At 56.4% G+C, this 112,498-nt stretch carries 114 protein-coding genes, 1 tRNA gene, 1 other RNA gene and 1 pseudogene; 66 read left to right on the forward strand and 51 right to left on the reverse strand.

Annotated elements, in window-relative coordinates; genetic code table 11:
• The first annotated feature begins 117 nt into the window (after window positions 1–117).
• Together Q1B13_RS08635 and uvrA are read left to right on the forward strand one after the other, a co-directional pair.
• Window positions 118–194: transfer RNA gene (locus Q1B13_RS08635), tRNA-Asp, on the forward strand.
• Window positions 195–381: 187 nt separating this feature from the next.
• The gene (uvrA, locus tag Q1B13_RS08640; protein WP_299075066.1) at window positions 382–3,240 is read left to right on the forward strand and encodes an excinuclease ABC subunit UvrA; all 2,859 of its coding nucleotides are present in this window, start codon (window positions 382–384) and stop codon (window positions 3,238–3,240) included.
• 37 nt (window positions 3,241–3,277) lie between these two features.
• Here uvrA and Q1B13_RS08645 read toward each other — a convergent pair whose 3' ends face one another.
• Window positions 3,278–3,715, reverse strand: coding sequence for an excinuclease ABC subunit A (locus tag Q1B13_RS08645; protein WP_299075068.1), 438 nt, complete (start codon window positions 3,713–3,715; stop codon window positions 3,278–3,280).
• Window positions 3,716–3,841: 126 nt separating this feature from the next.
• On the opposite strand from Q1B13_RS08645, the gene Q1B13_RS08650 reads away from it, so the two are divergent.
• Window positions 3,842–4,609 (forward strand): helix-turn-helix transcriptional regulator, encoded by a 768-nt coding sequence (locus Q1B13_RS08650; RefSeq protein WP_299075070.1) that lies wholly within the window; start codon window positions 3,842–3,844, stop codon window positions 4,607–4,609.
• 46 nt (window positions 4,610–4,655) lie between these two features.
• Here the strand turns inward: Q1B13_RS08650 and mmsB are convergent, their stop codons facing one another.
• The 4 genes from mmsB to Q1B13_RS08670 form a co-directional block, all read right to left on the reverse strand.
• Complete coding sequence (gene mmsB / locus Q1B13_RS08655; RefSeq protein WP_299075072.1) at window positions 4,656–5,528, reverse strand: 3-hydroxyisobutyrate dehydrogenase; 873 nt, start codon at window positions 5,526–5,528, stop codon at window positions 4,656–4,658.
• Window positions 5,529–5,531: 3 nt separating this feature from the next.
• On the reverse strand, window positions 5,532–6,572 hold the full coding sequence (locus Q1B13_RS08660) for an enoyl-CoA hydratase/isomerase family protein (protein WP_299075074.1): 1,041 nt from the start codon (window positions 6,570–6,572) through the stop codon (window positions 5,532–5,534).
• A gap of 7 nt (window positions 6,573–6,579) precedes the next feature.
• Window positions 6,580–7,722, reverse strand: a complete 1,143-nt coding sequence (locus Q1B13_RS08665) for an acyl-CoA dehydrogenase family protein (RefSeq protein WP_299075076.1) — start codon at window positions 7,720–7,722, stop codon at window positions 6,580–6,582.
• Window positions 7,723–7,847: 125 nt separating this feature from the next.
• Window positions 7,848–8,963 (reverse strand): carboxylate-amine ligase, encoded by a 1,116-nt coding sequence (locus Q1B13_RS08670; RefSeq protein WP_299075078.1) that lies wholly within the window; start codon window positions 8,961–8,963, stop codon window positions 7,848–7,850.
• A 143-nt stretch (window positions 8,964–9,106) separates the two neighbouring features.
• Between Q1B13_RS08670 and Q1B13_RS08675 the strand changes: the two genes are divergently transcribed.
• Both Q1B13_RS08675 and Q1B13_RS08680 read left to right on the forward strand, forming a co-directional pair.
• Window positions 9,107–9,958, forward strand: coding sequence for a class I SAM-dependent methyltransferase (locus Q1B13_RS08675; RefSeq protein WP_299075080.1), 852 nt, complete (start codon window positions 9,107–9,109; stop codon window positions 9,956–9,958).
• Window positions 9,959–10,028: 70 nt separating this feature from the next.
• The gene (locus Q1B13_RS08680) at window positions 10,029–10,505 is read left to right on the forward strand and encodes a fasciclin domain-containing protein (protein WP_298935734.1); all 477 of its coding nucleotides are present in this window, start codon (window positions 10,029–10,031) and stop codon (window positions 10,503–10,505) included.
• 53 nt (window positions 10,506–10,558) lie between these two features.
• Here the strand turns inward: Q1B13_RS08680 and Q1B13_RS08685 are convergent, their stop codons facing one another.
• Window positions 10,559–11,158: a L,D-transpeptidase gene (locus Q1B13_RS08685; protein WP_298935733.1), complete on the reverse strand. Its 600-nt coding sequence runs from the start codon at window positions 11,156–11,158 to the stop codon at window positions 10,559–10,561.
• 291 nt (window positions 11,159–11,449) lie between these two features.
• Window positions 11,450–12,949 carry a CoA-acylating methylmalonate-semialdehyde dehydrogenase gene (locus Q1B13_RS08690; protein ID WP_299075082.1) on the reverse strand — a complete coding sequence of 500 codons (1,500 nt, stop codon included), beginning with the start codon at window positions 12,947–12,949 and terminating at the stop codon, window positions 11,450–11,452.
• Between the two features lie 104 nt (window positions 12,950–13,053).
• Between Q1B13_RS08690 and Q1B13_RS08695 the strand changes: the two genes are divergently transcribed.
• The 3 genes from Q1B13_RS08695 (at window position 13,054) to coaD (ending at window position 15,032) form a co-directional block, all read left to right on the forward strand.
• Window positions 13,054–13,956 (forward strand): LysR family transcriptional regulator, encoded by a 903-nt coding sequence (locus Q1B13_RS08695; RefSeq protein WP_299075084.1) that lies wholly within the window; start codon window positions 13,054–13,056, stop codon window positions 13,954–13,956.
• A 61-nt stretch (window positions 13,957–14,017) separates the two neighbouring features.
• Complete coding sequence (locus Q1B13_RS08700; protein ID WP_298935728.1) at window positions 14,018–14,455, forward strand: CBS domain-containing protein; 438 nt, start codon at window positions 14,018–14,020, stop codon at window positions 14,453–14,455.
• Window positions 14,456–14,540: 85 nt separating this feature from the next.
• Complete coding sequence (gene coaD / locus Q1B13_RS08705; RefSeq protein ID WP_298935727.1) at window positions 14,541–15,032, forward strand: pantetheine-phosphate adenylyltransferase; 492 nt, start codon at window positions 14,541–14,543, stop codon at window positions 15,030–15,032.
• Here coaD and gap (Q1B13_RS08710) read toward each other — a convergent pair.
• The 3 genes from gap (Q1B13_RS08710) to gap (Q1B13_RS08720) all read right to left on the reverse strand — a co-directional run bounded on the left by gap (Q1B13_RS08710) (window position 15,024) and on the right by gap (Q1B13_RS08720) (window position 17,338).
• Window positions 15,024–16,028 carry a type I glyceraldehyde-3-phosphate dehydrogenase gene (gene gap / locus Q1B13_RS08710; RefSeq protein WP_299075086.1) on the reverse strand — a complete coding sequence of 335 codons (1,005 nt, stop codon included), beginning with the start codon at window positions 16,026–16,028 and terminating at the stop codon, window positions 15,024–15,026. The genes coaD and gap (Q1B13_RS08710) overlap by 9 nt on opposite strands.
• 93 nt (window positions 16,029–16,121) lie before the next feature.
• The gene (locus Q1B13_RS08715) at window positions 16,122–16,265 is read right to left on the reverse strand and encodes a hypothetical protein (RefSeq protein WP_299075088.1); all 144 of its coding nucleotides are present in this window, start codon (window positions 16,263–16,265) and stop codon (window positions 16,122–16,124) included.
• Window positions 16,266–16,336: 71 nt separating this feature from the next.
• Window positions 16,337–17,338, reverse strand: coding sequence for a type I glyceraldehyde-3-phosphate dehydrogenase (gene gap / locus Q1B13_RS08720; protein WP_299075090.1), 1,002 nt, complete (start codon window positions 17,336–17,338; stop codon window positions 16,337–16,339).
• 181 nt (window positions 17,339–17,519) lie between these two features.
• Here gap (Q1B13_RS08720) and Q1B13_RS08725 point away from each other — a divergent pair, with 181 nt between their 5' ends.
• Window positions 17,520–18,482 (forward strand): DUF808 domain-containing protein, encoded by a 963-nt coding sequence (locus Q1B13_RS08725; protein WP_299075092.1) that lies wholly within the window; start codon window positions 17,520–17,522, stop codon window positions 18,480–18,482.
• 20 nt (window positions 18,483–18,502) lie between these two features.
• Window positions 18,503–18,916 carry a hypothetical protein gene (locus Q1B13_RS08730; RefSeq protein WP_299799774.1) on the forward strand — a complete coding sequence of 138 codons (414 nt, stop codon included), beginning with the start codon at window positions 18,503–18,505 and terminating at the stop codon, window positions 18,914–18,916.
• 49 nt (window positions 18,917–18,965) lie between these two features.
• Here the strand turns inward: Q1B13_RS08730 and tkt are convergent, their stop codons facing one another.
• Window positions 18,966–20,987: a transketolase gene (tkt, locus tag Q1B13_RS08735; RefSeq protein WP_299075096.1), complete on the reverse strand. Its 2,022-nt coding sequence runs from the start codon at window positions 20,985–20,987 to the stop codon at window positions 18,966–18,968.
• A 235-nt stretch (window positions 20,988–21,222) separates the two neighbouring features.
• Between tkt and Q1B13_RS08740 the strand changes: the two genes are divergently transcribed.
• Genes Q1B13_RS08740 through Q1B13_RS08750 form a run of 3 tightly spaced genes read left to right on the forward strand, consistent with a single transcriptional unit; the run spans window position 21,223 to window position 22,822 of the window.
• The gene (locus Q1B13_RS08740; protein WP_299075098.1) at window positions 21,223–22,080 is read left to right on the forward strand and encodes a hypothetical protein; all 858 of its coding nucleotides are present in this window, start codon (window positions 21,223–21,225) and stop codon (window positions 22,078–22,080) included.
• Window positions 22,080–22,475 carry a cell division protein ZapA gene (locus Q1B13_RS08745; protein WP_299075100.1) on the forward strand — a complete coding sequence of 132 codons (396 nt, stop codon included), beginning with the start codon at window positions 22,080–22,082 and terminating at the stop codon, window positions 22,473–22,475. Before Q1B13_RS08740 ends, Q1B13_RS08745 begins: the two co-directional genes overlap by 1 nt.
• Window positions 22,472–22,822 (forward strand): MliC family protein, encoded by a 351-nt coding sequence (locus Q1B13_RS08750; protein WP_299075102.1) that lies wholly within the window; start codon window positions 22,472–22,474, stop codon window positions 22,820–22,822. The genes Q1B13_RS08745 and Q1B13_RS08750 overlap by 4 nt, the downstream gene beginning before the upstream one ends.
• A 6-nt stretch (window positions 22,823–22,828) precedes the next feature.
• Here the strand turns inward: Q1B13_RS08750 and grxD are convergent, their stop codons facing one another.
• The 5 genes from grxD to Q1B13_RS08775 all read right to left on the reverse strand — a co-directional run bounded on the left by grxD (window position 22,829) and on the right by Q1B13_RS08775 (window position 29,550).
• Window positions 22,829–23,191, reverse strand: coding sequence for a Grx4 family monothiol glutaredoxin (grxD, locus tag Q1B13_RS08755; RefSeq protein WP_299075104.1), 363 nt, complete (start codon window positions 23,189–23,191; stop codon window positions 22,829–22,831).
• A 182-nt stretch (window positions 23,192–23,373) separates the two neighbouring features.
• Complete coding sequence (locus Q1B13_RS08760; RefSeq protein ID WP_298935708.1) at window positions 23,374–23,610, reverse strand: BolA/IbaG family iron-sulfur metabolism protein; 237 nt, start codon at window positions 23,608–23,610, stop codon at window positions 23,374–23,376.
• Window positions 23,611–23,743: 133 nt separating this feature from the next.
• Window positions 23,744–25,903 carry a phosphoribosylformylglycinamidine synthase subunit PurL gene (gene purL / locus Q1B13_RS08765; protein WP_299075106.1) on the reverse strand — a complete coding sequence of 720 codons (2,160 nt, stop codon included), beginning with the start codon at window positions 25,901–25,903 and terminating at the stop codon, window positions 23,744–23,746.
• Between the two features lie 195 nt (window positions 25,904–26,098).
• Window positions 26,099–28,363 carry a mechanosensitive ion channel family protein gene (locus Q1B13_RS08770; RefSeq protein WP_299075108.1) on the reverse strand — a complete coding sequence of 755 codons (2,265 nt, stop codon included), beginning with the start codon at window positions 28,361–28,363 and terminating at the stop codon, window positions 26,099–26,101.
• A 278-nt stretch (window positions 28,364–28,641) separates the two neighbouring features.
• A complete protein-coding gene (locus Q1B13_RS08775) occupies window positions 28,642–29,550 on the reverse strand; it encodes a LysR family transcriptional regulator (RefSeq protein WP_299075110.1) in 909 nt (302 codons plus the stop codon).
• 169 nt (window positions 29,551–29,719) lie between these two features.
• Between Q1B13_RS08775 and Q1B13_RS08780 the strand changes: the two genes are divergently transcribed.
• The 10 genes from Q1B13_RS08780 to Q1B13_RS08825 all read left to right on the forward strand — a co-directional run bounded on the left by Q1B13_RS08780 (window position 29,720) and on the right by Q1B13_RS08825 (window position 41,132).
• On the forward strand, window positions 29,720–33,139 hold the full coding sequence (locus Q1B13_RS08780; RefSeq protein ID WP_299075112.1) for an indolepyruvate ferredoxin oxidoreductase family protein: 3,420 nt from the start codon (window positions 29,720–29,722) through the stop codon (window positions 33,137–33,139).
• A gap of 78 nt (window positions 33,140–33,217) precedes the next feature.
• Entirely contained in the window at window positions 33,218–34,096 is an 879-nt protein-coding gene (locus tag Q1B13_RS08785) for a lysophospholipid acyltransferase family protein (protein ID WP_299075114.1), read from the forward strand.
• An 8-nt stretch (window positions 34,097–34,104) separates the two neighbouring features.
• Window positions 34,105–34,914: a glutamate racemase gene (locus Q1B13_RS08790; protein WP_299075116.1), complete on the forward strand. Its 810-nt coding sequence runs from the start codon at window positions 34,105–34,107 to the stop codon at window positions 34,912–34,914.
• 94 nt (window positions 34,915–35,008) lie between these two features.
• Window positions 35,009–36,037, forward strand: a complete 1,029-nt coding sequence (gene argC / locus Q1B13_RS08795; RefSeq protein ID WP_299075118.1) for an N-acetyl-gamma-glutamyl-phosphate reductase — start codon at window positions 35,009–35,011, stop codon at window positions 36,035–36,037.
• 7 nt (window positions 36,038–36,044) lie between these two features.
• Window positions 36,045–36,491 (forward strand): cytochrome c maturation protein CcmE, encoded by a 447-nt coding sequence (gene ccmE, locus Q1B13_RS08800; protein ID WP_298935691.1) that lies wholly within the window; start codon window positions 36,045–36,047, stop codon window positions 36,489–36,491.
• A 118-nt stretch (window positions 36,492–36,609) separates the two neighbouring features.
• Entirely contained in the window at window positions 36,610–37,221 is a 612-nt protein-coding gene (locus Q1B13_RS08805; RefSeq protein ID WP_299075120.1) for a holin-associated N-acetylmuramidase, read from the forward strand.
• Window positions 37,212–37,790, forward strand: a complete 579-nt coding sequence (locus Q1B13_RS08810; RefSeq protein WP_299075122.1) for a holin family protein — start codon at window positions 37,212–37,214, stop codon at window positions 37,788–37,790. The genes Q1B13_RS08805 and Q1B13_RS08810 overlap by 10 nt, the downstream gene beginning before the upstream one ends.
• Window positions 37,791–37,865: 75 nt before the next feature.
• Window positions 37,866–39,830 carry a heme lyase CcmF/NrfE family subunit gene (locus tag Q1B13_RS08815; RefSeq protein ID WP_299075124.1) on the forward strand — a complete coding sequence of 655 codons (1,965 nt, stop codon included), beginning with the start codon at window positions 37,866–37,868 and terminating at the stop codon, window positions 39,828–39,830.
• Window positions 39,827–40,282 carry a cytochrome c-type biogenesis protein gene (locus Q1B13_RS08820; protein WP_298935682.1) on the forward strand — a complete coding sequence of 152 codons (456 nt, stop codon included), beginning with the start codon at window positions 39,827–39,829 and terminating at the stop codon, window positions 40,280–40,282. Before Q1B13_RS08815 ends, Q1B13_RS08820 begins: the two co-directional genes overlap by 4 nt.
• A 73-nt stretch (window positions 40,283–40,355) precedes the next feature.
• Window positions 40,356–41,132 carry an enoyl-CoA hydratase-related protein gene (locus Q1B13_RS08825; RefSeq protein ID WP_299075126.1) on the forward strand — a complete coding sequence of 259 codons (777 nt, stop codon included), beginning with the start codon at window positions 40,356–40,358 and terminating at the stop codon, window positions 41,130–41,132.
• Between the two features lie 6 nt (window positions 41,133–41,138).
• On the opposite strand, the gene bmt is transcribed toward Q1B13_RS08825, so the two are convergent.
• On the reverse strand, window positions 41,139–42,152 hold the full coding sequence (gene bmt / locus Q1B13_RS08830) for a betaine--homocysteine S-methyltransferase (protein WP_299075128.1): 1,014 nt from the start codon (window positions 42,150–42,152) through the stop codon (window positions 41,139–41,141).
• Window positions 42,153–42,275: 123 nt separating this feature from the next.
• Window positions 42,276–42,596, reverse strand: a complete 321-nt coding sequence (locus Q1B13_RS08835) for a DUF1476 domain-containing protein (protein WP_298935675.1) — start codon at window positions 42,594–42,596, stop codon at window positions 42,276–42,278.
• A 186-nt stretch (window positions 42,597–42,782) separates the two neighbouring features.
• Between Q1B13_RS08835 and purC the strand changes: the two genes are divergently transcribed.
• From purC to Q1B13_RS08875, 8 genes are all read left to right on the forward strand, one after another.
• Window positions 42,783–43,538 (forward strand): phosphoribosylaminoimidazolesuccinocarboxamide synthase, encoded by a 756-nt coding sequence (gene purC, locus Q1B13_RS08840; RefSeq protein ID WP_298935673.1) that lies wholly within the window; start codon window positions 42,783–42,785, stop codon window positions 43,536–43,538.
• A gap of 145 nt (window positions 43,539–43,683) precedes the next feature.
• Window positions 43,684–44,352 carry a MarC family protein gene (locus Q1B13_RS08845; RefSeq protein ID WP_299075130.1) on the forward strand — a complete coding sequence of 223 codons (669 nt, stop codon included), beginning with the start codon at window positions 43,684–43,686 and terminating at the stop codon, window positions 44,350–44,352.
• Between the two features lie 123 nt (window positions 44,353–44,475).
• A complete protein-coding gene (purS, locus tag Q1B13_RS08850; RefSeq protein ID WP_298935669.1) occupies window positions 44,476–44,706 on the forward strand; it encodes a phosphoribosylformylglycinamidine synthase subunit PurS in 231 nt (76 codons plus the stop codon).
• Between the two features lie 4 nt (window positions 44,707–44,710).
• The gene (locus Q1B13_RS08855) at window positions 44,711–45,754 is read left to right on the forward strand and encodes a zinc-dependent alcohol dehydrogenase family protein (protein WP_299075131.1); all 1,044 of its coding nucleotides are present in this window, start codon (window positions 44,711–44,713) and stop codon (window positions 45,752–45,754) included.
• Between the two features lie 11 nt (window positions 45,755–45,765).
• Window positions 45,766–46,434, forward strand: a complete 669-nt coding sequence (gene purQ / locus Q1B13_RS08860) for a phosphoribosylformylglycinamidine synthase subunit PurQ (protein WP_299075132.1) — start codon at window positions 45,766–45,768, stop codon at window positions 46,432–46,434.
• 36 nt (window positions 46,435–46,470) lie between these two features.
• Window positions 46,471–48,249 carry an ATP-binding protein gene (locus Q1B13_RS08865; protein WP_298935663.1) on the forward strand — a complete coding sequence of 593 codons (1,779 nt, stop codon included), beginning with the start codon at window positions 46,471–46,473 and terminating at the stop codon, window positions 48,247–48,249.
• A 12-nt stretch (window positions 48,250–48,261) separates the two neighbouring features.
• A complete protein-coding gene (locus Q1B13_RS08870; protein ID WP_299075133.1) occupies window positions 48,262–49,596 on the forward strand; it encodes a sigma-54 dependent transcriptional regulator in 1,335 nt (444 codons plus the stop codon).
• A 476-nt stretch (window positions 49,597–50,072) separates the two neighbouring features.
• Entirely contained in the window at window positions 50,073–52,817 is a 2,745-nt protein-coding gene (locus tag Q1B13_RS08875) for an Rne/Rng family ribonuclease (RefSeq protein ID WP_299076619.1), read from the forward strand.
• A 58-nt stretch (window positions 52,818–52,875) separates the two neighbouring features.
• Here Q1B13_RS08875 and Q1B13_RS08880 read toward each other — a convergent pair whose 3' ends face one another.
• Window positions 52,876–53,109: a sulfurtransferase TusA family protein gene (locus Q1B13_RS08880; protein ID WP_299076622.1), complete on the reverse strand. Its 234-nt coding sequence runs from the start codon at window positions 53,107–53,109 to the stop codon at window positions 52,876–52,878.
• Between the two features lie 105 nt (window positions 53,110–53,214).
• Between Q1B13_RS08880 and Q1B13_RS08885 the strand changes: the two genes are divergently transcribed.
• The 4 genes from Q1B13_RS08885 to Q1B13_RS08900 all read left to right on the forward strand — a co-directional run bounded on the left by Q1B13_RS08885 (window position 53,215) and on the right by Q1B13_RS08900 (window position 57,546).
• Window positions 53,215–53,967 (forward strand): cytochrome c biogenesis protein CcdA, encoded by a 753-nt coding sequence (locus Q1B13_RS08885; RefSeq protein ID WP_299075135.1) that lies wholly within the window; start codon window positions 53,215–53,217, stop codon window positions 53,965–53,967.
• Window positions 53,968–54,030: 63 nt separating this feature from the next.
• Window positions 54,031–55,245 carry a hypothetical protein gene (locus Q1B13_RS08890; RefSeq protein ID WP_299075137.1) on the forward strand — a complete coding sequence of 405 codons (1,215 nt, stop codon included), beginning with the start codon at window positions 54,031–54,033 and terminating at the stop codon, window positions 55,243–55,245.
• Window positions 55,242–56,591 (forward strand): cytochrome P450, encoded by a 1,350-nt coding sequence (locus Q1B13_RS08895; protein WP_299075142.1) that lies wholly within the window; start codon window positions 55,242–55,244, stop codon window positions 56,589–56,591. The genes Q1B13_RS08890 and Q1B13_RS08895 overlap by 4 nt, the downstream gene beginning before the upstream one ends.
• A 73-nt stretch (window positions 56,592–56,664) precedes the next feature.
• Complete coding sequence (locus Q1B13_RS08900) at window positions 56,665–57,546, forward strand: fructose bisphosphate aldolase (RefSeq protein WP_299075145.1); 882 nt, start codon at window positions 56,665–56,667, stop codon at window positions 57,544–57,546.
• Between the two features lie 26 nt (window positions 57,547–57,572).
• Here the strand turns inward: Q1B13_RS08900 and Q1B13_RS08905 are convergent, their stop codons facing one another.
• The 4 genes from Q1B13_RS08905 to fumC are packed head-to-tail and all read right to left on the reverse strand — an operon-like array spanning window position 57,573 to window position 60,022.
• Window positions 57,573–58,175 (reverse strand): DNA-3-methyladenine glycosylase I, encoded by a 603-nt coding sequence (locus tag Q1B13_RS08905; protein WP_299075148.1) that lies wholly within the window; start codon window positions 58,173–58,175, stop codon window positions 57,573–57,575.
• A gap of 58 nt (window positions 58,176–58,233) precedes the next feature.
• Window positions 58,234–58,455, reverse strand: a complete 222-nt coding sequence (locus Q1B13_RS08910; RefSeq protein WP_298935644.1) for a ribbon-helix-helix domain-containing protein — start codon at window positions 58,453–58,455, stop codon at window positions 58,234–58,236.
• Window positions 58,452–58,628 (reverse strand): DUF4169 family protein, encoded by a 177-nt coding sequence (locus Q1B13_RS08915; RefSeq protein ID WP_299075151.1) that lies wholly within the window; start codon window positions 58,626–58,628, stop codon window positions 58,452–58,454. Before Q1B13_RS08915 ends, Q1B13_RS08910 begins: the two co-directional genes overlap by 4 nt.
• A complete protein-coding gene (fumC, locus tag Q1B13_RS08920) occupies window positions 58,628–60,022 on the reverse strand; it encodes a class II fumarate hydratase (protein WP_299075154.1) in 1,395 nt (464 codons plus the stop codon). Before fumC ends, Q1B13_RS08915 begins: the two co-directional genes overlap by 1 nt.
• A 234-nt stretch (window positions 60,023–60,256) precedes the next feature.
• Between fumC and Q1B13_RS08925 the strand changes: the two genes are divergently transcribed.
• Window positions 60,257–60,793: a hypothetical protein gene (locus Q1B13_RS08925; RefSeq protein WP_299075157.1), complete on the forward strand. Its 537-nt coding sequence runs from the start codon at window positions 60,257–60,259 to the stop codon at window positions 60,791–60,793.
• 29 nt (window positions 60,794–60,822) lie between these two features.
• Here Q1B13_RS08925 and Q1B13_RS08930 read toward each other — a convergent pair whose 3' ends face one another.
• From Q1B13_RS08930 to Q1B13_RS08975, 10 genes are all read right to left on the reverse strand, one after another.
• Window positions 60,823–61,281 carry an SspB family protein gene (locus Q1B13_RS08930; protein ID WP_299075161.1) on the reverse strand — a complete coding sequence of 153 codons (459 nt, stop codon included), beginning with the start codon at window positions 61,279–61,281 and terminating at the stop codon, window positions 60,823–60,825.
• A 76-nt stretch (window positions 61,282–61,357) separates the two neighbouring features.
• Window positions 61,358–62,611, reverse strand: a complete 1,254-nt coding sequence (gene chrA / locus Q1B13_RS08935; protein ID WP_299075164.1) for a chromate efflux transporter — start codon at window positions 62,609–62,611, stop codon at window positions 61,358–61,360.
• On the reverse strand, window positions 62,608–63,423 hold the full coding sequence (locus tag Q1B13_RS08940) for a sulfurtransferase/chromate resistance protein (RefSeq protein ID WP_299075167.1): 816 nt from the start codon (window positions 63,421–63,423) through the stop codon (window positions 62,608–62,610). Before Q1B13_RS08940 ends, chrA begins: the two co-directional genes overlap by 4 nt.
• Before the next feature lie 129 nt (window positions 63,424–63,552).
• On the reverse strand, window positions 63,553–63,984 hold the full coding sequence (locus Q1B13_RS08945; RefSeq protein WP_299075170.1) for an ester cyclase: 432 nt from the start codon (window positions 63,982–63,984) through the stop codon (window positions 63,553–63,555).
• A gap of 100 nt (window positions 63,985–64,084) precedes the next feature.
• Window positions 64,085–64,456, reverse strand: a transfer-messenger RNA (tmRNA) gene (gene ssrA / locus Q1B13_RS08950).
• A 36-nt stretch (window positions 64,457–64,492) separates the two neighbouring features.
• Window positions 64,493–64,855, reverse strand: coding sequence for a DUF4345 family protein (locus tag Q1B13_RS08955; RefSeq protein WP_299075173.1), 363 nt, complete (start codon window positions 64,853–64,855; stop codon window positions 64,493–64,495).
• Between the two features lie 18 nt (window positions 64,856–64,873).
• Window positions 64,874–65,524 (reverse strand): TenA family protein, encoded by a 651-nt coding sequence (locus tag Q1B13_RS08960; protein WP_299075176.1) that lies wholly within the window; start codon window positions 65,522–65,524, stop codon window positions 64,874–64,876.
• Window positions 65,525–65,583: 59 nt separating this feature from the next.
• Entirely contained in the window at window positions 65,584–66,237 is a 654-nt protein-coding gene (locus Q1B13_RS08965; RefSeq protein ID WP_299075178.1) for a hypothetical protein, read from the reverse strand.
• Window positions 66,238–66,250: 13 nt separating this feature from the next.
• Window positions 66,251–67,651: a selenium-binding protein SBP56-related protein gene (locus tag Q1B13_RS08970; RefSeq protein WP_299075181.1), complete on the reverse strand. Its 1,401-nt coding sequence runs from the start codon at window positions 67,649–67,651 to the stop codon at window positions 66,251–66,253.
• A gap of 131 nt (window positions 67,652–67,782) precedes the next feature.
• On the reverse strand, window positions 67,783–68,514 hold the full coding sequence (locus Q1B13_RS08975) for a FadR/GntR family transcriptional regulator (RefSeq protein WP_298935626.1): 732 nt from the start codon (window positions 68,512–68,514) through the stop codon (window positions 67,783–67,785).
• 98 nt (window positions 68,515–68,612) lie between these two features.
• Between Q1B13_RS08975 and Q1B13_RS08980 the strand changes: the two genes are divergently transcribed.
• From Q1B13_RS08980 to Q1B13_RS09065, 18 genes are all read left to right on the forward strand, one after another.
• Window positions 68,613–69,392: a DUF2182 domain-containing protein gene (locus tag Q1B13_RS08980; RefSeq protein ID WP_299076625.1), complete on the forward strand. Its 780-nt coding sequence runs from the start codon at window positions 68,613–68,615 to the stop codon at window positions 69,390–69,392.
• 4 nt (window positions 69,393–69,396) lie between these two features.
• Window positions 69,397–70,101, forward strand: coding sequence for a DUF1326 domain-containing protein (locus tag Q1B13_RS08985; RefSeq protein WP_299075184.1), 705 nt, complete (start codon window positions 69,397–69,399; stop codon window positions 70,099–70,101).
• Complete coding sequence (locus Q1B13_RS08990) at window positions 70,101–70,607, forward strand: DinB family protein (protein ID WP_299075187.1); 507 nt, start codon at window positions 70,101–70,103, stop codon at window positions 70,605–70,607. Before Q1B13_RS08985 ends, Q1B13_RS08990 begins: the two co-directional genes overlap by 1 nt.
• Window positions 70,608–71,711, forward strand: coding sequence for a dimethylsulfoniopropionate demethylase (locus tag Q1B13_RS08995; protein WP_299075190.1), 1,104 nt, complete (start codon window positions 70,608–70,610; stop codon window positions 71,709–71,711). It abuts the gene before it with no gap.
• Between the two features lie 102 nt (window positions 71,712–71,813).
• Window positions 71,814–72,809, forward strand: coding sequence for an acryloyl-CoA reductase (acuI, locus tag Q1B13_RS09000; protein ID WP_299075193.1), 996 nt, complete (start codon window positions 71,814–71,816; stop codon window positions 72,807–72,809).
• A gap of 184 nt (window positions 72,810–72,993) precedes the next feature.
• The gene (gene frr, locus Q1B13_RS09005; RefSeq protein WP_120635394.1) at window positions 72,994–73,557 is read left to right on the forward strand and encodes a ribosome recycling factor; all 564 of its coding nucleotides are present in this window, start codon (window positions 72,994–72,996) and stop codon (window positions 73,555–73,557) included.
• A gap of 9 nt (window positions 73,558–73,566) precedes the next feature.
• Window positions 73,567–74,298, forward strand: coding sequence for a polyprenyl diphosphate synthase (gene uppS / locus Q1B13_RS09010; RefSeq protein WP_298935613.1), 732 nt, complete (start codon window positions 73,567–73,569; stop codon window positions 74,296–74,298).
• The gene (locus Q1B13_RS09015; RefSeq protein ID WP_299075196.1) at window positions 74,295–75,077 is read left to right on the forward strand and encodes a phosphatidate cytidylyltransferase; all 783 of its coding nucleotides are present in this window, start codon (window positions 74,295–74,297) and stop codon (window positions 75,075–75,077) included. Before uppS ends, Q1B13_RS09015 begins: the two co-directional genes overlap by 4 nt.
• Complete coding sequence (dxr, locus tag Q1B13_RS09020; RefSeq protein ID WP_299075199.1) at window positions 75,077–76,249, forward strand: 1-deoxy-D-xylulose-5-phosphate reductoisomerase; 1,173 nt, start codon at window positions 75,077–75,079, stop codon at window positions 76,247–76,249. The genes Q1B13_RS09015 and dxr overlap by 1 nt, the downstream gene beginning before the upstream one ends.
• A gap of 4 nt (window positions 76,250–76,253) precedes the next feature.
• Complete coding sequence (gene rseP / locus Q1B13_RS09025) at window positions 76,254–77,606, forward strand: RIP metalloprotease RseP (RefSeq protein ID WP_299075202.1); 1,353 nt, start codon at window positions 76,254–76,256, stop codon at window positions 77,604–77,606.
• Window positions 77,607–77,686: 80 nt separating this feature from the next.
• Window positions 77,687–77,815 carry a hypothetical protein gene (locus Q1B13_RS09030; protein ID WP_298935605.1) on the forward strand — a complete coding sequence of 43 codons (129 nt, stop codon included), beginning with the start codon at window positions 77,687–77,689 and terminating at the stop codon, window positions 77,813–77,815.
• A 128-nt stretch (window positions 77,816–77,943) separates the two neighbouring features.
• The gene (bamA, locus tag Q1B13_RS09035; RefSeq protein WP_299075205.1) at window positions 77,944–80,304 is read left to right on the forward strand and encodes an outer membrane protein assembly factor BamA; all 2,361 of its coding nucleotides are present in this window, start codon (window positions 77,944–77,946) and stop codon (window positions 80,302–80,304) included.
• Window positions 80,305–80,310: 6 nt separating this feature from the next.
• Window positions 80,311–80,901, forward strand: coding sequence for an OmpH family outer membrane protein (locus tag Q1B13_RS09040; RefSeq protein ID WP_299799776.1), 591 nt, complete (start codon window positions 80,311–80,313; stop codon window positions 80,899–80,901).
• Between the two features lie 73 nt (window positions 80,902–80,974).
• A complete protein-coding gene (gene fabZ / locus Q1B13_RS09045; RefSeq protein ID WP_298935600.1) occupies window positions 80,975–81,448 on the forward strand; it encodes a 3-hydroxyacyl-ACP dehydratase FabZ in 474 nt (157 codons plus the stop codon).
• A complete protein-coding gene (gene lpxA, locus Q1B13_RS09050) occupies window positions 81,445–82,230 on the forward strand; it encodes an acyl-ACP--UDP-N-acetylglucosamine O-acyltransferase (protein ID WP_298935598.1) in 786 nt (261 codons plus the stop codon). Before fabZ ends, lpxA begins: the two co-directional genes overlap by 4 nt.
• 3 nt (window positions 82,231–82,233) lie before the next feature.
• Window positions 82,234–83,028, forward strand: coding sequence for an LpxI family protein (locus Q1B13_RS09055; RefSeq protein ID WP_299075211.1), 795 nt, complete (start codon window positions 82,234–82,236; stop codon window positions 83,026–83,028).
• Window positions 83,028–84,185: a lipid-A-disaccharide synthase gene (gene lpxB, locus Q1B13_RS09060; RefSeq protein ID WP_299075213.1), complete on the forward strand. Its 1,158-nt coding sequence runs from the start codon at window positions 83,028–83,030 to the stop codon at window positions 84,183–84,185. Before Q1B13_RS09055 ends, lpxB begins: the two co-directional genes overlap by 1 nt.
• Entirely contained in the window at window positions 84,185–84,766 is a 582-nt protein-coding gene (locus Q1B13_RS09065; protein WP_299075216.1) for a hypothetical protein, read from the forward strand. The genes lpxB and Q1B13_RS09065 overlap by 1 nt, the downstream gene beginning before the upstream one ends.
• Here the strand turns inward: Q1B13_RS09065 and mnmA are convergent.
• The gene (mnmA, locus tag Q1B13_RS09070) at window positions 84,763–85,908 is read right to left on the reverse strand and encodes a tRNA 2-thiouridine(34) synthase MnmA (RefSeq protein WP_299075219.1); all 1,146 of its coding nucleotides are present in this window, start codon (window positions 85,906–85,908) and stop codon (window positions 84,763–84,765) included. The genes Q1B13_RS09065 and mnmA overlap by 4 nt on opposite strands.
• Before the next feature lie 129 nt (window positions 85,909–86,037).
• On the opposite strand from mnmA, the gene Q1B13_RS09075 reads away from it, so the two are divergent.
• From Q1B13_RS09075 to Q1B13_RS09095, 5 genes are all read left to right on the forward strand, one after another.
• A complete protein-coding gene (locus tag Q1B13_RS09075; RefSeq protein ID WP_299076628.1) occupies window positions 86,038–86,331 on the forward strand; it encodes a DUF1153 domain-containing protein in 294 nt (97 codons plus the stop codon).
• Window positions 86,332–86,415: 84 nt separating this feature from the next.
• On the forward strand, window positions 86,416–87,132 hold the full coding sequence (gene ctrA / locus Q1B13_RS09080) for a response regulator transcription factor CtrA (protein WP_299075222.1): 717 nt from the start codon (window positions 86,416–86,418) through the stop codon (window positions 87,130–87,132).
• Window positions 87,133–87,255: 123 nt separating this feature from the next.
• Complete coding sequence (ligA, locus tag Q1B13_RS09085) at window positions 87,256–89,382, forward strand: NAD-dependent DNA ligase LigA (RefSeq protein WP_299075226.1); 2,127 nt, start codon at window positions 87,256–87,258, stop codon at window positions 89,380–89,382.
• Entirely contained in the window at window positions 89,379–91,469 is a 2,091-nt protein-coding gene (recG, locus tag Q1B13_RS09090) for an ATP-dependent DNA helicase RecG (RefSeq protein ID WP_299075229.1), read from the forward strand. Before ligA ends, recG begins: the two co-directional genes overlap by 4 nt.
• Before the next feature lie 112 nt (window positions 91,470–91,581).
• A complete protein-coding gene (locus tag Q1B13_RS09095) occupies window positions 91,582–91,704 on the forward strand; it encodes a hypothetical protein (RefSeq protein WP_298935582.1) in 123 nt (40 codons plus the stop codon).
• Window positions 91,705–91,888: 184 nt separating this feature from the next.
• On the opposite strand, the gene Q1B13_RS09100 is transcribed toward Q1B13_RS09095, so the two are convergent.
• Both Q1B13_RS09100 and Q1B13_RS09105 read right to left on the reverse strand, forming a co-directional pair.
• Window positions 91,889–92,527, reverse strand: coding sequence for a MarC family protein (locus Q1B13_RS09100; protein WP_298935577.1), 639 nt, complete (start codon window positions 92,525–92,527; stop codon window positions 91,889–91,891).
• 58 nt (window positions 92,528–92,585) lie between these two features.
• Window positions 92,586–93,038 carry an iron-sulfur cluster assembly scaffold protein gene (locus Q1B13_RS09105; RefSeq protein WP_298935575.1) on the reverse strand — a complete coding sequence of 151 codons (453 nt, stop codon included), beginning with the start codon at window positions 93,036–93,038 and terminating at the stop codon, window positions 92,586–92,588.
• A gap of 48 nt (window positions 93,039–93,086) precedes the next feature.
• Here Q1B13_RS09105 and hisI point away from each other — a divergent pair, with 48 nt between their 5' ends.
• Entirely contained in the window at window positions 93,087–93,476 is a 390-nt protein-coding gene (hisI, locus tag Q1B13_RS09110) for a phosphoribosyl-AMP cyclohydrolase (RefSeq protein ID WP_299075232.1), read from the forward strand.
• Between the two features lie 10 nt (window positions 93,477–93,486).
• On the opposite strand, the gene gluQRS is transcribed toward hisI, so the two are convergent.
• The 4 genes and pseudogenes from gluQRS to Q1B13_RS09130 all read right to left on the reverse strand — a co-directional run.
• Window positions 93,487–94,374, reverse strand: a complete 888-nt coding sequence (gluQRS, locus tag Q1B13_RS09115; RefSeq protein ID WP_299075235.1) for a tRNA glutamyl-Q(34) synthetase GluQRS — start codon at window positions 94,372–94,374, stop codon at window positions 93,487–93,489.
• On the reverse strand, window positions 94,371–94,985 hold the full coding sequence (locus tag Q1B13_RS09120; RefSeq protein WP_299075238.1) for a class I SAM-dependent methyltransferase: 615 nt from the start codon (window positions 94,983–94,985) through the stop codon (window positions 94,371–94,373). The genes gluQRS and Q1B13_RS09120 overlap by 4 nt, the downstream gene beginning before the upstream one ends.
• 37 nt (window positions 94,986–95,022) lie before the next feature.
• On the reverse strand, window positions 95,023–96,363 hold the full coding sequence (gene trmFO / locus Q1B13_RS09125; RefSeq protein ID WP_299075240.1) for a methylenetetrahydrofolate--tRNA-(uracil(54)-C(5))-methyltransferase (FADH(2)-oxidizing) TrmFO: 1,341 nt from the start codon (window positions 96,361–96,363) through the stop codon (window positions 95,023–95,025).
• Window positions 96,364–96,623: 260 nt separating this feature from the next.
• A pseudogene (locus tag Q1B13_RS09130) lies at window positions 96,624–97,418 on the reverse strand (enoyl-CoA hydratase); the annotation flags it as partial.
• 49 nt (window positions 97,419–97,467) lie between these two features.
• Between Q1B13_RS09130 and Q1B13_RS09135 the strand changes: the two are divergent.
• On the forward strand, window positions 97,468–97,911 hold the full coding sequence (locus tag Q1B13_RS09135; RefSeq protein ID WP_298935747.1) for a PaaI family thioesterase: 444 nt from the start codon (window positions 97,468–97,470) through the stop codon (window positions 97,909–97,911).
• Window positions 97,912–97,970: 59 nt separating this feature from the next.
• Here the strand turns inward: Q1B13_RS09135 and Q1B13_RS09140 are convergent, their stop codons facing one another.
• Complete coding sequence (locus Q1B13_RS09140; protein WP_298935566.1) at window positions 97,971–98,198, reverse strand: DUF1127 domain-containing protein; 228 nt, start codon at window positions 98,196–98,198, stop codon at window positions 97,971–97,973.
• Window positions 98,199–98,297: 99 nt separating this feature from the next.
• Between Q1B13_RS09140 and Q1B13_RS09145 the strand changes: the two genes are divergently transcribed.
• Window positions 98,298–99,701 carry a PLP-dependent aminotransferase family protein gene (locus Q1B13_RS09145; protein ID WP_299075243.1) on the forward strand — a complete coding sequence of 468 codons (1,404 nt, stop codon included), beginning with the start codon at window positions 98,298–98,300 and terminating at the stop codon, window positions 99,699–99,701.
• Here Q1B13_RS09145 and Q1B13_RS09150 read toward each other — a convergent pair whose 3' ends face one another.
• Window positions 99,702–100,067, reverse strand: coding sequence for a nuclear transport factor 2 family protein (locus Q1B13_RS09150; RefSeq protein WP_298935563.1), 366 nt, complete (start codon window positions 100,065–100,067; stop codon window positions 99,702–99,704).
• Between the two features lie 241 nt (window positions 100,068–100,308).
• On the opposite strand from Q1B13_RS09150, the gene rplM reads away from it, so the two are divergent.
• The 3 genes from rplM to Q1B13_RS09165 all read left to right on the forward strand — a co-directional run bounded on the left by rplM (window position 100,309) and on the right by Q1B13_RS09165 (window position 102,185).
• Complete coding sequence (rplM, locus tag Q1B13_RS09155) at window positions 100,309–100,767, forward strand: 50S ribosomal protein L13 (protein ID WP_058281323.1); 459 nt, start codon at window positions 100,309–100,311, stop codon at window positions 100,765–100,767.
• A gap of 5 nt (window positions 100,768–100,772) precedes the next feature.
• Window positions 100,773–101,258, forward strand: coding sequence for a 30S ribosomal protein S9 (rpsI, locus tag Q1B13_RS09160; RefSeq protein ID WP_074736371.1), 486 nt, complete (start codon window positions 100,773–100,775; stop codon window positions 101,256–101,258).
• A 210-nt stretch (window positions 101,259–101,468) separates the two neighbouring features.
• A complete protein-coding gene (locus Q1B13_RS09165) occupies window positions 101,469–102,185 on the forward strand; it encodes a class I SAM-dependent methyltransferase (RefSeq protein ID WP_299075246.1) in 717 nt (238 codons plus the stop codon).
• 48 nt (window positions 102,186–102,233) lie between these two features.
• On the opposite strand, the gene Q1B13_RS09170 is transcribed toward Q1B13_RS09165, so the two are convergent.
• From Q1B13_RS09170 to Q1B13_RS09205, 8 genes are all read right to left on the reverse strand, one after another.
• On the reverse strand, window positions 102,234–103,394 hold the full coding sequence (locus Q1B13_RS09170; RefSeq protein WP_298935550.1) for an ABC transporter substrate-binding protein: 1,161 nt from the start codon (window positions 103,392–103,394) through the stop codon (window positions 102,234–102,236).
• A 24-nt stretch (window positions 103,395–103,418) separates the two neighbouring features.
• Complete coding sequence (locus Q1B13_RS09175) at window positions 103,419–105,305, reverse strand: long-chain fatty acid--CoA ligase (protein ID WP_299075248.1); 1,887 nt, start codon at window positions 105,303–105,305, stop codon at window positions 103,419–103,421.
• Window positions 105,306–105,310: 5 nt separating this feature from the next.
• Window positions 105,311–106,084, reverse strand: a complete 774-nt coding sequence (locus Q1B13_RS09180; protein ID WP_299075249.1) for an ABC transporter ATP-binding protein — start codon at window positions 106,082–106,084, stop codon at window positions 105,311–105,313.
• Window positions 106,081–106,845 carry an ABC transporter ATP-binding protein gene (locus tag Q1B13_RS09185; RefSeq protein WP_299075267.1) on the reverse strand — a complete coding sequence of 255 codons (765 nt, stop codon included), beginning with the start codon at window positions 106,843–106,845 and terminating at the stop codon, window positions 106,081–106,083. The genes Q1B13_RS09180 and Q1B13_RS09185 overlap by 4 nt, the downstream gene beginning before the upstream one ends.
• Window positions 106,842–107,939 carry a branched-chain amino acid ABC transporter permease gene (locus Q1B13_RS09190; protein WP_299075269.1) on the reverse strand — a complete coding sequence of 366 codons (1,098 nt, stop codon included), beginning with the start codon at window positions 107,937–107,939 and terminating at the stop codon, window positions 106,842–106,844. Before Q1B13_RS09190 ends, Q1B13_RS09185 begins: the two co-directional genes overlap by 4 nt.
• 4 nt (window positions 107,940–107,943) lie before the next feature.
• Entirely contained in the window at window positions 107,944–108,819 is an 876-nt protein-coding gene (locus tag Q1B13_RS09195) for a branched-chain amino acid ABC transporter permease (RefSeq protein WP_298935545.1), read from the reverse strand.
• Window positions 108,820–108,893: 74 nt separating this feature from the next.
• A complete protein-coding gene (locus tag Q1B13_RS09200; protein ID WP_299075272.1) occupies window positions 108,894–109,922 on the reverse strand; it encodes a zinc-binding dehydrogenase in 1,029 nt (342 codons plus the stop codon).
• A 211-nt stretch (window positions 109,923–110,133) separates the two neighbouring features.
• Window positions 110,134–110,691 carry a hypothetical protein gene (locus tag Q1B13_RS09205; protein WP_299075275.1) on the reverse strand — a complete coding sequence of 186 codons (558 nt, stop codon included), beginning with the start codon at window positions 110,689–110,691 and terminating at the stop codon, window positions 110,134–110,136.
• Window positions 110,692–111,297: 606 nt separating this feature from the next.
• Here Q1B13_RS09205 and Q1B13_RS09210 point away from each other — a divergent pair.
• Window positions 111,298–111,957 carry a L,D-transpeptidase gene (locus Q1B13_RS09210; RefSeq protein WP_299075278.1) on the forward strand — a complete coding sequence of 220 codons (660 nt, stop codon included), beginning with the start codon at window positions 111,298–111,300 and terminating at the stop codon, window positions 111,955–111,957.
• A gap of 10 nt (window positions 111,958–111,967) precedes the next feature.
• Here Q1B13_RS09210 and Q1B13_RS09215 read toward each other — a convergent pair whose 3' ends face one another.
• Window positions 111,968–112,240 carry a hypothetical protein gene (locus Q1B13_RS09215; protein ID WP_299075281.1) on the reverse strand — a complete coding sequence of 91 codons (273 nt, stop codon included), beginning with the start codon at window positions 112,238–112,240 and terminating at the stop codon, window positions 111,968–111,970.
• Window positions 112,241–112,498 lie beyond the last annotated feature (258 nt).

The following is a 112,498-nucleotide window of genomic DNA, read 5'->3' on the forward strand; positions in this document are numbered from 1 at the left end:
GGTTGTAGCTCAGATGGTTAGAGTACCGGCCTGTCACGCCGGGGGTCGCGGGTTCGAGCCCCGTCAACCGCGCCACTGCTGTCAGCCTGGATCCGGGCCTAGGGATCATGAAAATGCGCGGTTGTAGCTCAGATGGTTAGAGTACCGGCCTGTCACGCCGGGGGTCGCGGGTTCGAGCCCCGTCAACCGCGCCACTTTCTTCAAAATGTTGACACGTGGACGACGCCTTCAACAGGGCGGCTCTCTGTGAAGTTGTGGATCGCCTTTGAAACAGGAACCTGTTCGGCGAAAACCTGTTCGTTCACACTTTGTTCTAATTTTTCTATTGGAGACTCAGCGCCACTCGCCTATCTCTAAGAAACTTGTTTGTTGGGGGCCGAAATGGCTGAGCTGAAGAATATCGAGGTGCGCGGCGCGCGCGAACATAACCTAAAAGGCATCGACGTGGATATTCCGCGCGATCAGCTGGTTGTGATCACCGGGTTGTCCGGTTCGGGCAAGTCGTCGCTGGCGTTTGATACCATCTACGCTGAAGGGCAACGTCGCTATGTCGAAAGCCTATCGGCCTATGCGCGTCAGTTTCTGGACATGATGGAAAAGCCTGATGTGGATCACATCAGCGGTCTATCCCCGGCGATTTCCATCGAACAGAAAACAACCTCCAAGAACCCGCGTTCGACTGTTGGCACGGTCACCGAGATCTACGACTACATGCGCCTGTTGTTCGCCCGTGCTGGCACGCCATTCAGCCCGGCTACTGGCCTGCCGATTGAGGCGCAGCAAGTTCAGGACATGGTTGATCGCATAATGACGATGGAGGAGGGGACGCGTGGTTACCTGCTGGCTCCGATCGTGCGGGACCGCAAGGGCGAATACAAAAAGGAATTCCTCGAACTCCGCAAACAGGGGTTCCAACGCGTCAAAGTAGATGGCGAGTTCTACGAGCTGGACGAACCGCCCACGCTGGACAAGAAATTCCGGCACGATATTGATGTCGTCGTGGACCGTCTGGTCGTGCGTGAGGGTATGGAAACGCGGCTGGCCGACAGTTTGCGCACCGCTTTGGATCTGGCCGACGGTATCGCGGTTCTGGAAACTGCGCCCAAGGAAGGCGATCCGGAACGCATCACCTTCAGCGAGAATTTTGCATGCCCCGTCAGTGGCTTCACGATCCCTGAGATCGAACCGCGCCTGTTTTCGTTCAACGCTCCTTTTGGGGCCTGTCCGGATTGCGATGGGTTGGGGGTTGAACTGTTCTTTGACGAACGTCTCGTCGTGCCGGACCAGACGCTCAAACTGTATGATGGCGCGTTGGCACCATGGCGCAAGGGTAAGTCACCGTACTTTCTGCAGACGATTGAGGCGATCGCGCGTCACTATGAGTTTGACAAGAACACGCCTTGGAAAGATCTGCCCGAAAAGGTTCAGCAGGTGTTTTTACGCGGTTCAGGCGATGAAGAAATCCAGTTCCGCTACGATGAAGGCGGAAGGGTCTATCAGGTTACGCGTAGTTTCGAAGGCGTGATCCCGAATATGGAGCGGCGCTATCGCGAGACCGACAGCGCCTGGATCCGGGAGGAGTTCGAGCGGTATCAGAACAACCGTCCCTGTGGCGCGTGCAATGGTTTCCGCCTGCGGGCTGAGGCTTTGGCCGTCAAGATGTCAGGCCTTCATGTGGGCCAGGTGGTCCAGATGTCGATCAGAGAGGCCTTGGCTTGGGTCGAGGACGCACCCAACCATTTGAATGCTCAGAAGAACGAAATCGCCCGCGCTATTCTCAAGGAAATTCGCGAGCGATTAGGATTCCTGAATAACGTTGGATTAGAGTATCTTACCTTGTCACGTTCAAGTGGAACTTTGTCGGGAGGCGAGAGCCAGCGCATCCGGTTGGCATCCCAGATTGGGTCTGGGCTGACGGGCGTATTGTACGTGCTCGACGAACCCTCAATTGGTTTGCACCAGCGCGACAATGACCGGCTGTTGGGTACGCTCAAGAACCTGCGCGATCAGGGAAATACGGTCATCGTCGTCGAACATGACGAAGAAGCGATCCGCGAGGCTGATTACGTCTTTGATATTGGCCCCGGAGCCGGCGTGCACGGTGGTCAGGTGGTCAGCCAAGGAACACCGGCCGAGATTGCGGCAGATGCAGCCTCGGTGACCGGGCAGTATCTGGCTGGGACGCGTGAGATTGCGGTGCCGGCCACGAGACGCAAGGGCAATAAGAAGAAAGTCTCGGTGGTCAAAGCGACCGGCAACAATCTGAAAAATGTCACTGCCGCGTTTCCATTGGCGAAATTTGTGTGCGTGACTGGTGTCTCGGGTGGCGGGAAGTCGACCCTGACCATCGAAACGTTGTTCAAGACCGCCTCGATGCGTCTGAACGGGGCGCGTCAGACGCCTGCGCCGTGCGAAACGATTAAAGGGTTGGAACATCTGGATAAGGTCATCGACATTGATCAGCGACCCATCGGGCGAACTCCGCGTTCAAATCCAGCGACTTACACCGGGGCCTTCACCCCGATCCGCGACTGGTTTGCCGGTCTGCCCGAGGCCAAGGCGCGCGGATACAAACCTGGTCGGTTCAGCTTTAACGTCAAAGGCGGACGATGTGAGGCATGCCAGGGCGACGGTGTCATTAAGATTGAGATGCACTTTTTGCCCGATGTTTACGTGACCTGTGAGACCTGCAAGGGCGCGCGATACAACCGCGAAACGCTGGAGATCAAGTTCAAAGGTAAGTCTATCGCCGATGTTCTTGATATGACTGTCGAAGACGCGCAGGAATTCTTCAAGGCAGTACCGTCGATCCGCGATAAAATGGATGCCTTGGCCCGTGTGGGTCTTGGCTATATCAAAGTTGGCCAACAGGCGACGACGCTTTCTGGTGGTGAAGCGCAGCGGGTGAAGCTGTCGAAAGAGCTCAGCAAGCGATCAACCGGTCGAACGCTGTATATTCTGGATGAACCGACGACGGGATTGCACTTTGAAGATGTACGTAAGCTGTTGGAGGTGCTTCATGAACTGGTCGAGCAGGGCAATACCGTTGTCGTGATCGAACACAATCTGGATGTCGTCAAAACCGCTGACTGGATCATCGATATCGGTCCTGAGGGCGGAGATGGCGGTGGCCAGATCGTCGCTGAAGGTACGCCCGAAAAAGTTGCCGAGACGGAACACAGTTATACTGGCCGTTACCTGAAATCGATGTTGAACCCCAAGCGTGTTGCAGCCGAGTAATTGTGGGCGCTGGAACTAGGCCAGCGCCTTCAAGCCTTTATGCGGAAAGCATGGGTTTGGGTTTAGAGGCCAATTGGATCGGAACCACAAACAACGCCAAGAAGCCGGAGTTCAAAACCACGTTGAACCACGCACCTGCAAAGACTGATCCCGTACTGTCAATGACGAACCAGCTGATGAGGCCGTACATCATGATCCGTCCGCCGATTTCGGGATTTGTCGCGTAGACATGGGTGGTAACCTGCCAAGTCATCACACCCAACCCAGTCAACAAGCCGCCACTGATCGCCCCTAACAGAAGTTCACTGTCAGATGTGAATGTTTGTCTGCCATCAATTGGTAGATGTGCAAGGTCCAGAAACAAGCCAAAAAGTGAACCCAGTTGAAATGGCAGCGACAGAAACATCAGCACTCCAAACGCAATGCAAATTGCTGATGCGCCCCGAAGCAGTTGTGTTGCGCGCGTATGTGTCATGTGTGCTCTCCGTTTCGATTGTCTGCGCACAAGCTGCGGCCTTCGATGCGGCGAAACAATTACCTTCCAGGTAAGTGCATTCGCTTTTTGGCGTGTTACTTTGTTAATGCGAAAGAAAGGTCTGATATGAGTGCAGAGTTCGGCACGGCCCTGAAGGAATGGCGAACCACACGGCGCATGAGCCAGCTGGAGCTGGGTTTAAGTGCGGGCGTATCCTCGCGGCACATTTCGTTTCTGGAAACTGGGCGGTCTCGTCCCAGTCGCGGCATGGTGTTTCGATTGTGTGATGAGCTAGAGGTGCCGTTTTCTGCCCGCAACACCTTGTTGACTGCAGCTGGACTAAGCCCGGCGTACAAAACGCGCGACCTTTCAGACGCTGACATGCGCCCGGTGCGTCAGGCGGTGGAATGGACGTTGAACCGGCATGATCCTTATCCGGGGTTTGCCTTGAACCGACATTGGGACGTGGTTCAAATGAACACAAGTGCCGGATTGTTGTTGGGCGTCCTTGGTATTGGGCAAGGGGATAACATGATTGAAGCGCTGATCGACAATCCTGCAGTTCGGGGGGCTTTGCTGAACCACTCTGAAGTGGTGCAGCACATGATCTTAAGACTTCGGGCCGAGAATGTGCATGTCGGAACCGACCGCAAGCTTCAGGCGATGATCGATCGTTTATGCAGCGTTGCTGATGACGCACCGGTCCAGACGTCAATCAGACCCGCATTCATTCCGACGAGCTACCGGTTCGGGGACCGAACCTTATCCTTGTTTTCGACGATCAGTCAGTTCGGCACAGCGGAAGATATCGCCTTGTCCGAGTTGCGAATTGAACTGATATTCCCGGCCGATGACGAGACAAAGCAGTTTCTAGAGTCCGCTATCGTTAACTGACCCAGGCTGGAATTGCATACAATTCGGCCGTAACCATGGCTTGCATTTACAGCCGCCCCCGTTTTTCGAACCGCGGCAACATCGCCGAAAAATCCTGCCCGTTGCCGCCTTCGTTTTCGACAAACTGTTCGTAAAGCGCGGTTGCTGCCTGGCCCATAGGGGTGTCGGCATCGGCGCTGTCGGCAGCCTGTTGGCTCAGCCGTAGGTCTTTCAGCATCAGTTCCGCCGCGAATCCGGGTTGATACCCGTTGTCTGCCGGGCTGTTCGGGCCAATACCGGGGGCAGGGCAATACGCGTTCATTGTCCAGCTGTAGCCTGATGACGTGCTGACAACATCAAACATCTTCTGACGATCCAAACCCAACTTGTCGGCCAGCGCGAACGCCTCGCAGGTTGCGATCATGGTGACACCGAGGATCATGTTGTTGCAGATCTTGGCCGCCTGTCCGGAGCCGGCCTCGCCGCAATGAACGGCCTTTTGGCCCATGATATCGAACAGTGGATCAGCCTTGGTAAAGGCTTCCCCCGAGCCGCCTGCCATGAAGGTCAGGGCGCCTGCAGACGCTCCACCTATGCCACCGGACACAGGTGCGTCGACTGACAGCAACCCCGCAGAGGTCGCCTGATCGGCCACAGCACGCGCGCTGTCTACATCTACTGTCGAGCAGTCAATGAACACGGCACCCTGCTTCATGCGAGGTATGATCTGATCAGCCACCGTTCGCAGAATGGCCCCGTTGGGCAACATGGTGATCACGGCGTCCGTGTCTGCGACGGCCTCTGTAGCAGTCTGAGCCTGTGTCACACCCTCAACAACCACACCGGCCGTGTCAAAGCCGCGAACCTGATGACCAGCTTTGGCCAGATTGGCTGCCATAGGTGCACCCATGTTTCCTAGCCCAATGAATCCGATTTGCATGCCTTATTCCTCCTCGAATGTCAGCGCGTCCGCACCCAGTGGCTGCAGCATTTTTGAAACGGCCGCCGCTGGAACGCTCAGGTCCGCGAACTGCCAGTTCGGGTTGCGGTCCTTGTCGATGATCTGGGCGCGGATGCCTTCCAGAAAGTCGCCATGTTCCATTGCCCGAGAGGTGAACCGGTATTCCATCTCCAATGCGCGGCGCATGGTTAGGGCAGGGCCGCGCAAACGGTGCAGCATTTCAACCGTGCAGGCCATCGACAAAGGCGCATTGCGCTGCAGCGCGTCTAACGTATTGGACGCGAAATCCCGATCGCTGTCCCTGAGGTTGATCAGTATGTCGCCAAGCGTTTCGCCGCCAAAGGCTTGGTCGATATCACTTTGCATGCTTGAGAGTTTACCTTCCGGCGGGGTTTCCGCATGGTCCTGCAGCAGGTCCGCGTTACCTGAGGCTTCCAGCATTTCGATCAGGTCAGACCAGTGCGCAAGCGGGATGAAGTGATCGGCAAACCCGGCGAGGATAGCATCCGCAGGTCCCATGCGATGACCGGTCATACCCAGAAACTCACCAAGTCTTCCGGGTGCCAGCGCCAGCATCAGCGTGCCACCCACATCCGGCACCAGACCGATCGAGCATTCGGGCATCGAGATTTTGGAGCTTTCGCCGACAATGCGATGATTACCATGACAGCCAACACCGACGCCGCCGCCCATGGTGAAGCCCTGCAAGAAACTGACCACCGGTTTAGGATATTCAAAGATTAACGCGTTCAGGCGATATTCGTCGCGCCAGAATGTCTGGCCAAAACCGAAATCTCCCTTGGTACCGGTTTCATACAGCTCGGCGATATCCCCGCCTGCGCAAAACGCTTTGTCGCCCTCGGCGTCCAATATGATCAGGTCTACCGCATCGTCCTCGCGCCAGTTGCGCAGGGCGGTATCGATGGCCATGCACATCTCATAAGTCAGTGCATTCAGAGCCTTTGGGCGCGTCAGGGTGATGCGCCCCGCACGGCCAGTCGTGCGGATATCGATGTCAGACATTGGGCCCTCAGCTCTCGGCAAGCATCTGTCGCGCGACGATCACGCGCATGATCTCATTAGTGCCTTCCAATATCTGGTGCACCCGCAGATCGCGCACAAGCTTTTCGATCCCGTAATCCGCTAGATAGCCGTAGCCACCATGTAGTTGCAAACATTGATCAACCACATTTGAGCCGGTCTCGGTCACGAACTTCTTGGCCATGGCGCAGAACTTGGTGGCATCCGGCGCGCCCTGATCCAGTTTCCACGCCGCCTGCCGGAGGAACGTGCGGGCGGCCTGCAGCTCGATCTCCATGTCCGCCAGGCGGAATTGCAAAGCCTGGAACTGATCGATGGATTTGCCGAAGGCTTTGCGCTGGGACATGTATTGCACCGTCATGTCCAAACCTGCCTGGGCTGCGCCCAGCGAACAGGATGCGATGTTCAAACGGCCGCCATCCAGGCCCATCATGGCGTACTTGAAACCGTCGCCCTCGGTTCCGACCAAATTGCCGGATGGAATCTTGCAATCGTCGAATTGCACTTGCGCTGTGGGTTGGCTTAACCACCCCATCTTCTTCTCTAAGGCGCCAAAGCTAAGACCCGGGGTGCCATCCTCGACATACACCGTGGAAATGCCCTTGGGTCCGTCCTGACCGCTGCGGACCATGCAGACATAAGCGTCAGAATACCCACCGCCCGAGATAAAGGCTTTGGTTCCGTTCAGCGTATAGCCTTCATTGGTGCGTTCTGCGCGGGTTTTCAGCGCTGCAGCGTCCGAGCCCGATCCGGGTTCGGTCAGGCAATAGCTTAGTACAGTGTTCATAGTCAGCACGCCGGGCATTATGCGGGATTTGAGGTCATCATCCGCAAAGCTGTCCAGCATCTTGGCGCACATGTTGTGGATTGACAGAAACGCGGCAACCGAGGGGCAGGCCATCGACAATGCCTCGAACACCAGCGTTGCATCCAATCGGGTCAGACCGGATCCGCCGCCGTCTTCCGAGACGTATAAAGCCCCGAATCCAAGCTCTCCAATCTTGGGCCACAGATCTTTTGGGATCGTTCCATCTGATTCCCACTGGCGGGCAAATGGGGCGATGTTTTCCTGCCCAAAAGCGTAAGCCATATCAAAGATGGCTGTTTGTTCCTCGCTCAGCGCGAAATCCATAGCGCTCCCTCCCGTCGGCATATAATTGAACGGTTGTTTATTTCCCAATCGTTACAGAAATTTTGCAGGGTCAGCAATCGTTCGGCGCGAATTCATCTGGAAGTACTGCGCAGATCAACAAACCCTTAAAGATCGGCGTGAAATTCTTCGATCAGATGCCGAACAACTGCTTTGCCCGGATCCTCGTCCTTGGCCGCTGCCTCGGCATGAATACGGCGTTGACGGGTTGCGGAGGTTCCGTTTTCAGCAATCTGCCGTAAACGCGCGAGTTCCTTCATGGTGCCCAGGGCTTCGGAATCTTCGGCAAGAAGGCCCATTAAATCTCCGATCAGTTCGGCCATTGGTTTGATGGAACGGTCACCAAAATCGATGAGTCCTTCACCAACACCGTAGCGCTGCGCACGCCAGCGATTTTCACCGACCAAAAATCGATCATACTGGCGCCAGCGCAGATTGCGGTCTTTCAAGCGGCAAAGCATCCGCGTCAATGCCTGAACCAATGCAGCCAGTGACAGCGTGTGTTCAAAACGCGGCTGCACATCCATGATGCGGGTTTCAAGCGTCGGGAACCGGTGTGAGGGGCGCAGGTCCCACCAGATTTTCGACGTATCTTCGATAACGCCCAAATCGACCAGTATTCCGGTTGTACGCTCGTATTCAGCCCAGCTGTCAAAGTCCGGCGGCAGACCGGTACGCGGCAGATTGTCGAATACAGTCAGACGATACGACGACAGCCCGGTGTCTTCACCATTCCAGAAGGGGGAAGATGTAGACAAGGCCAGAAGATGCGGCAGAAAATAGGACAGCTGAGGCATCAGGTCTGCCCGCAGGGCCTGATCCGCAACGCCAACGTGCACATGCATGCCACAAATCAGCATTCGCCGGGCGACCCCGCCCAGCGCGTGTTGCAGTGCATCATAGCGTTCCTTGCGGGTGTGATGCTGATCCTTCCAGTTCGCAAAAGGGTGACAGGATACCGCGATGGGGCTCAGGTTATACGCAGCGGCATGCTCAGAGACACACGATCGCAGACGTTTCAGATCTTCGCGCGCACTGCTGATCGTCGTATGGGGGCGGGTGCCGACTTCGATCTGACATTGCAGGAATTCAGGGCTAACTTGACCTTCGAAATCGGACTGACAGGCATCCATCAGGGCTTCGGGTGCTTCGGTCAGTTGCAGGCTGTCGCGATCAACCAGCAGGTATTCTTCTTCGATGCCCAGCGTGAAATCCTGCTGCATTCGCGGACCTCCTCTTCCTGTGTCGGACCAGTGAATACGGAAATCAACGTTTTGCCAAGGGTTTGAGGTTCTGGTTCTTGCAGAGGCCGGGCAAGCAACGGTATGGAGCGACAGTCGCAAAGTACCAAATCGGAGCCTGCCGCGTGAAACCCAGAAAATTTCCACGGATCAACGCCGCCCTTGACCGGTTTGGTGTAAAACTGGTCGACAAGGTCACGGAACGCGACGAACGCGCGCGCCTTGAAAGCTTTGAGCGGGCAGGGGGATTGACCAAACCTGCTTACGCCTTGTCTCCGGGCATGGAGAGCTTTGATGTCGGGCAACTGACCAAGGAATACCAGCAGCATGCGGACGCTCTGACCGCGTTGAAGGACCCGGCGCAGAACCAGACCGGATATCGCATCGGCAACGGATATTATGACAGCCCCGATGCGGATGCGTTGTATCTGATGGTCCGCAGGTATCAGCCAAAACGCGTGATCGAGGTCGGGTGCGGAAACTCTACGCGTGTCACCCGGCAGGCCGTCATCGATGGCGGTCTGCAAACCCAGATCACCGCGATTGACCCCTATCCACGCGCAGACATCGCCCACGTCGTCGATCAGTTTGAACAAAAACGGCTCGAAGAGGTCAACCCCGCGCTGTTTGATCAGCTTGAGGCCGGGGACATTCTATTCATCGATTCCAGCCACGTTGTGCGGATGAGCAATGATGTCGCCCATCTGTTTTGCCGGATCATCCCTGCGCTGAAGTCGGGTGTGGTGATCCATGTGCACGATGTTTTCTTGCCCTACGAGTATCCTAAACGGTTTTTCTATGATTGCCCTGGCTGGGGCGAGCAGTACATGCTGCATGCTCTGCTGCAATCTGGTGGGTATTCAATGCTTTGGCCCGGGTTTTTCCTGCAACAGGCCCGCCCTGATGCCGTCAAAGCCCTGCCGTTTCTGCGCGATGGTCGCGCGCAAAGCATCTGGGTTCAGGTCAAAGAAGTTTGATCTAAAGTGATCCGGGTCTGAGCAAAGCCCGTAACCCTTTCCATAACAAGCTGGAGAGGAGAAGACAGCCATGTTCCGTCGTACATTTATGGGGGCCGCCGCCGCACTCGCATTTGCAATGCCACTGAAGGCCCAGGCCGCAGACATTGTCGACACCGCCGTTTCTGCAGGGTCATTCAACACATTGGTCGCCGCCGTTCAGGCCGCAGGCCTGGTTGATACGCTTAAGGGAAGCGGACCGTTTACTGTATTTGCCCCAACAGACGAAGCATTTGCTGCGCTGCCAGAAGGCACCGTGGAAACTTTGTTGCTGCCCGAGAACAAGGATCAGCTTGTTGAAATCCTTACGTATCACGTCGTACCGGCCAAAGTGATGTCCGGTGACATCGCTGGCAAACGTGCGAAGGTCCTGACCGTTCAGGGCGATCGGTTAAGCGTCAACGCCAGAAACGGTGTGAAGGTCAACGGTGCCGAGGTCGTTCAGGCCGATATCGAAGCCAGCAATGGCGTTATCCACGTCATCGACGCGGTTATCATTCCTGAATAAGACTGACGGCTTTGCAAACAAAAGCCCCGGTCCATTTGGCCGGGGCTTTTTGATTATACCAGTCGGACCTGAGTGCCGATTTGCACCAGAGGATACAATTCCTCGACATGCTGATTATACAGACCAATGCAGCCGGACGAACTTTGGCGTCCGATTTTGCGGGTGTCATGGGTGCCGTGCACCAGATAAGCTGGCCAATCCAGATACATCGCCCGGGTGCCCAACGGGTTTCCAGGATCGCCACCTTCCATACGCACGGGTAGCTCTGGATCACGTTCCCGCATCGAGGCGGTCGGGGTCCAGCTGGGGAACTCTGTTTTGCGCACGACTTTGGTATAGCCGCGCTTGGTCAGCTCTTCGCTCATCGGGACCGAGCTGGGGTATAACTTGTACGAACCATCAGCCGCCCAATAATGCACCGCTCGGCTGGTGATGTCGGCCAACAAGCAGCCTACGCCAAGTTGATCGAAATGATCTTGCCAGTTTTGCTGAGAAAACGACGATACGTTGCGACGCACCGGAAGCTGGGTGCTGATGGCTTCTTCCGTTTGCGGGAATGCATCGATGCTTTGCGCCCGCGCCAGAGACGGAACGGCCAAAGCCGAAGCAACGCCCAACAGGGCCTTACGGCGAGTAATACGAGAATTGGACACGTGAGCCTCCTCAAAGACCGCTCGGGTTTTGGTGCAATTTATGGTGTGTTGTGGGGAAGAGCCAGACATTCAACCTGAAATTTTCGTGAACTTGCGATGAAATGAACGGAAATCCGCCAGTGCCGACGATGTTTCCCTTGTGTGCGGACATGAAGTTTCGATCTATCGGACACTTCAAAGACACGCATGCAGGCCTTTGAGTTTGTCGAGTTTCTTTATCGTTCTTACCTGATCATGGAACGAGAAAGGCCGCCCGATGAGGCGGCCTTCGGACTTGATGTGGCCGGAACCTTAGTCCATGGCCTTGAAGTTAAACTCGCCACCTTCTTTGATACCCGATGGCCAGCGGGCCGTGACGGTTTTGGTGCGGGTATAGAACTTGAAGCTGTCAGCACCATGCTGGTTCAGATCGCCGAACATGGATTTCTTCCAACCACCAAAGGTGTGGTAGGCCAGCGGTACTGGGATCGGTACGTTAATGCCAACCATGCCGATATTCACCCGGCTGGCAAAGTCACGTGCCGTGTCGCCATCGCGGGTAAAGATCGCGGTGCCGTTGCCATATTCATGATCCATGGCCAGTTTCAGCGCTTCTTCGTAAGATCCTGCACGCACAGTCGACAGGACGGGGCCGAAGATCTCCTGACGGTAGATGTCCATGGCAGGCGTCACGTGGTCAAACAAGTGTGGGCCAACAAAGAAGCCGTCCTCATAGCCTTGCAGGCTGAAGTCTCGGTTGTCGACAACCAGCTTCGCACCCTGTTCCACACCGGAATTGATCAGGCCCAGAATGCGCTCTTTGGCGGCGCCGGTCACAACCGGGCCCATATCCACGTCATCGCCAGACGTGTAGGGGCCGACTTTTAGCTTTTCGATGCGAGGCACCAGTTTTTCAATCAGGGCATCAGCAGTTTCGTCACCCACGGGCACGGCAACAGAGACAGCCATGCAACGTTCGCCCGCCGCACCAAATCCGGCACCAACCAACGCATCAGCGGCCTGATCCATATCGGCATCGGGCATCACGATCATGTGGTTCTTGGCGCCACCAAAGCACTGGGCACGCTTACCGTTCGCTGTTGCGCGGGAATAGATGTACTGCGCAATCGGGGTTGAGCCGACGAAGGACACACCCTGAATGATCTCGCTGTCCAGCAGGGTGTCGACGGCTTCTTTGTCGCCATTGACGACTTGGAATACACCCTTGGGCAGGCCAGCCTCGACAAACAGTTCGGCCAGCATCAGCGGAACGGAGGGATCCCGTTCCGATGGTTTCAGGACGACAGCGTTGCCGCAGGCTAGGGCAGGGCCGACGTGCCACAGAGGCATCATGGCGGGGAAGTTGAACGGCATGATAGATGCCACAACACCTAGTGGCTGGCGCATCGAGTACATGTCGATGCCGGGTCCGGCACTGTCTGTATACTCCCCTTTCAGCATCTGAGGTGCGCCAATACAGTACTCGATCACTTCCAGACCACGCTGAAGATCGCCTTTGGCGTCTGGGATGGTCTTGCCATGCTCGCGGCTCAACGCTTCGGCCAGCTTTTCCATATCACGGTTCATAAGGCCAACCATCGCCATCATCACGCGGGCGCGCTTTTGCGGGTTGGTTGCGCCCCATGCGGGTTGTGCCATAGCAGCCTGTTCAATTGCGGCCGTTGTTTCTGCGGCGCTCGCCATCGGGCATTTGTACTGAACTTCGCCCGTTGCTGGGTTGAAGACATCGTCAAAACGGCCAGAAGCGCCAGCGACGTACTCGCCATTGATGAAGTGGGTCAGGTCTTGCATCGAATTCTCCTCCGATAAAGTTGGCCGCAGAATAGACTTGCAGAAATCCGGGGAACAGAGGCAATATCCCAAAAGAGCTTTGCAAAAATGCAAAAGAGACTGGGATGAACCCGAATTGGGATGACATACGAATCTTTCTGGCTGTCGCGCGAGAAGAAAGCCTGTCCTCCGCGGGGCGCATCCTCAAGATTGATCCTGCAACGGTGGGTCGGCGCATTGCCCGTCTGGAAACGACGCTGGATGCGTTGCTGTTCACCAAATCCCAACAGGGCTATGTGCTGACAGCGATCGGAGAGCGATTGCTGGAACATGGGCTGCAAGCTGAAGAGGCGATGCGCGCTGCGGCCGGGGCCATGACTGGATCAACCAAATCGTTAAGCGGCCAAATCAGGATTGGGGCCCCAGATGGCAGCGCCAATTACCTGCTGCCACAGGTTTGTGCAAAGATCAGTGACGCGAACCCCGATCTGGATATTCAGATTCTGGCCTTGCCCCGGATCATCAACCTGTCACGACGCGAGGCGGATATGGCCGTCACCGTCAGTGCGCCCACGGCCGGTAAGCTGTTGGTCAAAAAGATCAGTGACTACAAACTGCATATGGTTGCCACGCAGGACTATCTGGATCGAAAGGGACCAATTCAGTCGGTGGCGGACCTAAGTCAGCACCGTCTGATTGGCTACATTCCCGACATGATCTTTGACCGCGAGCTGGACTATCTGAACGATATTGGCGTTGACCGTGTCGCGCTTGCATCGAACTCTGTCTCGGTCCAGCTGCGGCAGGTGTCGTCAGGGACCGGCCTATGTGTGGCACATGACTTCACGCTACCTTTTCATCCGAATCTGCAGAAAATCCTGACGGATCAAGTGAGTTTGACCCGAAGTTTTTATCTGGTCAGGCATCAGGGAGATCAGCGCAACGAGCGGTTGAACCGCTTCGCCGAAGCCCTGACACGCGGTATCCGCGACGAGGTGGCGCGGCTGGAAGCCGCTGCCGAAACTTGACAGGTCACGACAATCGCGCAACGCTTTGTAAAACAGTACGTTATTCCGGAGGTTTTTCCCTATGCTTGTTCAGGCCATTCTCAAGTCAAAGGCAGCGGATGGGGTCGTGACAGTCGGTTCGACAGCCACAGTTTCCGAAGCGGCAAAGGTACTGGCAGAAAAACGCATCGGCACGGTGGTCGTCTCAGACGATGACGGGCAAACGGCTGCTGGGATTTTGTCTGAGCGCGATATTGTCCGCGAACTGGCCAAAAGTGGCAGCGGTTGCCTGACCCAGCCAGTAAGCTCCTACATGACAGAGAAGCTGGTAACCGCGACCCGCCAAACAACCGTTCAGGACATCATGTCTCGTATGACCGAAGGTCGTTTTCGCCATATGCCCATCGTCGAAGAAGGCAAGTTGGTAGGAATCGTGACCCTGGGCGACGTGGTCAAGGCGCAACTGGCAGAACTTGCCATGGAGAAAGATGCGCTTGAAGGCATGATCATGGGGCACTGACGACAAGGGCCTTGTTTGAGGCCCCTTGCAGCCGCAGCAGAGTTGTGTTTGCTTGCGCAGAAATTTTATTGCGCAGGAGGGCGCGATGCGGGTTGGATTGTATCCTGGAACTTTTGATCCGATCACCCTGGGTCATATCGACATTATCCGTCGCGCGTCGGCCTTGGTGGACAAGCTGGTGATTGGTGTCGCCATCAACCGCGACAAGGGCCCGCTGTTTGCGCTGGAAGAACGCGTGGCCATGATCGAGGCGGAATGCGCGCATCTGTCTGAGCAAACACAAACGGAAATTGTCGCCCATCCATTCGAGAACCTGCTGATTAACTGTGCCCGAGACGTCGGTGCGCAGATCATCGTGCGTGGCCTGCGGGCTGTGGCGGATTTTGAATACGAATTTCAGATGGTTGGCATGAACCGGGCTTTGGACGACTCGATCGAGACGGTATTCCTGATGGCCGAGGCGCGGCATCAGGCCATCGCTTCGAAACTGGTCAAGGAAATCGCGCGGCTGGACGGGGACGTGTCGAAATTCGTCACGCCCCGCGTCAATATAGCATTGCGCGAGAGGTTAGGTTAGGGCGCCCATCGCGGCGGCTGTGTCCAGCATCCGGTTCGAAAAGCCCCATTCATTGTCGTACCACGCTAGAACGCGCACAAGCGTGCCATCTGTGACTTTGGTTTCGGCCAGTGACACAGTCGAGCTGTGTGCGTCGTGGTTGAAGTCCATGGACACCAGCGGTCGCTTTTCCGCCGCCAGGATACCGGGAATCTTCGCAGCGGCTTCGACGAACAGCGCGTTTACTTCGTCTTCGGTGGTGGGGCGCGAGACCTCAGCGACCAGATCGACGACTGAGACATTTGGCGTTGGCACTCGAATGGCCTGACCGGTCAGCTTGCCGGCCAGCTGCGGCAGAACCAAACCAACAGCCGAGGCCGCACCGGTGGTGGTTGGAATCATGGACAGGGCTGCCGCGCGCGACAAATAGGGGTCTTTGCCTGCAGTGTCGTGCACCGGCTGGCTTGCCGTATAGGCGTGAACGGTCGTCATATTGCCGTGCAGGATGCCCAAACCGGCATCCAGTGCTGCTGCAACAGGCGATAGGCAGTTTGTTGTGCAAGATGCGTTCGACACAACGGTGTCTGCTGTAGTCAGCTCGTGATCGTTAACGCCGAAGACCACCGTCTTAACGCCGCCATCGCCCCGCGCTGGCGCCGAAATCAGAACTTTCTTTGATCCGTTTTCAAAGTGACGCTCGGCCGCTTCGCGCGTGCGGAAAACGCCGGTACATTCCAGAACCACGTCCACATCGGACCAATTCAGCGCTTCAGGGTCCCGCTCGCTGGTCAGGCGGATCGGACCTGCGCCCACGTCCAGACCGGCCTCGGTCAGGGTGACCGGGTTAGCATAACGCCCGTGCACACTGTCGAATTCAAACAGATGAGCGTTCATCTCGGGCTTCGCCAGATCGTTGATCGCGACGATTTCCACATCTGTGCGACCCGATTCCATGACCGCGCGCAAAACACCACGCCCGATCCGTCCAAAGCCGTTGATTGCCAGTTTGAGTGTCATGGTGCGCTCCGTCTGAATAGCCTGTCGGCATCGGTTAAAGTGTAGTTAGCGCTAACAAGATCAGATGAGCGGAAAAGTCAAGCGAAACCTCTGTCATCGCCAGAACGCAAGCCAGTCCAGAAAGGCATAAAGCTTTTTGCTAAGAAACAACAAATGCTCGGGTCCGAACATTGCGTAGTCAATCATCATACCACCAATAAGCAGTATTCCGAGCCAGATGGCGATTTGATTTGTCATCCTGTCCCCGAACGAAAACGCCCGCCCAGATAACCTGAGCGGGCGAAGCTGTTCAAGCGATCACGGGAAAGTCAGTTAAGACGACCCATGGCAACGGCCACATCGGCCATACGGACCGAGAAGCCCCATTCGTTATCGTACCAGGCCAATACGCGCACCATGCGGCCATCAACGACGCGGGTCTGGTCGGGTGCGAAGATTGAGCTTTCTTCGGTGTGATTGAAATCTGTCGACACCAGCGGTGCGGGCTCGTAGCCCAGAACGCGTTGCATCGGACCTTGAGCGGCTTTCTGTGCAATCGTGTTCACTTCCTCGACGGTGACGTCGCGCGCGGCGCGGAAACTCAGATCAACAGCGGATACATTTGGCGTCGGTACACGGATTGCAGATCCGTCCAGACGACCTTTAAGATTCGGCAACACTTCTCCCAGTGCAGCGGCAGCGCCTGTAGTGGTGGGGATCATTGACATTGCAGCCGCGCGGGCGCGGTACAGGTCGCTGTGGCGACGGTCCAATGTCGGCTGGTCACCGGTATAGGCGTGGATCGTGGTCATGATGCCGTGTTCGATGCCAATACCTTCGTCAAGAACCTTGGCAAGCGGCGCAAGGCAGTTCGTGGTGCAAGAGCCGTTGGACACCATGTTGTCATTGGCGGTCAAGCTGTTGTGGTTCACGCCAAAGACGATGGTCTTGTCGACGTTGATGCCCGGTGCCGACAGTAGAACTTTTCGTGCGCCACGCTCCATGTGGGTTTTGGCTTTGCGCCCATCGTTGAACTTGCCGGTGCATTCCAGAACGACATCGCAGCCATCCCAGTCCAACTCATTCATGTCATAGGTCGAAAACATCTCCATCGGGCCGCGGCCCAGGTCCATGGTGTTGCCGTTGATGGATACGTCGCGTGGAAAACGCCCATGGATACTGTCGTATTTCAGCAAGTGCGCCGAGGTTTCCAAAGGTCCGGTTGCGTTCACCTTGATCACTTCAATGTCGTTTCGCGCCGATGCGGCGATGTGCGACAGGGTACAGCGGCCAATCCGACCAAAACCATTAATACCGACCTTGATGGTCATCTGACGTCTCCAAATGCGCTTGCTTTTCACGCCATATAACGGCGAATGGGGAATCTCAAAAGGGCAAAAATGGCATATTTTTAAGGTGTTAGCGCAAACCTGTCCCGGTTGCGCTAACGCTTGCGCTAGCCGTGGGATCAGGTAGGTTCCAGATGCGACAGGTGACAGGAAAGGACGCGCGATGAGTGGTCTGTTGGCCCTTTTGGACGATGTGGCGGGAATCGCCAAGGTTGCGGCGTCTTCTGTCGACGATGTTGTTGCAGCAGCGGGAAAGGCGGGGGCCAAGACTGCGGGTGTCATTATCGATGATGCAGCGGTGACACCGAAATACGTTCAGGGGTTCGCGCCAGCACGGGAGTTGCCGATCATCTGGCGCATCGCCCGTGGTTCCGTGTTCAACAAGATCGTTCTGCTTTTGCCGGTTGCGTTGTTGCTGGCCAATTTTGCGCCCTGGCTCATTACGCCTTTGTTGATGATCGGGGGATCGTATCTGTGTTTTGAGGGGGCCGAGAAGATTTTCCATGTGTTGTTCCCACATGGCAGTCACGTGATCGAAGAAGACTTAAAAAACCCCGACCCGGGACATCTGGAGGAACAGAAGGTCAAAGGCGCGATCAAAACGGACTTTATTCTGTCAGCCGAAATCATGACGATCGCGCTGGCGGCCATTGAGGCGCCGAATATATGGATGCAGGCCGCGACGCTAGCGGTTGTCGGTCTTGGCGTGACACTGGCCGTCTATGGTTCCGTCGCCCTGATCGTGAAAATGGACGATGTCGGGCTCTATCTGGCCAATAACGCGCCAACCCCAATCGGGCGCGGGTTGGGACGTGGGTTGGTCAAGGCAATGCCCGGAGTCATGAAGACGCTGTCAATCGTCGGTACGGCCGCCATGCTATGGGTCGGAGGCTCCATCATCATTCACGGAATGGAAGTTCTGGGCTTTGGTTGGCTGGGGCATCATATCCATGACCTGGCTTACGCTGTTGGCCATTCGGTTTCCGCCCAATGGGAAGGGTTTGTCGAATGGACAGCCAAGGCCACGATGGATGGTATTTTCGGGCTGGCATGGGGACTGGCGCTGATTCCAGTCGCGACGAAGATCGTCGCTCCGATGATGTCCCGCAAATCCGGCTCGCACTAGCAATGCGGAACCAGTCCGGCATGGCTGACTGCCCAATTATTCGGATCATCTTTGGGCCAAGCCCAACACAGAAGGGGATGCGTAACGCCGCCACCGACGGTCTCGCCCCAGCCGTCTCAAGCATAAGCGCCGCTGCTGACTTGTTGCCATTCGACGCTGAAGCTCTCTTTGGCGTTTTGCATTTTCGTTTGCACTCAGCCGAACAGGCCCGAAAACGCCGAATGTGGTTTGGCGGACGGCTGTTCAACAGGTTCAGTGGTCAATCAGCAGACTACATCCCGCTATCAGGCCCGCATCTGAGACAAGTGTCTTCGGCGGCAGGGATCGAAGCACCCGAGTTTATTGTCGCACGTGGCCAATATGAGCTGCGGGTTGACTACGCCCAGCGTGCCTATGATGCACTGAAGGGGCAAGTGGGAGCGGCGGCAGAATAGAAAAGGGCGGCAAGTGCCGCCCTTCCGATTAGTCGCACCGAGTAGGCAATTAGCCCAACAAGTCTTTGACCTTGGCAACTGTCGCCTCTGCGGTGATACCGAAATGCTTATACAGCTCACCGGCCGGCGCGGATGCGCCAAAGCTCGACATGCCGACGAAATCCGACTTGGCCTCGCGGCCCCGCTCACCCAGCAGCCAGCGATCCCATCCGCCAGCGCGCACCGCGGCCTCGATACCAACACGGACGGCACCGCCCGGCAGAATGCGCTTGCGATAGGCCTCATCTTGTTCGGCGAACAATTCCATACATGGCATGGAAACGACACGCGTGCCGATGCCTTCGGCCTCGAGCATTGCTTTGGCTTCCATGGCCAGCGACACTTCTGAACCGGTTGCGATCAGGATGGCCTGACGCTTGCTATCGGCCTCGGCAAGAACGTAGGCACCCTGGGCGGTCAGGTTCTTGGTTTTGTGTTCTGTGCGCACGGTCGGCACGCCTTGGCGTGTCAGCGACAGGACCGAGGGGCTGTCCTTGAACGTCAGCGCCAGTTCCCAGGCTTCGGCGGTCTCGATCGTATCAGCGGGGCGGAACACATAGGTGTTCGGCGTTGCCCGCGAGATCGCCAGATGTTCGACTGGCTGGTGTGTTGGGCCGTCTTCACCCAAACCGATTGAATCGTGTGTCATCACGAATACGCTGGGCACCTTCATCAACGCAGCCAGCCGCATGGACGGGCGGGCATAGTCGGTAAACGCCATGAATGTCCCGCCATAGGGGCGGATACCGCCATGCAGCGCCATGCCGTTCATCGCCGCAGCCATCCCATGTTCGCGAATCCCGTAGTGAATGTAACGACCCTTGCGATTTTCCGGCAGGAACACGCCCATATCGGCCGATTTGGTGTTGTTCGACCCGGTCAGGTCTGCTGAGCCGCCAACTGTTTCGGTCATGATCGGGTTGACGACGTTCAGAACCTTTTCCGAAGACGCACGGGTGGCCAGTTTCGGCTGATCTTCCGACATCTGCTTTTTGAACGCGCGGATGGCACCAGCCAGCTTTTTGGGTGCGTCAAACGCATGAGCGCGGTTGAACTCACCTTGCTTGCGCTCGGACAATTGCGAGAAACGCTCTTCCCAGGCGGCACGTTCATCCGCACCACGGGCACCAATGGCTTCCCATGCCGCTTTGACGTTGGCGGGAACCTCGAATGCGTCGTGAGGCCAGTCATAGGCCTGTTTCGCAGCTTTCAACTGATCCTGATCGGTCAGCGCGCCATGCCCCTTGGAGGTGTCCTGAGCGGCGTGGCCCAAGGCGATGTGGCTTTCGCAGGCGATCATGGTCGGCTTATTCGACTTTTTCGCCCGGACAATGGCCGCGTCGATTGCTTTGGGATCATGGCCATCAATCTCGATGACGTGCCAGCCCGAGGCTGCAAAGCGGCGCACCTGATCTGTGCGATCGGCCATGTCGACGGTGCCGTCGATGGTGATGTTGTTGTTATCCCAGAAAACAATCAGCTTGCTCAGCTCGTGACGGCCCGCAAGGGTGATCGCTTCCTGGCTGACACCTTCCATCAGACAACCGTCGCCTGCGATCACATAGGTATAATGATCGACAACCTTCTTGCCGTAGTGTGCGCGCTGGATTTCTTCTGCCATGGCAAAGCCCACAGCGTTGGAAATGCCCTGACCCAATGGGCCAGTGGTGGTTTCGATACCGTTGATCAGGAAGTTTTCCGGGTGGCCGGCCGTTTTGGCGCCCATCTGGCGGAAGTTCTTGATTTCTTCCAGTGTTACATCCGCGTTGCCCGTGAGGTACAGCAGTGAATAAACCAGCATCGAACCATGGCCTGCGGACAGAATAAACCGGTCGCGGTCTGGCCAATTTGGGGCTGAAGCGTCGAATTTCAGATGCTTTTCGAACAATACTGTTGCGACATCAGCCATGCCCATGGGCATACCGGAATGGCCGGAATTGGCAGCGGCGACGGCATCAAGGGTCAGGGTGCGGATGGCCGCAGCTTTGTCCCAGTGTTCGGGGTTGGCATTGCGCAGCGCAGTCAGGTCCACGGGCGTTGTTCCTTCGGGTTACAAGCAGATTGCGGGCTCAATACCATCCACCCCTCAAAGTGCAAGCGGAACCGGGCGTTGCAGGCTTGACCAGCTTGAAGAGTGTTGCCCAAGTGATTGAAACCAAACAGTGGGTATTTTCTGTCGCATTCCGTTAGACTAGGGACAGGCGGGCCGGGTTTTGATTCGGATCATCCCGCAATAGAATGAACCTTGATAAAGAGGTGACAGGGGCATGAGCCAGATCGAGGAACTACAGCACCGCATCATCGCTGCGATGGAACGTATCGGCAGTGGCGTTGAGGCCTTGCAACACACGGCCCCGGGCAGTGGTGTTCCGGACGAAGCGTTGCAGGCGGCACTGGAAGAAGAGCGTGTTGCCAATGCTCAACTTCAAGAGCGGTTGAAAGTGCTGAAGGACCAGCACGCACAGGAAGCGGACGAGCTGCGCAATGAGCTTGAGGAACTGCGGTCAACATCCGACGAAGACAGCGAAAGTGACTCTCTACGGGAAGAACTGGCGCAAGCAACTGCGAAACTTGTATCGGTAGAGGCGGCAAGGGCAGAGTTGGCAGATGCCAAAGCTGCGCTTGAAAACAGCGAAGAACTGGACGCTTTGAAAGCCGAGAACGAGAAGTTGCGCTCAGAACTGGATGCTCGCGAAGACCCCGCACCACTTCGGGCTGAATTGGAACAACTTCAGGCGCTGATGTCCCAGGCGAAACAGATCGAAGCGGAAAACGCCCGGTTGCGGTCAGAACTGGCCGACACGGAACGGGTTGGCGATCTGAGTGCAGAGTTGGAGATGTTGCGCGCCGAACGTACCAGCCATGGTGCCGCCATGTCTCGGCTGGATGATGATCTTCAGAGGATGCGCAAGGCCAATGAGCAATTGCGTAGCTCGGTTGACGAACTAAGAGCTGCGGCTGAAGACGGTGTGCCAGATGCTGAATTGCTAAACCGGGCCACCGTGGCCGAGCTTGAAGCAACGCGGGCTGCGCAGGCGACAGATGCGGCCGAGGCGCATGCTGTACTGGCGCGCCTGGAACCACTGCTGTCGCAGGCGAAACTGGCAGAAGGTGAGGTGGAGTGATGCCCGAATTGACCATTCATATCGGTGGGCGCGGCTTTGAAGTGTCCTGTCAGGAAGGTGAAGAGACGTTTTTGCAAGCAGCCGCCAAGATGCTGGATGACGAGGCGCAGGTTCTGTCAGATCAGATTGGGCGGATGCCGGAATCACGGATGCTGCTGATGGCTGGCCTGATGCTGGCAGACAAAACGGCGGCCACCGAAGAGAAAGTGCAGGCGCTTGAGGCCAAGCTGGCCGAAGTCGAAGCCAAACTGAACGAATTGCGCGCTGCACCCTTGCCAGAACCCGAACGGATTGAGGTTGCAGTCGTTCCTCCGTCCGTTACGGACACGCTGGCCGAACTGGCCGCGCGCGCCGAGGCGCTGGCCTCGGTCGTCGAGGAGAAAAAGGCACGATGAGCAGTCTGCGTAGCATCGCTGGCGGTGCGTTGATGGCAATACCCGCTTCGGTGGCACTGGCCGAAATCGACATTTTGTCGGTAACTTTCACCTGCGAGAACGGGGTACCGTTGCCGGTGACGTATTTCAATGTCTCTGACGGGCCGGGCGCAGCAGCGACGCTGGTGGACAACAAACTGGTCCCAATGCGCCAGGTCGCAAGCGGATCTGGCATTCGGTACGAATCCCCCGAAGGTGAGGGCACCTACATCCTACGTTCCAAGGGATGGAATGCATCGATCAGCTATCAGGCGGCGGGTGATGCCACCAGCGAGCAGGTCATTTATCAGGATTGCTCCAGCCGTTAACCATGGTTAGGCGTTTGCTTCGCGAATTTTGTCGGCCGCTTCTTTATTATACTCGACGCTATTCTCTTCAAACAGCGTGTCCAACTCACCCGACAAGGTCATTTCGGTGATGATGTCGCAACCGCCCACAAACTCGCCTTTGACGTAAAGCTGGGGAACCGTCGGCCAGTCGGAATAATCCTTGATGCCTTGGCGAACGCCCTCATCGGCAAGAACGTTCACATCGGTGTATTCGACACCCATGTAGTTCAAAACACCGGCTACGCGCGAAGAGAACCCGCATTGCGGCATCTCTTTGGTGCCTTTCATGTAAAGCACAACGGTATTGGCTTTGACGGTTTCGTCGATCTGGGTTTTAACATCGCTCATTTTGCGTTTCCTTCACATGTCACGTCGATGGCGGTCGTTCATGTTTTCTCGCCACGTGTTGTCATCGTGTGTCTTTTTAACGAGGCCCAAATTGGTTGCTTCCATTCCAAGCGGAGGTTTCTCGTTTGGATCAGGAGGAGACCAACTGCCCATTGACTTCAGGACCTCCCACAAAAATTTCGTCATTCAGGCACTTTTGTGGTCAGCGCCAGCGCGTGCAATTCACCATCTGGGCCGTCCATCTTACCTTTCAAGGCTGCATAAACAGCCCGCTGCTGTTGCACCCGGTTTTTGCCGCGAAAACTCTCGTCTACGACCATGGCCGACATATGTACCCCGTCGTTGCCGCCAACCTGAATCTCCGCATCGGGAAAAGCGTCGCGCAGCAGGTGTTCGATATCGTTGGCACTCATCGGCATTTAGGTTTCTCCTGAAGGTCTTTCCCAAGATGTAGAGCGCCGGGGCGGGGCGTGCAAGGGTCAGATAGACGCCTTGAAAGGACAAAACCTGCACCGAAGAAGGCGCAGGTTTTCTGATTTGCCGGTGCCGGAATCAGGCAACGGCTTCGGCGAAACTATTGCGGAAAGTGCTAGTCAGCTCATCAAGCGGAGCCTCGGATGTACCGATGCGGACACTATCGCCTGTAAACCGCCCGACCGATACCAATGGAACGCCCTCCTGACCGGCGGCAATCATCAATGCCTCGGCTTGATCAAAGTTGCAGGCGACCAGATAGCGAGCCTGATCTTCGCCGAACAGGAACTCGGTCGAGGCGTCGTCAAGGCAGACCCCGACGCCAGCTGCTTCGGCCAGTTCGAAAGCCGCGAGCGCCAGACCACCGTCACTCAGATCGGTGCAAGCCTTGATCATCTCGCGATTGGCGCGGATGAAATCGCCATTGCGCTGTTCGGCCTCCAGATCCACATGCGGGGCGTCGCCGTCTTCGCGGTTGAAGACCTCGGCCAGCAGCGCGGATTGGCCCAGATGACCGGTTGTTTCACCGATGACAAGCGCCACATGGCCATCGCGAACCTCGTTTCCGATGATCTCATCCGTGTGGCTCAGCAAGCCAACTGCGCCGATGGTTGGGGTGGGTAAGATCCCCTGACCGTCGGTTTCATTATACAGCGACACGTTGCCCGATACGATCGGCATATCCAGCGCGGCCACGGCAGCGCCGATGCCTTTGATCGCGCCGACGAACTGACCCATGATCTCGGGTTTTTCGGGATTGCCGAAGTTCAGGTTGTCGGTTGTTGCCAAGGGCCTGGCGCCAACGGCTGTCAGGTTGCGATAGGCCTCGGCCACCGCCTGTTTGCCGCCTTCTTCCGGATTGGCACGCACATAGCGGGGCGTCACGTCGGATGTGAAGGCCAACACCTTGTCGGTGCCATGAACACGCACCATGCCAGCGCCCAGTCCGGGTGTGCGGGAACTGTCGGCCATGACCATCGTGTCGTATTGTTCATATACCCACTGCTTCCCCGCGTAGTTAGGCGAGGCGAGCAAGGCGCGTAAACCGTCGATTGGGTCGATCTGAGGCGCTTCAGCTAACTCTTCCGCTGCCGGGGTCGGTTCCCACGGGCGGTCGTATTCCGGTGCAGTCGAGGACAGCTTTGACAGAACCAGATCGGCCTTCACCTCGCCGTTGTGGACGATCAGAAAGCGATCTTCTGCAATGGTTTCGCCGACGATTGCGAAATCGAGGTCCCATTTCTCGAACACGGCGCGGGCTTCGGCCTCAAGTTCGGGCTTGAGGACCATCAGCATGCGTTCCTGAGATTCAGACAACATCATCTCATAGGCGGTCATGTTTTCTTCGCGCTGGGGTACGTTTTCGAGATCGAGGCGCACGCCCAAACCACCCTTGTCGCCCATTTCCACAGCGGAACAGGTCAGGCCAGCCGCGCCCATGTCCTGGATCGAGATCACGGCGCCGGTTTGCATCAACTCCAACGTCGCTTCCATCAGGCGCTTTTCGGTGAAAGGATCGCCGACCTGAACAGTGGGGCGTTTTTCTTCGATCGTGTCGTCAAATTCTGCTGACGCCATGGTGGCACCGCCGACGCCATCCCGGCCTGTTTTGGCACCGAGGTAAACGACGGGCATGCCAACACCCGAGGCGGCGGAGTAGAATATCTTGTCACTGTCGGCGAGGCCGGCCGCAAAAGCGTTCACAAGGCAATTGCCATTATATGCGGGGTGGAAACGAACTTCGCCACCAACACATGGCACGCCAAAACAGTTGCCGTAGCCGCCGATGCCTTCAACGACACCGTTCACCAGCTGGCGGGTTTTGTGGTGGCCGGGTTCACCGAAAGACAGCGCATTCATCGACGCGATCGGGCGCGCGCCCATGGTGAAGACGTCCCGCAGGATGCCACCAACTCCGGTTGCGGCGCCCTGGTAGGGTTCGATGTATGACGGATGGTTGTGGCTTTCCATCTTGAAAACGACGGCTTGACCGTCGCCGATATCCACGACGCCTGCGTTTTCACCGGGTCCGCAGATCACTTGCGGGCCGGATGTCGGCAGCGTGCGCAGCCATTTCTTGGAGGATTTGTAAGAACAGTGCTCGTTCCACATGGCCGAGAAAATGCCCAGCTCGGTAAAGCTCGGCTCGCGCCCGATGATCTCGAGGATCATGTCGTATTCGTCGGGTTTCAACCCGTGGGCGGCAATCAGATCCGGTGTGATGGCTGGCTCTTGCATCCTGTATCAGTCCCCGAGATGGCAATTGTTGGCGCCTTTTAGGGGAAGGGACCGCCGGGGGAAAGGGTAAAGGCGTTTTGTTCGATTTGTACCTGTTTTTCGCGGGTCATCTTCCGTGTTGTACAAAAGCAAAGAGGCGCAATAGCGCCTCTTCGTCTACACCCTAAGTGCGGTTTCAGAGTGGTTTTGGACGCGCTATTTCTGCTGGTCCTTTTGCACCTGTTGGGCAACCGCGTCACCCGCTGCGGCGGCGAGTGCGGACTTTTGTTCATGCGTCAATTCCTCGGCCTCTTCCTGGCCTGGAATCGCAACGCGGACCTCGCGACGTGCAAAATCGATACCGTTGGCGTTGAACTCGGCCTTGACCCGATTGAAGATCTCCTTGCGCAGCGTGAATTGTTTGCCGGGCTTGGCCATGAACTTGCCGCGGATAATCATGCCCACATCATCAAAGTCGAACACACCTTGCGATTTGAAGGGCTGCAGGAAGCCATCCTTGTGGGTTTCATCCGCCATCATCTCGGCGCCAATCTTCTTGAAGATCTTCTTGACCTTGTTTGGATCAGTGTCGAACGGCACGGTGAACTTGAGCTTCATAATCACCCAGTCGCGGCTGAAATTGGTCAGCTTCTGAATCTCGCCATAGGGGATCGTGTGAACCGCACCGCGATGGTGTCGCAATTGCATCGAGCGGATCGAGATCTTTTCGACCGTACCCATTGTGCCGCCAACATCAACATATTCACCAACCCGAAATGCATCGTCGACCAGGAAGAAGACGCCGCCAACGATGTCTGCCACCAGTTTCTGTGCGCCGAAGCCGATAGCAAGACCCAGAACACCGGCACCGGCCAGCAGGGGCGTAATGTTGATGCCCAAGGCTCCCAACGCTAATAGGCCAAAGATCACGGCAATCGTAACCTGAGCGGTAATGCGTAGCAGCGGCAGAACAGTGGCCAGACGCGATCCGCCAGCCCCGCCGCCTTCGCCGCCAGCTTCCTCATCAAGTGCCTCGGCAGCCGTCTGCTCTCTGGCAAGGCGGCGGTTGATCCAAAGCGACACAATTTCGTTCATGATATAGCCAACAGCTATGATCAGAAGGAACTCGATGACGGCTCCGCCAACTTCGGCACCGATACCAGCCGACGCGACATGACGCAGATCCAGCTCCCAGGTTCGGGAAATCATGAAGACGACAAACAACCCGGCCAGAACCCGGCCAATTCGGATATAGCTGCGTTTGGTCGACCGATAGGCTTGTTCGGCCAGCGGACCTTCACCGGCCATGGGCGGCTGAAGGTGACGTACCAGACCCCGAATGAGCGTATCCAGCGCAGGCGCAATCAGCAGCCAGAACATGGTGGTAAAGTGCGGCCCCTTCGACAGCAGGGCGCGGGTCGACGGATCACGCTGAGCAACCAGGAACTCGACAAGCAGCCAGATTACTGCTGAAACACCGATCGCGAAGTAGGGATAGTAATGAGCCACATCTTCATCGAACTTGGTGTGGTCAGGATCAGTGCCCAGCATCATCTGAGAGAGGCCCTCTCGGGCCGTCCAGGCGATCACACCAATATAGATGTGTATCGCAGCATTGAGCCAGAAACCGATCCGGGTGTCCGCCGGTGTGACGCCGTTAAGCGCATTGAACCGGACGACGAACAAGGTGACACCGATCAGAAGAAGCAGGCCGATCAGGTTCCGGTGCAAGTATTTTGCCCAGTGATCGTCAATATTGACCAACCGATAATGTGGCTTGTTAGGCGCAAGTATGAAACGTGAAGCTGCGGCGCCCAAACGCGGAACCCAGATCAGGTAGAATACGAATGGCGCGGCGTAGGTAATTTGTTCCGTCGTCAGCAGGCCACGCCCAAGTGCACGTATCACGACGTAGAAAACAACCAGCCCGGCGATCTCACGGCAGAACCGACGAAACAGATATCGGACTGCGCCCCAGAGATCGGCATCGTCTTCACCGTCGGACTGTTCGTGCCACTTTCGGGTGAGCAGGCCAAACAGCTTTTCGGCGATGAACCCGGCCACCAGAACCATCAGGATAAGCCCAAAGAGTGTAAACACACCGCTTGATCCAAATGTCGTTGCGAAATTGTCAAATGCAGTAAGCTGTGCGCTCACGATATTTGGCAGAGTCTTTAGAACCTGGGTCCAGGATGTGACCATCTCGGCCCAAATCTCACTGATCTCGGTCAGCGGATCTTCGTGATCTTCCTGTGCGGCTGCTTGTGTTTTGGCAACGGCATCTAGGCGTTCCAGTAGAATAGCACGAACCTGATCGTCCGACATCCGGGCCACCAGACCATCGACTTGGTCAGGTGTTAGGTCCTCGGGGATGCTGACACTCGAGGTTGAATCTGTTGTGCCGGTCACTTGCGCGTGTAGCGGCCCTGAAAGCAGTAACACTGACAGCAACGCCATCAGCATGCGAAATGTGTGGAACATCGGTTTTGTCCTCGATCACGAAAAATTGGTTTTTTTCGTGATCATAGGCGGGCGTCTGCGTTTTTCCCAGAAGATTCAGCGGCCTATTGGTACGCAATAGGCAATAGGCCAAAAAAAAGGCCGAGCACTAAGCTCGGCCGTAGTCCAACAGGGAGGTATGAAGATGATGAGCGTTACAGCATCACCGCCTTCGAATGCTCATTTAGGTGTCAGTTTGTGAACGTTCAAGATGTTTTAACCTTACTTTAAGGCATGTCCGATATGCGATCGCTGCATACCTAGAGTTTTCCCATTTGCTTCAGTTGCTTGCGCTGCGCGACGATTTCATCCTGAACGAAATCCCGGAACGCGGCAACCCGCTGAGATTGGCGCAATTCCTCGGGATAAGCGAGATAAACTGGCACATCCGCAGTTTCGATATCCGACAGCACAGGAACAAGATGGGGGAAGTCCTGGGTTACGTAATCGGGCAGAACGCCGATACCCAGATTGTGCAGAACCCCTTGCAGAACGCCGAAGTAATTATTGACGGTCAATAGTGACCTGGGGTTGTAGGTCATCAGGTGCCCCACCATCGATGCGCTAGCCCCTACCTGCGGCGCGGCGGGTGTTTGACAAATCAAACGGTGGTTTTTGATGTCTTCTAGGTTTTCCAGCATACCGCCGTGGGTTTCGATGTATTCCTGCGTGGCATACAGCATCATCTGCACCGTCATCAGGCGCTTGCGGACAAGATCGGCTTGGCTGGGTTCTTTCATGCGAATGGCGACGTCCGCCTCGCGCATGGGCAGGTCCAGCACACGCTCTTCCAGCATCAAATCAATGTTGAGGTCGGGATATTGTTCATAAAGTTTCGGCAAACGAGGGGCCAGCCACAGGGTGCCAAAGCCGAAGGTTGTTGTTACGCGCAGAACGCCAAAGACCTCTTCCTCGCTGTCGCGGATACGGGCCGCTGCCGCGTCCAGACGTTTGGACATGGCAGAGGTGGCATCGAATAATAGCTCGCCCTGTTCAGTGAGGATGAGGCCGCGCGCGTGCCGGTGAAACAGGGTCGCGTCGAGTGATTCTTCCAGTGCGCGGATTTGACGACTGACAGCGGATTGCGACAGATTCAGTTTGTCGCCTGCGTGCGTCAGGCTGCCAGCGTCTGCAACCGCGTGAAATATTCTAAGCTTGTCCCAATCCATCGCCGCAACTTTCGTTATCCTCGGGAAGGCCTATATGAAATAGGTAACAAGTTCCACATTCAAACAGTGAAATCGTTACCTTTCAGGGGATAACCTCTATGCAGGTCAGAATATATGACCTAAAATGCCCGAAGATGAAGCACACTGATCTGACGAGGGGAGACGTTTGATGAGTCAGCCACAAATTTCGCTAAACGACCGGTTCGATCTTACTAAAAACCCCGTTCTTCTGAACGGTACTCAGGCACTGGTACGCTTGATGCTGATGCAGAAAGAGCGCGACCGGCAGGCCGGGCTAAACACGGCGGGGCTGGTGACGGGGTATCGCGGATCGCCTTTGGGTGCGGTGGATCTACAAATGACCCGCGCGCAGAAGCAACTGGCGGAAAGCGACGTTACCTTTCAATACGGTTTGAATGAAGACTTGGCCGCGACCGCCCTTTGGGGCAGCCAGCAAGCCGGTTTGCGTGGCGATGGCCGGTTCGATGGCGTCTTTGGCCTGTGGTACGGCAAAGGCCCTGGCGTCGACCGGTCCGGCGATGTCATGCGTCACGCCAATATGGCTGGAACGGCACAACATGGTGGTGTGCTGATGGCGATGGGCGATGACCATACCGGCGAAAGCTCGACCGTGTTGCATCAATCCGAATGGTCACTGGTTGATATGTATATGCCAGTGGTCAGCCCTGCTGGTGTGCAGGAAATTCTGGATTACGGCATTTACGGCTTCGCGCTCAGCCGGTTTGCCGGGGTTTGGGCGGGTCTCAAGACGATGAAAGACACGATCGAGGTGACCTCGGTCGTGGATGGCAGCCCTGATCGGATGCAGGTTGCCGTTCCAGATTTTGACATGCCCGAGGGTGGGCTGAACATTCGTCTGGGCGACACGCCGCATCTGCAAGAAGCGCGGATCATCGATTACAAACGGTTCGCCGCCGAGACGTTTTCCCGCGCCAACAAGCTGGACAAGCGCGTCTGGGGCAAACCTGGCGCCAAAATCGGTCTGGTTGCGGCAGGCAAGAACTGGCTGGACCTGACCCATGCTTTGTCTTTGCTCAACATTGATGAGGCCGAGGCCGAGCGGCTGGGGATCACCACTTACAAGGTTGGCCAAACCTTCCCGTTGGATATGACCGGGTTCCACGATTGGGCCGAGGGGTTGGACCTTATTGTTATCGTGGAAGAAAAGCGCAAGTTGATTGAAGTTCAGGTCAAAGAAGCGATATTTGATGACCGGCGCGGCCGCCGGGTTTATGGCTGGTACAAGGGCGGTGCTGGGACGTTGCACCGCGAAGAACTGTTCCCGACACGGGGCGCACTTGATCCGATTATGATTGCCGAGAAACTGGGCGACATCCTTATCGAAGAGGGGCGCGATACAGACGGTGTGAGGGCAGGGCTGTCCAAACTGTCCGAGGCGCGCCGGGCGGATAACGCCCAAGAGATCGCGACCCGTTTGCCCTATTTCTGTTCGGGATGTCCGCATAATAGCTCGACCAAGGTGCCGGAAGGTAGTCGGGCTTATGCGGGGATCGGCTGCCACTACATGGTGCAGTGGATGGACCGGAACACCACAGGCTTTACCCAGATGGGCGGTGAAGGTGCGAACTGGATCGGGGAAGAGCCGTTTTCGACCACCAAGCACGTTTTTCAGAATCTGGGCGACGGAACCTATAACCATTCCGGTGTGCAGGCCATTCGGGCGGCATTGTCGGCGGGCACAAATATCACTTTCAAGATCCTGTTCAATGACGCGGTCGCAATGACCGGGGGGCAGGATAACGAAGGGGACCTGACCGCTGAGCGCATCGTGGCCGAGGTCAAGGCGATGGGCGTCAAGGATGTCGCATTGGTCTATGACGAAAAGGAAGACGTGAATTTCACCGCGCTGCCAGCGAGTGTTGAAACTTTTGAGCGCGCCGAATTGATGCAAGTGCAGGAACGGTTTCGCGAGATCGAGGGCACCTCGGTCATTGTTTATGTTCAGACCTGTGCCGCCGAAAAGCGTCGTCGCCGCAAGCGAGGAACATTCCCCGACCCGGACAAACGCGTCTTTATCAACTCGGAGATTTGCGAGGGTTGCGGCGATTGTGGCGTGCAGTCGAACTGTGTCTCGATCGTTCCCAAGGAGACGGAACTGGGCCGCAAACGGGCGATTGACCAATCCAGTTGCAACAAGGACTTTTCCTGTGTGAACGGATTCTGCCCGTCCTTTGTGACATTGGATGGCGCCAAGATCCGCAAAGAGGCGACCACCGAAATCGACCTACCGGATCTGCCAATGCCAGTGCTGCCCGACATCAAGGGCACGCATAACGTGGTGATCACTGGGGTCGGCGGTACGGGTGTCGTGACACTTGGTGCCGTCTTAGCGCAGGCCGCACAGATTGATGGCAAGGGCGCAGGCATGATGGAGATGGCCGGGTTGGCCCAGAAGGGTGGCGCCGTGCATATCCATTGCCGCATTGCCAACCGCCCGGAAGACATCAGTGCCATTCGGGTTGCGACTGGCGAAGCGCATGCGCTGATCGGGGGCGATCTGGTGGTTTCGGCCGGGGCAAAGACTCTGGGTCTGACGCGAACGGGCCAAACAGGCGCAGTCGTGAACAACCACGAGACAGTGACGGGCGATTTCACCCGGGATACCGAATTCCGCATCCCCAGTGATCAACTAGAACTGGCCTTACAGGCGCGGTTGAAGGATGGGGTTTCAACATTCGATGCGACCGATCTGGCCCGCGCTTTGATGGGGGATTCGATTTATTCGAACATGATGGTGTTTGGCGCTGCCTGGCAGCGCGGCATCCTGCCGGTCAGCCATGAGGCCATCCTGCGGGCGCTGGAGCTGAACGGCACCGCAGTTGAGCGCAACAAACGCGCCTTTGATCTTGGGCGTTGGGCGGTTTTGCATCCAGATGAGGTCAAGACCATTCTGTCGCCGTCCGTGACCGAATTGCCCAAAACGCTGGACCAGATCATCGCGTTCCGGGAACAGCACCTAAGCGCGTATCAAAGCGCCCGACTGGCGAAAAGGTATCGCAAACTGGTGGACTCGGTGACGGATGAGACGGTGCGCGAAGCCGTGGCCAAAGGGTATCACAAGCTGCTGTCCTACAAGGACGAATACGAGGTTGCCCGGCTGTTGCTGACAAGCCGTGACAAAGCCGCGTCCGAGTTTGATGGTGACTTCAAGATGACCTTCCATCTGGCCCCACCGATCTTTGGTGGCAACAGCGGCAATGGCCGTCCGCGCAAACGGGCATTTGGGGAATGGATGCTTGGCCCATTGAAGCTTTTGGCAAAGATGAAGTCTTTGCGTGGCACGCCGCTGGATGTCTTTGGATATTCAGCAGAGCGGAAAATGGAACGCGCTTTGATCCGGCAATACGAAAAAGACATGACAGAGGTTCTGGCTTTGCTGTCGCAGAACACACATGATGCTGTCGTGGCTCTGGCCCGGTTGCCATTGGACATTCGTGGTTTCGGGCCGGTTCTGATGGAAAATGAAGAAAAAGCGGCCAAACGACGCGAAGAACTGCTGGCGACCATCCGCAGTGGAGGCCCGGAAGTACGAGCGGCGGCCGAGTAGCGCGTCACAAGTTTGTCACGTTATCTAGGCAAAATTGCTGCCTGCATTTATACTGCAGGCAGCAAACCGGAGACCCGCATGCCCTCGCGCCGCCATGTCGTTCGTGACATTTCTTATTCTTATTCGGCCGCGACCAAAGGCGGACGGATGGTCATCAAACTGATGGAAAACACCACCGGTCGCCTGCGTCTGATCAAGCGAGCGGACGGGTACGAGAGAGAGGTCGCCAAGGGCCGGGATTTTTGGGCCGTTATGGTCGAACGCTATGGGCTGACGCTGGACGTGGTCGGCGGGTCATTGTCCAATATTCCCAAGGATGGGCCGCTGATCCTGATTGCCAACCACCCTTATGGTATTCTGGACGGTTTGATGATGGGGCATATCCTGTCTCAGACGCGGGGTGATTTCCGGATTTTAGCCAACCGTGTGTTCCGCAAAGCCGAGGACCTGAACCGCATTATCCTTCCGATCTCGTTCGACGAAACAAAAGAGGCGATGAAGCTGAACCTGGAGACGCGGAAAACTGCGTTGAACTATCTGGGCGAAGGCGGGGCGATGGGGGTATTCCCCGGTGGCACGGTCAGCACCGCGGTCAAGCTGTTTTCGCAACCGATGGATCCCGGCTGGCGCGGGTTTACGGCGCGGATGGTGGCCAAATCTGATGCAGCTGTAGTGCCTGTGTTTTTTGACGGCCACACATCGCGCCTGTTCCAGATTGCCAGTCATTTGCACAATACTCTGCGGATGGGTCTGTTGATCAAAGAGTTCAAAAAACGCGTCGATACGCCCGTCAAAGTGGTCATCGGTGAACCCATCCAGCGTGATGTTCTGGACCCTATGGGCAAGGATACGCGCAAGATGATGGATTTCCTGCGCAAAGCCACGTATGAGCTGTCTCCGAAGCCGTTGAAGTCCTATGACTACGGCTATGAATTCGAGGAACGGCATCGCGCCTAAAGGGGCAAATGGCAGTAGGCATCTTTGATTCCGGTTTGGGCGGTTTGACCGTCCTGAACGCCGCGCAGAAACATCTGCCGGACGTGGATTTTCTATATTATGCGGACAATGCGCACGCACCCTACGGTGTGCGCAACGCAGATGATATTTACCAGCTGACCCGCAAAGCCGTTCAGGATTTGTGGGCGCGGGGCTGCAATCTGGTGATTCTGGCGTGCAACACCGCCAGCGCTGCGGCATTACGACGGATGCAGGAAGAAGGCGTGCCCGAGGGCAAGCGCGTTCTGGGTGTCTTTGTACCCCTGATCGAGGCCCTGACCGAGCGGCAATGGGGCGACAACAGCCCGCCGCGCGAGGTTGCGGTCAAACACGTCGCTCTGTTCGCGACACCTGCCACCGTTTCCAGCCGGGCTTTTCAGCGTGAATTGGCGTTTCGGGCCATAGGTGTGGACGTCGAGGCGCAGGCCTGTGGGGGCGTCGTCGACGCGATCGAAGAGGGCGACATGATCCTGGCCGAAGCGCTGGTACGGAGCCATGTGGATGCGCTGAAACGGAAAATGCCCGAGCCTCAGGCCGCCATTCTGGGCTGTACCCATTATCCGTTGATGGCTGATGCGTTCCAGAAGGCGCTTGGCCAAGATGTTCAGGTGTTCAGCCAGGGCGATCTGGTCGCCGAAAGCCTGGGTGACTACTTGCAACGGCACCCCAACATGCTGGGCGATGGCGCGGGTGGTTTTGTAACCACGGGCAAGCCGGGCTTTGTCAGTGACCGGGCAACCCAGTTTCTCCGACGACAAATCGCGTTCGAGGCGGCCTGACTTAGGTCAAGGACTGCGCCTGAAACTTTCCTTAACTCGAAGACCGTCGCATCGGCGGTCGTGATATGTGACACACTGAAGTAAGAGGTCTGACATGACCCATAAAATCGCAATTCTGGGCGCATCCGGTTACACTGGGGCAGAACTGGTGCGGCTGATCGCCGAGCACCCGAACATGGAAATCGTCGCGTTGGCCGCTGAGCGTAAGGCGGGCCTAACGATGGCACAGGTTTTCCCGCATCTGCGCCACATGGACCTGCCGGACCTATGCAAGATTTCCGAGATTGATTTTGCCCAGATCGACCTTTGCTTTTGCGCATTGCCGCATAAAACCAGCCAAGAAGTGATCAGGGATCTGCCTAAGACCTTGAAAATCGTTGATCTGTCGGCTGATTTCCGGCTGCAAGAGGCGGACGAATACGAAAAATGGTATGGCAATCCACACACCGCGCTCGAGCATCAGGAAGAGGCCGTTTATGGCCTGACCGAGTTCTACCGGGATGAAATCCGCGCTGCGCGTCTGGTGGCTGGCACGGGTTGCAACGCGGCAACGGGGCAATTTGTTCTGCGACCGCTGATCACGGCAGGTGTCATCGATCTGGACGACATCATTCTGGACCTGAAATGTGCCGTGTCCGGGGCCGGGCGGTCATTGAAGGAAAACCTGCTGCATGCCGAGATGAGCGAGGGCGCGAACGCTTATGCGCTTGGGGGCACCCACAGGCACTTGGGGGAGTTCGATCAGGAATTTTCGAAACTGGCAGGGCGGGCTGTTCACATACAGTTCACGCCGCATCTGATTCCGGCCAACCGGGGGATTCTTGCCACGACTTACGTCAAAGGTGATCCACAAAGTGTTTATGAAACACTGGCCAAGGCGTATCAGGATGAACCTTTCATCCAGATGTTGCCGATGGGTGAGACGCCGTCGACGCACCATGTGCGTGGCTCGAATTTCTGCCATATCGGGGTTGTTGCTGATCGGATCGAACGTCGCGCGATTGTGGTCGCGGCGCTGGATAACCTGACAAAAGGTAGCAGTGGACAAGCCTTGCAGAACGCCAACCTAATGTTAGGTGAGGATGAAACCCAGGGTCTGATGATGGCCCCTTTGTTCCCGTGAGGACGGTATGAAAACGCTAAAGAAACGTCGCCGTATACAAGTCATTATGGTGGCTGTTGTCGCCCTGACGGTGTCGACGGCGTTGATTGGCTATGCGATGCGGGATGGGATCAACTTTTTCCGCTCGCCCAGTCAGGTGATTGCAGAGCCACCGTCTCCAACCGAGGTGTTTCGTATCGGTGGGCTGGTCGAAGATGGCTCGATCGTGCGGGGTCAGGGTGAAACCGTTCGATTTGTCGTGACCGATGGTGGGGAAAGCGTTCCCGTAGCCTTCACTGGCGTTCTGCCGGATCTGTTCACGGAAAACCAAGGCATGGTTGGCACTGGAAGCTACGTTAACGGTATCTTTGAAGCTACTGAAATACTTGCTAAACATGATGAAACATACATGCCGAAAGAGGTGATGGATGCCCTGAAGGAGCAGGGCGTCTACAAAGAACCCGGCGAGAGCTGACGTTCAATACAATTGGTTTTGGGGCGTTGCGTGTTCTGGACATGCAGCGCCCTTTGTTTTGTGCTGGTCTTAACTGCTGTTCGGGATGGTCTGACGCACCGGGATTTAGGGGTGTGACATGCAGGCAGTTCGACAGATCGCCAATGAGATTGTGGCGCGGGAAGGCGGGTTTGTGGATGATCCGGATGATCCGGGCGGTGCGACCAAGTTTGGCGTCACAATCCATACGATGCGAAAGTTGGGGCTGGATCTGACCGGGGACGGGATTGTGACGAAGGCTGATGTCAGATCGTTAACCAGTCGGCAAGCCGTTGATATATTTGTTCAACACTATTTTGAGAAACCGAATATCTCGCACCTGCCTGAGGTGCTGCATGCGTCGATGTTCGATATGTATGTGAATGCCGGGGCGCAGGCCGTCAGAATCCTCCAAAACCTTCTGCGGGATATGCGGTTCGACATTTCGGTGGATGGGATGATCGGCCCGCAAACTGTGAAGGCCTGCAACCGCGCAGGGCAGCCTGATCCCGTCGCACTGCGCGATGCTTACGGTGTTGCGCGAAGAAACTACTATTTCCGATTGGCGGATCGGCGGGTTGCATCACGCAAATACGCACGCACACGTGCCGGGGGCAAAGGTGGCTGGATCAAACGCGCCGAGGAGTTTTTGTCGCCGCGATACCACATGACGGCTGCAGAATTTCAAAGGAGGGTCGCAGGATGGGCTTGATCTCGGGCGTGTTGGCTTTGTTGTTTGGCGGCGGGCGCAATGTCGTCCAGGAAACTGCTGAAATCTTTCGGGAAAACTCTGAGGCAGGGGGTAACCGTGCGCTGGCGGTTCAGACTCAGGCCATGACACAGTTCGGGGCGGAGTTTCAGGTCCCGCGCAAAGGTGGCTTTGATCGCTTCATGGATGGGTTGAACCGCTTGCCCCGTCCGGCGCTGGCATTGGGCACGTTGGGTTTGTTTGTCGCCGCCATGGTCGATCCCTTGTGGTTTGCGGCCCGAATGCAGGGGCTAGCCCTGGTGCCCGAGCCCCTGTGGTGGCTTCTAGGGGTGATCGTGTCCTTCTATTTTGGTGCCCGCCATCAGGCTAAAATACAGGATCTACAAAGGGATATCTCGGCAACGATGCTGCGCGCGCCGACGGTGATGGCCAATCTGGAAGCCTTGCGAAAACTACGGGCAGACAGTCCGGGTGTGGCAGATCCTGGCCCTGATGCCGGGTTGTCGATAGCGGTCAGTCAATCGGAAGCCAATCCCGCGTTGGAGGACTGGCGGCGCTTGCGCAAGGCATGAGCCGCGACACTATGTGCCTTTTTGATAAGGCGAAAGTTATTGGTGCTTGGGCCCGCTCAGGAGTATATCTTTCGCATGATCACAGAGTTTGGCCACTTCGCCCTTATCCTCGCCTTTTTTGTAGCCATCGTGCAAAGTGTGGTGCCGCTGATTGGTGCCTCGAAGCGCTGGAATGGCTGGATGCTGTTTGCGGAACCGGCGGCAATCACGCAGTTCCTGCTGACGGCATTTTCCTTTGGCGCACTGGTCTGGGCGTTTACCACCTCGGACTTCTCGCTGCGGATCGTGGTGGAAAACAGTCACTCGGCGAAACCAATGCTCTATAAGATCAGTGGAACATGGGGGAACCACGAAGGCTCGATGCTGTTGTGGGTGCTGATTGTGACCTTGTTCGGCGCTATGGCGGCATTCTTTGGTGGCGGTTTACCACCCACGCTCAAGGCGCGCGTCCTGGCGGTGCAATCCTCGGTAGCGGTGGCGTTCTTTGCCTTCATCCTGTTCACCTCGAACCCGTTTGACCGGCTGGCCATTGCCCCGTTTGACGGGCGCGATCTGAACCCATTGCTGCAAGACCCGGGTTTGGCCTTCCATCCGCCGTTTCTGTATCTGGGCTATGTGGGCCTGAGCATGGCGTTCAGCTTTGCCGTTGCGGCGTTGATCGAAGGCCGGGTCGACGCAGCTTGGGGTCGTTGGGTACGACCATGGACCCTTGCGGCTTGGATTTTCCTGACGATTGGAATCGCATTGGGATCGTGGTGGGCCTACTATGAGCTGGGTTGGGGTGGGTTCTGGTTCTGGGACCCGGTCGAGAACGCCTCGTTCATGCCGTGGTTGCTGGCGGCGGCTTTGCTGCATTCCGCTATCGTAGTGGAAAAACGCGAGTCGCTGAAAAGCTGGACCATTTTGCTGGCCATAATCGCATTCGGGTTTTCGCTGATCGGCACATTCATTGTGCGTTCAGGCCTGCTGACATCCGTACATGCCTTCGCGACCGACCCTGAACGCGGTATCTTCATCCTGCTGATCCTGGTGGTGTTCATCGGCGGGGCGCTGACGTTGTTTGCTGCGCGCGCCCAAGCGATGGAGGCCAAAGGCGTGTTTGGCATGGTGAGCCGCGAAAGCGCACTGATTGTGAACAATGTGCTGCTTGCGGTCAGCTGTTTCGTGGTGTTCGTGGGCACGATGTGGCCAATGGTGGCCGAGATGGCGTTTGACCGGAAGCTGTCGGTCGGAGCGCCGTTTTTCAACGCGGCCTTCACCCCGTTCATGGTTCTGCTGGGCCTTGTCCTGCCAATTGGTGCGATGTTGCCCTGGAAACGAGGGCGCCTGAGACGGGCCGTCTGGTCGTTGCGGTATATCTTTGGGCTGGCTCTGGCACTGGCGTTGCTGGTTTGGGCTATGCAGACAGGACGTAGTGCTTTGGGACCGGCTGGCGTGTTCCTGGGGTCTTGGATCACCTTCGGCGCGATAGTCGATCTCTGGAGCCGCACAGGGCGCAATGGCAACCTAAAAAGGTTGTTGCGGCTGCCGGGCGCTGATTGGGGTAAGGCTGTCGCCCATACCGGTCTTGGCGTCACCATATTCGCTATTGCGGGCCTGACGGCGTGGGAGGTCGAAGACATTCGCGTCGCGCAGCCCAATCAACCCTTTGAAGTCGGGCAGTTTACTCTGACATTGCAGGATGTCCGTCGCGTTCAGGGACCGAACTATTTCTCGACAATGGCTGATGTGCTTGTCGAAAGGAACGGACGTCCGGTGACGACCTTGCAGCCCGAAAAGCGCGATTATCCGGTTGCGCGCATGCCGACAACCGAGGCGGCGATCGACTACCGGTTTACGCGGGATTTGTATGTGGTGATCGGGGATCAGCAACAGGATGGCGGCTGGGTTATGCGCACCTATATCAAACCGTTCGCCAACTGGATATGGGCGGGGTGCTTGATGATGGCACTGGGTGGTGTCTTCAGCTTGTGTGACCGCCGTTTCCGCGTGGCAGCCGGGGCGCGTAAAACCGCGCCAGGCGGAGTGCCTGCCGAATGAAGCGTCTTGTCCTGATCTTTCTGCTGATGGCCTCGCCACTTTTTGCCGTGCAGCCCGACGAAGTTCTTGAGGACCCGGTGTTGGAGCAACGGGCCCGCGACCTGAGCACCGGATTGCGGTGTCTTGTGTGCCGGAACGAGAGCATCGACGAAAGCAACGCCGATCTTGCCCGAGACCTGCGGCTGTTGGTGCGCGAACGCCTGGTGGCTGGTGACTCGGATGAGGAAGCGATTGCATTCATCGTGGACCGCTACGGTGAGTATGTGTTGTTGAAGCCAACAACGTCCGGATCGAACGTGTTTTTGTGGCTGGCAGGGCCAATCATGTTGTTCATCGCGGCAGGCGTGGGGTGGACCTTCCTGCGCAATCGATCCAAAGCCCATGAGCTTGGCGATAACGACGCGCTGAGTGACGAGGAAAAAGAGCACCTGCGCCAAATTCTCGAAGACTGACGCGTGGTTCCGCTTTTCCTTGACGCGCGAATGCGTCAGGGTTCGGCAAAACACGGCGCGAGGGAGGCTTTCCATGGAATACGAAACGATCCTGTTGGACATCACGGATGGGTTGGCAGTTCTGACATTGAACCGTCCTGACAAGATGAACGCGCTGACCACTCAGATGCGGGCCGAGATCACCCATGCGATGAAACAAGCCGCCAAAGACGCCCGGTGCGTTGTGCTGACAGGGGCGGGTCCTGCCTTTTGTTCCGGTCAGGACCTTGGGGATGCATCCAGCACCGGCAAAATCGATCTGGAACGGTCGCTGCGTGACGAATACGAGCCGATGCTAGAGACTATTCACAACTGCCCGGTTCCAACGATTGCTGCAGTAAACGGACCTGCTGCAGGGGCCGGGGCCAATCTGGCGCTGTGTGCCGATGTAGTGATTGCGACGGAAAGCGCCTATTTCCTTCAAGCTTTTGCACGCATTGGCTTGCTGCCAGACGCCGGTGGCACTTGGTTCATGCCGCGTCAGATGGGGCTAGCGAAAGCGATGGGCGCGGCCCTGTTTGCCGACAAGATCAGCGCCCGTCAGGCAGATGAATGGGGCCTGATCTGGGAGGCGATTGCAGATGATGCGTTTGACGCCCATTGGCGCAAGCGGGCCGCGTATCTGGCCAGCGGTCCGACTGCAGGCTTTGGCGCCATCAAACAGGCGTTGCGCGGGACCTATGAAAAGACGTTGCCGCAGCAATTGGCGACTGAAGCTCACTTACAGGGAAATTGCGGACGCACGCGCGATTTCTCGGAAGGTGTTGTCGCCTTTTTGGAAAAGCGCCCCGCAAAATTTGAAGGGCGCTGATACGGTTTAAGCACGACGGCGGCGGCGCGTGCGCCGCTCGGGGGCGGCATCGTCACCGGTGCCGTCGGACGCCGACGAAAATGGCCCCAAAGCATCGGTGATCTGATCCAGAGTTGGGCGATCTGCGCGCGGCACTGAATCGAGGGCTTCGCGCATCTTCTCAAGATGTGCAGGCATGGTGCCGCAGCATCCGCCGATGATCTTGGCTCCGGAATCCCGGGCCATCGCCGCGTATTGCGCCATAAGTTCAGGGGTGCCGTCATAATGGATGTGGCCATCGACATATTTCGGAATGCCTGCATTGCCCTTTGAAATCAGTGGGCGTTCAGTGCCCTGAGCGGCAAAGCCCAGCACTGTGCGCAAGATGTCCGACGCTCCGGTGCCGCAGTTGGCGCCAAAGGCGATCGGCGGGTTGGGCAGCGTTTCCACCAGCAATGCCAGGTCGGCCGAGGTCACACCCATCATGGTGCGCCCGGCGGTATCAAAGCTCATCGTGCCGCACCATGGCATGTCGGCAAGAGCAAAAGCCTCGGCTGCGGCGCGGAATTCTTCGGGTGCGCTGATGGTCTCAACCCAAAGAACATCGACGCCACCATCTTTCAGCGCCTCGGCTTGTTCGTGAAACATCTCGACAGCCTCGGCATGAGACAGGCTGCCAACGGGCTGCATGATCTCGCCGGTTGGGCCGACGGATCCGGCAACCACAACCGGGCGCCCGGCCTTGTCCGCGATGTCGCGACCAAGCTCGGCGCCGGCACGATTCAGGTCAGCGACGCGATTCTGAGCGTCATGCAGTTTTAATCGGGCTGAGGTGCCGCCAAACGTGTTGGTCAAAAACAGATCGCTGCCCGCATCGACGGATCCTTTGTACAAGGACCGGATTTGGTCGGGGGCGTCCACGTTCCAAAGTTCAGGCGCATCGCCGGATTGTAAGCCCATATTAAACAGATTGGTCCCGGTCGCACCGTCAGCCAAAATAGAGTCCGCAGTTTCCAGAAGTTTGCTCAGGGCGTTTGTCATGGGATGTTCCAAAAAATAGGCGCAAAACGCCGTTTTAAATCAGAGACGCCCCGTGTCTCATGACCGGGACGTCAAATCAATTTCATAAAACTCATGAAGATCATGAGTTCCAGAATTAAGGACTCAGGCTTCGGCCTCTGCCATCACTTGCTCTTTGGCTTCAACCAGCAGTTCGAGCATCTTTTCGCGAATTTTTGCTTCATCCGCCAGATCGCCCAAGTAGCCTTTAACAGCCTCGACAACATCGTCTTCGCTGACATTTTGAAGGTCAGCGTGAACGAGTACCTGCCCGTATGCACGCGCTTGTTCGACGGTTTCGCCCTTCAGCGCTGAAGCCCAAACCGCCATAAATCGGTTGCGGCGCATACGGGCAATAAACTGCATTTTTTCATCATGTGCGAATTTGTTTTCAAACGCGGCTTCACGTTCGTCAAATGTGGTCATTGGTTGGGGACCCCTTGGGTTAAACTTCTTTCCTGATGATATGACTATACGAGACCGCAGGTGCAAGGTATTTGCGCTGTGTCAAAGCCTCTCGGTCTTGCGAACTTGCGGGAAAGGGGGGCTTGGACTATGAGGGCGCCACCGGAGAGGGACTCATTCACTCACCCAGGACTGGAAAGGTCGCTTATGGCGCGTCGCAAGAAGATCTATGAAGGCAAAGCCAAGATTCTGTATGAGGGCCCTGAACCGGGCACGATTGTGCAGTACTTCAAGGACGATGCCACTGCGTTCAACGCCGAAAAGAAAGACGTGATCGACGGTAAAGGTGTTCTGAACAACCGTCTGAGCGAGTTTTTCATGACCGGCCTGACCCAGATCGGTGTGCCGACCCATTTTATCCGCCGTTTGAACATGCGAGAGCAGTTGGTGCGCAATTGCGAGATTATCCCGTTGGAAATCATCGTGCGCAACTATGCTGCCGGATCGATGTCCAAGCGTTTGGGTATCGCCGAAGGCACGCAGCTGCCGCGCCCGATCATCGAGTATTGCTACAAAGACGATTCCCTGGGTGATCCGCTGGTTTCGGAAGAGCATATCGCGGCCTTTGGCTGGGCCAGCCAGCAGGATATGGACGATATCCTAAGCCTGGCGCTGCGTGTGAATGATTTCATGAGCGGCGTGATGCTGGCAGTTGGCATTCGCCTGGTCGATTTCAAAATCGAAATCGGACGCGTCTATGAGGGTGATTTCCAGCGCCTGATCGTGGCGGACGAAATCAGCCCCGATAGCTGCCGTTTGTGGGATATCGAAACCGGCCAAAAGCTGGACAAGGATGTGTTCCGCCGCGATTTGGGCAATCTGACCGATGCCTATTCCGAGGTCGCGCGCCGGTTGGGTGTTTTGCCCAAAAGCAACGTGACCAAGCCAACACTAATCAATTGATCCGATTGCAGGCCTGACCCAAATTCAAAAGCGCCGTTTCCAAAGAAGCGGCGTTTTTTGTGTTCGCGTGATCACTTAATTTGGTAATCAGTACGTGCAAGGGGACATTTGCCCGATAAGTTTGGCAAAAAAGGTGACGCAATACATGGCTGAATTCTTTGATCAGGCCGTTTTTCTGAAATTCCTGGCCGCTGTTCTTGCGATCTTCAACCCGCTCTACAACATGCCGATTTTCCTGAGTATGACGCGGGGGTGCTCGGCGCCCGAGCGAAGGCGCGTTGCCCTGATTGTCATGACCTCTGTCACGGTTATTGCGTTGACGGCCGTTTTGATTGGAGAAGAAATTCTTGCTGTTTTTGGTATAGATGTTCCGTCGTTTCGCATCGCGGGCGGGATCATTATCTTCGGGATTGGCATGTCGATGCTGAATGCTGAGGATCGCCCTCCCGGAGATCAGGCGGCCGTTGCAGATGGGCATGAACGTAAGTTCAATTTCGCTGTGGTGCCTTTGGCCATACCGCTGACGATCGGTCCGGGAACAATCGCTATCACCATTGTCTTTTCACATCAGGCAACGCCCGGTACGGAAATTGTGACATTGGGTTCAGCGGTCGTCATTGCGTGCTCGATTGTCGGTCTGGGATTGTTGTTTGCAGATCAGATTTCGCGGTTCCTTGGCGATACGATGATCAATGTTCTGACCCGTATCATGGCGATCTTGCTGGTGGCTGTTGCTGTCGAAATGGTTCTGACCGGCGTGTTCAACGCAATTGACACGCACTATCCGGGTTTGACGACCGGGCAGGGCGCGTAATGGTAGCGCTCGGCCGCTGCGGCAAACCGCACGGTAAACAGGGTTGTCCAATGGCATCAGGCGCGCTATCCCCCGCGCAACGAAATGGGCCCAAACGCGCGGCCCGCAGGTGGAGTTGCGAATATGAAAGCACGGGTGCATGTGATGCTCAAGAACGGGGTGTTGGACCCGCAGGGCGAAGCGGTGCGGCACGCATTGGGCGCCATGGGCTTTGATCAGGTCGAAGGTGTACGGCAAGGCAAAGTGATCGACCTGGAGCTTACCGAAGGCGCGACCGAGGCAGACGTGACCGAAATGTGCGAAAAGCTTTTGGCCAACACCGTAATCGAACGCTACGAAATCGAACTGGTCTGAAGCAATGCGGGCAGCGCGCCTCACCAGCTTTCGCCAGCCACTTGAGGTAAGCACCGTTCCCGACCCTGAACCTGCCGCACATGGCGTTGTTGTTCGGGTGTTGGCGTGCGGTGTTTGCCGGTCGGACTGGCATGCCTGGTCAGGCTCGGACCCTGATGTAGCATTACCCATTACACCGGGGCACGAGTATTGCGGTGAGGTTGTTTCCGTCGGAGCACAGGTTGCCCGGTGGCGCGTCGGGGACAGGGTGATTGCTCCCTTCATTCTGGCATGCGGTCAGTGTGGCGATTGTGCGCAGGGTCATCAGACCGTTTGCGCGGATCAGATCGTACCCGGTTTCACCTGCGACGGCGCGTTCGCCGAATACATCGCTGTTGCTCATGCCGACGCAAACCTGTCGGTTTTACCCGAAACCCTGGCCCCGGAAATCGGGGCGGCCTTGGGATGTCGCGTGACAACAGCCTGGCAGGCTTTGGTGGGGCGGGCGCAGTTGCAAGGCGGCGAATGGCTGGCAGTTTTTGGTGGCGGCGGTGTTGGGGTTTCGGCGCTGTTACTCGGTAAGGCGTTGGGTGCGCGTGTTGCCGTCGTCGATATCGACGATGACAAGCTGGCCTATGCCAAAACACTTGGTGCGGACGCTGTCCTTAATGCGGCCATGTGCAATGCACCTGAGGCAATAAAAGACCTTACTGGCGGCGGCGCGCATGTGGCAATCGAGGCCCTGGGGGTTGAGACCACCACCGTGTCGGCCCTGCGGTCTTTGCGCAAACTTGGGCGTCTTGTCCAGATCGGCATGCCAACGGGAGAACACGCCCAGATGTCACTGCCCATGGATGTTCTGTATTCAGGACAACTGTCCATTTATGGAACACGAGGAATGCCAAGTTGGCGTTATCCATCACTTTTGTCACTGATCTCGGGTGGGGGTGTTGACCTTAGCCCGCTGGTGACACGAAAGATATCACTGAACCAGGTGAGCGATGAGCTTGCCGCTTTTGATACTCCGACACCTCCGGGCGTCGCGGTTGTCACTGATTTTGTCTCTTAGGAGGGTCCGCAATGCGCGCAGCCGTCATCGTATTCCCCGGTTCAAACTGTGATCGGGATCTTGCCGTTGCCTTTGAACAGGCCGGGTTCCAGGTCGATATGGTCTGGCACAAGGACGCGGCATTGCCGGAAGGCATCGACATTGTAGGAGTGCCCGGCGGGTTCTCGTATGGCGACTATCTGCGCTGCGGTGCAATTGCCGCACAATCGCCGATTTGCAAGGCTGTGGTCGATCATACCGAGCGCGGTGGATACGCGGTTGGGGTCTGCAACGGGTTTCAGATATTGACCGAAACCGGGATTCTGCCTGGCGCGCTACTGCGCAATGCGGGTCTGAAATACATCTGCAAGACCGTTGGTCTGAAAGTGGAAACCAGCAACTCGGCCTTTACCGAAGGCTACAATGCCTGCGACGTGATCGGTATTCCCATCGCTCATCACGATGGAAACTATTTCGCCGATGACACAACATTGTCCGCGCTGAAGGATCAAGACCGGATCGCGTTCACCTATACCGAGAATCCGAACGGCTCGGCTGGGGATATCGCAGGCATTTTATCGGAAAACCGTCGTGTTCTCGGGATGATGCCCCATCCCGAGCGCGCGGCAGATGAAGGCCATGGCGGGACCGACGGGGTGGCGCTGTTCCGCGCATTGTCAGGTGTTCTCGCACCGGCGTGACTTGAGATCGGACTGATGCAAGCGTAACTTCTGGGGATGAGTACCGAAGTTAGCTCTGGCTGGTCCAAACTGAAAAACCCGTTCCGGGGTGCTCCACTAGGGTGGCGGTTGCGCGTTGCGATCATTCTTCTTTTGGTGGCCACTGTTTCGACCGTTTGGATCACCAACCGGCTGCTTACGGATCGGTTCACTGAATCTACGCGAAACCGGGCAGAGCTGCGCCTGGCGCTGTATTCCGGCAACCTGCTGAGCGAATTGCGCCGTAACGCGATTGTACCGCAATTGCTGGCGCGCGATCCAACGCTGATCTCGGCGCTGCGGTCCAGCGATTATACGTTATCGACACAGCGCCTGATTTCTTTTGTCGAAGAAATTGGCGCTGCCTCGCTGATGCTTCTGGACGGGGATGGGCGGTCTGTTGCTGCCACCGACAGGAACCGGCTGGGCGAGGCACATCGGAATTCTGCCTATTTTGTGGATGCCATCAGATCAAATTCGACCATCTTTACCGTCATACCAAAGGAATCCGGCGGCTACAGCTTTGTCTATTCACGACGCATTCAAGCCGGATCGGAGATTCTGGGCGTTATCGTCGTAGAGGTCGATCTGCAGAAGTTCGAACGCGCCTGGGCGGGAATTTCAGATGCCGTAATGGTGACCGACAGCACCGGCAACATCATTCTGTCGACCGAACCACAATGGCGTGGGGTGGATGAAAACGCTGCCATGCTGCGCCAACCGCCACAAAACGCGATCCAACGCGCCATTCGGGCCACCACCGATTGGACGGCTCTGCCGCCGGATGCCTATCTTCAGGGTGAGGCAGTGATGCGGATGAAAACGCGGATTCCGTTCCGGGGCTGGCAGATGACGTCGTTCACCACCTATGCGTCGATCCGGGAAAAGGTGAACAGCGTGCTGGCGCTGGAAATCATGGGATTTGCGATTCTTCTGGCGCTGACCTTCTATGCACTCAGCCGCCGCGCGACGCTTCGGATGGCGCTGTTCCAGCGCGAGTCGGCAGAGCTTCGCGCATTGAACGCAAGGCTGCAGCGGGAAATTGCTGAGCGGGAACGGGTTGAAAAGACGTTGGATCTGGCGGAACAGACCCTCGCGCAAAGCTCGAAACTTGCGGCGTTGGGTGAAATGTCCGCGGCCGTCAGCCACGAGCTGAATCAACCGCTGGCTGCAATGAAAACCTATCTTGCTGGCGCGCGTCTGCTACTGCGTCGAAACCGTCCCGAAGAGGCGCTCGCCAGCTTTGGTCGCATTGATGGGCTGATCGAGCGTATGGGCGCGATCACACGACAGCTGAAATCATACGCGCGCAAGGGTGCAGATGCGTTTTCACCAGTAAACCTTGGGGAGGCGCTGGCCTCTTCCCTGTCAATGATGGAGCCGCAGCTGCGCCAACGGGAGGTCAAGATCACACAGATCCTGCCCGAGGACTCGGTTGTCGTGATGGGCGACCGCATGCGGATCGAACAGGTGATGGTGAACCTCTTGCGAAACGCGCTGGACGCCACCAAGTCAGTACCCGAGCCAGATCTGGAAATCATTCTGGCGGCGGGCGAAATGGCGGTGCTGACAGTGCGCGACAATGGTCACGGGATCGAAAATATCGAGAACCTGTTCGAACCCTTCTACACCACCAAGCAGCCCGGCGATGGGGTCGGGCTGGGGCTTGCCATCTCGTCCGGGATCGTGAACGACCATGGCGGACGGCTGACAGCTCGGAACGGCCAATCAGGTGGCGCGGTGTTCGAGATGCAACTGCCGATACTAGGAAGCGACGGCCTTGAGGCCGCTGAATAACGGGGAAGACATATGGCACAAGCCATGAAAATCGCCATCGTAGACGACGAACAGGACATGCGGCAGTCGATCAGCCAATGGCTGGCGCTGTCAGGCTATGACACTGAAACCTTTGGCAGTGCAGAAGATGCACTCAAGGTTTTGGGGCCGGACTACCCGGGCATTGTAATTTCAGACATCAAGATGCCGGGAATGGATGGCATCCAACTGCTGAAAAAGCTGATGGGCGCCGACAGTACACTGCCGGTCATTATGATCACCGGTCACGGCGATGTGCCCATGGCGGTCGAGGCGATGCGGGTCGGAGCGTTTGATTTTCTCGAAAAACCGTTCAACCCGGACCGCATGTCGGAATTGGCGAAGCGCGCCAGCAACGCCAGACGGCTGACCCTGGACAACCGAGCACTGCGGCGCGAGCTGTCCGGCGGCACTCAGATCATGAACAAATTGATCGGTGCCAGCCCGGTTATGGAAAGGTTGCGCGAGGACATTTTGGATCTGGGCCAGGCCGATGGTCACGTTCTGATCGACGGAGAGACCGGGACAGGCAAAACTCTGGTCGCCCATGCCTTGCATGCCGTTGGCAGCCGAGCGGGCAAGAAATTCGTGTTAGTGTCCTGTGCGGCCTTGGAAGAAGAGGCGCTATCAAAGCGTCTGTTTGGCCCAATGATGCCTGAAGATGCGCAACTGCCAGCCATCGAAGAGGCCCGCGGGGGTACATTGGTGCTGGAGGATGTTGAGGCCCTAAGCGATACGCTTCAGGCCAAGCTGCTGAGCGTTATGAACGATCAGGGCACCCCGGCGGAAACCCGGATCGTCGCAATTTCAAACCTTCAGGAAGCGGGAAAAACCAGCGAGGATGTTCTGCGCCCTGATCTGTTCTACCGACTGGCGGCTCTGCGCATCACGATGCCGCCGCTGCGCCAGCGCGGCGAAGACATTCTGACGCTGTTTACGCGTTTGAGCGAGCAATTTGCCGAGGAATATGGCTGTGACGCCCCACAGGTCAGCGCTCAGGAAGCAGCGCAACTGTTGCAGGCGCCCTGGCCCGGCAATGTGCGTCAGCTGATCAACATCGCGGAACGCGCCGTGCTGCAATCGCGGCGTGGTTCGGGTACGATTGCATCCTTGCTGATGTCTGATCACGACGAAATGCAGCCGGTGATGACAACCGAGGGCAAGCCGCTGAAGGAATATGTCGAAGCGTTCGAGCGGATGCTTATCGATAACACAATGCGCCGCCACAAAGGCTCGATCGCGTCCGTGATGGATGAATTGTGCCTGCCGCGTCGGACGTTGAACGAAAAGATGGCCAAGTACAGCCTGCAGCGGTCGGACTATCTCTAACGGGCAAATGCCACGATAACAGCTGCAAGATTTGGAACGCCGGCGGTCTTAACTGATTGCCGGCGATGCAGTTTGCCCATTGTGTTTTCCACAGGACTGCTTTTAATGTGTGCGGACGGGCCTGATCCTTTTTTGCGTCTTTAAGTCCCGAATCAATGAGTTTCGCTGCTTTGCCACAAGTGATGATCGATCTTTCACTGCAAAGCAGACCGATTGTGCCCCGCATGGGGCAGTGGAGTGCCTGAGCCCGACGCGTTGGGCGAAAGGAATAAATGGGCAGGAGGCGGCTTGTATCGCGCCTGTCGGAGAAGAACCGCGATGACGCGCGCGCAACGATTGAGAGAACGGGCAGGGGGCCAGAGCGCCAGACCCTGCCGCGCGCCGTCCGATATCGCCCTGACAAGACACCACCCCAAAAGCGCCTGTCCGCCCGGACGGGTCAGGACAACGCGTTTGGCGCGGTGCACCAAGGACACATGGCTAAGAAAATGCTTATCGATGCCACCCACGCAGAGGAAACTCGCGTTGTGGTGGTCGACGGAAACAAGGTCGAGGAATTTGATTTTGAATCCGAAAACAAACGCCAGCTTGCTGGCAACATCTATCTCGCAAAAGTAACCAGGGTCGAGCCGTCACTGCAGGCGGCCTTTGTGGACTATGGCGGCAATCGCCACGGGTTCCTCGCGTTTTCCGAGATCCATCCGGATTACTACCAAATCCCGGTCGCCGACCGCGAGGCGCTGATGGAGGAAGAACGCGCTTATGCCGAGGCCATGAAGGCTCGGGATGAGGCGGAAGAGTCCAAGCCCAAAAGACGCCGTTCGCGGTCCCGGACCAAAGCGGCGGATGTGAAATCTGAAGATGCTGTCGAGTCAATCGAAGTGTCTTCGGAACCATCTGGCATGGAAACCATCGATCTGGAAGATGGCGAGAACACCGACGAGACGGTTGAAATGAATGTGCCCGAAGGCACCTCACCGGTGGAGCTGGTCGCGGATACACCTGTTGAAGAACCGGTCGATGAAGCAGAGGCTGAAAAATTTGACGACACACCGGCAGATGAGATTGCAGCAGCCCCCGAGGCAGATGCAACTGAGGGTGGCGACGGTGCAAAAGCTGCTGAAGCGGATGCGACAGACGCCACTTCGGAAGAAGTAGAACAGACTTCGGATACAAACGGCAAAAAAGCCGAGGCAGAGGATGCTGACGAGGGCGACGCCCGCTCGGACGCGACCAGCAAGGACGATTCCATCGAATCCGTTGCCGATGAAGACGACAGCGAAGATATCCGTCCGCCGCGCAAGCCGCGCCCGCGCCGGTATAAAATCCAGGAAGTCGTCAAAGTCCGTCAAGTGCTGTTGGTTCAAGTGGTCAAGGAAGAGCGCGGCAATAAAGGCGCAGCGCTGACCACCTACCTGTCGCTGGCCGGTCGCTATTGCGTGCTGATGCCAAACACGGCACGTGGCGGCGGTATCAGCCGCAAGATCACCAACGCACCGGACCGCAAGAAACTCAAGGAAATCGCCTCGGAAATTGATGTACCGACGGGTGCGGGTTTGATTATTCGCACGGCTGGCGCGAAGCGGACCAAATCCGAAATCAAGCGCGACTACGAGTATCTGCAGCGCTTGTGGGAACAAATCCGTGAACTGACCCTGCAGTCCATTGCGCCTGCAAAGATCTACGAGGAAGGCGACCTGATCAAACGGTCGATCCGGGATCTGTACAACCGCGATATAGACGAAGTTCTGGTCGAAGGCGAAGGCGGGTACCGCATTGCCAAGGACTTCATGAAGATGATCATGCCGTCTCACGCCAAGAACGTGAAACGGTACGAGGACGCGCTGCCCTTGTTCGCGCGCTACCAGGTGGAAAGCTATTTGGCGGGCATGTTCAACCCGACCGTACAGCTGAAATCCGGTGGGTATATCGTGATCGGCGTGACCGAAGCGCTGGTGGCCATCGATGTGAACTCAGGCCGGGCGACCAAAGAAGGTTCAATCGAAGAAACGGCGCTTAAAACCAACCTTGAGGCGGCTGAGGAAGTGGCGCGCCAATTGCGGCTGCGTGACTTGGCCGGTCTGATCGTCATCGACTTTATCGATATGGACGAGCGCAAGAACAACTCGGCCGTCGAAAAGCGCATGAAGGACAAGCTTAAGACCGACCGCGCGCGCATCCAGATGGGCCGTATCTCGGGCTTTGGTCTAATGGAGATGAGCCGTCAGCGTCTGCGTCCCGGTATGTTGGAAGCGACAACTCAGCCATGCCCAGCGTGTCATGGGACAGGTCTGATCCGGTCCGACGACAACATGGCGCTGTCGATCTTGCGCCAGATCGAAGAAGAAGGCACCCGTCGTCGTTCGCGCGAGGTTTTGGTGCGCTGCCCGGTCAGCATCGCCAACTTCCTCATGAATCAGAAACGCGAACATATCGCTCAGATCGAATCCCGTTACGGCCTGTCTGTGCGTGTTGAGGGCGATCTGCATCTGGTGAGCCCGGATTTCTCGATGGAGAAGTTCAAGACGGCGAGCCGGATCGTACCCGAGGCAACGGCACCTGTCGTCTCAGTGGATGCATCACTGATGGATCTGGTGGATTCAACTGACGAGGAAGAGGCCGAAGTCGCGGGAGAGGCCGTTCAGGCAGAAGACGAGACCAAGCCCAAGCGCAAGCGCCGTCGTCGTCGTCGGAAAAAGAATGGCGGAGGAGCAGACGCTCAGGACGCTGGATCCGAAACCGGCGATGCGCCGGCTGAAGACGGAGAAACTGCGGCTGAACCCGCAGAGGCAGCCGAGACGGATGCTCCCGCGGAACCGCAGAGTGAAGACGAGGCCCCAGCCAAGCCGAAAAAACGCCGAGCGCCGCGTCGCAAGAAAAAAGAGGCCGAGCCCGTTGCGGCTGACGCTGTGACCGAGGCGGACGCCACGGCCACGCAAGAGGTCGCGCCAGAGCAGGCCCCTGAACCCGTACAACAGCCTGTTGATGAGCAGCCTGCGCCTGAACCGGAAACAGCGGCCGAGCCTGCGGAAGAGGCGCCATTGGTTGCCGAAGCAACGCCCGAACCTGTCGAAGTTGCGGACGTGGCTGAAGTTTCGAACGAAGAAAGCGTAGAAGAAACACCTGCCGAGCCCGTGCTTGCAACGACCGCTCCCGAACCCGAAAAACCCAGCGAACCCGCCAAGCCTAAACGGCGAGGCTGGTGGTCCTTGGGCCAGTAGTCAAACAAAAAGGCGGGCCAGCGTGTCCGCCTTTTCTTTTGCACGCCCCGGCAACCTGTCAGCCTGATTTTTGAATGAGATAGATCTGATGCCCGTCGGCATCTTCCCGAGACACCAGATGATGACCGCTTTCGACGCAAAAATGCGGGACATCGACGATCGCGGCAGGATCGTCAGCCAATACGCGTAAAACAGCCCCAGCAGGCATGGATTTCAGGCGTTTGCGAGCCTTCAGGACGGGCAGTGGGCACAGCAGGCCAAGGGCGTCCAGCGTTTCGGTCGGGTTTGACATGGGGATCAAATATTTCCACTTTGCCATGGTGTCCAGCGTGCAACCACGATGATGTGACCGATTGGACCCGTGACGGCGACGCATCGATACCATATGTGCTGATCTATGTTCGGAATAGAAATCATCGATGCGGGTCTGCTTCCTGCCATGTTCGTCGCCTTGATTGGCGGGCTCATCAGCTTTTTGTCGCCTTGCGTGCTGCCCATTGTGCCGCCGTATCTGGCCTATATGAGCGGTGTGACGATCAACGAAATGCAGGATGAAGCCCGCGCGCGTCGCAAGGCAACCTTGTCAGCGCTGTTCTTTGTTCTGGGTCTGTCCACAGTCTTTTTGTTGTTGGGCTTTACGGCGTCGGCTTTCGGAGCATTTGTGCTGCAAAACCAGGTGCTGTTTGCCAAGATATCGGGCGCCGTGGTGATTGTCTTTGGCCTGCATTTTCTGAATGTCTTCCGAATTCCGCTGTTGGACAGGGAAGCCCGTGTTGAGGCCGGCGATTCCGGTGGATCTGTGTTTGGCGCATATATTCTGGGGCTTGCCTTTGCCTTTGGCTGGACGCCGTGTATCGGCCCGCAACTGGGCGCGATCCTCTCCTTGGCCGCATCCGAGGCGTCAGTCGCGCGGGGCACACTGCTACTTGGTGTCTACGCTGCAGGGCTGGGGATTCCGTTCCTGCTAGCGGCGATGTTCTTGAACCGTTCGATGACCGTCATGAACCGGATCAAACCCTATATGGGCACGATCGAAAAGGTCATGGGTGCGCTGTTGCTGTTTGTGGGCATCATGCTGGTCACGGGGCTGTTCACCGAGTTCAGCTGGTGGCTGCTAGAAACCTTCCCCGCGCTGGCAGTTCTGGGTTAAATCGCGAAGCCACCTTACCTTGGCCGCAATGCTGCGTTAACCTGTGCGGTAGAAGGTAAGGCCATGAGCAGTCAGACAAATCCCCCTCAGGTGCATAGGCGCCGGGTGTTCTATATACCCGGATATGACCCGATGCCTCCGCGGCGATATCGCGAGTTGTATCGAACCGAGTCAGGCCTGCAGGCGGCAATTTCCGGCTACGATATTTCGATTTCGCCAAAGTCCGGCGACGGTCCTTTCGGTTGGCGGGTGGTGTCCTTTCAGGACGGGATGCAGGTCCAAACGGATGTCGACGTCCTGGCCTGGTCCGATATCGTTCAGGACAGTATGTCTGGATCGGTTCCCGCGACCTACCTGCAATTGGCGCATACTGCGTGGATCTACCTGTCGACCGGTGCGTTGGGGCGGTTAGTGCGTTTGCGCAAGGGGCCCGTGATCGCGGCGCTGTATCCCGTGGGGATGTTGTTGACGCAACTTTTGGCTGCGCTTTTGGTGGCTTGGGGCATCACAGCTTTGTTGTGGTCCTTGGTCGGATGGTTGGCCTTGGTGCCTGCGCTTGCTGCGGCCTATGGATTGTTACGGTGGTTCCGAAAGATCGATAACCGCCTGCTTGCCTATTATCTGATGCATGACTACGCCTATTCGGCCCAGTCGAAAGGCGAAACCTCGGCAGAGTTGCAGAAGCGTCTGGATAGCTTCGCTGGTTTGGTGCAACAGGCACTGCAAACAGAGGTGGACGAAGTGCTGATTGTGGGGCACAGCTCGGGCGCACATCTGGGTGTGTCGGTCTTGTCTGACCTGATCCGCGACCACCGTGTGCAGGAGAACGGTCCGGTTCTGTCCTTCCTGACCCTGGGGCAGGTGGTGCCCATGGTCTCGTTCCTGCCCAAGGCGCACCGCTTGCGGGCAGATCTTCAGTTTCTCTCAAACAGCGATAACCTAACCTGGGTCGATGTTTCTGCACCAGGTGATGGTTGCGCTTTTGCGTTATGCGATCCGGTGTCCGTCAGCGGCGTGGCCGGGCCGTGCAAAAAATGGCCACTGGTCCTGTCAGCGGCTTTCACCAAAACCCTTTCACCCGAGCGCTGGAATGCGTTGCGTTGGCGGTTTTTCAGGCTTCATTTCCAGTATCTCTGCGCCTTCGACCAGCCCGGCACATATGATTACTTTCGTATCACAGCTGGCCCGCAAACACTGGGCGAACGTTTCAAAGGGCGCACACCGTCCAAGTCACGCATCGAGGCGTCCGTTTCGAAATACACCTCGGTGGACGCATGAACCCACCCAAACCGCAGCCACGCCCCGATAAGGTCTCGCTCTGGCGGTATCTGAGGCTGTTCAGGCAGGATCTACTGTCAGCGCAGCCCCAACGCCTGTATCGTGCGTGGATGGCTGAATTCCGCACGCCGTTCTTCCGATCTTACATGGTCAACCAACCGGACCTAATTGAAACCGTTCTGAAAAAGCGCCCGGACGACTTTCCCAAATCTGGCCGGATCAGCGAAGGTTTGCGCCCGTTGTTGGGCGACTCCGTATTTTTGACCAATGGTGCGGTATGGAAACGCCAGCGCAGGATCATTGATCCTGCTTTTGAGGGTGGACGCCTCAAAGACACGTTCCCGGCCATGCTTTCAGCCGCTGAGTCCTGTGTCGAACGTTTGCGTCCGCATGTTGGAACGCAGATCGAATGCGAGGGGATCACCAGCCATGTGGCCGCAGATGTGATATTTCGCACTTTGTTTTCGGTTCCGATCGAACATGAGGTCGCGGCGCAAGTTTTTGAGAAGTTTCGCGCCTATCAACGCGAACAGCCTCTGCTGAATCTTGCGGCGTTTGTGCCGGTGCCACGGTGGTTGCCTCGGTTTCATTCACGCAAAACGCGTAGAAATGCACAGGAAATTCGAAAGCTGATCGCAAAGCTCACCTCAAAACGTGCCGATGCAATTGCGGATGGAACTGCACCGGATGATCTGGCGACCAAGATCATGACTACTCCTGATCCAATGACAGGTCAGTGTTTTGAAACCCATGAGATGATTGATCAGGTTGCGATATTCTTTTTGGCCGGGCATGAAACCAGCGCGTCGGCCCTGGCCTGGACGCTGTATCTGATGGCGCTGTATCCCGACTGGCAGAACAAGGTCGCAGCCGAGGCGCAGGCGCTGGACGATCCCACATTCGCGACCATGTCCAAGCTAAAAATCAGCCGCGATGTGTTTCGTGAAGCGCTGCGGCTATACCCTCCGGTTCCGATGATGGTGCGTGAGGCCGGATGCGCGGAAAAGTTCCGAAACCGGGACGTGCCAAAGGGATCGCAGATTGTTATCAGCCCGTGGCATCTGCACCGGCAAGAGCGGCTGTGGGACAACCCGGACGGCTTTGATCCGTCCCGCTGGGCCACCGAGATTGGCAAGACCTGCCAACGAGAGGCTTACATCCCGTTTTCTACTGGTCCCCGCGTCTGTACTGGCGCCGGATTTGCCATGGTCGAAGGGCCGTTGATCCTGTCGATGCTACTGCGCCATTTCAAATTCGAAACAATCAGCGGTAAAACGCCGGTTCCGGTCGCTCATTTGACGGTTCGGTCCAAGGATGGAATTTGGTTGCGGCTGGTTGAGCGCTAACAATCTACCATCGTTGATCCACGTGCTGTATGCGGGTGAGGAAATCGGAATCAGTATTGAACGGGAAAGCATTATGTCCAAAGCAGAACAGCGCGCGCAGATGTCCAACGGAGCAGGTTTTATCGCAGCACTGGATCAAAGTGGCGGATCGACACCCAAAGCGCTGGCGCTCTATGGGGTAGAAGCGTCCGACTATAGCTCGGACGAAGAAATGTTCGGCGAAATCCAAAAGATGCGGGCAAGGATCATTCTGGCGGATGATTTCACCAAGGATAAAGTCATCGGGGCAATCCTGTTCGAACGCACATTGGGCGAGGAGATCGATGGCCGCAAAGTGGCTGACTATCTTTGGTCGGTGAAAGGCATCGTTCCGTTCCTGAAAATCGACAAAGGTCTGGAAGAAAAGGCCAATGGTGTTCAAGTGATGAAACCGATCCCGGGGTTGGCCGAGACCTTGGCCAAAGCAGACGGCGTTTTTGGCACCAAGGAACGGTCTGTCATCCACGAAGCCAATGCCGAAGGCATCGCCGCCGTCGTGTCACAACAGTTCGATGTTGGGCGTGAGGTGGTCAGGGCGGGCATGATTCCAATCATCGAGCCCGAAGTGAACATTCATTCAGAAACAAAGGCCGCGGCAGAAGACATTCTGAAGGTGGAACTTCTGAAGAACCTTGATCAGCTGGACGACGATCAGGATGTCATGTTGAAACTGACGATCCCCAGTCAGGCGAACCTGTATGACGAGGTCGCTGATCACCCACGCGTGCTGCGCGTTGTGGCCCTTTCTGGGGGATATTCGACGGAACAGGCCTGTAACCTTTTGGGTCAGAACGGCAAGATGATTGCATCCTTCTCGCGTGCGTTGACCGAAGGCTTGGCTAAACAGCAATCCGATGCGGAATTCAACGCGGCGCTGGGTGGAAACATTAACAAGATCTTTAGCGCGTCCGCGTGATCTCTGGCGCCCTTCAGGGCGCCTGTTTACTCCGGTTTGATGAATTCGCGGCGCAGTTTTGATGCCTTTTCGCGCATGACACAGCCCGTGCCGTGATCATTGACCAACCCCATCGCCTGCATGAAGGCGAATACGGTGGTGGGGCCAACAAATTTCCAACCGCGTTTCTTCAGGTCTTTCGACATCGCCACGGATTCTGGCGAGGTTGATGCGGTTTGTGGGTCTGGCGGTGTCTTGGATTCGTATTGCCAGACATAAGCCGCCAAAGATCCTTCTGATGCGATCAGCTCCTGCGCGCGGCGGGCATTGTTGATCACAGCTTCGATCTTGCCGCGATGACGTATGATGCCTTTGTCTTGTAACAGGCGCTCTACATCCGCATTAGAAAACGCGGCCATTTTGTTGAAATCAAATCCATAAAACGCGTTTCTAAAATTCTCGCGCTTGGACAGGATCGTGCGCCAGCTGAGGCCGGACTGAAAACTCTCAAGGCACAGCTTTTCGAACAGCCGCTGATCATCGGCCACCGGATAACCCCACTCGTTGTCATGGTATTCGAAGAATTCCGGCGCAGATTGACACCATGCGCAGCGGGGTTGCCCATCCGGGCCAACTATAGTCTCGCTCATGAATGTACCCTTTTTGTTCTCACTATCCTAAACTCAGGATCTGGACCAATGCAAGGGGTCATTGCCGTTCGCTATACCAGTTTAGGATGAACACACGAATGGCCGACGCCAGACCGGTTTCTGGATCGCGCGCCACATCAATTTCCGCAGCCAACACATTGATTGGAATATTTTTCTGCTTGGCGATATTCCGGAATGCCTGCCAGAATTCATCCTCTAGCGAGACCGAGGTCCGGTGACCTTTGAGTGTCAAAGAACGTTTGATCGGACGACCGCTCATTCTTCCAACTCGTGATTATCCAGGTCGCGGCGTGTCTTGCCGTCTCGCTGCTTCACAGCGTCTTTCTCGGCCTGTGACAGGCCGAATTTCACAGCATTTTCGTCTGCACGGGCCTTTTTCTCGGCCCGTGCCTTTTCTTTTCGATACCGGTTCAAGTTGACCGGCTTGCCCATCAGTCTTTCGGACCGATCATCTGTTCAGGACGGACAACCGCATCAAAGGTTGCTTCATCGACAAAACCCAGCGCGATGGCCTCTTCCTTCAGGGTAGTGCCGTTCTTGTGCGCGGTTTTGGCGACGGTGGTGGCGTTGTCGTAGCCGATGGTTGGGGCTAGCGCTGTGACCAGCATCAGCGATTCCTTCATCAACTTTTCGATGCGCGGCTCATTGGCCTGAATGCCCAGCAACATCCGCTCAGTAAAGCTGTCAGCCGCATCACCCAGCAGCTGGATGGACTGCAACAGGTTGTAAGACATCATCGGGTTATAGACATTGAGCTCGAAATGCCCCTGGCTGCCGGCAAACTTAATGGCGGCGTCATTGCCCATCACGTGGGCCGCAACCTGAGTCAGCGCTTCGGCCTGCGTCGGGTTTACCTTGCCGGGCATAATGGACGAGCCGGGCTCGTTTTCCGGCAGAACCAACTCACCCAGACCCGAACGTGGGCCCGAACCCAGGAAGCGGATGTCATTGGCGATCTTGTAGCAACTGCCTGCAATCGTTGCCAAAGCGCCTGACAGGAAGACCATGGCGTCATGGGCGGCCAGCGCTTCGAACTTGTTCGGCGCGGTGACGAAGGGCAGGCCGGTGATGTCGGCCATGTGGCCTGCCACAGACTCGCTCCATCCTTTTTGCGTGTTCAGGCCGGTGCCCACCGCGGTGCCGCCCTGGGCCAGCTCATATATTCCCGGCATGGCGGCCTGAACCCGGCCGATGCCCTGACGGATCTGATGAGCGTACCCGCCAAATTCCTGCCCCAGTGTCAGCGGCGTTGCATCTTGCGTATGCGTACGGCCGATCTTGATGATGTCTTTGAACTCGTCTGCTTTTTGCTCAAGCCCAGACGCTAGTTTTTCCAACCCCGGCAGCAGCACATCACGCACGCTCATCGCTGTGGCGATATGCATGGCGGTGGGAAAAGTGTCGTTCGACGATTGGCCCATATTGCAGTGATCATTAGGGTGAACCGGGTCTTTTGAGCCGATCACGCCGCCGAGAATCTCGATCGCACGATTGGCGATTACTTCGTTCGAGTTCATGTTCGATTGGGTGCCCGACCCGGTTTGCCACACGACCAGAGGGAAGTTGTCGTCAAACTTGCCCTCAATCACCTCACCTGCGGCGGCAATAACCGCATCTGCGATTGTAGCGCCCAGGTTGCCTGTTGCCTTGTTCTGCATGGCACAGGCTTTCTTGATTACGCCCAGCGCACGCACGATGGCGACAGGTTGTTTTTCCCAACCGATCGGGAAGTTCATGATCGAACGCTGTGTCTGTGCGCCCCAGTATTTGTCGGCGGGAACCTCCAGCGGGCCAAAGCTGTCGGATTCGGTGCGGGTTTGAGACATCGGTCACTCCGTCTGGTATGCAATCGTATGCCGTTTAGCCCCAGTAAATCTGCGATGCAATCGGCAAGTTGCGCGCACCATAAACACAGGGACGTCAAAGGTATAGGCACGTGGGTGCGTCATTTTTATTGTCCCAGCTTCAGAATGCGCCATTGTTAACCGTACCCGCTTGGCTACAATGTCAGGACAGCCGATTTGGAGAACTAAATGCTCGTATCTCAACGGATTTCACCCATGAAAGTTGCCACATTTACTGCTGGACTTCTGCTTTGGGTCGTCGTGCTGGGCAGTACCGTGCGGGCCGCTGAAATCACCCCCTTTATCGGCAGCTATATCGGCTCGGCTGATGTTGTTGATGTTGATGGAACCGCCACGCCCCGGGATATGAGCGTATCCATTCATGAAACTGCAAAAGGATTCAACGTCAGTTGGAAAACAACGACGTATAAGTTGGATGGCAGGGTGAAAGAGCAAAAGTTCTCGGTTGATTTTCAGCAATCTGATCGCCCCGACGTGTTCTCGGCGGCCATGAAAAGAAACGTGTTTGGGCACGAGGTCCCGCTTGACCCGATCAAAGGCGAGCCATTTGTCTGGGGTAGGATTGATGGGCAAACACTGACTGTGTTTTCGTTGTTTATCAACGAGCAGGGCGGCTACGAGTTGCAACAATTCGACCGCACCCTAACGGATGGTGGTCTGAACCTTGCCTTTACGCGTTTTATCAACGGCGAAAAGTCTCGATCCGTCGAAACCTTCCTGATGAAACAATAAGCCCCGCGTTGCGCAGGGCTTAGTTGGTCTTACTTTCGGAAGCTGTCCAGTGACACCACGTCTGCGTCGTGATGCTCGTCCTCTTCCTCAACCTCAATCATTTCCTCGACAACGGGGTCTTCGTCTGCTTCGTCTTCAGGGCTTTCAAATCGTAGGCCGAATTCTACGGACGGGTCCACGAAGGTCTTTATTGCCTCATACGGGACATAAAGAGGTTCTGGCTTGTCACCGAAGTTCAGCGTGATCGCAAAGCCGTCATCTCCAACGTCAAGGTTGTCGAACCAATGCTGGACAACAATTGTCATCTCTTCTGGATATCGCTCGCGCAGCCAGTCTGCGATATCCACGCCTTCTTCTCGCGTGTCGAAAGTGATGAAGAAATGATGAGACCCGGGCAAGCCGGTCTCAGAAACCCCGGTCAGAACAGTCTTGATCAACCCGCGCATGGCGGTGTGCATCAGGTTTCCATAGTCGATGTCTTGCGACATGTGTCATCCTCGAAAGTGGTTGGACTCAGCATAGGGGTTTTGTTCGGAAACGAAAGGGCGCGTATGACCGGATTGATCAGATAAAATGTGCAGCCAATCCAGCAACTGCCATCAGCATCAACACAGTCGCCATCCCGAGTTTCATTCGGAAAATCAACACACCGGCGACAAGCGTCAAGGCAAGTGCCGTAAAGTCCAGACTGCCGACATCCGGGACAGGAAGTGCTACTGGGCCCCATGACATTCGCGGAACGGATCCGAACAGAACGTTCAGGGCAAACCACAATGAAAGGTTGAGAATCACGCCCACGACGGCCGCGGTGATTCCATGCAATGCTGCAGACAGCCGGGGGCGGGTGGCCAAGCGGTCAAGATATGGGGCCGCCAGAAAAATCCAAAGGAAACAGGGAACAAATGTCGCCCAAAGCGCTACGGCTCCGGCTGCGAGCGCCAGCGAGAGACCGCCATTCATCTGTCCGGTCAGCATCGCCACAAATTGGGTGACCAGAATAAGGGGGCCGGGGGTGGTTTCCGCCAGCCCAAGCGCGTCGATCATCTGATTGGTGCTGATCCAGTGATACTGATCGACCACAGTTTGCGTCATGTAGGCGAGAACCGCATAAGCCCCGCCAAAGGTTACAACAGCCAAACGCGCAAAGAACCAGCCCAAATCACTGAGCAGCTGTTGCCCGGTGATGTTGAGCAAAAACAAGGGGCCCAGCCACAGCGTCAACCAAATGACGGTTGTCCGCACGGGTCGCGCCAAGCTTGGGGTTGCGGGTGTTTCGATCACGGGAACCGTGCCCTTGAAGGACACATACCCCCACACAGCAGCAGCCAGAATGATAAGCGGGAAGGGGAGGTTCAGCAGAAAGATCGCAATAAATCCCAGCCCTGCAATCATCCGATGCTCAACATCCGTCAATGCCTTGCGTGACAGGTTGCGTAGGGCCTGTAGGACAATCACGATGACAGTCGCTTTGATCCCAAGGAATGCAGACTGAACAACTGGCAGACTACCAAATGCTGCATAAAGTGAGACCAAAACAGCGATCACAATGGCCCCGGGCAGAACAAAGAGACTGCCGGCAATCAGGCCACCGCTCACACCGCGCATTTTCCAACCCGCATAGGTCGCCAGCTGCATCGCCTCGGGGCCCGGCAACAACATGCACAGCGACAAGGCCCGCAGATATGATTGTTCGTCCAGCCAGGGTCGGCGTTCAACAAGCTCTTGATGCATCAGCGAGATTTGCGCCGCTGGGCCGCCAAAAGACAGCAGACCGATGCGCCCAAACACTTGGATAAGCTCTTTCAATGTTGGCGTCATGGCTTGCGACCTGTGGGCCAGTCGTGACCTTCATCAAACCCATCGCGCGCCCAACGATACAGCGCATCGTAAAGGTTCATGCCCGCGTCGAGGTTTTCGTGATCGTCACGGAATTGGCGTGACAGTCCAACGGAAACGGCGAGCAACCCAGCCGCTTCGGGCGCCAGATCATGTCTGTTGGTGTCCGCAGCCCTGATCACACGTGCAAGTCGGTCCAAAGCGGCAGACGAGAGGCTGAATTCCTCCAGCAATGTATCAAACGTACATTTGTCGCCACGATGGGTCCAAAAGGTGTTTTCGACGTCAAAGGGGATGGCATCAAATTTCTCAGCTACGCTTTCAACCTCGTCCGGCGCAACGAACAAGAAACGGGCGTTGGGATCAATGAACCGCCGGATCAGCCAAGGGCATGCAATCCGATCGATCTTTGGCCGATGACGGGTCACCCAGACTGTTCCGCCGGCCGCCAGTGCGGGTAGGGGGGCAACAGGGATGCGCAACGCCTCTGGTAGGTCGCGCCACGCATACATCCCGCCTTCTAGATATTCGGCTGAATGGCCTTCACTGCGCAGCCACGAGACAATTCCCTGACTCAGCTTTTTGCCTTTTTGACAAATGATGACACTCGGGCGCCCCGAAAGCAGCCGAACCAGCCCGGGTATGTCGGTTGCCGGGTGCCGGATCGACCCTGGGATCAGAAACGGATCGGCTTCGAAATCTTCATCGATACAAATATCGACCAGCACTGGTGCTTGCGGCGTGCCGATCAAACGCAGCAGTTGTCTGGGAGCAATTGAGTTTGGCGATGCCATGGCATGTTTCCTTATACTGTCGGATACATGCGAAACTTGGGCTGTCGCCTCACGGGGCGTTCGCAATCTTACCCCATGGCACTTGCTACCGCGCAAGCGCCTTGGGGGTCAAGATTGGTTTGCGTCTGATCAAGCCCACTCGAGCCTTTGCCCAGTCATGCAAACTGGCAGTGTATCCTGTGGAAACTGACCAAGTTGTTCAAACAATGACACAAAATCAAATTGGTTATAAGCCTCGACCATCTTGTTGTCTTTGAACCGCGCCATGACCTGACCTGTCACTTCAAGCGGCGCGCCATTGTCTGCACGAAAGGTTTTGACATACAGAATGGCCGATACCCAATCGTCATTCTCGATGATCTTGGGCAAATCAACCTTGATTTCGCCCAGCACGTGTCGGAATGCCATGACTAGATCGCGGAAGTCATCCGCACCAACCTGCATTTCTGGGATCAACCCCTCGGCCATTGTTTCGGGCGCGAAGAACTGATCGATTGCGTCAGTATTCCCGTTTTCCCAAACCTCGGAATACCATGTTTTGAGTATGTCTGAATTTGCCATCCCGGCTCTCCTGTCTGTCCGGTCAGACGTTGGCAAAAAGGGATGAACAAACCCTGAATATGTACAGGGAACGCTAAAAACGCAGACAAAATTGCAAGAAAATGCAGGTTTCTGTTGCCAGGTACCTGCGAACCCCGCCTTACACAGCTAGGCGCAAGGGCTTAAGTTTCGGTCTTGCTACTGCTTACGCAGCAACTGCAACCGGAGCACGATTGTCATTTGCAATTGTACTGTTTTCGCCGGTAACGGTGGCAGACAGCCGAGACAAAGCTAACCCCTTTAGACGTTCGTCGATCCTATTTCGGCCCCCCGATTCTGACGAAATCCCCAAATGAAGGATATCTCCAGAAGATATATGGTGGAGCCGCCGGGTACCGCCCCCGGGTCCGATCCGCTTATTACGAGCGCGTTTATGTCCATAGTCCCGAAGGACAAGACTTATATAGGTGAGGTTCCGACCGGATGCAAACTCAGATTACATCCGCTCGATCTTAGCAGTTACAATATGTTACGGTGTTTTATTGATGTTCGCTGCAATCAGCCAAACAGCCAGAACCAGTTCGATTCCACCAAATGTTACGGCCTTGGCCAAGGGGGGATGGTCGACAAACACAGACACGAACCGCCCCAACGCCGCCCCGGCATAGACCACACCAAGCATGGCATAGGCCATCGGAGCGTTCAGCCACAGGACAGCTATGCCCGTGACGACAAACAACCCACCGACCGAGGCGCGCATCTCGCTTAGACCCATTGTACTATTGGTGGGTGCTAGATCTAGCGACGCCGCCGTCCAGGCGGGCGCCAGAAATCCAAACAATCCAAAACCGATGGTCAGTACGGCGGCGATGACATTCAGTGTTGTGACCATAAACGGACCTTTCCCGTATCAGGCCGCGTATGCGGCGTCGAAGAATTCACGCTCAAGCTCGATCGCGCGGTGGAACAGCTGTGTGACCTCGGCCTGAGCGCTGGTATTCAGCGTGGGCCAGACCTTGTCGAGCTGACTTCGAAGGTGGTCCACAACGCTCTCGAACCCGTCGCCCGCATGTAGCGTGATCCATTCGGCGAACCAGAACGGAAGTTCATCTTTCGGAGGGTTTTCCGGGCTGGCCCAGGTCAGATACACCCATTCGGCCACCACAAGGACAGCCAGCATGTTCTCATATCGACCTGATGTTGCGGCCTCGGCCATCAGGTCTTGAAATGCGCGGGTGGCCGGGGCGGCATCATTGCTGGGTTCGGTGCCCAAGGCCTCCATCGCGCGCAGGAAATAGGTATTTTCGGGGCCGGTGATGACCGCCAGAAATTGCGCTGTAGGGACACTGTCGGCCAAACTCGGGGCATGGGCGATGGCGCTGGCCAGCAGGCGCACAAAGCCGTCCACGAATTGATAATCCTGCTCCAGATACCAGCGCATCTTATGTTCGGGCAGGGTGCCGTCGGCCAATTCACGCGTGAAGGCGTGCGTGGTTGCGGCCTGCCAATCGGCGGATTTGCCTTGACGCAGCATATCTGTCGGGCGCGTGCTGTCTTGCATATGGAAGCTCCAAGAAATGTCCGCGGCAGACAAAGCGTGTTTGAGTTCCAAGTGCAAGGTCACCCGAGCGTAGACCAGAGCCCCAACACACCAACCAAAATTAGGCTGAACGCCCAGATCAGTTCGAGATTGAACCAGGTGCGCGACAGAAACTGCAGGCCCAACCAGCGATAAACGGCATAGGCGAGAAGACCCCCGCCCAAGATCATCGCAGCTGTATGGATGGCTGCAACCGCCAGTACCAGAAGGCCATTTGTGGCCATAATCTCGGATACGGCGCGATGGCCCGCGTCCAACTCATCAAGCCCGCACAGTCCGAGGTAGATCGGCACCAGCATCAGGGCGGCCCCGTGCGCCAATGCCACCAGAAAGGACCACAAAGCCAGCTTGCTGGGTGGAATACGCGATAACATCCGCGGATGGCGGCGCGTGATGGCGATGTAGAGACCCATGGCAATGACAATTAGCGCGGCGCCGATGCGGATTTCTTTTTGGTAATCCACCAATACCGCCATCAGCGCGAAGGGTAAAAGCACTCCCAGCATGGCCACGAAATGCCCGCCCGCCAAAGCTGCCAGCGCGCGCCACAGTGCCGATTGCCGTTGCTCCATCAATGCGGAAGATACCGCCAGCGGCCATCCCATACCGGGGTTCAACCCGTGATAAGCACCGCTGAGTACAACGGCCAGCCAAAGGCCAGCCGTTGATGTCATCAACCACTCCAAATCAGACGGAGGGGTAGCAGAAGCTGTCCGTTGAACAGTCGCCACCTTCCAGACGGATCTGATGGGCGCGATACCCGGCAGGGAAATCGACCCAGAATTTCGGATCCAGTGTAAGGCCTCCGTTCTCACCGACATCCGCCTTGACCATGGCGGCGCCGCGTTCACCGGGATAGAATTGATCATCCCAGGTGGAATACAGCGAATTGGTCCAGTAGACACGTTTGCCGTCACGGCTGATTTCGACCATTTGGGGACCATAGCCAAAGTCCTGCCCGTTCGGGTGTTTGGTCTTTTTGACAATCCCGCCGACCTCGACCTTACCGGCCAATTTCGGGTTCATCGGGTCCGAAACATCGTATTGATGCATCTCACCCGTGCCCCAGCAGGCAACGTACAGATATTTGTCATCCAGGCTGAGGTCGATATCCGTGACCAGCGGAGGCACCGCCGAGAACCCTTTAAGCAACTCGGGCAGGTCGTCCGGGTCTGCCGGCTGCGGGTCGATCGTGATGGTTTTCTTGGCCTCGAACGTGCCATCGTCGTTGCGCCACCATGTAAAAATCGCGCCTTGCAGGTTGGTCGTGTCCACAACCACGCCACAGAACCCATATTGCTTGACCGGATCATGCGCAGGGCGAATTTCCAGCGCCATCTGGTGGTTTTCCCCCAAATCAATGGTCTGGATGTTTGTCCGGTTGCGCAGGTTCCAGAAATGGATGCTGTGTCCGTATTTGTTCGACAGCAAATCCTCGGCCACGATCCCGTTTTCGAATTGCGGGGGCAGACCCCATTCGGAACTGACCATGTAATCGCGCGGCAGATTCCACCAGAAATCATAGTGTTTGTCCTGCACGCCGCGTTCGATTTCATAGCGTCCGATGATATCGAAGGTCTCGCAGTCCATGATGAAAATGCCCGGAGGGCCGTCTGTACCGTCTTCACCCGCACCGCCCAAGGTGCTGACATAGATGCCTTCGGGGCCGCAATGGATCGTATGGGGGCGGGAATACCCTGTCTTTGCAAAGACTTCTTCGGGTTCGATAATCTTGTGAATCTTCGCTTCCAGCGGGTTCTTCACATCGATGATGTAGATCCGGCTGGATCGAATGCCGGGAATGATCAAATACCGACGCTCGAGGAAGGCATGGCCACTAAGCGGCGACAGGGAAGACGAACAGGCATTCCATCCGAAATGGTGAAACTCATCGCCCTTTTCCGGCATAATCACCTGATGCACGATTTTGCCAAAGTCGTCCGATGTCGGATCGACATTCACAACCGCCAGCCCATCAGGTTGCGAAAAATCAGGACTGAGCATCAGCGTGAAAGCAAGCGTCTCAGTCGGGCCCTCCATTGCCAGTTTGGCTGATGGATAAAAGGTAGGGTCCGGTCTTTGGTTCATAACGTCCTCCCGTAAGCAATTGATATTCAATTTTATTGAGAGTTCCGGTCTTGATGCCGGATGACATCCTTCTAACTGCTCGTGTGTCCTTGTGCCTGTTTCTCTGCCTCGAATTCGGGCCTGATGTGGGATCAGGCGGGTTTGCGTCGCCGTTCGGCCACATCATGGGCTAGCAGACGTGTGTAGGATTCAAGATCGACCAAAGTATTGTCTACAGTCTCGGCGTCCCGCGCCTCAAGCGCGTCAGCGATTTTCTCATGGAACAGAATGATTTCTTCGCGGGAACGCGCAGTGAAGGTGATCATGTTCATCAAGGGCTGCATCGCTTCGACTGCGCCGGCCAGTTGGTAGGACAAAACCGGGTTGCCTGCGCCATCGACTAACGCGCGATGAAAGGCCACATCTGATGCGCAGAAAGCCTCATCCGTCAGCCCGGGTTGAGATTGGCGAAAAATCTCGGCGCGCATAGTGGCCAGTTGATCCGCCGTGCGCCGTTCCGCCGACATCGGCGCGCAGGCCCGCTCCAGCGCATACCGCGCCTCGCAAGCTGTGTCGAAGGTCACCGCATTCATCGACAACAACAGCGTCGAGGTTGTGATTTGCTGCGAATACGCGTCCTGAAAGCTGAGGCGATTGACAAACGCACCCCCGGAAGCGCCGCGTTGCGTCCGTATCAATGATTGCGCTGCCAGCCGCTTCAAGGCTTCGCGTACAGTAGGGCGCGAAACCTGAAACTGATCCGACAATTCGGTCTCAGACGGCAACCGCTCATCAACGATCAACTCTCCGGACACAATGGCATCACGGATGGCCTGTGCAATCTGGGCGGACAGGTCAGCAGGTTTTTGAGGGTCGATTTTCATGTTTCGGCAACCGTGGATCAATTTTTATTTGTCTGACATTTAAAAGTCTGACATTTGAAAAGCAAGAGATGAGTCGGGAGGGACACGTGAGTCGCGCAATGCTTCGCAGCGGTTTATGGCTGGGCTTTTACGCCATGATCCTTTGGTCATGGTGGATCATGTTCTCGATGAACCGGGACATGGATCTGGATTGGATCGGGCGCCCGGGCCCGATGGGCGAGGCGATGCGTGCCATGGACCCACGCATGGACATGTACATGCCCATGGCCGAGTTTGGCCCGTTGTTCTGGATGTGGGCGATCATGATGGCAGCGATGATGTTGCCGACGCTGGTACCCACCTTGCGCAGCTATGAAGACCTGATCCGTAGCGCTGACGGGTCGCGCAGCGGGTGGTTGGGCGTATTGACCGGCTATTTCGTGGTGTGGGTTGGATTTGCCGCCCTGATCACAGGTATTCAGCTTGTATTGCTGTTTGGCGGCGTTGTGGACATGCTTGGCATAGCTAAATCCAACTGGATCGCAGGCGGATTGCTGATTGCTGTTGGCGCTTTCCAGTTCACCCGTGCGAAAGAGGTTTGTCATGGCGTGTGCCACGCCCCGATGACCTATTTCCTGGGCCACTGGAAACCCGGTTTTACAGGCGGCCTGCGCATGGGCCTTGGATTGGGCGCGTTCTGTGTCGGCTGTTGCTGGGGCTTTATGGCGCTTGGTTTCGTTGGCGGCGTCATGAGCCTATTGTGGATGGGGCTGGCGACCTTGTTCATGGTTTTGGAAAAACTTCCTCAGATCGGTCATGTCGTGACCCGACCGATGGGGTTTCTACTAATAGCAGGCGGCGCCGCACTGCTGATCTATCCCATTGTATACGGAGGATAAGCCTATGGCCAAAAACAGAAAACCAGAAGCCGACAGGTTGCCTATCAGTCAACGGATCGACAGCCGCATGCCTAACCCCAAGCGGCGCGAGATGAGCCCGACGGAATGGGCCATTAAAGGTGAGTTGATCCTGAACTGTTCCTGCGATGTGTTTTGTCCCTGTGTTGTATCCCTGGGCGCGCATCCCCCGACCGAAGGGCATTGCCACGCCTGGATGGGTGTGATCATCGATGAAGGCCATTTCGAAGGTGAGGATCTGTCGGGTCTGAACGTCGGTCTGTTGGTCGATATTCCCGGGCGCATGGGTGAGGGACAGTGGAAAGTTGCGGCCTATGTGGACGAACGCGCCAGCGGCAAAGCGTACAATGGTCTGCTGCAAATCTTCAGTGGTCAGGCGGGGGGAACCACGGGTCTGTTCACCATGCTGGTCAGCGAGATCATCGGAGCCGAACGTGCCCCGGTTCAGATTGAGCGAGACGGTAACAAGCGTCGGATCGCCATTGGGCGCAAGATTCAGGGCGAGATCGAGATGCTGGCGGGCCAGGACCCGGAGCACCCGGTCGTGGTGTCGAACTCAAAATATTGGATGGGTCCGGACATCATTGTGGCTCGTGGGACCAAGTCGCGGGTGCGCGACTATGGCCGCATCTGGGACTTTGGCGGTAAATCCGCCGAAATTTGCCCCATCGACTGGCATGGACCAAAGTGATGATCACCGGTGCCTATGCCCGTGAAATGGCGCGTTATAATACGTGGCAAAACAATCAGTTGGCAGAGTTCTTTGAAGGTCTGACCCAAGAAGAATTGACGCGCGAACGTGGGGCTTTTTTCGGGTCGATCCTGGGAACGGCAAACCACCTGCTCTGGGGCGACTGGATCTGGATGTCGCGCTTTGACAAGGGCGAAGGCCCAAATTGCGGAATACCGGAAAGCACCGCGATCTGCGCGGATCTGAGCGAATGGCTGCCCCTTCGGAATAGCATGGACGCGCGCATAACAGACTGGGCCAAGAGCCTGGGAGATGGCTCTTTAACGGGTGAGTTCACGTGGTTTTCAGCCGCGAAACAAGACGATGTTACGGTGCCTTACGCCCGAAGCATCATCCATTTCTTCAATCACCAGACCCATCACCGGGGACAAATCCACAAAATGCTGACTGAAACCGGCTCGGCCGCGCCTGTCAGCGATCTTGTCTTTATGCCACAGGAGGTGTGAATGCCGCAAATTTCCTTGTCCCGCCGCTTGCGGCGAACACCATTTTCAGATGGCGTCGAAGCTGCGGGCGTGAAGGCGTATACGGTTTATAACCACATGTTATTGCCCACGGTTTTCGAAAGCGTGCAGGCTGATTATCGGCACCTGAAGGAACATGTTCAGGTTTGGGATGTTTCCTGCGAACGTCAGGTCGAACTGCGAGGGCCCGACGCGGCACGGTTGATGCAGATGCTGACGCCCCGGGATTTGCGCGGCATGCTGCCGGGCCAGTGCTTTTACGTGCCTATTGTCGATGAAACCGGCGGCATGTTGAACGATCCGGTGGCTGTGAAACTGTCCGAAGATCGCTGGTGGGTTTCTATTGCCGACAGCGATTTGTTGCTGTGGGTCAAGGGCTTGGCCAACGGGTATCGTCTGGACGTGCTGGTGGATGAGCCGGACGTTTCACCTCTGGCAATTCAAGGACCAAAGGCCGACGAACTCATGGCACGGATCTTTGGCGACCGGGTGCGGGACATTCGGTTCTTCAAATTTGACATGTTCCAGTTCGAAGGCAGGGATCTGGCGGTTGCACGCTCAGGCTATTCAAAGCAGGGCGGTTTTGAGATCTATGTCGAAGGCAGAGATATCGGCATGCCTTTGTGGAATGCGCTGTTTGCTGCGGGTGGGGACCTGCAAGTGCGCGCCGGATGTCCGAATTTGATCGAGCGGATCGAAGGTGGCTTGTTGTCTTACGGCAACGACATGACCGACGACAACACTCCGCATGAATGTGGGTTAGGCAAGTTCTGCAACACCCATACGGCGATTGGTTGCATCGGACGAGACGCCTTGCTGCGCGTGGCCAAGGAAGGACCAGTTCAGCAAATTCGGCCGATCGCGATTGAAGGGGATGTTGTGCCGCCATGTGATGGCCCCTGGCCGGTATATGCAAGTGGCAAACGGGTGGGGCAGGTGACCTCTTCGGCCTGGTCCCCAGATTTCGAAACAAACGTTTCGATTGGTATGCTGAGGTTGAGCCACTGGGACGCTGGAACAGGTGTGGAGGTCGAGACACCTGACGGCATGCGCCGCGCAACGGTGCAAGAGAGGTTCTGGATTTAATGGGTGTTGGGGCTCTGCCCGCGTTGCTACGCAACTCCCCCGGGATATTTTTGGCCAGATGAAGTGTGAATCCGGTCGCGAAACAACGAAAGGAAGCTTTGGATGTTCAATGCATTGGTGATGGAAAAGGATGAGGAAAGCGGCCTGGCGAGCGCGTCGGTCCAGCAGCTTTCTTTGGATGCGCTGCCACATGGCGACGTGACTGTGGCCGTCGAGTATTCCACTGTGAACTACAAAGACGGTTTGTGCATGTCGCCCAAGGGCGGCGGGTTGGTGCGATCTTATCCGCATGTGCCCGGCATCGATTATGCCGGTACGGTCGAGGCGTCCTCGGATGATCGCTACAAGCCGGGTGACAAGGTTGTTCTGACCGGTTGGCGCGTGGGTGAGGCGCATTGGGGTGGCTATTCCCAGAAAGCCAACGCATTGGCGGACTGGCTGGTGCCCTTGCCCGATGGTCTGGATACGCGTCAGGCTATGGCGGTGGGAACCGCTGGTTTCACCGCGATGCTGGCCGTGATGGCCTTGGAAGATCATGGCATGACACCGGAGCACGGACCCGTGTTGGTGACTGGTGCCGCAGGTGGCGTTGGATCGGTTGCGACGGCCATTCTGGGTCATCTGGGCTATGAGGTTGCGGCCGTGACTGGCCGTCCGGTAACCGGAGATTACCTGAGATCCCTGGGGGCTACGACTATTGTTCCGCGTGATGAGCTGAATGAGACCACCAAACGCCCGCTTGAAAGCGAAAACTGGGCGGGCTGCGTTGATGCGGTTGGTGGCGAAATGCTGGCGCGTGTGTTGGGGCAAATGAAATACGGTGCCTCTGTTGCCGCGGTTGGTCTGGCGGGTGGCGCGGCATTGCCTGCAACCGTGATTCCGTTCCTGTTGCGAGGGGTGAACCTGCTGGGCATCGACAGCGTTATGCAGCCTTATGACAACCGCGTCCGGGCCTGGCAGCGGGTTGCCACGGATTTGCCCATGGACAAGCTGGAAGCAATGGTTCACCCGGCCGCTTTGTCCGATCTTCCCCAACTGGGCGCAGACATTCTGAAAGGTCAGGTCAAGGGCCGTGTGGTTGTTGATGTGAACGCCTGACGGCAAAAGACATTTCCAAGCCGGCTGACCCACAGGTTGGCCGGTTTTCTGATTGAGATGTTGATGAAAAATGGCCGAAACGACTCTGGCCATTGGTACAATTCCTGATCATGATTGCTATACATCCCAATTGTGATGGCTTAAGACCCATCCAAACATCACCTGAAGACGGGGAGTGAGCAGCATGTCTGACGACTTTGAACTGGACACCGATGATTTGAAACGCCGCATGGACGGCGCTATGGCGAACCTCAGAACCGAATTTGCGTCGCTGCGGACAGGTCGGGCGTCGGCCTCGATGCTCGAACCTGTGATGGTGGACGCTTATGGCGCGATGACACCGATCAACCAAGTGGGCACAGTGAACGTTCCTGAACCGCGCATGGTCACGGTAAATGTCTGGGACAAGGGCCTTGTCGGCAAAGTGGAAAAAGCGATCCGCGAAAGCGGGTTAGGGATCAATCCTCAGCTGAATGGCACGATCATCATGCTGCCGATCCCGGAATTGAACGAAGAACGCCGCCGCGAACTGACCAAGGTGGCCGGGCAATATGCAGAAAGCGCGCGTGTCTCCGTCCGCAACGTCCGCCGTGACGGCATGGATCAGATCAAGAAGGCCAAAGCCGACGGCATGTCCGAGGATGATCAGAAGTTCTGGGAAAGCGAAGTTCAAGACCTGACGGACGAGATGATCAAGGCCGTCGATGCTGCGCTTGAGAACAAGCAGTCCGAAATCATGCAGGTCTGAACCGACAAAATGCCTAAAGATCCCCAACCCGAACTGTGTGCCGGCCCGCGCCATGTCGCCATCATCATGGATGGCAACGGCCGTTGGGCACAGGCACGCGGACGGCCAAGGCTGTTTGGTCACCATGCAGGTGCGCGGCGCGTGCGCGAAGTGGTCGAAGCCTGCCCGGGATTGGGCATCAAATATCTGACAGTGTTTGCCTTTTCGACAGAAAACTGGAAACGGACGCAGGTCGAAGTCGCCGGATTGATGAGCCTGTTTCGGCGCTACATCATCAAGGAAACCACTACGCTGGCGGAAAACGGCATTCGCGTGCGTTTCATTGGGGATCGGGTGCGGCTGGATGCCAAGCTGACCGATTTGATGGATACGCTGGAAGAGGAAACAAAAGGTAACGATCTGGTTCATCTGACCGTAGCGCTGAACTATGGCGGCCGGGATGAAGTGGCGCGGGCGACCAAGCGTCTGGCCCTGGACGTGGCCGAAGGCCGGTTGCGGCCCGAGGATGTAGATCAGGAAACGCTGCCAAAATACCTGGATACTCGTGTTCTGCCGGACCCGGACCTGGTGATCCGGACCAGTGGCGAAGCCCGGATTTCCAACTTTCTGCTCTGGCAATCGGCGTATTCGGAATACGAATTCATCGACACGCTCTGGCCCGATTTCTCTGCTGATGAGTTGGAACGCCTGTGCCGCAATTACGGGTCGCGCGAACGGCGGTTTGGAGCGGTTCCGGCATGAGTGACGGCCGATGGTCTGATCTGACCACGCGGGTTCTATCTGCGATCGTTCTGGTTGCGATTGGCTCGGTCGAGGTTTGGCTGGGGGGGATCTGGTTCGAGACCTTCATCGCCGCCGCATGTGGTCTTATGACCTGGGAACTGGTCCGCATGATCGAGCCACAGCGGGCAGGCGTGGCTGTGCAATTGGGCATTCTGACCGGGGTTGCGGTCATTCTAAGCTATCACTTGCCGCCCTTGTACAAAGTGCCGTTTCTGCTGGCTCCGGCGCTGGTTGGGGCAGGGCAGGTCAGCCAGTCCCGCGGATTGTACGCGGTGTTTGCCATCTGGATCGCTGCCGCAGGCTTGGGGTTCATATCCATTCGCGAAAACATGGGCTTTGGCTGGATGATATGGTTGATCACAGTTGTCGTGGCCACGGATGTTGCCGGCTATTTCGTTGGCAAAGCCATTGGTGGCCCTAAATTCTGGCCCAAGGTCAGTCCGAAGAAAACCTGGTCCGGCACTGCCGGAGGGTGGGTTGCGGCGGCAATTGTCGGGATAGTGTTCGCCCAATATGGCGGGTTTGGTGTGGCCTTCGTCCTGATCTCGGTTCTGGCGTCGATGGCCAGCCAGGCGGGTGACATTGTCGAAAGCGCTGCGAAGCGCAAATTCGGGGTCAAGGACAGTTCCAACCTGATCCCAGGTCATGGCGGGTTTCTGGATCGTTTCGACGGTATGATGGGGGCGTCCTTGTTTGTTCTCATTGCCGGATTGATCTACGCACCCGGAGCCATGTGATGCGGAAAGTTTCGATCTTTGGTGCAACCGGCTCGATCGGTCAGAACACGATTGACCTGATTGCGCGAAACCCAGACGCCTATGATGTCGTCGCCCTGACAGGCGGGGCGAATATCGCGCAGCTGGCGACAGATGCCCGCAAGTTGGGCGCTGATCTCGCGGTTACGGCCCATGAAGACCGCTTGCAAGACCTGAAAGATGCGCTGCAAGGCAGCGGGGTCGAGGTTGCAGCAGGTGAGACTGCCATTGCCGAGGCCGCAGCACGGCCGGCCGATTGGGTAATGTCGGCGATTGTGGGTGCGGCTGGCCTGGCACCGGGGCTCCAGGCGTTGAAGCAAGGGGCCGCGCTGGCGCTGGCAAACAAAGAAACGCTTGTTTGTGCTGGTGCGTTGGTCTTGGACACGGCGCGCGCGCATGACGCGCGTATCCTGCCGGTAGACAGCGAGCATTCGGCTGTGTTTCAGGCTTTAGCTGGCGAAGATATGGACGCAGTTGAGCGGGTGATTATCACCGCCAGTGGTGGTGCCTTTCGGGATTGGCCGCTGCCGGAACTGGCCAAAGCCACTGTCGCGCAGGCGTCCAACCACCCAAATTGGAATATGGGTCAGCGCATCACGATCGACAGTGCATCTATGTTCAACAAGGCCTTGGAGGTCATAGAGACCCGAGAGTTCTTTGGCATTGCCCCGGATCAGATCGAAGTTCTGGTGCATCCGGAATCCATTGTACACGCGATGGTGGGGTTTCACGATGGGGCGGTGATGGCCCATTTGGGCGCGCCGGATATGCGCCATGCCATCGGATATGCATTGCATTGGCCGGAACGACAGGCTCTGCCGGTGCAACGGCTGGATCTGGCAAAGCTGGGGCAGTTGCGCTTTAGCGATCCGGATCTGGCGCGGTATCCGGCGCTGAAATTGGCGCGCGACGTCATGGCGCGCGGCGGGTTGTCTGGCGCCGTGTTCAACGCCGCCAAAGAACGCGCCCTGGACCTTTTCATCGCACACCGGATCGGATTCCTGAATATGGCCGAGGTCGTGGACGCGGTTCTAGAGCGGTTCGAGGCAACGGATGGCCTTATTGATGCCCCTATGACACTTGATAACGTGTGGAAAACAGACCATCTGGCACGTCAATGGGTTGATGATGCCGTGATCAAACGAGCAGGATAAAATTTTGGACGTACTTTCTCTGATCCCACAGTTTGGCAACTTGCTTTGGACCATTGTGGCCTTCGTGATCGCTTTGTCGGTGATTGTCGCTGTTCATGAATACGGCCACTACATCGTTGGACGGTGGTCTGGCATCCATGCCGAGGTGTTTTCCATTGGGTTTGGTCCCGTCCTATGGAGCCGCATGGATAAGCGCGGCACGCGATGGCAGATCGCTCTGTTACCCTTCGGCGGATATGTCAAATTTCTTGGGGATGCCAATGCCGCTTCGGGCAAAGACGAAGAGGCGATGGAAGAGATCACCGAACAAAGCCCGGAAGAGCTGCGCCGCACGATGCATGGCGCGCCCCTTTGGGCCCGTACGGCGACAGTCGCAGCAGGACCGGTGTTTAACTTCGTCATGTCGATCCTTGTGTTTGGGATGATTTTCTGGTCGCAGGGCGTGTCGCGTGAACCGCTGACCGTCGGCAGTCTTCAGCCCTTGCCAGGAACAGAGCAAGGGTTACAGGAAGGCGATGAAATCGTTGCGATCGCTGGCATTCCGACACCGGATTTTGACGAAGAGGGCGCCTGGGGCGATTTCACGGACTCGCTGCCAGTGGAGCCCATTCTGGACTACACCGTTATCCGCGACGGCCAGACGATTGACGTTGCCGCTCCCTGGTTGTTCCCACCCTTGATCCGTCAAGTGACCCCCCGCAGCGCGGCCATGGATATCCAGCTGGCGCAAGGGGATGTGATTACCTCTGTAAACGGAGAGCCAATCTTTGCTTTTGAGCAGCTCAAAGAATTTGTCGAAGGCTCGGACGGACGGGTTTTGTTGCTGAACGTTTGGCGAGACGGGGCTGATCTAGAGTTTGCGCTTGCACCGCGCCGGACGGATGAGCCGCAGCCAGATGGTGGGTTCATAACGCATTGGCGCATCGGGATTGTAGGCGGCATGATGCTGGAGGCTGCGACCGAGCCTGCGGGAGTGTTGGAGTCGCTGTCGGGCGGCGTACAACAGACGATAAGGATCATCGAAGGGTCGCTATCGGGGATATGGCATATGGTGACAGGGGCGATCAGCACCTGCAACATATCCGGCCCGATTGGTATCGCCGAAACATCGGGTGCAATGGCCAGTCAGGGCGCACAGAACTTCATCTTCTTCATTGCCGTGTTGTCGACGGCCGTCGGTCTGTTGAATCTGTTTCCGATCCCCGCCTTGGATGGCGGACATCTGGTGTTTTACGCGTACGAGGCCGTTGCCGGTAAACCACCCAGCGACAAGGCGCTGCGGGTGCTTATGGGTGTCGGCATCACGCTGATTCTTAGCCTGATGTTGTTTTCTTTGACCAACGACTTGTTTTGCTGATTGAGGCGCGTGCGGCACATAAATGCCGCACTATTGCCGCATTCCTCGGCTATCGAAACGCCGCTGGTTGAGGGCCTACTATGACAAATACGATGCACAAATCCTATCAGAGCCTGAGTTTCCTGTTCATGCTGAACTGGGACATGCTTTTGAGCTTCGCCGTCACTGCATTGGCTTTGGTTTGTGGCGCATACCTGGCTGGGATGTGATTCTTCACTCTCGTATCGATAGAACGCCGAACTGACCAATAACTCGGTGCGCATTTTGGCCTTTTGACAAGACCAACTATTCCCGCTACTCAGCATTAAATTCTTGAATTGCTGGGTAGAGAACAAAAATGACCAAAGGGCGTGGCGCGGGAACATCCTGCGGGGGGCAAAAGCCAACAAACAAGATTTTGTGGCGAACGCTAACGTTTTTTTTCCTGTTTGCAGCAGCAAGTTTACTGGCTTTGCCGCAAGATGCGCGGGCGCAGAACTTCACCATCAATTCTTTTGATGTTGACGGCAACCGCCGCATCGAAACCGGAACAATCATAGCGCGAACGGGTATTGAGCCCGGACAGACTGTGACAGCCGGACAGCTGAACGACGCCTATCAGCGTTTGCTTGACAGTGGTGTTTTTGAAACAGTCGAACTGACACCACGCGGCAGCACGCTGGTGATCGAAGTTCAGGAATACCCGACGATCAACCAGATCAGCATCGAGGGGAACCGCCGCGTAAAAGATGACGTTTTGATTGAAGTCATCTCGTCCCAGCCCCGTCGCGTATTTACACCCCAGGTTGCCGAAGCGGATGCCGATTTGATTGCCGAGGTCTATTCGGCGCAGGGCCGCGTATCGGCAACCGTTATCCCGCGCATCATCCGACGCAGCGACAATCGCGTGGATCTGGTTTTCGAAGTCGCCGAAGGCACAACCATCGAGGTTGAGCGCGTTAGTTTTGTGGGCAACCGCGCTTATTCTGATCGCCGCCTGCGCCGCGTTCTTGAAACCAAGCAGGCAACTTTCCTGCGGACTTTCTTCCGGAGTGACACATTTATTGGCGACCGGATTGAATTTGATAAACAGGTCCTTCGCGATTTCTACCTGTCACGCGGATATATCGATTTTCGTGTGAACAGTGCCAACGTTGAATTCACCCGCGAGCGGGACGCATTTTTCCTGGTCATGAACATCACCGAAGGCCAGAAGTTCTCGTTCGGGCAGATCAGCACTGTCAGCGAAATTCCGGGTGTTGACGCAGCGGACTATCAAAACGCGCTGAAGATCAAGCCGGGCGTCACTTACTCGCCGACGCTGATCGAGAACTCGATCGCCCGTCAGGAGCGTTTGGGTGTCAAACAAGGTGTCGATTTTCTGCGTGTCGAGCCGCGCGTAACACGCAATCCTCGCGATCTGACGCTGGATGTTCAGTTTGTTCTAACCAAAGGACCGCGCGTCTTTGTCGAGCGGATCGATATTGAGGGCAACACGACCACGCTTGACCGTGTGATCCGCCGTCAATTCGACACCGTCGAAGGTGACCCGTTCAATCCGCGCGAAATTCGTCAGGCCGCAGAACGCATCAATGCACTGGGCTTCTTTTCCACCGCCAACGTCGAACCGCGTGAGGGGTCAACGCCCAGCCAGGTCATCCTGGATGTGGATGTCGAAGAACAACCAACCGGGTCACTGAGCCTTGGCGGTAGCTTCTCAGCCTCGGATGGTTTCGGTTTGGCCATTGGTCTGAACGAAGCCAACTTCCTTGGACGTGGTCAAAACCTTGGCGTTTCACTTTCGACAGCCCAAGACTCCGAGCAATATACCATCGACTTCACCGAACCTTACCTATTGGGCCGCAAACTGCGCTTTGATCTTGGGTTGGGTCTGGCCACGACGAACTCGAGCTTTGCCAGCTATGACACCAAACGGATATTCTTTAATCCGCAGCTTAGCTACGCGATTGGCGAATTGTCAGCGGTCCGTTTGCGGTATGGCTGGGAAAACAGCGAGATGAGCCAGCAGGACGACGAAATCAACGGCGCGGTTATTTCTTCGGAAATTGATCAGGGGAAGCGGACCTCTAGCTCGTTGGGTCTGTCCTATGTGTATGACAGCCGCATCGGAGGCCTGAATCCAAACGCAGGCGTTTTGTTCGAGGTTGGAGTTGATGCTGCTGGACTTGGCGGCGACAATAAATTCGTCAAAACCACTGCGCGCGGTATCGCTCAGACAAAAGTGCTAAGCGAAGAAGTGACCCTGCGGGCGTCATTGGAGCTTGGCGCCCTTCATTGGAGCGGCAACGACTTCAGCCGCACCATTGACCGTTTCGTTCTGGGACCGAATACGTTCCGAGGGTTTGAGCCTGCGGGTCTGGGTCCGCGTGATTTGTCCAATGGGCAGGACGATGCCATCGGCGGCAACTACTACTGGGTTGCGCGTTTTGAGACGGATTTCCCTCTGGGTCTGCCCGAGGAACTGGGATTGCGGGGCGGTCTGTTCTACGATGTGGGCAACCTGTACAACATCGACAATGTGAACACTGCAGGGGCCGATATTGTTGGTGCAGACGGGGCTATTCGTCACGTCATTGGCATTTCGGTCTTGTGGGATACACCGTTCGGCCCGCTGCGCTTCAACTTTTCGAAGGCACTAAAGAAAGAAGACTTCGACAAGGAACAGAATTTTGACCTGACCATTCAGGCCAGGTTCTGATTTGCTATGTTGAGTGTCTTTTGGACGCAAAGACAGGGCCCGCTTCGGGCCCTGTGTGTTTTCTTGACCTTTCTTCTGGCTCCACCAACCTTTGCTCAGCAGCTTGAACTGGGGGTACCCCAGCCGGTCGTGTTGACGATTTCCAGCGACAGGTTGTTTTCTGATTCTGCATATGGGCAACGGGTCATGGATGAGATCGAACAAGAAAGCGCGTTGCTGGCTGAAGAAAACGAACGGATCGTCGCTGAGTTGAGCAAAGAAGAAAAAGACCTGACGGAAAAGCGCGCAAGTCTCGAAGCAGATGAATTCCGCCCATTGGCCGAAGCCTTTGACAGGAAGGTCCAGTCCCACCGCGAAGGGCAGAGGGCCAAACTAGATACGTTGGCCAGGCGTAGCGAAGAGAACCGGCAGAGCTTTTTTCAACTGGCACGCCCGGTTCTGATTGACCTGTTACGTGAAACCGGTGCCTCGATGATCCTTGAGCGTTCGAATGTCTTTCTGAGTTCGGATACATCTGACATTACCGATGCCGCAATTGCCCGCATTGACGCAACAATCGGCGATGGCACCGGGCTGCAGGACGGCACCGGCGAATAGGTTTGCTTGCCCTCTGGTTCTGGTATTGCTAACCACGCGGGCAACAAGACATCCAGAACGGGACATCTGCACTATGACCACGGAAACCAAAAGCGCCGACATTCAGCTGATTCAGCGGATATTGCCGCATCGCTACCCGTTTTTGCTGGTCGACAAGGTTGTAGATATCACCGGCTATCAATCCGCCATCGGCATCAAGAATGTCACCATGAATGAACCCCATTTCCAGGGTCACTTTCCCGGTACGCCAATCATGCCAGGCGTCACCATTGTCGAGGCAATGGCCCAGACCGCAGGCGTGATGTTGGGTGTTGGCATGGACGTCATCGACACCGAACTGCTGATCTACTTCATGAGCATCGACAAGTGCAAATTCCGCCGCAAGGTGGTGCCCGGGGACGTTCTTGAGATGCATGTGGAAACCCTGCGCGGCAAAAAAGGCGGCAAGCTGTTCAAGTTCAGCGGTCGCGCGACCGTAGACGGTGAAGTGGCGGCCGAAGCCGAGTTTTCGGCCTATGTCGACTGGGAGATGGAAAAGACGGCATGAGCGGCATTCACCCAAGCGCAATCATCGAAGACGGCGCAAAAATCGGGCAGGATTGTGTGATCGGTCCGTTCTGTTACGTGGGCGCACGGGTCAAGCTGGGTGACCGGGTCGAGCTTAAATCCCATGTGGTTGTGACCGGAGATACATCGGTCGGCGAAGACTCGGTGATCTTCAATTTCTCGGTCATTGGTGAGATCCCACAGGACCTAAAATTCGGCGGCGAGGACACGCGCCTGGAGATTGGCAAACGCAATCGCATTCGCGAGCATGTCACAGTGAACACTGGTACAGATGGTGGTGGAGGCGTTACGCGGATCGGCGACGATTGCCTTTTGATGGCGGGGGTCCACGTGGCGCATGATGTACAGATGGGCGACCGCGTCATCATGGTGAACAATGCGGGTGCCGCAGGGCACTGCATCATCGAAGACGATGTGATCATCGGCGGTATTTCGGGCCTACATCAATGGGTCCGGGTTGGTCGTGGCGCCATTATTGGCGCGCTGACCATGGTGCCGAATGATGTCATTCCATATGGGCTTGTACAGGCCCCGCGCGGAGAGTTGGATGGGCTGAATCTTGTTGGCCTCAAGCGAAAGGGTGTGTCGCGCGAGGACATTTCGGCGCTGCGCAGTGCATTTCGTGAACTCAGCAAAGGCGAGGGCACGTTCATGGATCGCGCCCATAGGGTTGGGGCGAAGAATGAAAGCGAATATGTGCAACGTATTGTCGACTTTGTCACCGGGCACAGTGACCGCTCGTTCCTGACTCCGGGAAAATAGAACATGCTGGCGCTGATTGCAGGAACAGGCGCATTGCCGAGTGAGGTTGTCGCAGCCCTTGCTGAGCCTCCGGTGGTTTGCGCGATGGAGGGGTTTCTTCCGGATGCGCTGTCTGCAGACATTGTTTTTCCTTTGGAACATCTGGGCAGTTTTATCACCGAGCTTCAGGACAGGGGCATAACCGAAATCTGCATGGCCGGCGCGGTGCAACGTCCGTCCGTGGATCCAAGCCGGATTGATGCGGCGACCATACCCTTGGTACCGATCTTGCAGCAGGCAATCATGACCAGCGATGACGGCGCGTTGCGTGCGGTGATTGGAATATTCGAGAACGCCGGACTGAGCGTTCGAGCCGCGCATGAGATTGCCCCAACCTTGCTGCCGTCACTCGGAAGTCTGACCGAGGCGCAACCCTCGCAATCGGATCTGGCAGATGCGGATCGCGGTGCAAGTATTCTGAGCGCGATGGGTTCCGCAGATGTAGGCCAAGCCTGCGCGGTATCAAAAGGTCAGGCATTGGCGGTCGAGGGCATCTTCGGCACATCCTGGATGCTGCAGTCGCTGACGCAACGACCGGACGCGGGCGGCGGCATCCTGTTCAAGGGACCAAAACCAGGTCAGGACCGGCGGGTTGATTTGCCTGCCATCGGGCCCGAGACGGTGACGGGCGCTGTTGCGGCAGGATTGTCAGGTATCGTCATTGAAAAAGGTGGGGTGATCGTCCTGCAAAAGGACCGCGTGATTGCCGAGTGCAATCGACTTGGCCTGTTTCTATTCGTGCGCGAGCGCGCCGTCTGATGCGCGTTTTTCTGGTCGCTGGTGAACCTTCTGGCGACCGGCTGGGTGGTGCACTGATGGAGGGTTTGAAAACCCTGGTGCCGGATATTGAATTCGACGGGGTCGGCGGCCCGCTGATGGAAGCCGAAGGCCTAACCAGCCGCTTTCCGATGTCCGAGCTGAGCGTGATGGGGTTGGTTGAGGTGCTGCCAAAGTTCTTCCACCTCAAACGCAGGATTTCAGAAACGGCGCAGGCAGTTCTGGACACACAGCCAGATGTCCTGATTACAATCGACAGTCCCGATTTCAGCCTGCGGGTGGCCAAACTGGTCAAAGCCAGCAGTACCATTCGCACCGTTCACTACGTCGCGCCCAGCGTTTGGGCCTGGCGGCCGGGACGAGCGGATAAGATGGCCAAGGTCATCGATCATGTGTTGGCTTTGCTGCCATTCGAGCCGCCCTATATGGAGCGCGCCGGTATGGAATGTGACTTTGTAGGTCACCCTGTCGCCAGTGAACCGGTCGCGACGCCGCAAGAAATCGCCGCGTTTCGCGCGACATTTGAATTGGGCGACGCACCGATCCTGTTGGCGTTGCCCGGATCGCGTCGGGGTGAGATTGAACGGCTGTCTGAGTGTTTTCGGGATGCGCTGCACCAGTTCATCTCGGACCGGCCCGAATACCGCGTTGTCGTGCCGACGGTTGGCGCTGCAACCGATCTGATCAACTCTGTGGTTCCAAGCTGGCCGGGAGATCCGGTTGTGCTGGACCCGCGACACATCGGGGCCGACCAAGCCAGCGCCTATAAACGCGCGGCCTTTGGAGCCGCCAATCTGGCGCTGGCCGCTTCCGGCACGGTTTCGCTGGAACTGGCGGCTCAGAACACACCCATGGTGATCGCCTACAAGCTCAATTGGCTGACACAAAAAATGGCCGAGCGAATGGTCAAGCTGGATACCGTCACGCTGGTCAATCTGGTGTCTGATACGCGCGCGGTGCCCGAATGCCTACTGGACGACTGCGTGCCAGACAAGATTGCCGCGGCACTGAACCAAGTCGCGGACGCGCCTGACGCTCAGAGGCAGGCCATGGATCTGACAATGGACCGTTTGGGGCGTGGAGGCGAACCGCCGGGTCTCAGGGCGGCTAGGGCCGTTTTGGAACGGATGAACGCCTGATGTTGGATTATGGTGTCTTCGCTTTGTCTGCGTTTATGGCGCAGATTCTGACGAACTTGGATAATTTGGCCGCGTTGTTGGCTTTGGTTCTGGTCACGGGGCCAAGGCGTTCGGTTTTTGGGTTCTTAGTGGCGCAATTCATTGTCATTGGTGCTGCGTTTCTTCTGGCACTTGGCGTTGGCGACGTCATCCCCCATTGGGCCGGGTATCTGGGCATCGTGCCACTGTCTCTCGGCTTGGTCGGCGTTGTCAGACAATTCCGCAGCGCGCCCTCAGAAGCCGAACCAACTGTTCAGACCGGTGGCTCGACCATCGTGATCTCGATGCTGTTCGTAAGCTTGTCGATGGATACGTTTGCGGTACTCGGACCGCTATTGGCCGACTCGGCCCCCGGGTTCAGACTGGCGGGTCTTTTAGGTGCAAGTACGGCTGCGATCGGGTTGGCTATCGTCGCACTATTGGGCTCGAAAGTCCCTTTCATAACCGGCGGGCTGGCGCGCAAGCTGGAACGGCTGGTGCCCTATGTGATGATTTGCGCCGGGCTGTATATTCTCAGCAATTCGTGGACGGACGCGATCTAGTAACCGCGCCAGATCCATCCACCGCCAAAAATACGGCTGCCTTCGGACTCATAGAACACGCAAGCCTGTCCGGGCGAGACACCTTCTTCAGGGGTCAGCAATTCAACTTCGGCCGTTGTCTCTGACAGAGGTCGGACAATCGCTTCGCGCGGGGGCCGGGTCGAGCGAACTTTGACCGACAGATGCCATTCCATTTGGGAGGTGAAGGGGGCATCGCCCAGCCAATTGATTTCGCGCACAGGTATGGTCCGGGTGGCCAGCATGTCTTTGGGTCCAACCACGACCTGTTTTTTGTCCACGTCCAGTTTCACTACGAATAGCGGCTCGCTAAGGCCCCCAATGCCCAAGCCTCGGCGTTGTCCGATCGTGTAGTGAATGACACCGTTGTGTTGCGCCAGAACTCGGCCATCCGCATGCACGATGTCGCCGGGTTCAGCGGCACCCGGGCGCAGTTTTTCGATCACGCTGGCGTAGTTGCCGTTAGGCACAAAACAGATGTCCTGACTGTCAGGCTTATCCGCCACGGCGAGCCCGTATTGCGCTGCCATTTCCCGCGTTGCGTCTTTTGACGGCAGGTGGCCCAAAGGAAAGCGCAGGAACGCCAGTTGATCCGGCGTTGTCGAGAACAAGAAATAGGACTGATCGCGATTGGCATCTTCGGCGCTGTGCAGTTCTGCGCCGTTAGATCCCATCTTGCGCTGGATGTAGTGACCGGTTGCCATGCAATCAGCCTCAAGGTCCTTGGCGGTTTCCAGCAGGTCCTTAAACTTCACCCTCTCGTTGCAGCGAATGCAGGGCACAGGGGTGGCACCCGCCAGATAACTGTCGGCGAATTCATCGATTACGGCATCTTTGAAGATGTTTTCGTAATCCAACACGTAGTGCGGAAAACCACGTTCCTCGGCCACACGGCGCGCATCGTGGATATCGATCCCGGCACAGCACGCGCCTTTCTTGGCCAGCGCCGCGCCATGATCATAAAGCTGCAGGGTCACGCCCACCACATCATAGCCCTGATCCGCCAGATGCGCGGCTACGACCGAGCTGTCGACACCACCAGACATGGCGACAACCACCCGGGTTTCCGAGGGCGGTTTGGCAAAGCCAAGCGAGTTTAGCGGGGTTTCGGCATCGAGGGCCATGGGGGTTCCAGTCCGGATTAAGAAAGACCGGCAGAATATAGGAAAATTCTACACACTCTCAAGGGGCGGTTTCACCCCGAATTAAGTAGGCTGATGTCAGCTTTGTCGCAGCAAGAAAAGGGTAAAGAGATGTATTTGCACAAAGTTGAAGGGCCAAGATCGGTAACCCTGCCGGATGGAACGGTTTTAACGCGCGCAGATCTTCCGCCTGCCGATACGCGGCGCTGGGTCGCGTCACGTAAAGTGGTTGTGGTACGCGGGGTACTTTATGGACTGATCACTTTATCCGAAGCCAAAAAGCGATACGGCATCAGCGACGAGGAATTCAATATTTGGGTTTCGGCTGTCGCAGAACACGGTGTGGACGCGTTAAAAGTCACGACGCTAAAAAAATATCGACAACCTAAGATTGAAAGTGAATAAATGAATCAACGGTAACGTCACATTAACCATTCTTGGTCAGGTTTATTTTTAATTGGAATAATTGACCCGAATTGGAGCAGGTAAATGCGAATACTTCTTGTCGAGGATGATCCTACAACGTCCAAAAGCATTGAATTAATGCTGACACATGCGAACCTTAATGTGTACGCGACGGATCTTGGAGAAGAAGGCATCGATCTGGCGAAGCTTTATGATTATGATCTGATTTTGCTGGATCTCAATCTGCCGGATATGAACGGGCATGAGGTTCTGCGCCAGCTGCGGATCGCTCGGGTCGAAACCCCTATCCTGATCCTGTCGGGCGCGGATGATACAGAAAGCAAAATCAAAGGCTTTGGATTTGGCGCAGATGATTACCTAACCAAGCCGTTCCACCGCGAAGAGCTGGTGGCGCGCATTCACGCAATCATTCGTCGTTCAAGAGGACATTCGCAATCGATCATCCATACAGGTCGCGTCGCGGTGAACCTGGATGCGAAAACGGTCGAGGTTGACGGGCAAACCGTTCATCTGACCGGCAAAGAGTACCAGATGCTGGAACTTTTGAGCCTTCGCAAGGGAACCACCCTGACCAAAGAAATGTTCCTGAACCATCTTTATGGCGGGATGGACGAGCCCGAATTAAAAATCATCGATGTGTTCATTTGCAAACTGCGTAAAAAGCTCAGCAATGCGACGGGTGGTGATAACTATATCGAAACTGTTTGGGGGCGTGGCTATGTCTTGCGCGACCCGCAGATCAACAGCCTGGATGACACCAGGATGGCGGTCGGCGCCTGATCTGACCTAAGACGTACCGCCGTCGGTCCAGGGCGGCACTTCCACTCACGGCTCAGCACGACTGGACCTCGCCATGGCCTCGCCCTATCACTGAAGTCCAAGAATTCGTGACAGGGCGAGGCCATGAGCAACTCAATTTCGGTACCAGAGCTCACAGAAGATGAGGCGCGCGAGGAATTGGCGCGCCTTGCTGCATTGCTGCAACGGGCTAACACGCTCTACCACGCAGAAGATGCGCCCGAGATTTCAGATGCGGAATACGATTCCCTGAAACGGCGCAATGCTGAGATTGAGACCCGTTTCCCACAATTGAAACGTCAGGACAGCCCGTCTGAACAGGTTGGCGCACGCGTTTCCGATGGGTTCTCAAAAGTCACTCATGCCGTGCGCATGATGTCACTGGGCAATGCCTTTGATGAAGAAGATGTTGCAGACTTTGACAAATCAATTCGGAAATACCTCGGGTTGGACGCCGATGCGCGATTGGCATTCACGGCAGAGCCAAAAATTGACGGCCTGTCATTGTCACTGCGTTACGAGAATGGGCAGCTGGTTCAGGCCGCAACACGCGGGGACGGTGAGGTCGGCGAAAACGTAACAGAAAATGCGCGCACTGTTTCTGACATTCCACACCATATCGACGGCGCCCCCGAAATCCTCGAAGTGCGGGGGGAAGTTTATATGTCGCACGAGGATTTCGAACATCTTAACAAACGCCAGTCCGAGATCGGCGGTAAGCCTTTTGCCAATCCCAGAAACGCGGCGGCGGGTTCATTGCGGCAGTTGGATTCCGAGATCACGCGCTCTCGACCCTTGCGTTTTTTTGCCTATGCGTGGGGAGAATTGTCGGCGCCCCTGGCAGACACACAAATGGCCGCGATCGGGCAGCTTAGCAGCTTTGGGTTTTCAACCAACAAGCTGACAAAGTTATGTGAAACGACCCAAGAGATGCTGTCGCATTACCGGGATATCGAAGCGCAACGATCGACCCTCGGGTATGATATCGACGGGGTTGTGTACAAGGTTAACGATCTGGCCTTGCAGGCACGATTGGGTTTCCGGTCCACGACCCCAAGATGGGCGATTGCCCACAAATTTCCGGCTGAATTGGCGTGGACACGGCTTGAAGCGATAGACATTCAGGTCGGCCGCACCGGTGCGCTTAGCCCCGTTGCACGGCTGCACCCGGTGACCGTTGGCGGCGTGGTCGTGTCGAACGCCACATTGCATAACGAAGATTACATCAGCGGACGGGACGCCAGGGGAGAAACCATCCGTGACGGCAAGGACATACGCGTTGGCGATTGGGTGCAGGTCTATCGCGCGGGCGACGTGATCCCGAAAATTGCCGATGTAGACGTGTCCAAACGCCCCGAACAGGCCGAGCCTTTCGACTTTCCAACCAAATGCCCGGAATGCCAAAGCGATGCCATTCGAGAAGAGGGTGATGCGGTCAGGCGTTGCACCGGGGGACTGATATGCCCGGCGCAAGCCGTTGAGAAATTGAAACACTTCGTATCGCGCAAAGCATTCGATATCGAAGGTCTGGGTGCCAAGCAGATCGAAATGTTCTATGATGATCCCGATTTGCCGGTCAAAGCACCGGTTGATATTTTCACATTACAGCAGCGCGACGCCGCCAATCTGAACAAGCTTGCCAATCGCAAGGGCTGGGGTGCCCAGAGTGCCGCAAACTTGTGGGAGGCAATCGATGAAAAACGCGCGATCCCATTTGGTCGTCTGCTGTTTGCATTGGGAATTCGTCATACCGGAGAGGCCGCCTCGAACCTGATTGCCAATCATTACGGCATCTGGGACGAATTCGAAAACGCCATCACCGCCGCATCTGGGTTTTCCGGCCCCGAATGGGAGGATTTGCTGGGCATTGATGGGATCGGAGAGGTCATGGCGCGTGCGTTGGTGTCTGCGTTTTCCCAGTCTGCCGAACGTGCAAGTATTGACGATCTGGTGGGTCAATTGCAGGTGCAGGAGGCCAAACGACCTGATAGTTCGGGTAGCCCGGTGGCCGGAAAGACCGTTGTCTTCACAGGCACGCTTGAAAAAATGACGCGTGCCGAGGCCAAAGCGCGTGCCGAGGCGTTGGGGGCAAAGGTTTCAGGATCTGTCAGCAAGAAAACCGATCTTTTGGTGGCTGGGCCCGGGGCTGGATCGAAAGCCAAGAAGGCGGCTGAACTGGGTATTGAGACTCTGGATGAGGATGGCTGGTTGCAGCTGATTGAAGGCGCATGAGCGGACGGCCGGAACAGCTTTTCCCTCTGTTTGCCGGTTTGGAGACACTCGAGGGTGTCGGGCCAAAAACCGCCCAGATCATGGAGCAAACCGGGATCGAAAGCCCGCGCGACGTGCTGTTCGGCCTGCCATATGCCGTCGTGGACCGGCGCCGGCGAGACACGATCCAGGGGGTTGATCTGCCGACAACGCTGACCGTTGAGGTGACCGTCGGCACGCACCGGCCATCCCGAAACAAAGGTGGCGCCTACCGAGTACATGTCGAAGACGCACAGGCTGATTTCCAACTGGTCTTTTTCCATGCGCGCGGTGACTACCTGAAAAAGGTCTTGCCGCAGGGATCTCGCCGCGTGGTTTCTGGCAAGCTCGAACTGTTCGACGGCATGGCGCAGATGGTGCATCCGGATCATATCCTGCCGGCGGAGCAGGCAGGCGAGATTCCCGAATTTGAACCGGTCTATCATCTGACACACGGCCTGACCCAAAAGACGGCCTTCAAAGCATCGCGTAGCGCATTGTCCCGCGCGCCTGAGCTCGCAGAATGGATTGATCCCGCACAGGTTACCCAAAAGAGTTGGCCGAATTGGGCAACGGCCATTCAATCGGCCCATAATCCGCACGGTGCTGATGATGTCGCGGCTTTCGCTCCTGCGCGCGAGCGTTTGGCCTATGATGAGCTGTTGGCCCATCAACTGACCTTGGCACTGGCCCGGCAACGGGACCGTAAGGCACGCGGGATTGTCAGCGTTGGAACAGGAACGCTGCAGTCGAAAGTTCTGTCCAGCTTGCCGTATCGCCCCACCGGGGCGCAAACCCGCGCCATCGAAGAAATCTCGCAGGATATGGCGGCGGAAACACGCATGAATCGCCTGCTTCAGGGGGATGTTGGCGCAGGCAAGACGCTTGTGGCGTTCATGGCTTTGCTTGTAGCGGTTGAGGCCGGTGGTCAGGGTGTCATGATGGCCCCGACCGAGATCCTGGCGCGACAACATCTGGATGGGTTGCGACCACTGGCCGAAGACGCTGGAGTTGTTCTGGAGATATTGACCGGACGGGACAAAGGCGCAGAGCGACGGTCAAAACTTGAGGCATTGAAACGCGGAGATATCCAGATTCTTGTCGGAACTCATGCCGTGTTTCAAAGCGATGTCGAATTTAACGCGCTGCGTCTGGCAATTGTCGATGAACAGCACCGTTTTGGCGTGCGGCAGCGGATGGAATTGTCGGAAAAAGGGCAGGGCGCCGACGTTCTGGTGATGACGGCCACGCCGATCCCACGCAGCTTGGCGCTGGCGCAGTATGGCGATATGGATGTCTCGGTTCTGGATGAAAAGCCGCCGGGGCGTAAGCCGATCAAAACCGCGATCATCAGCACGCAACGCATGGATGATGTTGTGGCGCATCTGCGAAAGGCCATTGCAGAAGGCCGACAGTGTTATTGGGTGTGCCCGCTGGTCGATGAATCCGAGGTCTCGGACCTGACGGCGGCGGAAGATCGGTTCAAACGGTTGCGCGCCATTCTTGGCGACAACGTTGTGGGCTTGGTTCACGGCCAGATGCCGCCAACCGACAAAGACGCGGCGATGACAGCGTTCCAAACCGGTCAGACCAAGGTGTTGGTGGCTACAACGGTCATCGAAGTGGGCGTGAATGTACCCAACGCAACCATCATGGTGATCGAACGGGCCGAAATCTTCGGTCTGGCTCAGCTGCATCAATTGCGGGGTCGCGTCGGTCGGGGCGAGGCCGAGTCCACCTGTTTGTTAATGTATCAGGCACCTCTGAGTGAAGGCGGGCGCAAACGGTTGGAGGTTCTGCGCGAGACAGAGGATGGGTTCCGGATCTCGGAAACCGACCTTCAGATGCGCGGGGCAGGTGATCTGATCGGCACGGCCCAATCTGGCTTGCCGAGATTTCGCATTGCGGATCTGGAGAGGCAGGCAGGTTTGATGGCAGTTGCCCAATCGGATGCGCGCACCTTGTTGAACGCAGACCCAAAGCTGACGTCTGAGCGTGGGCAGGCCGCCCGTGTTCTGCTTTGGCTGATGAAACAGGATCAGGCGATCCGTTTGATTTCAGTAGGTTAGAGCGCAAGTTCCGTAAAGTTCACAAATGTTCTTAAAAAGTTCTTTACCGACTCGGTAGAATATGAGAACAAAAGGTCAACAAAGGATTAAAACTCTGACCGGAGGTGACCCTATGCTGACCCAGATCAAGAGCGTATTCAGCCGTTCACAATCGACCATTCTGCAGGATGCGGCGGGGGTGATGTCTCTGGTCGTGATTCTGGTTGTTGCCTTGCATCTGCCCGTCGGTTTCTAAGCCTTTCTGCCTGCGCTCTCGTGCCGATTGTCTCGCGCGTGTTATCCCCATCTCAGTCAAGGGTGACCTGCCTGTCCCAATTCCCTTGAGGGGCCATGCCTCGGCCCCGCGGAGACCCGGACCCCACACGAGAAACGCATTACCTGCCGCCGCCCTTTCCGCCCGGAAGGAGCGGTGGCTTTTTTTAAAGTTGTCCGGTTTTCATAATTTCCATCAATGCCGATAAAACAGAGTTTACGGCGACCGAGGCCAATATCATGCCCATCACCCGGCTTATGATGGCCGCGCCGGAATGGCCGATCAAACGGATGATCGGTTCAGCCAGCAGCATCAATACAAATGCCACGACCAGCACTGCCAACATGACCAGCGCTGTAATACCCTGATCCACCATGCTGTATCGGTGATTGTCAGTCAGAATGACAATCGCAAGCATTGCCCCGGGGGATGCCAAAGACGGCACCGCGAGGGGAAAAATAGCTGGGTTTTGCTTGTGGGTTTTATCTTCCAGGTCTTCTTCGGCCTGGCGTTGTTCTACGTCCTGTTTGCTTTCTCCGAAAATCATCGTCAAAGCGAACAGGAACAGGATGATGCCCCCGGCAACCTGAAAAGAGTTCAGGCCGATATCCAGCGCCTCAATCAGCAGCTGTCCGAATATGAGGAAAAACAACAAAATGCCGGCGCTGATCAACGAGGCAAGCAACGCCATGCGCCGACGGGCGGCAGCTTCGAGCCCTGCGGTTACTGCTATGAAGACGGGTATTGTACCAATCGGATCAATGACGACCCAAAGCGTTACAAAATGCTCAAGCAAGTTATTCAATCCCATCACTCCTCAAATTTTTCCAGAGGTTAGACAGGTTTGTACTAAAACGCCATGTTCAGGCGCAATTTGCCTGTTCGGCTTGTTCCATGGCTTCCGCCGTTGCATCCAACGCCAGAAGGATCGATGCATGACGGTTTTTATAGTCCCGCGCAGGCATCAGCACCTCGAGCCCGTCAAACGGCGCATCGGGGGCAGGGCCATCCTTTTTCAGCATCGCAGTCAGTTGCTCACGCGCAGTTTCAACTTGGGCCCGTGTGGCGCCTATGACGGCATTCCCCACAACGGATGCTGAGGCCTGACCCAAGGCGCATGCTTTGACGTCCTGACCAAACTCGCTGATCCGACCATCGCGCAGCGTCACGTCTACAGTTACGGTCGACCCGCACAAAGGCGCGCGTTTCTTGACCGTTGCATCAGGGGTGTCGAGCCGGTCCAGATGCGGGATTTCCGCCGCAAGCGCCAGAATACGTCCAGAGTAGAGCTTAATAAGGTCGTTCTCGCCGCTCATGGCTTTCCCTCGTAGAGTGTTCCCCATACATAGTGGCCAGCCCTCGGGATGCAAAAGGTTTTTATCATGTCTGACCCAGTCGTCTTTGACCCTTCGACTCTTACATACAATGACGCAGGATTGGTCCCTGCCATTGCGCAGGACGAGGCATCTGGCGAGGTTCTGATGATGGCTTGGATGAATGACCAGGCGGTCGAGCGCACGTTGCAGACGGGTCGCGTCACCTATTGGTCACGCTCTCGTCAGGCATTCTGGATCAAAGGCGAAACATCCGGTCACGTGCAGGAACTGGTGGATTTGCGCGTCGATTGCGACCGCGATTGCCTGCTTGTGTTGGTGCGCCAGACCGGGGCGGCATGCCACACCAATCGCAGAACCTGTTTCTACACAGCCGTGCGCGATGGTGAAGAGGTTGAGCTGATGTCACCGATGGAGTGACCGACACGGATCAAAGCCCGACCATGGCCCGAATATCCTGGGGCGAGGCGCCTTCGGCGCGATACTTGGCGATTGCACGGGCATCATCGCGCTTTGCAAGCCGTTTTCCAGCGTCGTCTCGGATCAGACGATGATGAAAGTACGCGGGTGTTGGAAGGTCTAGCAGGGCTTGCAACAAAACATGGATACGCGTCGCTTCAAACAGATCCTGACCGCGCACAACGTGTGTGATCTTTTGTGCTGCGTCGTCCAGAACCACCGACAGGTGATAGGATGTGCCCATATCACGACGCGACAGGACGAAATCGCCGATGGTGGTCTGCAACTCATCCGGTGTGAAGGCGATATGGCCGCTTTCTTTCATTGGACAAAGACCGAGTTCTTGAAAAGAGCCACCGGGCTTCGCGTCACCAAAGACCAGCTGGGCTGCCTTTGCGATATTCAATCGCAGCGGTTGGTCCTTAGGACGCGCGCGCCGGCTTAGATCGGTCCCTTGCCAGCGAACACGACACGTTCCCGGATAAATGATCCCATCCGGCCCCAGCAGCGGGGCACCTTCTTGAGGAGCACTGGCCGCAGCTGCGATGTCTTTGCGATTGCATGAACACGGATAAAGCAGACCACGGGACCAGAGATCATCAAGGGCCTGATCGTAGATCGACTGTCGTTCAGATTGGCGTATGACAGGTTCAGGCCATGTCAAACCCAGCCATTTGAGATCACTATAGATCTGGTCTTCCCAATGGGCTCGGGATCGGGACTGGTCGATGTCTTCGATCCGCAACAGGAAATCCCCGCCTTCGGAGACGGCCATGTCGTAAGCCAACAAGGCAGAATAGGCATGCCCAAGGTGTAGTGGTCCGGTTGGAGACGGGGCAAAGCGAGTGGTGAAAGTCACGTCTTTTCTAATACATACACGTCAGATTTAAGGTCCATACCCGGCAGGTGCGGACCATGTTCGCGAAACAACAACCGAGCAGCCCCCATATCGAGCCAATCATTCAGGCGGCAAGTATAAGTATGATCTGCAAGCGTATGATCGTTAAAGGAAAACGCAAGCACTCCACCTTTAGGAAGCGCCTTCATCAGCAGATCCAGTGTTTCAGGCGGCGCGGCACCTGTGCCAATCACTCCGATGGCGGTGATGGCTCTATAAGCATCCTGCTTCAGCGGTTCGGGATCGGTGATCTCAAAACTGGACAGATCACGGTAGACAGCTTTGGCGGCTGCAACTTCAAGCATGTTGGGCGTCGGATCCATACCGTCGACCACATCAAAACCCGCCGTCCGCAGCGCGACGCCTGACAGGCCTGTTCCGCAGCCATAATCCAGAACCGGCGTGTCTGACTGCGGCATCTGAGACCACAGCGCCTCGGCCACGCGACCGGGTGTGGCGTAGCCTTGTGCGGCAACCTCATCCTCGTAGGTTGCGGCCCATTTCTGATAGTGCTCCTGAGTGTCCTCAGGCGTTTCAAGCTCGTAGGTGCTTTGGAAAAACTTGTCGTTCATGCAACCATGCTAGGCCGAGCGAGCATGGCGCGTCCAGTCAGCATTGTGCCAGCCAGCTTGTCCATTCGGCCTTTGCCCGATCTGTATAGGCTTTGTAGCGGTCCTTGCGGCCCCGGCGCCCACCCTTTAGGCCTTCTACCGGACGGAACAGGCCGAAATTGACGTTCATGGGTTGGAATGTCTTGGCTTCGGCCCCGCCAGTGATGTGATGTATCAAAGCACCCATGGCGCTGTCTTGCGGTACTTCGGGAAGTGTGCGGCCCAGAATTTCAGATGCGGCCAGCCGGCCTGCCAACAACCCCATCGCGGCACTTTCCACGTAGCCTTCGACGCCGGTTATCTGACCGGCAAAACGAATATTAGGTTTGGATTTCAGCCGCATCTGCGCATCCAGCAATGTGGGTGAGTTGATGAACGTGTTGCGGTGAATACCGCCCAACCGCGCAAAACTGGCGTCCTGCAATCCGGGGATCATGCGAAACACTTCGGTCTGCGCGCCGTATTTCATTTTGGTTTGGAACCCGACAATGTTGAACAAAGTGCCCAGGGCATTGTCGCGGCGCAGTTGAACAACTGCATGGGGCTTGACGTCCGGTTGATGAGGGTTTGTCAGGCCAACCGGCTTCATCGGCCCATGACGCAAGGTTTCGCGTCCACGTTCCGACATGACCTCGATCGGCAGGCAGCCATCGAAGTACCCGGCGGTCTCACCTTCGTGAAACTCGGCCTTGTCAGCGGCCAACAGCGCATCAATGAATACCTCGTACTGATCCCCATCCATCGGGCAGTTCAGATAGGCTGTGCGTTCTTCCTCGGTCTCACCCTTGTCATAGCGCGACTGCATCCAGGCTTTACTCATATCGATGCTGTCGGCGTAGACAATCGGGGCGATTGCATCAAAGAACGCTAACGCCTCGGCACCGGTTTCAGTTCTGATTGCTTCGCCCAAAGCCGGAGAGGTCAGAGGACCAGTGGCAAAGATCCATTGACCATCATCCGGCAGAGAGGTGACTTCTTCATCCGTGACGGTAATGCGCGGATGCGCGCGCAGCTTGGCGGTCACACCTTCGGCAAAGGGATCACGATCAACGGCCAGGGCACCACCGGCAGGCAGACGGTATGCGTCAGCGGTGGTCATGATCAATCCGTTCGCGGCGCGCATCTCCCAATGCAGCAGGCCAACAGCGTTCTGCTCATCATCGTCTGAGCGGAAAGAGTTGGAACACACCATTTCGGCGAGATTTCCGGTCTGGTGCGCAAATGTTCCAACGGTCGGACGCATTTCGTGAATAACAACGTCCACGCCCATTTCAGCAGCCTGCCAGGCGGCTTCGGACCCGGCCATGCCGCCGCCCACGATATGCAAAACTTGTGTCATGCGCTGCCACATAGGGCAGAGAACCGACGGACGCAACTCAGGCCCGGGCTTACATTCGCGAATTTATCAGGAGGGGTCTTGGGGTCGCCGCTGCGGGAATGTCAACGCTGGTGAGAGAGACCAGCTCGGAGGGACCTTCCGCCCACGGCGACCCAAAAGTATGTTCAAGGCCTCGGCCTCGACCCAGCATTGCCACAGTGTCGCCCTTTTGAAAAGTGCTAAAATGCGAACAGTCGTAAAAAATGTGCATGACAATTGCGTTATTGGGTCCAATTGGGCGGACGCTTTTCGATAAACGCAGAAATGCCTTCTTCGGTATCCCGATGCAGCATATTCTGCGCCATTACCTCGCCTGTATAGGCGTAGGCCTGGTCGATCGGCATTTCAAGCTGTTGATAATATGCTTCTTTTCCGATCTTGACGGCGGTTCCTAGCTTGGCCGCAATCTGCTCGGCCAGCGATATCGTCTCATGCTCCAGCAGCATTTCCGGTACCACTCGGTTCACCAGCCCCAGCTCTGCTGCGCGTTCGGCTGAGATGAAATCCCCGGTCGTCAGCATCTCAAACGCTTGTTTTCTAGGAATATTCCGGCTGAGCGCGACCATCGGAGTCGAGCAGAACAGGCCAATATTCACACCATTCACACCAAATCGCGTGCCTTCGGCGGCAACAGCCAGGTCACATGTGGCTACCAATTGGCATCCCGCCGCAGTTGCGATCCCGTGAACTTGGGCAATGACGGGTTGGGGCAGGGACTGGATCGACATCATCATTTTGGCACATCGACCAAAGAGATCCTGAAAATAGGCTTTGCCGCCATCTTCAGAACTACGTCCGGCGGTCATTTGTTTCAGGTCATGGCCAGCGCAAAACGCCTTACCCGATCCCGCCAATATGACCGCGCGGATGGAACCGTCTTCGCGCAGCGCATCAAACTCGGCCTGCAAAGCTGCCAGCATCTCGTCGCTCAGGGCATTCAGCCGGTCAGGGGCATTCAACTTCAGCTGTGCAACCGCGCCTGTGTCGTTACGTTCCAGAATTGCCATCTTGCCCTCCTGCTGGCTATCGGGCCAACTCTAGGACGGTAACTGAATGAGGGGAAGCATGGCGTTAGCGATGAACAGGGGCGAACTGTCACAGTATTTGACAGAGGTCTTTCCGCAGATACACAAAGACTTTGTCGTCGAAGAGTTGACCGAAGAGACCATCACCATGCGACTGGTGGTCGATGATCGCCATCTGCGCCCCGGCGGTACGGTATCCGGACCTTCGATGTTCGGACTGGCCGATGTGTGTGTCTATGCCATGGTGCTTGCACGGAAAGGCCGTCAATCTTTGGCCGTCACTACCAACAGTTCACTGGATTTTCTGCGCAAACCAGAAGGCGATGCGGACATGATAGCCAAATGCAGGTTGCTGAAGCTGGGTCGCACTTTGGCGGTTGGGGACGTGCTGATGTACTCGGACGGGTCAGATCATCCGGTTGCGCGGGCCAGTATGACATATTCATTGCCGCCGGCAGGGTCAGCCGCCGCCAATTTCGGATAAAAAAGGGCCGGGGACTTGCCCCGGCCTAGGAAGAGGTCCCTGAATGGGACTGGGGATCGTTAGTTAATCCAGAAATAGCGTTTCACTTCTCGGTTGGCCTGATGCCGGGTCAAACCGACATCTTCGAGCAGCCTGTCATCCAGATAACCTAGGTTAATTCGGCTGCGTCGACGGCGTTCCCATTGAGTGACCGCCGCCGCAAACCGCACGGCCAGCGCGGCGATCAACGGCAGTCGGGGACTGTCATTCAGCAGCAAGAGGGCGGGGTTGTGCATTGTGCGTGTCATCTCAGTATTCCTTCCAAATTGTATTGACACAAATGATAGATGTTCGGTACATGTGTTTGATACATTCGAAATTGTGTCAAAATCAAAGGAAGAATTGTAATGGATACAATTTGGCCGGACTCGCTGCCGAAATCCAAAGGACCAAAGTACACTGTGGTTGCCGACACAATAAGGAAATACATTGAAAACAAAACGTTGTCCGTAGGCGTAAAACTACCTCCGGTGCGGGAACTTGCCTATAGGTTACAAATTACGCCAGGTACTGTTGCGCGGGCTTATACCATCCTAACGGATGAGGGCTTGCTACAAGCAGAGGTCGGACGTGGTACATTTGTTGCCCCGCCGAAATCCCCAATTCTGGATGATGTCTGGTCCAGGCAGCTGCACTTGCGCGACGACAAGTACGAGGCAAATGTCAGCCTGTTCAGTCCGCGTTTACCAGATGTTGGGCAGGTGGCCCTGATCCGCGCGTGCCTGGCAAAGATCGCCCAAGGCGACCCAAGGATGTTCATGAACTATCCAACACGCGACGCTTATCAGTCGGTGCGGCAGGTGGTGGTCGACTGGTTGTCGGATTTACCGCTGGGTGTGCTGACAGCCGACGACATCGTTTTGACCCATGGTGGGCAAAGCGGTTTGTGTGTTGTGTTTCAAACCATTTTGAGCGGCCCAAAGCCCGTCGTTTTGGTCGAGGACCTGTCTTATGCCGGGTTTCGCCGTGCGGGCGAATTGATGCGTGCTGATGTCATCGGTGTAAAAATGGACAAATGGGGGATCAGCCCCGAAGCGCTTGACCATGTTCTACGGCACACCCATGCCCAGGCGATTTGCGTTTCACCCGAGGTCCAGAACCCAACGGGGGGACATTCACCCCTGGAGCGGCGCAAAGAAGTCGTCGAGATTGCCAGAAAATACGACCTTCAGATCATCGAAGACGATTGCTATCGCATGGGTGAGGCCCGCGCACCCAGCTATCGCGCGCTTGCGCCTGAACGGGGATGGCATGTGTCATCCATCTCAAAAACGTTGACACCAGCGCTGCGCGTCGGGTTTGCGATCGCACCAAAGGAACGCAGTGGCGATTTGCGACGGTCTGCTGAATACGGTTATTTCGGACTGGCACAGCCATTGGCCGAATTGACTCGCTTGCTGCTCGGGGACCCAAGTGCACGGCAGTTGGCCGCGGACGTCCGATCCAAAATGGGCGAATATGTTCGCGTGGCCGTGAATGCCTTAGGCGGGTTTGATTTGAACTGGGATTCCGATATTCCGTTTGTCTGGTTGAATCTGCCATCTGGCTGGCGGTCTGCCGCATTCAGCCGCGCGGCTGAGAGAGAGGGCATACAGCTACGGTCAGCGGATGAGTTTGCCCTGCGGGACGGGCGGGCGCCGAACGCCGTGCGCATTGCAGTGAACGGGCATATCTCACTGCGCCAGTTTGAAGACGCGATGCTGCGATTGCGTGCTTTGCTGGACAATCCGCCTGAACAAATCAGTGTCTGATCAGGTCAGGGGATCAGGATCACCGAAAAAGCCCGACAGGTATGAGATTTTTCCATCCGTGTCCAAACGGACAAAGTCATGACCTTCGACCATTTTTGACCCATCATCAGCAACCATATGCCAGGTAAAGTGAACCACATCGTGATGTGAGTTTGGGGCGCTGGTGATTTCAACTCGCCCTCCTGCGCTTTGCAGCACTTCGCCAATATGAACGCTCAGGTTATGTCGCCCACTGACGGCAGCCGTTGGGTCGGTGTATTGCCCGGTGTCTGCGAAGCAGCGCGTCAGCAATTCCAACCGTCTATCCGCATCCGTTTCCTGCCAGGCAGCGCCATAATCAGAAACAACTTGGTTCAGATCGGACATTGGATTCTCCTTCACTATCGTGGCAAGCATATACAGAGATGATAGCAGGCCGTTTGCCAGGGCGCGAATACGTCTGAAAATTTGGGGTATTTTAATACCTATTTTACAACGCATTGTTTTTGAAGGGTTAAAACAGCTTTCCGTGTATTGACGTGCTCCACAGCTAGGTCTACACCCCATCCATCGAATTCGGGCCGCTCCGTAAGGGGCGGTCTTTCACATCAAACAGGACTATCCTGCCATGAAAACCTTTTCTGCAACACCTGCAGACATCGACAAGAAATGGATCCTGATCGACGCAGAAGGCGTTGTTCTGGGCCGTCTTGCCTCGATCGTCGCCATGCGCCTGCGTGGCAAGCACAAAGCGTCGTTCACCCCTAACATGGACATGGGCGACAATGTCATCGTGATCAACGCTGACAAAATCCAGATGACCGGCAAGAAGCGCGAAGAAAACTTCTACTGGCACACCGGCCACCCGGGCGGCATCAAGTCGCGCACCAAGCAGCAGATCCTTGAGGGTGCACACCCCGAGCGCGTTGTGACCCAGGCGGTCAAGCGCATGCTGCCGGGCAACCGCCTGTCGCGTCAGGTTATGACCAATCTGCGCGTCTATGCCGGTGCCGAGCATCCCCATGAGGCGCAAGCGCCCGAAGTTCTGGATGTTGCATCCATGAACAAGAAAAACACCCGGAGCTAATGACCATGGCTGATCAGATCAATACTCTCGAAGAGCTGAGCGCCGTTGCAGGCGTCGAAGCTGTGGCTGAAGAAGTCATCGTACGCGAACCCGTACGTGACGAACTGGGCCGCTCCTACGCTACCGGCAAGCGTAAAGACGCTGTTGCCCGCGTTTGGATCAAGCCGGGCTCCGGCAAGGTCACCGTGAACGGCAAAGACCAGGACGTGTATTTCGCGCGCCCCGTTCTGCAGCTGATCCTGCGCCAGCCGTTCCAGATTGCTGGTGTGGAAGGCGAGTTCGACGTTGTTGCAACCGTCAAAGGCGGTGGCCTGACCGGTCAGGCCGGTGCGGTCAAGCATGGCATTTCCAAAGCGCTGCAGCTGTACGATCCGTCCCTGCGTGGTGCGCTGAAAGCTGCTGGCTTCCTGACTCGCGACAGCCGTGTTGTGGAACGTAAGAAATACGGTAAGCGCAAAGCGCGTCGTTCGTTCCAGTTCTCGAAGCGTTAACTCCAGATCGCTTTACGAGCCTAGATTTCGGGGCGTCCGCGTGCATGCGGGCGCCCTTTTGCTTACGGACTAAGCAGCATCATGCCGCTTTGGATGAAGCCGTTAGATAATCAGCCAAGAATTTGTAAACCTGTTTCGCGAAGGCGGGCCATTACTGAGAAGAGCGTAAGGTCTTCTCCGGCAGGGCGCCGCGATTGAGGGCGAAACACCATGGTTGAAACATCAATCGATGACATCGTTGACGGCGCCATCACGTCCAGCGAGAACCGGCATCAATTATGGGTCAGGCTGGTCTCTGATCTGAAATGCGTATCGTTATGTGAGGTTGGCGTCTGGAAAGGGCAGTTTGCTGAGATTCTGCTTGGGCAAATCCCGACAATCGAAGCCTACACGCTGATCGATCCCTGGCGGAACTTGCCAGATTGGAACAAGCCCGCCAACAGATCAAATGTCGAGTTTGAAGAAATCCGGGAGGAGGCACTAAACCGCGTGCGCCCGCATATGGACAAGGTCATCGAAATCCGGGACACGACCAAAAACGCGCAATTGCAAATTCCAGACGGCTCGCTTGATTTTGCATATATAGACGGGGATCATACCTTGCGCGGGATCACCATGGACCTGTTCTCGATGCTTCCGAAAATTCGAAAAAACGGCTTCATCGGCGGTGACGATTTCACCAAAACGATCTGGCAGCATAGCAAGGAATTCAGCCCCAGTGAGGTTTTTCCGTACGCGATCTACTTTTGCGAGGCACAGGGCTTGCCGATTTACACGCTGCCATTCAACCAGTTCCTGATCGTCAATGACCCAAGCGGTTTTCGAGTCATTGATCACGGTGGGTATGCGGATCTGACACCAGCGCAGATTTACACCCGGCCCAAATTGCAATCTCTTCGGAAGACACTGAAGAAAATACTGAAATGAAGTTTCCGAAAGGGACGACAGCCCCTTTCGGTTGATAGTCAGATTTGGTTACTCTTCGTAAACCAATTTCCAGGCGCCATTTTCTACGACGTTCACAAATACCGTATCAGCCCCCTGATGGTCATCAGGCCCATACGAAATATGATTTCCCACCAGCTCATCCTGATAATTGAGGGATTCCATTGCGGCGATAAAGCTCTCATGGGTCAAGTCAGGGCCCGCCGCATCCAGCGCTTTGACCATCATCTCGGCCGCTGAATAACCCAGCATCGCAAACCCGACCGGATCCTCGCCGGTTGCGGTTTTGTACTCTTCGATAAACGCGGCTGGAACGGGTTCGTCGGCGCGCGCCCAGAGATCTTGCCAGGACGCGGCGGCATAGAACCCGTCGGTCACACCACCGGGCACCTGAGCCACAACGGTCAGGAAACTGGCAGAGGTGCCGAGGAACTTCATATCCGCAAGACCCATCTTTTTGGCAGTGCCAACGACAGTGATCGCCTGACGCACACCAAGGGCCATTGTGACGATGCCACACCCTTCTTCCTTGAGCTTGCTGAGCGAGCCAACAAAATCAGTTTCATCCGGCTTATGCGTGGTCTCTGCCGCAAAAGAGATACCAGCCTCTTCCGCACCTGCTTTGCTGCCCTCCAGGATTTCCTCACCAAAATCGGTGGGCAGGTACATGGTGCACACCGCCTGTGATCCGAACTGATCGGCCAGGTATTTCACGCCGATACGGCTTTGATCAAAATAGGTCGAGAACGACGTGAACTTGTTGTCCATCGGCTCTTGCAGCATCTGCCGGGCCGCTGTCAGTGGGGCGACATTCGGGATGCCCTTGGGATCCAGCAGTTTGAACCCCGCAACGTTCATCGGCGTCCCTAGCGATTGCAGCATGGCAAACACCTTGTCGCGGTTCAGAAGCTTGTTGTAGCCCTGCATCGCACGCGGCATCTGGTAGCCGTTGTCCTCGACCACAAAGCGGATGGTGCGGCCATGCACGCCACCTTCGGCGTTCACCCGATCAAAGACCACATTGGCGCCTTTGGTCGCCGGGACACCAACGGCGGCAAAAATCCCGCTCAAATCATTGACTGAGCCAATGACGATTTCATCGTCGGATACGCCTTGTGTGTCTGCCCAGGCCAGCGTCGCTGACGCCGTCAAAGCGGTGGCCGCGGCCAGCCGTTTGATTATGCTATTCATCTTTTCCTCCCGTTAACGTTTTTTCTAATTGTACATGTCTTCAATGAGATGTGCGTGTTTCTTTTCCACCAGCCCGCGTTTCAATTTCATTGTCGCGGTCAGTTCATCGTCCTCGGCGGTCAATAAAACGTCGATCAACCGGAAATCCTTGATCTGTTCAACGCGCGCAAATTCCTTGTTCACGGCAGCCACTTCGGCGCCGATCAGATCTTTCACTGCGGGTGCCGCGCAGAGAGAAGCGAAGTTCGAAAACGGAATTTTTCTGTCCTGTGCAAATTTTTCAACGTTTTCCTGATCTATCATGATGAGCGCGGACAAAAATTTCCGCTGATCTCCGACGATGACCGCGTCCGAGACATAAAGGCTGAACTTCAATCGGCTTTCGATTTCAGCCGGGGTGATATTCTTGCCGCCGGCTGTGATGATGATGTCTTTCAACCGACCCGTGATGGTGATGTAGCCGTCGTCATCGATATGTCCCAAGTCGCCCGTGCGCAGCCAGCCGTCCGAGGTAAAGGTTTCCGCCGTTTTCGCGTTGTTGCGCCAATACCCCTGAAAGACATTCATGCCCTTCAGTTGGATTTCACCCTGATCCGAAATGCGGATGTCATTGCCTGCAACAGCCCGGCCAATTGTGCCGATCCTGTTTTCTTCTGTCGTGTTGAGTGACGCGAGGCCTGCCGTCTCGGTCATCCCGAACCCTTCAACCAGAGGAACGCCAATGGCCCAATACCATTTCAGCAACTCGGTCGAAATCGGAGCTGCACCGGATCCACCACGACGCAGCCTATCCATGCCCAGCATCCGCCGTACGTTTTTAAGGACCAAATGATCCCAAACCCAATATCGCGCAGCAACACCCGCTGGGACTGGCTTGCCGGATGTCAGATACTCAGCACGTGCCAGTCCTGCTTTTAAGGCCATGCCAAACGCAAGGCGCCCCAAGGGTGTTGCATCTTGGGTCAGGATTTGGACCTGAGAATAGATCTTCTCCCACACACGCGGGACGGCTGTGAATGTACTTGGCGACACCTCTTGCAGGTTGGCAAACACCGTTTCAGGGCTTTCGGCGAAATTCACCGTGCATCTGCCCGCCAACGGGTAAAAGACCGACACATCGCGTTCCAGGATGTGGCACAGCGGTAGAAAACACAGCTGTTCGTCACTTGCCAACGTGGGCAGGGCGCGGGCACCGGATTCGATGGCGGCGAGTATGTTTTCATGGCTCAGCATCGCGCCTTTGGGCTGACCGGTTGTTCCAGACGTATAGACCAGCAACGCTGTATCCTGCGGTTTTGCCAGCGCTACCTCCGCTTCAAACAATCCGGGGTTTTCTGCCGCTGCTTGTTTGCCAATGTCGTAAAGGTCTTCGATCATCATGCAGCGCGGATGATCTAGTTCGTGCAGGCCTTCGTCTTCCAGGATGATGACTTTGAGCAGATCTGGAACCTCGTCTTCGATCTCCAGAAATTTGTCCAGTTGTTCTTCGTCCTCGACGATCAGAAATCGACTGCCGCTGTCATTGATCAGGTATTGCAACTGGTTGGCGGCATCGGTGGTATAGACGCCAGAGGCGATCCCGCCGATGCCTTGGATGCCCATGTCGAACCAGGCCCATTCCTTGCGATCCTCGGACAGGACGGAAACCACGTCACCGCGCTCCAGTCCCAGTTGGCGTAAGGCCAGTCCGATCCATTTGGCATGCTGCCAGTAATCGGCCCAGGAATAGGATTTCCAGACACCGAGGTCTTTTTCACGATGTGCTGTGCGATCACCCAACTCGGCGCAGCGGCTCTGGAACAGCTGGCAAATCGTGACGCACCCATCCACACGCAGCGGGCGCTGTCCGGGGGTTGCATTAAACTGAACGCCGTTGATCGTGATCTGTGCGGGCAGGGGGCTGTTCTCCATCCGGGTCACCTCCACGTCTTTTTACGCTTCCAGCGGCGATTTTCGCGCGCGCCATCTTGCTGAGCGCCAAGGTAGAAATCCTGAATGTCTTCGGATTCTAGCAAAACATCTGCCGCGCCATCCATGACAATGCGGCCAACCTCCATGACATATCCATGATCGGCCAGTTCCAAAGCTGCGTGGGCGTTTTGTTCAACCAGCATCATTGTCATGTTCTGTTCATCATTCAGGCGTTTGAGGATGCCGAAGATCTCTTGTACCAGCAACGGGGACAGGCCGAGCGAGGGTTCATCCAACAGCATGATCTTGGGATTGGCCATCAGCCCACGTCCGATTGCCAGCATCTGTTGCTGACCGCCTGACAGGGTTCCGGCCTCTTGCCCGCGACGGTCTTTCAGAACCGGAAAATAGCTAAAAACCAAGTCCCGGTCGCGTTCGATCTGCGCTTTGTCTGTCAGTGTATAAGCCCCAAGGCTCAGGTTTTCATCCACTGTGAGCAGGGGGAAGACTTCGCGCCCTTCGGGAACATGTACGATACCTTTCTGCACGACCTTGTGCGGTTCAGACCCTTGGATGTCCTGCCCATCAAAGGTGATCTTGCCCTTTTCAGGATCCATGACACCGGACACGGTCTTCATCAGCGTTGTCTTGCCCGCGCCGTTGGCCCCAAGAATAGAAACGATCTGACCTGGGTGAACATCCAGCGAGACACCACGGATGGCCATGATCGGGCCATAGAAACTCTCGATATTGCGGATCTTCAGGATTGGCTCACTCATGAAGCTTTCCCCAGATACGCCTCGACCACGGCGGGGTGCGACTGTACCTCGGCTGGGGTGCCAAGGGCCAGTTTTGCCCCGTCGGCCATGGCCAAAACCCGGTCAGACACGCCGGATACCAACCCCATGTCATGTTCGACCATCAACACCGTGATCCCCATCTGCCGCCGGATGTCATCGATCCACCAGCGCATGTCCGTAGTCTCTTCGACAGACAGGCCCGAGGCCGGTTCATCCAGCAGCAGTAATTTTGGGTCGGTGGCCAGCGCGCGGGCGACCTCGACCACTTTGCGCACACCATAGGGCAGGCCTGAAATCATCTTGTCACGGAAGGCTTGAAGATCGAGAAAATCGATGATTTCTTCGACTTTTTCGCGGTTCTCCAACTCTTGGCGCCGCGCCGAGGGGGTGAACAGGATCTCTGAGACCAGATTGGTTTTGCGATGTCGATGCCGCCCGACCAGCAGGTTCTGCAGGACAGTCGCGTGCTCGAAAAGCTCGATATTCTGAAACGTGCGCGCGACCCCATATTCAGCAACGCCCGAGGGTTTCACCTGAAGCAGATCATGCCCGTCAAACCGGATAGAGCCCGCGTAAGGATCGTAAAAGCGCGAGATCAGATTGAATACAGTGGATTTACCGGCACCGTTGGGTCCGACGATGGCAAACACCTCGCCTTCTTGAACCTCGAACGACAGATCATTCACAGCGGTCAGGCCACCGAACTTTAGCGTGACGTTTTCAAACTCCAGCATACTCATCTCAGACGCTCCGTCTTGAGATAGGATTTCTGACGTTTGAACATGTCTTTGCGGTAAAACGGGAAAAGCTCGAACCAAGTGCGGATTTTCAGCCAGCGGCCATACATGCCCATGGGTTCGAACAGGATAAAGCAAATCAGGATCACGCCGAAGATGCCAAATTCCAGCCCCGGGATGGCGACCGTGTTACCACCAAACGCCGCCGCAACGTATTCCTTCGAGATCGACAAGAACTGCGGCAGAAAGCCAATGACGATAGCCCCAAGAAAGGCGCCGTGGATTGAGCCCAAGCCGCCGATGACGATCATCATCAGCAACTGGATTGAGATTATGACACTGAACGTTTCGTTGTTGAACGCGCCGGCATAAAGCCCCATCAGCGCGCCGGCCCATCCGGTCACCGCACAAGACAGCGCAAACGAGAGCGTCTTGGTTTTGGCAACGTCCACACCCATCGCCTGCGCCGAGACCTCGGAATCGCGCACGGCAATGAAGCTGCGCCCCAACGGTGCGCGCAGCAGGTTGATATACCCAAGGGTTACAAAAATAGCGACGATCAGGACCAGCCAGAAGAACTGATCCGGTGTCGCCCAACGGTCGACCAGATGGCCGAAGATTTCTACGCCACCCAGATACTTACCCGCGACGCCGCCGGTGATCGGTTCGGCCAATACGATGACGTCGTCCATCAGGATGGACAGGGCCATGGTGAAAATCGCAAGGTATATGCCATGCAGGCGCAGGGCAGGGATGGCGACCGTTACGCCGGCAATCCCGGTCAGGATACCCGCCAGAGGGAAGGCGACCAGGAAGGGAACGCCAGCTTCGATCAGGATGACATTGGCATAACAGCCAAAGGCAAGAAACGCTGCGTGGCCCAGGCTGACCTGACCCGTGTGCCCTGTCAGGATCATCAGGCCGAGACCTGCGATGGCCCAGATCAGCACGTTGGTCAGCTCGCCGAGATAAAAGTCATCCAGAAGCCAAGGTGCTGCGGCGACAATTGCCAGCAGGATCAAGTACATGGTCAGTTGAAAACTGTCTTTCCACGGCCTGATATCCTGCATGTAATCTGTTTTGAAAACAATCCGCATGCGTTTAGACCTTCTTGACCCGAACCTGACTGAACAGCCCGTTGGGCCGGAATATGAGGACCGCCAGAAGCAAAGCGTATGGCGCGATCTGACTGTAACCCGCTGCTATGTAACGGCTGGCAAAGGGTTCTATCACACCAACAATCAATCCTCCGGCCAAGGCACCAGGAAGGCTGCCGAACCCACCTATCACGGCAGCTGCAAAAGCCTTTATTCCCAACAGGCCGGTGGTTGGATCAACAGACCCTTTGGCGGCAAAAAGAATGCCAGCGATTCCGGCCACCACTCCGGCTAAAGCCCAGATAATCCCCTGAACACGTTTGACAGGGATACCCATGTAATAGGCAGCCAGCTGGTTCTGGGAGGCGCCCTGCATCGCCAGCCCCAATCTTGTTTTGCTGAAAAAGACGTAAAGGCCCCAGGTCAGCAGGATCGTGACGACAATTACAGCCACATCCTCCATCCCCAGCACCAGCCCGCCAAACCGGACTTCTTTGCCGGCCAATGGGTTTTGCAGCGTCTGCGGTTCGTGTCCCCAGATCAGACCAGCGACAAACCGGATCACAAAACCCAATGCGATGGTGAGGATGACAACCGCGGTCTGGCTTTCCCCAAACAAGCGGCGGATGATCAGGCGATCCAGAAGGTAGCCCAAAGCCCCCATGATCCCCAAGGAGATCGGCAGAGCCAGCCAAAAGGGCAGGCCCATATATTCAGTATTTGTCAGGCCAATGGTGACGAAGGCGCCCAGCATCATGAAATCGCCTTGCGCGAAATTCACAGCCTCGGTCGCTTTGTAGATCAGAACAAAGCCAAGTGCGATCAGGCCGTAGACACAGCCATTCGCCAGCCCGCTGATCAGCAGCTGCGCGTTATCCAAACTCTCCTCCCCATGTCGGTGGCCCGACGTTTGAACAGCCCGCAGGTTTGCTTAGATGCGCGGGTCTTGCTCTACTATGGCGTGATAATCACCTTTCCGTCACTCTTTTTCAGCGCATCGGCGAGATTTGGGATCAGATTCTTCAACGTAAGCCGTTCCGACACATCAGTTTTCCACCGACCATCGGCAAAACGCGCCTGAACCTCGGCCACCACACGCATCTGATTGGCGGGGGGCGTGGACATCATCCATTGGGTCAGCCAGAACCCTTCGATCCGCTTGCCCATGAATATCAACTGCCCGGTCTGTGTGAGCGTAGGCGAGTCGCTGCCCAGCTTGCCATAGCAAACCCAACGCGCCTGATTGGGCATGGCGCAGAACAGCTGTTCAGAAAGCTGGTCCATCACCGCATCCAGGAACACGCGCGGTTTTAGCGTCGCGCTCAGGTCCGAGAATTTCTGTGCCACGTCTGGGTCTGTAGTGACCAAAACTTCGGATGCGCCCAAGTTTTTCAGCGACTCGACTGTCTCTTCACGGCGGACCAAAGCGATCGGTTTCAACCCGAGATCCCGACCTAGACTGCACATCAGTTTGCCCAACTGACTGGTTGCAGCAGAAACGACAAACGCCTCACCCGCCTCTTTTGCTATGTCGACCATCGCCATCGCGGTTAGCGGATTCACAATCTGCGCCGCCCCGTCGTCGTCCGAGATATCGGGGCGCAGTGGGATGCACATCTGCATCTGAGTCACAACGTACTCAGCCCATGCTCCGGAACCTGCCGCAACAAAGGCAACACGCTGGTCTTGCAGAGCCTCGGCGCCTTTGCCTGTAGCGACGACATCCCCGCATCCTTCAAAACCAGCAGCTGCACCTTTAACGCGTGGCTGCCCATATTCACCCTTGATGAAATGCATGTCAGAAGGGTTGACGGATGCGGTCCGCAAACGGATCAGAACCTGCCCCGGACCCGGTTCGGGAACTGGCAGCTCCGCCTCAGCCAGCCAATCCGCGGCATCGTCGATCACAGGCCCGGTCATTGCGCCAGAATATCCGTCATGTTTCAGAATTGTAGCGAACATCGAGGAGGGAAGAGCAGACATGTTTTTCATCCTTAAAAGCGCATGTATAGCACGCGACCGGGTGGCCGATAACCAGGGTTCAGGCGGGGAAGCTCTGGCTGCGATACAGGCTGGAGTTTGTCGCAAACCAAACAAAAGCGGTGCGCCGGGTCAACCAAACCGGGATTTTACGTCGCGGCAGCTCATCAGATGCGCGGCAAAGGGCCGACCCGTCGGATCGGCCCTTTGGTTTTTATTGTTGGGTCAGCAGGTTGCGCAAATCCTGCATTTTTTCGACAACCAATTCCGGCGAGGCCTTGATGTCATCAAGGATCCGGATTGCGCCAGTCTTAACTTCTTCAGTCAGAGTACTGTTTTCGACTGATGCGACCATCGTTTCGTAATCGAAATTCTGTATCGTCAACATGCCCCCTTGAATCCAGGAGTTGAACAGGTCCTGACCTTGGCCTGCCACTGCAGCAACCTGATCGCCGGCCTGTTCAGCAACCGAAGACGCAGCTTCGTTGGCTTGTTCGGTCAGTGAAGACGCTGCATCGCCAACTTGCTCAGCCGCTGAGTCCACCGCATCTGCGGCTTGATCCGTCAGGGAAGTGGCTGCATCCGTGGCCGTATCTGCCGCATCCGTCGCGGTGTCCTGAGCAGCGGAAGCGGTTTCGTCCACAGCATCGTTCACATCCTGCTCGGCTGCCTGAAGCTGCTCGGCCGGTGTCGGCTCGGGTTGGTTGAGGTAAAGGTATCCGCCAGCGCCAATTGCGGCGATGACGACTGCAACAATAAGTGTACGCGACATGTGTGTCTCCTTTGGAAAATGTGTCGCCGGGATGGGTCAACGCTAGCGAGTCGCAAAGGGGAATTCCCGAGAAATGTCAGCAGAATACGGGCATGAGCCATGCTACGCTGATCTGGCAGGTAGGGCGTGGCGATAACACGCCAACACGCATGTGCCCGGTCATTTTCTTGCGCTGAGCGCCTTGCAAACGCTACGAACCGACCAACAGGCAGCGATGCTATCGATTTGTGCTGTCAGAAGGGTTTTGCGACTCTGAATGAGTGGCGGAGAGACACGGATTCGAACCCTGGGTAGGCTTGCACCCACAACGGTTTTCGATATCAAGTCAAAAGAGCTCACACCAATAAAACAAGGGCGAAAATATGCAAGTCGGCATGGTAAGCGGGTAGGGGTGTCATAGAAGAGCGTCGTAGAGCTGAGACTGGAGATTACTAACTTCGACGCACCTCTCTATGATAAAATCTCAGCACAGTTGGCAAAAAGCACCACGTTGCCAGCAAGATTGCTCTGGCCCCATGAATGAATAGACACATCGCTCAATACTTGAGATGTTACGAACCGATTTGCCTTTTCTGGGGCCTTAAAAAATTGGGAGCGGTGGGAACTATGCTTAACAGGAGGCACTTTGTTGCATCTTCATTAGCGATGCTTTCTCAGCCGTTGTTTTCGACACGCGCAACAGCATCTACTTCTTCCCAATGGGCGGCATGGGACGCCAGGGTAACACCGCCCAATTTTGATCCCGCGAAATCTAATCCTTGGGGGCTACACCCGCGTTTCCTGCCTCAGCGCGTGCAAACCAACCGAGCACTTGTTCCGGGTGACATCCATGTCGATGCTGTCGCACGCTATCTGTATTTCATCGAAGACGGTGGCATGGCAATGCGTTACGGCGTAGCCATTGCGCGGGGTAATCTTTACGAGCCCGGAGTCTACACAATCAAGCGAAAGGCCAAATGGCCGCGTTGGACTCCCACCGCCGAAATGATTGAGCGCGACCCTGAGGAATATACTCAATTTGCGGATGGTGTGCCCGGTGGGCCGACAAACCCATTGGGATCAAGGGCGTTGTATTTATACGAAGGTAGTCGCGATACATACTTGCGAATTCACGGAACACCTTACCCAAGATCCATCGGAGGTCGCGCAAGTTCCGGCTGCGTAAGGATGGCTATGCCGCATATCATCGGGCTTTATGATCGCGTCAGGGCAGGGTCTACGGCGCATCTCTATCCCCCCGAGCGGCTTCTGACCGCGACCAGCTGACAGGCGTTTGTTAGGCGCGCGTACAGATCGGGCGCCCGTCAATAGTCCTGAGTGGCAGGAAAGTTGTTTCGACAGGCCCAACGTAGCGATACCAATAGCACCCGTCCTCGGGCATGATTTTAACAGCGGTCAGGTCCTGCCCAGGCGCCGCGATCTCGGCGACGGCGTCCGGAACTCGCGAAAGCGTTCCGGGCTCGCTATCTGCAGATAGCGATGTTGTTTCAGTACAGGCGCTGATGAACAAAAGTACGGCCAGTGCTTGCAAAGCTTTCTTGGAGGACATGACGCGTAGCCCACTATGATTGTCAGTTGTAGTAGCTGTTACCCTCGCACCGGCGGGAGATCACTTCAATTCACCAAGAACTAAGCGATTGTTAGCGTTGCTTTTTTGTGCTCGGCCAATTCAAAATAGCCAAGTTTGGTTTGAAGCGGCCTGAGGACACGTCCAAGAAAACTGTTTTTCCACAACGGCTTGATGATTTGAGTGCGCCTCTGGGGATTAAATCCCTACCCAGCCGTTGTGACCTGCCAAATGACATAT

Origin of the sequence: uncultured Ruegeria sp. (assembly GCF_947489545.1) — a bacterium.
GTDB lineage: Bacteria > Pseudomonadota > Alphaproteobacteria > Rhodobacterales > Rhodobacteraceae > Ruegeria.

Coding starts and splice junctions, on each gene's coding strand:
- rpsI (WP_074736371.1), top strand. CDS start 100,773: ATGGCTGATCAGATCAATACTCTCGAAGAGCTGAGCGCCGTTGCAGGC.
- Q1B13_RS09055 (WP_299075211.1), top strand. CDS start 82,234: ATGCTGGCGCTGATTGCAGGAACAGGCGCATTGCCGAGTGAGGTTGTC.
- lpxB (WP_299075213.1), top strand. CDS start 83,028: ATGCGCGTTTTTCTGGTCGCTGGTGAACCTTCTGGCGACCGGCTGGGT.
- Q1B13_RS08645 (WP_299075068.1), bottom strand. CDS start 3,715: ATGACACATACGCGCGCAACACAACTGCTTCGGGGCGCATCAGCAATT.
- coaD (WP_298935727.1), top strand. CDS start 14,541: ATGCGGGTTGGATTGTATCCTGGAACTTTTGATCCGATCACCCTGGGT.
- Q1B13_RS09190 (WP_299075269.1), bottom strand. CDS start 107,939: ATGCGGATTGTTTTCAAAACAGATTACATGCAGGATATCAGGCCGTGG.
- gap (WP_299075090.1), bottom strand. CDS start 17,338: ATGACCATCAAGGTCGGTATTAATGGTTTTGGTCGGATTGGCCGCTGT.
- Q1B13_RS08995 (WP_299075190.1), top strand. CDS start 70,608: ATGCCGCAAATTTCCTTGTCCCGCCGCTTGCGGCGAACACCATTTTCA.
- Q1B13_RS09105 (WP_298935575.1), bottom strand. CDS start 93,038: ATGAGCGGCGAGAACGACCTTATTAAGCTCTACTCTGGACGTATTCTG.
- Q1B13_RS08660 (WP_299075074.1), bottom strand. CDS start 6,572: ATGTCTGACATCGATATCCGCACGACTGGCCGTGCGGGGCGCATCACC.
- Q1B13_RS08790 (WP_299075116.1), top strand. CDS start 34,105: ATGGCAGTAGGCATCTTTGATTCCGGTTTGGGCGGTTTGACCGTCCTG.
- Q1B13_RS08890 (WP_299075137.1), top strand. CDS start 54,031: ATGAGCAGTCAGACAAATCCCCCTCAGGTGCATAGGCGCCGGGTGTTC.
- purQ (WP_299075132.1), top strand. CDS start 45,766: ATGCGCGCAGCCGTCATCGTATTCCCCGGTTCAAACTGTGATCGGGAT.
- Q1B13_RS08670 (WP_299075078.1), bottom strand. CDS start 8,963: ATGCAGCAGGATTTCACGCTGGGCATCGAAGAAGAATACCTGCTGGTT.
- recG (WP_299075229.1), top strand. CDS start 89,379: ATGAGCGGACGGCCGGAACAGCTTTTCCCTCTGTTTGCCGGTTTGGAG.
- chrA (WP_299075164.1), bottom strand. CDS start 62,611: ATGACGCCAACATTGAAAGAGCTTATCCAAGTGTTTGGGCGCATCGGT.
- uvrA (WP_299075066.1), top strand. CDS start 382: ATGGCTGAGCTGAAGAATATCGAGGTGCGCGGCGCGCGCGAACATAAC.
- gap (WP_299075086.1), bottom strand. CDS start 16,028: ATGACACTCAAACTGGCAATCAACGGCTTTGGACGGATCGGGCGTGGT.
- ctrA (WP_299075222.1), top strand. CDS start 86,416: ATGCGAATACTTCTTGTCGAGGATGATCCTACAACGTCCAAAAGCATT.
- Q1B13_RS09095 (WP_298935582.1), top strand. CDS start 91,582: ATGCTGACCCAGATCAAGAGCGTATTCAGCCGTTCACAATCGACCATT.
- Q1B13_RS08855 (WP_299075131.1), top strand. CDS start 44,711: ATGCGGGCAGCGCGCCTCACCAGCTTTCGCCAGCCACTTGAGGTAAGC.
- uppS (WP_298935613.1), top strand. CDS start 73,567: ATGCCTAAAGATCCCCAACCCGAACTGTGTGCCGGCCCGCGCCATGTC.
- Q1B13_RS09040 (WP_299799776.1), top strand. CDS start 80,311: ATGTTGAGTGTCTTTTGGACGCAAAGACAGGGCCCGCTTCGGGCCCTG.
- hisI (WP_299075232.1), top strand. CDS start 93,087: ATGCAAAAGGTTTTTATCATGTCTGACCCAGTCGTCTTTGACCCTTCG.
- Q1B13_RS08975 (WP_298935626.1), bottom strand. CDS start 68,514: ATGAAAATCGACCCTCAAAAACCTGCTGACCTGTCCGCCCAGATTGCA.
- Q1B13_RS08650 (WP_299075070.1), top strand. CDS start 3,842: ATGAGTGCAGAGTTCGGCACGGCCCTGAAGGAATGGCGAACCACACGG.
- Q1B13_RS09145 (WP_299075243.1), top strand. CDS start 98,298: ATGGATACAATTTGGCCGGACTCGCTGCCGAAATCCAAAGGACCAAAG.
- Q1B13_RS08825 (WP_299075126.1), top strand. CDS start 40,356: ATGGAATACGAAACGATCCTGTTGGACATCACGGATGGGTTGGCAGTT.
- Q1B13_RS08690 (WP_299075082.1), bottom strand. CDS start 12,949: ATGCAAGACCTGACCCACTTCATCAATGGCGAGTACGTCGCTGGCGCT.
- Q1B13_RS09215 (WP_299075281.1), bottom strand. CDS start 112,240: ATGTCCTCCAAGAAAGCTTTGCAAGCACTGGCCGTACTTTTGTTCATC.
- Q1B13_RS08770 (WP_299075108.1), bottom strand. CDS start 28,363: ATGTTCCACACATTTCGCATGCTGATGGCGTTGCTGTCAGTGTTACTG.
- ligA (WP_299075226.1), top strand. CDS start 87,256: ATGAGCAACTCAATTTCGGTACCAGAGCTCACAGAAGATGAGGCGCGC.
- Q1B13_RS08965 (WP_299075178.1), bottom strand. CDS start 66,237: ATGACATCAACGGCTGGCCTTTGGCTGGCCGTTGTACTCAGCGGTGCT.
- Q1B13_RS08885 (WP_299075135.1), top strand. CDS start 53,215: ATGTTCGGAATAGAAATCATCGATGCGGGTCTGCTTCCTGCCATGTTC.
- Q1B13_RS09135 (WP_298935747.1), top strand. CDS start 97,468: ATGGCGTTAGCGATGAACAGGGGCGAACTGTCACAGTATTTGACAGAG.
- Q1B13_RS09210 (WP_299075278.1), top strand. CDS start 111,298: ATGCTTAACAGGAGGCACTTTGTTGCATCTTCATTAGCGATGCTTTCT.
- Q1B13_RS08940 (WP_299075167.1), bottom strand. CDS start 63,423: ATGGCATCGCCAAACTCAATTGCTCCCAGACAACTGCTGCGTTTGATC.
- trmFO (WP_299075240.1), bottom strand. CDS start 96,363: ATGACACAAGTTTTGCATATCGTGGGCGGCGGCATGGCCGGGTCCGAA.
- mmsB (WP_299075072.1), bottom strand. CDS start 5,528: ATGCAAATCGGATTCATTGGGCTAGGAAACATGGGTGCACCTATGGCA.
- Q1B13_RS08900 (WP_299075145.1), top strand. CDS start 56,665: ATGTCCAAAGCAGAACAGCGCGCGCAGATGTCCAACGGAGCAGGTTTT.
- Q1B13_RS09030 (WP_298935605.1), top strand. CDS start 77,687: ATGACAAATACGATGCACAAATCCTATCAGAGCCTGAGTTTCCTGTTC.
- Q1B13_RS08760 (WP_298935708.1), bottom strand. CDS start 23,610: ATGCCGATGAGTGCCAACGATATCGAACACCTGCTGCGCGACGCTTTT.
- Q1B13_RS08980 (WP_299076625.1), top strand. CDS start 68,613: ATGCTTCGCAGCGGTTTATGGCTGGGCTTTTACGCCATGATCCTTTGG.
- Q1B13_RS08745 (WP_299075100.1), top strand. CDS start 22,080: ATGCCCGAATTGACCATTCATATCGGTGGGCGCGGCTTTGAAGTGTCC.
- Q1B13_RS08725 (WP_299075092.1), top strand. CDS start 17,520: ATGAGTGGTCTGTTGGCCCTTTTGGACGATGTGGCGGGAATCGCCAAG.
- Q1B13_RS08960 (WP_299075176.1), bottom strand. CDS start 65,524: ATGCAAGACAGCACGCGCCCGACAGATATGCTGCGTCAAGGCAAATCC.
- bamA (WP_299075205.1), top strand. CDS start 77,944: ATGACCAAAGGGCGTGGCGCGGGAACATCCTGCGGGGGGCAAAAGCCA.
- Q1B13_RS08740 (WP_299075098.1), top strand. CDS start 21,223: ATGAGCCAGATCGAGGAACTACAGCACCGCATCATCGCTGCGATGGAA.
- Q1B13_RS08730 (WP_299799774.1), top strand. CDS start 18,503: ATGGCTGACTGCCCAATTATTCGGATCATCTTTGGGCCAAGCCCAACA.
- fumC (WP_299075154.1), bottom strand. CDS start 60,022: ATGTCTCAAACCCGCACCGAATCCGACAGCTTTGGCCCGCTGGAGGTT.
- Q1B13_RS08775 (WP_299075110.1), bottom strand. CDS start 29,550: ATGGATTGGGACAAGCTTAGAATATTTCACGCGGTTGCAGACGCTGGC.
- Q1B13_RS08805 (WP_299075120.1), top strand. CDS start 36,610: ATGCAGGCAGTTCGACAGATCGCCAATGAGATTGTGGCGCGGGAAGGC.
- Q1B13_RS08835 (WP_298935675.1), bottom strand. CDS start 42,596: ATGACCACATTTGACGAACGTGAAGCCGCGTTTGAAAACAAATTCGCA.
- Q1B13_RS08945 (WP_299075170.1), bottom strand. CDS start 63,984: ATGGCAAATTCAGACATACTCAAAACATGGTATTCCGAGGTTTGGGAA.
- purC (WP_298935673.1), top strand. CDS start 42,783: ATGGCGCGTCGCAAGAAGATCTATGAAGGCAAAGCCAAGATTCTGTAT.
- Q1B13_RS09150 (WP_298935563.1), bottom strand. CDS start 100,067: ATGTCCGATCTGAACCAAGTTGTTTCTGATTATGGCGCTGCCTGGCAG.
- Q1B13_RS09175 (WP_299075248.1), bottom strand. CDS start 105,305: ATGGAGAACAGCCCCCTGCCCGCACAGATCACGATCAACGGCGTTCAG.
- Q1B13_RS09185 (WP_299075267.1), bottom strand. CDS start 106,845: ATGAGTATGCTGGAGTTTGAAAACGTCACGCTAAAGTTCGGTGGCCTG.
- Q1B13_RS08815 (WP_299075124.1), top strand. CDS start 37,866: ATGATCACAGAGTTTGGCCACTTCGCCCTTATCCTCGCCTTTTTTGTA.
- Q1B13_RS08880 (WP_299076622.1), bottom strand. CDS start 53,109: ATGTCAAACCCGACCGAAACGCTGGACGCCCTTGGCCTGCTGTGCCCA.
- Q1B13_RS08810 (WP_299075122.1), top strand. CDS start 37,212: ATGGGCTTGATCTCGGGCGTGTTGGCTTTGTTGTTTGGCGGCGGGCGC.
- Q1B13_RS08905 (WP_299075148.1), bottom strand. CDS start 58,175: ATGAGCGAGACTATAGTTGGCCCGGATGGGCAACCCCGCTGCGCATGG.
- Q1B13_RS09200 (WP_299075272.1), bottom strand. CDS start 109,922: ATGTCTGCTCTTCCCTCCTCGATGTTCGCTACAATTCTGAAACATGAC.
- Q1B13_RS08970 (WP_299075181.1), bottom strand. CDS start 67,651: ATGAACCAAAGACCGGACCCTACCTTTTATCCATCAGCCAAACTGGCA.
- frr (WP_120635394.1), top strand. CDS start 72,994: ATGTCTGACGACTTTGAACTGGACACCGATGATTTGAAACGCCGCATG.
- bmt (WP_299075128.1), bottom strand. CDS start 42,152: ATGACAAACGCCCTGAGCAAACTTCTGGAAACTGCGGACTCTATTTTG.
- Q1B13_RS09205 (WP_299075275.1), bottom strand. CDS start 110,691: ATGTCGCGTACACTTATTGTTGCAGTCGTCATCGCCGCAATTGGCGCT.
- Q1B13_RS08915 (WP_299075151.1), bottom strand. CDS start 58,628: ATGGGCAAGCCGGTCAACTTGAACCGGTATCGAAAAGAAAAGGCACGG.
- Q1B13_RS09065 (WP_299075216.1), top strand. CDS start 84,185: ATGTTGGATTATGGTGTCTTCGCTTTGTCTGCGTTTATGGCGCAGATT.
- Q1B13_RS09120 (WP_299075238.1), bottom strand. CDS start 94,985: ATGAACGACAAGTTTTTCCAAAGCACCTACGAGCTTGAAACGCCTGAG.
- Q1B13_RS08665 (WP_299075076.1), bottom strand. CDS start 7,722: ATGGATTTCGCGCTGAGCGAGGAACAAACAGCCATCTTTGATATGGCT.
- lpxA (WP_298935598.1), top strand. CDS start 81,445: ATGAGCGGCATTCACCCAAGCGCAATCATCGAAGACGGCGCAAAAATC.
- argC (WP_299075118.1), top strand. CDS start 35,009: ATGACCCATAAAATCGCAATTCTGGGCGCATCCGGTTACACTGGGGCA.
- Q1B13_RS09075 (WP_299076628.1), top strand. CDS start 86,038: ATGTATTTGCACAAAGTTGAAGGGCCAAGATCGGTAACCCTGCCGGAT.
- Q1B13_RS08990 (WP_299075187.1), top strand. CDS start 70,101: ATGATCACCGGTGCCTATGCCCGTGAAATGGCGCGTTATAATACGTGG.
- Q1B13_RS09170 (WP_298935550.1), bottom strand. CDS start 103,394: ATGAATAGCATAATCAAACGGCTGGCCGCGGCCACCGCTTTGACGGCG.
- Q1B13_RS08680 (WP_298935734.1), top strand. CDS start 10,029: ATGTTCCGTCGTACATTTATGGGGGCCGCCGCCGCACTCGCATTTGCA.
- Q1B13_RS08985 (WP_299075184.1), top strand. CDS start 69,397: ATGGCCAAAAACAGAAAACCAGAAGCCGACAGGTTGCCTATCAGTCAA.
- Q1B13_RS08845 (WP_299075130.1), top strand. CDS start 43,684: ATGGCTGAATTCTTTGATCAGGCCGTTTTTCTGAAATTCCTGGCCGCT.
- Q1B13_RS08865 (WP_298935663.1), top strand. CDS start 46,471: ATGAGTACCGAAGTTAGCTCTGGCTGGTCCAAACTGAAAAACCCGTTC.
- grxD (WP_299075104.1), bottom strand. CDS start 23,191: ATGAGCGATGTTAAAACCCAGATCGACGAAACCGTCAAAGCCAATACC.
- Q1B13_RS08785 (WP_299075114.1), top strand. CDS start 33,218: ATGCCCTCGCGCCGCCATGTCGTTCGTGACATTTCTTATTCTTATTCG.
- Q1B13_RS08875 (WP_299076619.1), top strand. CDS start 50,073: ATGGCTAAGAAAATGCTTATCGATGCCACCCACGCAGAGGAAACTCGC.
- Q1B13_RS08955 (WP_299075173.1), bottom strand. CDS start 64,855: ATGGTCACAACACTGAATGTCATCGCCGCCGTACTGACCATCGGTTTT.
- purL (WP_299075106.1), bottom strand. CDS start 25,903: ATGCAAGAGCCAGCCATCACACCGGATCTGATTGCCGCCCACGGGTTG.
- Q1B13_RS08895 (WP_299075142.1), top strand. CDS start 55,242: ATGAACCCACCCAAACCGCAGCCACGCCCCGATAAGGTCTCGCTCTGG.
- Q1B13_RS08780 (WP_299075112.1), top strand. CDS start 29,720: ATGAGTCAGCCACAAATTTCGCTAAACGACCGGTTCGATCTTACTAAA.
- Q1B13_RS08750 (WP_299075102.1), top strand. CDS start 22,472: ATGAGCAGTCTGCGTAGCATCGCTGGCGGTGCGTTGATGGCAATACCC.
- Q1B13_RS09165 (WP_299075246.1), top strand. CDS start 101,469: ATGGTTGAAACATCAATCGATGACATCGTTGACGGCGCCATCACGTCC.
- dxr (WP_299075199.1), top strand. CDS start 75,077: ATGCGGAAAGTTTCGATCTTTGGTGCAACCGGCTCGATCGGTCAGAAC.
- rplM (WP_058281323.1), top strand. CDS start 100,309: ATGAAAACCTTTTCTGCAACACCTGCAGACATCGACAAGAAATGGATC.
- Q1B13_RS09180 (WP_299075249.1), bottom strand. CDS start 106,084: ATGAGTGAGCCAATCCTGAAGATCCGCAATATCGAGAGTTTCTATGGC.
- Q1B13_RS08715 (WP_299075088.1), bottom strand. CDS start 16,265: ATGACAAATCAAATCGCCATCTGGCTCGGAATACTGCTTATTGGTGGT.
- Q1B13_RS08930 (WP_299075161.1), bottom strand. CDS start 61,281: ATGTCGCAAGACATCGACTATGGAAACCTGATGCACACCGCCATGCGC.
- Q1B13_RS09015 (WP_299075196.1), top strand. CDS start 74,295: ATGAGTGACGGCCGATGGTCTGATCTGACCACGCGGGTTCTATCTGCG.
- ccmE (WP_298935691.1), top strand. CDS start 36,045: ATGAAAACGCTAAAGAAACGTCGCCGTATACAAGTCATTATGGTGGCT.
- Q1B13_RS08695 (WP_299075084.1), top strand. CDS start 13,054: ATGAACCCGAATTGGGATGACATACGAATCTTTCTGGCTGTCGCGCGA.
- Q1B13_RS08925 (WP_299075157.1), top strand. CDS start 60,257: ATGAAAGTTGCCACATTTACTGCTGGACTTCTGCTTTGGGTCGTCGTG.
- acuI (WP_299075193.1), top strand. CDS start 71,814: ATGTTCAATGCATTGGTGATGGAAAAGGATGAGGAAAGCGGCCTGGCG.
- fabZ (WP_298935600.1), top strand. CDS start 80,975: ATGACCACGGAAACCAAAAGCGCCGACATTCAGCTGATTCAGCGGATA.
- Q1B13_RS08910 (WP_298935644.1), bottom strand. CDS start 58,455: ATGAGCGGTCGTCCGATCAAACGTTCTTTGACACTCAAAGGTCACCGG.
- Q1B13_RS08870 (WP_299075133.1), top strand. CDS start 48,262: ATGGCACAAGCCATGAAAATCGCCATCGTAGACGACGAACAGGACATG.
- purS (WP_298935669.1), top strand. CDS start 44,476: ATGAAAGCACGGGTGCATGTGATGCTCAAGAACGGGGTGTTGGACCCG.
- Q1B13_RS08700 (WP_298935728.1), top strand. CDS start 14,018: ATGCTTGTTCAGGCCATTCTCAAGTCAAAGGCAGCGGATGGGGTCGTG.
- Q1B13_RS08820 (WP_298935682.1), top strand. CDS start 39,827: ATGAAGCGTCTTGTCCTGATCTTTCTGCTGATGGCCTCGCCACTTTTT.
- mnmA (WP_299075219.1), bottom strand. CDS start 85,908: ATGGCCCTCGATGCCGAAACCCCGCTAAACTCGCTTGGCTTTGCCAAA.
- Q1B13_RS09140 (WP_298935566.1), bottom strand. CDS start 98,198: ATGACACGCACAATGCACAACCCCGCCCTCTTGCTGCTGAATGACAGT.